At 61.3% G+C, this 111,475-nt stretch carries 107 protein-coding genes, 1 tRNA gene and 4 pseudogenes (2 of these 112 running past the window's edge); 58 read left to right on the forward strand and 54 right to left on the reverse strand.

The features are described 5' to 3' along the window. The 3 genes from AC04SF_RS18325 to AC04SF_RS18335 form a co-directional block, all read left to right on the forward strand. Positions 1 to 1,920, forward strand: partial view of an arylsulfatase gene (locus AC04SF_RS18325; RefSeq protein WP_488478975.1) — the 3' portion only. It extends 450 nt beyond the left edge of the window; the window shows 1,920 of its 2,370 coding nt (coding positions 451–2,370); its start codon lies off the left edge, out of view; it ends in the stop codon at positions 1,918 to 1,920. 62 nt (positions 1,921 to 1,982) lie between these two features. Next, positions 1,983 to 3,116: a hypothetical protein gene (locus AC04SF_RS18330; protein ID WP_488478976.1), complete on the forward strand. Its 1,134-nt coding sequence runs from the start codon at positions 1,983 to 1,985 to the stop codon at positions 3,114 to 3,116. Between the two features lie 223 nt (positions 3,117 to 3,339). Beyond that, positions 3,340 to 3,552, forward strand: coding sequence for a helix-turn-helix transcriptional regulator (locus tag AC04SF_RS18335; RefSeq protein ID WP_488478977.1), 213 nt, complete (start codon positions 3,340 to 3,342; stop codon positions 3,550 to 3,552). Positions 3,553 to 3,894: 342 nt separating this feature from the next. On the opposite strand, the gene AC04SF_RS18340 is transcribed toward AC04SF_RS18335, so the two are convergent. Further along, positions 3,895 to 4,533: a hypothetical protein gene (locus tag AC04SF_RS18340; RefSeq protein WP_488478978.1), complete on the reverse strand. Its 639-nt coding sequence runs from the start codon at positions 4,531 to 4,533 to the stop codon at positions 3,895 to 3,897. A gap of 182 nt (positions 4,534 to 4,715) precedes the next feature. Here AC04SF_RS18340 and AC04SF_RS18345 point away from each other — a divergent pair, with 182 nt between their 5' ends. Further along, on the forward strand, positions 4,716 to 4,922 hold the full coding sequence (locus AC04SF_RS18345; RefSeq protein ID WP_488479183.1) for a helix-turn-helix domain-containing protein: 207 nt from the start codon (positions 4,716 to 4,718) through the stop codon (positions 4,920 to 4,922). Between the two features lie 156 nt (positions 4,923 to 5,078). On the opposite strand, the gene AC04SF_RS18350 is transcribed toward AC04SF_RS18345, so the two are convergent. Next, entirely contained in the window at positions 5,079 to 6,371 is a 1,293-nt protein-coding gene (locus AC04SF_RS18350; protein ID WP_488478979.1) for a tyrosine-type recombinase/integrase, read from the reverse strand. 622 nt (positions 6,372 to 6,993) lie between these two features. Between AC04SF_RS18350 and AC04SF_RS18355 the strand changes: the two genes are divergently transcribed. Beyond that, positions 6,994 to 7,737, forward strand: a complete 744-nt coding sequence (locus tag AC04SF_RS18355; protein WP_488478980.1) for a glycosyltransferase family 25 protein — start codon at positions 6,994 to 6,996, stop codon at positions 7,735 to 7,737. 212 nt (positions 7,738 to 7,949) lie between these two features. Here the strand turns inward: AC04SF_RS18355 and AC04SF_RS18360 are convergent, their stop codons facing one another. Next, positions 7,950 to 8,183 (reverse strand): hypothetical protein, encoded by a 234-nt coding sequence (locus AC04SF_RS18360; protein WP_488478981.1) that lies wholly within the window; start codon positions 8,181 to 8,183, stop codon positions 7,950 to 7,952. Between the two features lie 335 nt (positions 8,184 to 8,518). Between AC04SF_RS18360 and AC04SF_RS18365 the strand changes: the two genes are divergently transcribed. From AC04SF_RS18365 to rimO, 6 genes are all read left to right on the forward strand, one after another. Further along, positions 8,519 to 9,316 carry a sterol desaturase family protein gene (locus tag AC04SF_RS18365; RefSeq protein WP_488478982.1) on the forward strand — a complete coding sequence of 266 codons (798 nt, stop codon included), beginning with the start codon at positions 8,519 to 8,521 and terminating at the stop codon, positions 9,314 to 9,316. Between the two features lie 136 nt (positions 9,317 to 9,452). Then, the gene (locus AC04SF_RS18370; RefSeq protein ID WP_488478983.1) at positions 9,453 to 10,259 is read left to right on the forward strand and encodes an alpha/beta fold hydrolase; all 807 of its coding nucleotides are present in this window, start codon (positions 9,453 to 9,455) and stop codon (positions 10,257 to 10,259) included. 68 nt (positions 10,260 to 10,327) lie between these two features. Next, complete coding sequence (locus AC04SF_RS18375) at positions 10,328 to 11,026, forward strand: DUF2161 domain-containing phosphodiesterase (protein ID WP_488478984.1); 699 nt, start codon at positions 10,328 to 10,330, stop codon at positions 11,024 to 11,026. A gap of 56 nt (positions 11,027 to 11,082) precedes the next feature. Then, positions 11,083 to 11,490, forward strand: a complete 408-nt coding sequence (locus tag AC04SF_RS18380) for a DUF930 domain-containing protein (protein ID WP_488478985.1) — start codon at positions 11,083 to 11,085, stop codon at positions 11,488 to 11,490. A 185-nt stretch (positions 11,491 to 11,675) separates the two neighbouring features. Then, entirely contained in the window at positions 11,676 to 12,362 is a 687-nt protein-coding gene (locus AC04SF_RS18385) for a TerC family protein (protein ID WP_488478986.1), read from the forward strand. Between the two features lie 164 nt (positions 12,363 to 12,526). Further along, positions 12,527 to 13,840, forward strand: a complete 1,314-nt coding sequence (gene rimO, locus AC04SF_RS18390; protein ID WP_096445932.1) for a 30S ribosomal protein S12 methylthiotransferase RimO — start codon at positions 12,527 to 12,529, stop codon at positions 13,838 to 13,840. Between the two features lie 71 nt (positions 13,841 to 13,911). On the opposite strand, the gene AC04SF_RS18395 is transcribed toward rimO, so the two are convergent. The 8 genes from AC04SF_RS18395 to AC04SF_RS18430 form a co-directional block, all read right to left on the reverse strand. Then, positions 13,912 to 14,979, reverse strand: coding sequence for a BMP family ABC transporter substrate-binding protein (locus AC04SF_RS18395; protein WP_488478987.1), 1,068 nt, complete (start codon positions 14,977 to 14,979; stop codon positions 13,912 to 13,914). Positions 14,980 to 15,030: 51 nt separating this feature from the next. Further along, positions 15,031 to 15,951, reverse strand: a complete 921-nt coding sequence (locus tag AC04SF_RS18400) for an ABC transporter permease (protein WP_095200234.1) — start codon at positions 15,949 to 15,951, stop codon at positions 15,031 to 15,033. Continuing rightward, positions 15,951 to 17,081, reverse strand: coding sequence for an ABC transporter permease (locus AC04SF_RS18405; RefSeq protein WP_488478988.1), 1,131 nt, complete (start codon positions 17,079 to 17,081; stop codon positions 15,951 to 15,953). Before AC04SF_RS18405 ends, AC04SF_RS18400 begins: the two co-directional genes overlap by 1 nt. Then, positions 17,078 to 18,655, reverse strand: coding sequence for an ABC transporter ATP-binding protein (locus AC04SF_RS18410; RefSeq protein ID WP_488478989.1), 1,578 nt, complete (start codon positions 18,653 to 18,655; stop codon positions 17,078 to 17,080). The genes AC04SF_RS18405 and AC04SF_RS18410 overlap by 4 nt, the downstream gene beginning before the upstream one ends. Before the next feature lie 133 nt (positions 18,656 to 18,788). Continuing rightward, on the reverse strand, positions 18,789 to 19,766 hold the full coding sequence (locus tag AC04SF_RS18415) for a quinone oxidoreductase family protein (protein ID WP_488478990.1): 978 nt from the start codon (positions 19,764 to 19,766) through the stop codon (positions 18,789 to 18,791). Positions 19,767 to 19,794: 28 nt separating this feature from the next. After that, positions 19,795 to 20,616, reverse strand: coding sequence for a phosphatidylcholine synthase (gene pcsA / locus AC04SF_RS18420; RefSeq protein ID WP_181823851.1), 822 nt, complete (start codon positions 20,614 to 20,616; stop codon positions 19,795 to 19,797). 23 nt (positions 20,617 to 20,639) lie between these two features. Then, positions 20,640 to 21,254: a DUF1326 domain-containing protein gene (locus AC04SF_RS18425; protein WP_488478991.1), complete on the reverse strand. Its 615-nt coding sequence runs from the start codon at positions 21,252 to 21,254 to the stop codon at positions 20,640 to 20,642. 14 nt (positions 21,255 to 21,268) lie between these two features. Continuing rightward, on the reverse strand, positions 21,269 to 22,198 hold the full coding sequence (locus tag AC04SF_RS18430) for a DUF2182 domain-containing protein (protein WP_488478992.1): 930 nt from the start codon (positions 22,196 to 22,198) through the stop codon (positions 21,269 to 21,271). 70 nt (positions 22,199 to 22,268) lie between these two features. Between AC04SF_RS18430 and AC04SF_RS18435 the strand changes: the two genes are divergently transcribed. Next, positions 22,269 to 23,483 (forward strand): UbiH/UbiF family hydroxylase, encoded by a 1,215-nt coding sequence (locus AC04SF_RS18435; protein ID WP_488478993.1) that lies wholly within the window; start codon positions 22,269 to 22,271, stop codon positions 23,481 to 23,483. Positions 23,484 to 23,631: 148 nt separating this feature from the next. Beyond that, positions 23,632 to 23,955, forward strand: a complete 324-nt coding sequence (gene hspQ / locus AC04SF_RS18440) for a heat shock protein HspQ (RefSeq protein WP_056577259.1) — start codon at positions 23,632 to 23,634, stop codon at positions 23,953 to 23,955. 100 nt (positions 23,956 to 24,055) lie between these two features. Here hspQ and AC04SF_RS18445 read toward each other — a convergent pair whose 3' ends face one another. Then, the gene (locus AC04SF_RS18445; RefSeq protein ID WP_096445948.1) at positions 24,056 to 24,685 is read right to left on the reverse strand and encodes an invasion associated locus B family protein; all 630 of its coding nucleotides are present in this window, start codon (positions 24,683 to 24,685) and stop codon (positions 24,056 to 24,058) included. Positions 24,686 to 24,918: 233 nt separating this feature from the next. On the opposite strand from AC04SF_RS18445, the gene AC04SF_RS18450 reads away from it, so the two are divergent. Both AC04SF_RS18450 and AC04SF_RS18455 read left to right on the forward strand, forming a co-directional pair. Then, on the forward strand, positions 24,919 to 26,739 hold the full coding sequence (locus tag AC04SF_RS18450; protein WP_488478994.1) for an extracellular solute-binding protein: 1,821 nt from the start codon (positions 24,919 to 24,921) through the stop codon (positions 26,737 to 26,739). A gap of 16 nt (positions 26,740 to 26,755) precedes the next feature. Next, positions 26,756 to 27,436, forward strand: a complete 681-nt coding sequence (locus tag AC04SF_RS18455; RefSeq protein WP_488478995.1) for a DsbA family oxidoreductase — start codon at positions 26,756 to 26,758, stop codon at positions 27,434 to 27,436. 37 nt (positions 27,437 to 27,473) lie between these two features. On the opposite strand, the gene AC04SF_RS18460 is transcribed toward AC04SF_RS18455, so the two are convergent. Continuing rightward, complete coding sequence (locus tag AC04SF_RS18460) at positions 27,474 to 27,908, reverse strand: hypothetical protein (protein WP_488478996.1); 435 nt, start codon at positions 27,906 to 27,908, stop codon at positions 27,474 to 27,476. A gap of 503 nt (positions 27,909 to 28,411) precedes the next feature. Between AC04SF_RS18460 and AC04SF_RS18465 the strand changes: the two genes are divergently transcribed. Both AC04SF_RS18465 and mgtE read left to right on the forward strand, forming a co-directional pair. Next, complete coding sequence (locus tag AC04SF_RS18465) at positions 28,412 to 30,304, forward strand: ABC transporter ATP-binding protein/permease (RefSeq protein WP_488478997.1); 1,893 nt, start codon at positions 28,412 to 28,414, stop codon at positions 30,302 to 30,304. A gap of 271 nt (positions 30,305 to 30,575) precedes the next feature. Further along, positions 30,576 to 31,940 (forward strand): magnesium transporter, encoded by a 1,365-nt coding sequence (gene mgtE / locus AC04SF_RS18470; protein WP_488478998.1) that lies wholly within the window; start codon positions 30,576 to 30,578, stop codon positions 31,938 to 31,940. Between the two features lie 157 nt (positions 31,941 to 32,097). Here the strand turns inward: mgtE and AC04SF_RS18475 are convergent. The 4 genes and pseudogenes from AC04SF_RS18475 to rpiA form a co-directional block, all read right to left on the reverse strand. Further along, positions 32,098 to 33,260: pseudogene (locus tag AC04SF_RS18475) on the reverse strand (serine hydrolase domain-containing protein). Positions 33,261 to 33,302: 42 nt separating this feature from the next. Beyond that, positions 33,303 to 34,691 carry a glutathione-disulfide reductase gene (gene gor, locus AC04SF_RS18480; RefSeq protein ID WP_488478999.1) on the reverse strand — a complete coding sequence of 463 codons (1,389 nt, stop codon included), beginning with the start codon at positions 34,689 to 34,691 and terminating at the stop codon, positions 33,303 to 33,305. 121 nt (positions 34,692 to 34,812) lie between these two features. Next, positions 34,813 to 35,463, reverse strand: a complete 651-nt coding sequence (locus tag AC04SF_RS18485) for a DUF2059 domain-containing protein (RefSeq protein WP_488479000.1) — start codon at positions 35,461 to 35,463, stop codon at positions 34,813 to 34,815. After that, positions 35,420 to 36,148 carry a ribose-5-phosphate isomerase RpiA gene (rpiA, locus tag AC04SF_RS18490; RefSeq protein ID WP_488479001.1) on the reverse strand — a complete coding sequence of 243 codons (729 nt, stop codon included), beginning with the start codon at positions 36,146 to 36,148 and terminating at the stop codon, positions 35,420 to 35,422. Before rpiA ends, AC04SF_RS18485 begins: the two co-directional genes overlap by 44 nt. A gap of 207 nt (positions 36,149 to 36,355) precedes the next feature. Between rpiA and AC04SF_RS18495 the strand changes: the two genes are divergently transcribed. Together AC04SF_RS18495 and AC04SF_RS18500 are read left to right on the forward strand one after the other, a co-directional pair. After that, entirely contained in the window at positions 36,356 to 37,039 is a 684-nt protein-coding gene (locus AC04SF_RS18495) for a phosphoglycolate phosphatase (protein ID WP_488479002.1), read from the forward strand. 140 nt (positions 37,040 to 37,179) lie between these two features. Further along, positions 37,180 to 37,254, forward strand: a tRNA-Val gene (locus AC04SF_RS18500). 36 nt (positions 37,255 to 37,290) lie between these two features. Here AC04SF_RS18500 and AC04SF_RS18505 read toward each other — a convergent pair. Next, on the reverse strand, positions 37,291 to 37,563 hold the full coding sequence (locus AC04SF_RS18505) for a hypothetical protein (protein WP_488479003.1): 273 nt from the start codon (positions 37,561 to 37,563) through the stop codon (positions 37,291 to 37,293). Between the two features lie 184 nt (positions 37,564 to 37,747). Here AC04SF_RS18505 and AC04SF_RS18510 point away from each other — a divergent pair, with 184 nt between their 5' ends. From AC04SF_RS18510 to AC04SF_RS18520, 3 genes are all read left to right on the forward strand, one after another. Further along, positions 37,748 to 38,005: a PepSY domain-containing protein gene (locus tag AC04SF_RS18510; protein WP_202350358.1), complete on the forward strand. Its 258-nt coding sequence runs from the start codon at positions 37,748 to 37,750 to the stop codon at positions 38,003 to 38,005. A gap of 143 nt (positions 38,006 to 38,148) precedes the next feature. Further along, complete coding sequence (locus tag AC04SF_RS18515) at positions 38,149 to 38,889, forward strand: lysozyme inhibitor LprI family protein (protein ID WP_488479004.1); 741 nt, start codon at positions 38,149 to 38,151, stop codon at positions 38,887 to 38,889. A gap of 112 nt (positions 38,890 to 39,001) precedes the next feature. Continuing rightward, positions 39,002 to 39,484 carry a hypothetical protein gene (locus tag AC04SF_RS18520; protein ID WP_488479005.1) on the forward strand — a complete coding sequence of 161 codons (483 nt, stop codon included), beginning with the start codon at positions 39,002 to 39,004 and terminating at the stop codon, positions 39,482 to 39,484. A gap of 3 nt (positions 39,485 to 39,487) precedes the next feature. On the opposite strand, the gene AC04SF_RS18525 is transcribed toward AC04SF_RS18520, so the two are convergent. Together AC04SF_RS18525 and AC04SF_RS18530 are read right to left on the reverse strand one after the other, a co-directional pair. Further along, the gene (locus AC04SF_RS18525; protein WP_488479006.1) at positions 39,488 to 41,368 is read right to left on the reverse strand and encodes a L,D-transpeptidase family protein; all 1,881 of its coding nucleotides are present in this window, start codon (positions 41,366 to 41,368) and stop codon (positions 39,488 to 39,490) included. A gap of 209 nt (positions 41,369 to 41,577) precedes the next feature. Then, positions 41,578 to 42,117, reverse strand: a pseudogene (locus tag AC04SF_RS18530) (SDR family NAD(P)-dependent oxidoreductase); the annotation flags it as partial. Between the two features lie 153 nt (positions 42,118 to 42,270). Between AC04SF_RS18530 and AC04SF_RS18535 the strand changes: the two are divergent. After that, a complete protein-coding gene (locus AC04SF_RS18535) occupies positions 42,271 to 42,666 on the forward strand; it encodes a rhodanese-like domain-containing protein (RefSeq protein WP_115143308.1) in 396 nt (131 codons plus the stop codon). Positions 42,667 to 42,735: 69 nt separating this feature from the next. Here the strand turns inward: AC04SF_RS18535 and AC04SF_RS18540 are convergent, their stop codons facing one another. Continuing rightward, positions 42,736 to 43,647, reverse strand: coding sequence for an alpha/beta hydrolase (locus tag AC04SF_RS18540; RefSeq protein WP_488479007.1), 912 nt, complete (start codon positions 43,645 to 43,647; stop codon positions 42,736 to 42,738). Positions 43,648 to 43,694: 47 nt separating this feature from the next. Between AC04SF_RS18540 and AC04SF_RS18545 the strand changes: the two genes are divergently transcribed. After that, positions 43,695 to 44,147, forward strand: coding sequence for a MarR family winged helix-turn-helix transcriptional regulator (locus AC04SF_RS18545; protein WP_056587725.1), 453 nt, complete (start codon positions 43,695 to 43,697; stop codon positions 44,145 to 44,147). Positions 44,148 to 44,201: 54 nt separating this feature from the next. Here AC04SF_RS18545 and AC04SF_RS18550 read toward each other — a convergent pair whose 3' ends face one another. Together AC04SF_RS18550 and AC04SF_RS18555 are read right to left on the reverse strand one after the other, a co-directional pair. Further along, complete coding sequence (locus AC04SF_RS18550) at positions 44,202 to 44,813, reverse strand: pyridoxamine 5'-phosphate oxidase family protein (protein WP_488479008.1); 612 nt, start codon at positions 44,811 to 44,813, stop codon at positions 44,202 to 44,204. 62 nt (positions 44,814 to 44,875) lie between these two features. Further along, the gene (locus tag AC04SF_RS18555; RefSeq protein ID WP_488479009.1) at positions 44,876 to 45,229 is read right to left on the reverse strand and encodes a gamma-butyrobetaine hydroxylase family protein; all 354 of its coding nucleotides are present in this window, start codon (positions 45,227 to 45,229) and stop codon (positions 44,876 to 44,878) included. 196 nt (positions 45,230 to 45,425) lie between these two features. Here AC04SF_RS18555 and moaA point away from each other — a divergent pair, with 196 nt between their 5' ends. From moaA to AC04SF_RS18620, 13 genes are all read left to right on the forward strand, one after another. Then, positions 45,426 to 46,421 (forward strand): GTP 3',8-cyclase MoaA, encoded by a 996-nt coding sequence (moaA, locus tag AC04SF_RS18560; protein ID WP_488479010.1) that lies wholly within the window; start codon positions 45,426 to 45,428, stop codon positions 46,419 to 46,421. Between the two features lie 57 nt (positions 46,422 to 46,478). Next, positions 46,479 to 46,973 carry a hypothetical protein gene (locus AC04SF_RS18565; protein WP_488479011.1) on the forward strand — a complete coding sequence of 165 codons (495 nt, stop codon included), beginning with the start codon at positions 46,479 to 46,481 and terminating at the stop codon, positions 46,971 to 46,973. A gap of 119 nt (positions 46,974 to 47,092) precedes the next feature. Next, a complete protein-coding gene (locus AC04SF_RS18570; RefSeq protein WP_488479012.1) occupies positions 47,093 to 47,452 on the forward strand; it encodes a hypothetical protein in 360 nt (119 codons plus the stop codon). Positions 47,453 to 47,633: 181 nt separating this feature from the next. Then, on the forward strand, positions 47,634 to 48,554 hold the full coding sequence (locus AC04SF_RS18575; RefSeq protein ID WP_488479013.1) for a DMT family transporter: 921 nt from the start codon (positions 47,634 to 47,636) through the stop codon (positions 48,552 to 48,554). Positions 48,555 to 48,597: 43 nt separating this feature from the next. Continuing rightward, the gene (gene mobA / locus AC04SF_RS18580; protein WP_096445994.1) at positions 48,598 to 49,224 is read left to right on the forward strand and encodes a molybdenum cofactor guanylyltransferase MobA; all 627 of its coding nucleotides are present in this window, start codon (positions 48,598 to 48,600) and stop codon (positions 49,222 to 49,224) included. Continuing rightward, a complete protein-coding gene (gene mobB, locus AC04SF_RS18585; protein WP_488479014.1) occupies positions 49,221 to 49,724 on the forward strand; it encodes a molybdopterin-guanine dinucleotide biosynthesis protein B in 504 nt (167 codons plus the stop codon). Before mobA ends, mobB begins: the two co-directional genes overlap by 4 nt. 158 nt (positions 49,725 to 49,882) lie before the next feature. Continuing rightward, positions 49,883 to 50,668: an ABC transporter substrate-binding protein gene (locus AC04SF_RS18590; RefSeq protein WP_096445998.1), complete on the forward strand. Its 786-nt coding sequence runs from the start codon at positions 49,883 to 49,885 to the stop codon at positions 50,666 to 50,668. An 80-nt stretch (positions 50,669 to 50,748) separates the two neighbouring features. Continuing rightward, on the forward strand, positions 50,749 to 51,468 hold the full coding sequence (locus AC04SF_RS18595; protein WP_096446000.1) for an ABC transporter permease: 720 nt from the start codon (positions 50,749 to 50,751) through the stop codon (positions 51,466 to 51,468). Next, positions 51,465 to 52,286, forward strand: coding sequence for an ABC transporter permease (locus AC04SF_RS18600; protein ID WP_096446002.1), 822 nt, complete (start codon positions 51,465 to 51,467; stop codon positions 52,284 to 52,286). The genes AC04SF_RS18595 and AC04SF_RS18600 overlap by 4 nt, the downstream gene beginning before the upstream one ends. A gap of 106 nt (positions 52,287 to 52,392) precedes the next feature. Beyond that, a complete protein-coding gene (locus tag AC04SF_RS18605) occupies positions 52,393 to 53,262 on the forward strand; it encodes an NAD(P)-dependent oxidoreductase (protein ID WP_488479015.1) in 870 nt (289 codons plus the stop codon). 6 nt (positions 53,263 to 53,268) lie between these two features. Next, a complete protein-coding gene (locus AC04SF_RS18610) occupies positions 53,269 to 53,973 on the forward strand; it encodes a DNA alkylation repair protein (RefSeq protein ID WP_488479016.1) in 705 nt (234 codons plus the stop codon). Continuing rightward, entirely contained in the window at positions 53,933 to 54,511 is a 579-nt protein-coding gene (locus AC04SF_RS18615; protein WP_488479017.1) for a GNAT family N-acetyltransferase, read from the forward strand. The genes AC04SF_RS18610 and AC04SF_RS18615 overlap by 41 nt, the downstream gene beginning before the upstream one ends. A 45-nt stretch (positions 54,512 to 54,556) precedes the next feature. Next, complete coding sequence (locus tag AC04SF_RS18620) at positions 54,557 to 55,120, forward strand: DUF3299 domain-containing protein (RefSeq protein ID WP_488479018.1); 564 nt, start codon at positions 54,557 to 54,559, stop codon at positions 55,118 to 55,120. Positions 55,121 to 55,133: 13 nt separating this feature from the next. Here the strand turns inward: AC04SF_RS18620 and AC04SF_RS18625 are convergent, their stop codons facing one another. From AC04SF_RS18625 to AC04SF_RS18640, 4 genes are all read right to left on the reverse strand, one after another. Then, positions 55,134 to 55,625 carry an Lrp/AsnC family transcriptional regulator gene (locus AC04SF_RS18625; protein ID WP_006205209.1) on the reverse strand — a complete coding sequence of 164 codons (492 nt, stop codon included), beginning with the start codon at positions 55,623 to 55,625 and terminating at the stop codon, positions 55,134 to 55,136. A 107-nt stretch (positions 55,626 to 55,732) separates the two neighbouring features. Then, entirely contained in the window at positions 55,733 to 56,407 is a 675-nt protein-coding gene (locus tag AC04SF_RS18630; protein ID WP_488479019.1) for a uracil-DNA glycosylase family protein, read from the reverse strand. Next, entirely contained in the window at positions 56,347 to 56,958 is a 612-nt protein-coding gene (locus tag AC04SF_RS18635) for a glutathione S-transferase (RefSeq protein WP_488479020.1), read from the reverse strand. The genes AC04SF_RS18630 and AC04SF_RS18635 overlap by 61 nt, the downstream gene beginning before the upstream one ends. Before the next feature lie 34 nt (positions 56,959 to 56,992). Beyond that, a complete protein-coding gene (locus AC04SF_RS18640; protein WP_488479021.1) occupies positions 56,993 to 57,613 on the reverse strand; it encodes a thermonuclease family protein in 621 nt (206 codons plus the stop codon). A 76-nt stretch (positions 57,614 to 57,689) separates the two neighbouring features. Between AC04SF_RS18640 and AC04SF_RS18645 the strand changes: the two genes are divergently transcribed. Together AC04SF_RS18645 and AC04SF_RS18650 are read left to right on the forward strand one after the other, a co-directional pair. Beyond that, positions 57,690 to 59,210, forward strand: a complete 1,521-nt coding sequence (locus tag AC04SF_RS18645) for a sensor histidine kinase (RefSeq protein ID WP_488479022.1) — start codon at positions 57,690 to 57,692, stop codon at positions 59,208 to 59,210. 52 nt (positions 59,211 to 59,262) lie between these two features. Further along, entirely contained in the window at positions 59,263 to 59,790 is a 528-nt protein-coding gene (locus AC04SF_RS18650) for a GNAT family N-acetyltransferase (protein ID WP_488479023.1), read from the forward strand. Positions 59,791 to 59,810: 20 nt separating this feature from the next. Here the strand turns inward: AC04SF_RS18650 and AC04SF_RS18655 are convergent, their stop codons facing one another. Then, positions 59,811 to 60,809, reverse strand: a complete 999-nt coding sequence (locus tag AC04SF_RS18655) for a nicotinate-nucleotide--dimethylbenzimidazole phosphoribosyltransferase (RefSeq protein WP_488479024.1) — start codon at positions 60,807 to 60,809, stop codon at positions 59,811 to 59,813. A gap of 197 nt (positions 60,810 to 61,006) precedes the next feature. On the opposite strand from AC04SF_RS18655, the gene AC04SF_RS18660 reads away from it, so the two are divergent. Beyond that, positions 61,007 to 61,237, forward strand: a complete 231-nt coding sequence (locus AC04SF_RS18660; RefSeq protein WP_488479025.1) for a DUF1289 domain-containing protein — start codon at positions 61,007 to 61,009, stop codon at positions 61,235 to 61,237. 112 nt (positions 61,238 to 61,349) lie between these two features. After that, positions 61,350 to 62,057 carry a TIGR02281 family clan AA aspartic protease gene (locus AC04SF_RS18665; protein ID WP_488479026.1) on the forward strand — a complete coding sequence of 236 codons (708 nt, stop codon included), beginning with the start codon at positions 61,350 to 61,352 and terminating at the stop codon, positions 62,055 to 62,057. A gap of 2 nt (positions 62,058 to 62,059) precedes the next feature. Here AC04SF_RS18665 and dusA read toward each other — a convergent pair whose 3' ends face one another. Continuing rightward, a complete protein-coding gene (gene dusA, locus AC04SF_RS18670; protein ID WP_488479027.1) occupies positions 62,060 to 63,058 on the reverse strand; it encodes a tRNA dihydrouridine(20/20a) synthase DusA in 999 nt (332 codons plus the stop codon). Positions 63,059 to 63,173: 115 nt separating this feature from the next. Here dusA and AC04SF_RS18675 point away from each other — a divergent pair, with 115 nt between their 5' ends. Together AC04SF_RS18675 and AC04SF_RS18680 are read left to right on the forward strand one after the other, a co-directional pair. After that, a complete protein-coding gene (locus AC04SF_RS18675) occupies positions 63,174 to 64,238 on the forward strand; it encodes a site-specific integrase (protein ID WP_488479028.1) in 1,065 nt (354 codons plus the stop codon). A 1,029-nt stretch (positions 64,239 to 65,267) separates the two neighbouring features. After that, positions 65,268 to 65,468 (forward strand): hypothetical protein, encoded by a 201-nt coding sequence (locus AC04SF_RS18680; protein ID WP_488479029.1) that lies wholly within the window; start codon positions 65,268 to 65,270, stop codon positions 65,466 to 65,468. A 271-nt stretch (positions 65,469 to 65,739) separates the two neighbouring features. Here the strand turns inward: AC04SF_RS18680 and AC04SF_RS18685 are convergent, their stop codons facing one another. Further along, positions 65,740 to 66,120, reverse strand: a complete 381-nt coding sequence (locus tag AC04SF_RS18685; protein WP_488479030.1) for a hypothetical protein — start codon at positions 66,118 to 66,120, stop codon at positions 65,740 to 65,742. A 362-nt stretch (positions 66,121 to 66,482) separates the two neighbouring features. Between AC04SF_RS18685 and AC04SF_RS18690 the strand changes: the two genes are divergently transcribed. Further along, positions 66,483 to 66,884 (forward strand): sunset domain-containing protein, encoded by a 402-nt coding sequence (locus AC04SF_RS18690; protein ID WP_488479031.1) that lies wholly within the window; start codon positions 66,483 to 66,485, stop codon positions 66,882 to 66,884. Between the two features lie 148 nt (positions 66,885 to 67,032). Here the strand turns inward: AC04SF_RS18690 and AC04SF_RS18695 are convergent, their stop codons facing one another. From AC04SF_RS18695 to AC04SF_RS18705, 3 genes and pseudogenes are all read right to left on the reverse strand, one after another. Continuing rightward, positions 67,033 to 70,419 (reverse strand): amino acid permease, encoded by a 3,387-nt coding sequence (locus AC04SF_RS18695; protein WP_488479032.1) that lies wholly within the window; start codon positions 70,417 to 70,419, stop codon positions 67,033 to 67,035. Between the two features lie 936 nt (positions 70,420 to 71,355). Then, positions 71,356 to 71,565 carry a helix-turn-helix transcriptional regulator gene (locus tag AC04SF_RS18700; protein WP_488479033.1) on the reverse strand — a complete coding sequence of 70 codons (210 nt, stop codon included), beginning with the start codon at positions 71,563 to 71,565 and terminating at the stop codon, positions 71,356 to 71,358. A 129-nt stretch (positions 71,566 to 71,694) separates the two neighbouring features. Beyond that, positions 71,695 to 71,880 (reverse strand): annotated as a pseudogene (locus AC04SF_RS18705) (hypothetical protein); the annotation flags it as partial. On the opposite strand from AC04SF_RS18705, the gene AC04SF_RS18710 reads away from it, so the two are divergent. Beyond that, positions 71,855 to 72,304, forward strand: a complete 450-nt coding sequence (locus AC04SF_RS18710; protein WP_488479034.1) for a Ros/MucR family transcriptional regulator — start codon at positions 71,855 to 71,857, stop codon at positions 72,302 to 72,304. The pseudogene AC04SF_RS18705 and the gene AC04SF_RS18710 overlap by 26 nt on opposite strands. A 100-nt stretch (positions 72,305 to 72,404) precedes the next feature. Here AC04SF_RS18710 and AC04SF_RS18715 read toward each other — a convergent pair. The 5 genes and pseudogenes from AC04SF_RS18715 to AC04SF_RS18735 form a co-directional block, all read right to left on the reverse strand. After that, positions 72,405 to 72,700, reverse strand: a pseudogene (locus AC04SF_RS18715) (DUF736 domain-containing protein); the annotation flags it as partial. Positions 72,701 to 72,713: 13 nt separating this feature from the next. Further along, a complete protein-coding gene (locus AC04SF_RS18720; RefSeq protein WP_488479035.1) occupies positions 72,714 to 73,550 on the reverse strand; it encodes an alpha/beta hydrolase in 837 nt (278 codons plus the stop codon). Between the two features lie 10 nt (positions 73,551 to 73,560). Next, entirely contained in the window at positions 73,561 to 74,268 is a 708-nt protein-coding gene (locus AC04SF_RS18725; RefSeq protein WP_488479036.1) for a hypothetical protein, read from the reverse strand. A 67-nt stretch (positions 74,269 to 74,335) separates the two neighbouring features. Next, the gene (locus AC04SF_RS18730; protein WP_488479037.1) at positions 74,336 to 76,279 is read right to left on the reverse strand and encodes a D-alanyl-D-alanine carboxypeptidase family protein; all 1,944 of its coding nucleotides are present in this window, start codon (positions 76,277 to 76,279) and stop codon (positions 74,336 to 74,338) included. A 19-nt stretch (positions 76,280 to 76,298) separates the two neighbouring features. Then, positions 76,299 to 77,090: a hypothetical protein gene (locus AC04SF_RS18735; RefSeq protein ID WP_488479038.1), complete on the reverse strand. Its 792-nt coding sequence runs from the start codon at positions 77,088 to 77,090 to the stop codon at positions 76,299 to 76,301. 574 nt (positions 77,091 to 77,664) lie between these two features. Between AC04SF_RS18735 and AC04SF_RS18740 the strand changes: the two genes are divergently transcribed. The 3 genes from AC04SF_RS18740 to AC04SF_RS18750 all read left to right on the forward strand — a co-directional run bounded on the left by AC04SF_RS18740 (position 77,665) and on the right by AC04SF_RS18750 (position 81,254). Continuing rightward, complete coding sequence (locus tag AC04SF_RS18740; protein ID WP_488479039.1) at positions 77,665 to 78,564, forward strand: hypothetical protein; 900 nt, start codon at positions 77,665 to 77,667, stop codon at positions 78,562 to 78,564. A gap of 219 nt (positions 78,565 to 78,783) precedes the next feature. Continuing rightward, entirely contained in the window at positions 78,784 to 79,818 is a 1,035-nt protein-coding gene (locus AC04SF_RS18745) for a metallophosphoesterase family protein (RefSeq protein ID WP_488479040.1), read from the forward strand. A gap of 1,133 nt (positions 79,819 to 80,951) precedes the next feature. Next, positions 80,952 to 81,254 (forward strand): hypothetical protein, encoded by a 303-nt coding sequence (locus AC04SF_RS18750; RefSeq protein WP_488479041.1) that lies wholly within the window; start codon positions 80,952 to 80,954, stop codon positions 81,252 to 81,254. 462 nt (positions 81,255 to 81,716) lie between these two features. Here the strand turns inward: AC04SF_RS18750 and AC04SF_RS18755 are convergent, their stop codons facing one another. Further along, positions 81,717 to 83,777 carry an SPFH domain-containing protein gene (locus tag AC04SF_RS18755; protein WP_488479042.1) on the reverse strand — a complete coding sequence of 687 codons (2,061 nt, stop codon included), beginning with the start codon at positions 83,775 to 83,777 and terminating at the stop codon, positions 81,717 to 81,719. 424 nt (positions 83,778 to 84,201) lie between these two features. On the opposite strand from AC04SF_RS18755, the gene AC04SF_RS18760 reads away from it, so the two are divergent. Next, on the forward strand, positions 84,202 to 84,567 hold the full coding sequence (locus AC04SF_RS18760) for a YybH family protein (RefSeq protein ID WP_488479043.1): 366 nt from the start codon (positions 84,202 to 84,204) through the stop codon (positions 84,565 to 84,567). 121 nt (positions 84,568 to 84,688) lie between these two features. On the opposite strand, the gene AC04SF_RS18765 is transcribed toward AC04SF_RS18760, so the two are convergent. The 8 genes from AC04SF_RS18765 to AC04SF_RS18800 all read right to left on the reverse strand — a co-directional run bounded on the left by AC04SF_RS18765 (position 84,689) and on the right by AC04SF_RS18800 (position 93,335). Further along, positions 84,689 to 84,991 carry a DUF982 domain-containing protein gene (locus AC04SF_RS18765; RefSeq protein WP_488479044.1) on the reverse strand — a complete coding sequence of 101 codons (303 nt, stop codon included), beginning with the start codon at positions 84,989 to 84,991 and terminating at the stop codon, positions 84,689 to 84,691. A 243-nt stretch (positions 84,992 to 85,234) separates the two neighbouring features. Beyond that, on the reverse strand, positions 85,235 to 86,215 hold the full coding sequence (locus tag AC04SF_RS18770) for an ABC transporter ATP-binding protein (protein ID WP_488479184.1): 981 nt from the start codon (positions 86,213 to 86,215) through the stop codon (positions 85,235 to 85,237). 8 nt (positions 86,216 to 86,223) lie between these two features. Then, complete coding sequence (locus AC04SF_RS18775) at positions 86,224 to 87,183, reverse strand: ABC transporter ATP-binding protein (RefSeq protein ID WP_488479045.1); 960 nt, start codon at positions 87,181 to 87,183, stop codon at positions 86,224 to 86,226. Continuing rightward, positions 87,180 to 88,151 carry an ABC transporter permease gene (locus tag AC04SF_RS18780; RefSeq protein WP_477238321.1) on the reverse strand — a complete coding sequence of 324 codons (972 nt, stop codon included), beginning with the start codon at positions 88,149 to 88,151 and terminating at the stop codon, positions 87,180 to 87,182. The genes AC04SF_RS18775 and AC04SF_RS18780 overlap by 4 nt, the downstream gene beginning before the upstream one ends. Then, positions 88,151 to 89,167: an ABC transporter permease gene (locus tag AC04SF_RS18785; RefSeq protein WP_488479046.1), complete on the reverse strand. Its 1,017-nt coding sequence runs from the start codon at positions 89,165 to 89,167 to the stop codon at positions 88,151 to 88,153. Before AC04SF_RS18785 ends, AC04SF_RS18780 begins: the two co-directional genes overlap by 1 nt. Before the next feature lie 22 nt (positions 89,168 to 89,189). After that, a complete protein-coding gene (locus tag AC04SF_RS18790) occupies positions 89,190 to 90,851 on the reverse strand; it encodes an ABC transporter substrate-binding protein (RefSeq protein WP_488479047.1) in 1,662 nt (553 codons plus the stop codon). An 18-nt stretch (positions 90,852 to 90,869) separates the two neighbouring features. Further along, positions 90,870 to 91,772, reverse strand: coding sequence for a proline iminopeptidase-family hydrolase (locus AC04SF_RS18795; protein ID WP_488479048.1), 903 nt, complete (start codon positions 91,770 to 91,772; stop codon positions 90,870 to 90,872). A gap of 54 nt (positions 91,773 to 91,826) precedes the next feature. Next, entirely contained in the window at positions 91,827 to 93,335 is a 1,509-nt protein-coding gene (locus AC04SF_RS18800; protein ID WP_488479049.1) for a leucyl aminopeptidase, read from the reverse strand. A 263-nt stretch (positions 93,336 to 93,598) separates the two neighbouring features. Between AC04SF_RS18800 and AC04SF_RS18805 the strand changes: the two genes are divergently transcribed. Next, complete coding sequence (locus AC04SF_RS18805; RefSeq protein ID WP_202350251.1) at positions 93,599 to 94,501, forward strand: LysR substrate-binding domain-containing protein; 903 nt, start codon at positions 93,599 to 93,601, stop codon at positions 94,499 to 94,501. A gap of 194 nt (positions 94,502 to 94,695) precedes the next feature. Then, positions 94,696 to 96,153 carry an NCS1 family nucleobase:cation symporter-1 gene (locus tag AC04SF_RS18810; RefSeq protein WP_096446205.1) on the forward strand — a complete coding sequence of 486 codons (1,458 nt, stop codon included), beginning with the start codon at positions 94,696 to 94,698 and terminating at the stop codon, positions 96,151 to 96,153. A gap of 61 nt (positions 96,154 to 96,214) precedes the next feature. Here AC04SF_RS18810 and AC04SF_RS18815 read toward each other — a convergent pair whose 3' ends face one another. The 5 genes from AC04SF_RS18815 to tpiA form a co-directional block, all read right to left on the reverse strand. Beyond that, on the reverse strand, positions 96,215 to 96,760 hold the full coding sequence (locus AC04SF_RS18815) for a DUF1697 domain-containing protein (protein ID WP_488479050.1): 546 nt from the start codon (positions 96,758 to 96,760) through the stop codon (positions 96,215 to 96,217). 15 nt (positions 96,761 to 96,775) lie between these two features. Next, complete coding sequence (pyrG, locus tag AC04SF_RS18820) at positions 96,776 to 98,413, reverse strand: CTP synthase (RefSeq protein ID WP_488479051.1); 1,638 nt, start codon at positions 98,411 to 98,413, stop codon at positions 96,776 to 96,778. 216 nt (positions 98,414 to 98,629) lie between these two features. Further along, the gene (locus AC04SF_RS18825; protein ID WP_488479052.1) at positions 98,630 to 99,754 is read right to left on the reverse strand and encodes a L,D-transpeptidase; all 1,125 of its coding nucleotides are present in this window, start codon (positions 99,752 to 99,754) and stop codon (positions 98,630 to 98,632) included. A 212-nt stretch (positions 99,755 to 99,966) separates the two neighbouring features. After that, positions 99,967 to 100,437, reverse strand: coding sequence for a preprotein translocase subunit SecG (gene secG, locus AC04SF_RS18830; RefSeq protein ID WP_488479053.1), 471 nt, complete (start codon positions 100,435 to 100,437; stop codon positions 99,967 to 99,969). 167 nt (positions 100,438 to 100,604) lie between these two features. After that, entirely contained in the window at positions 100,605 to 101,375 is a 771-nt protein-coding gene (gene tpiA / locus AC04SF_RS18835) for a triose-phosphate isomerase (RefSeq protein WP_096446213.1), read from the reverse strand. 143 nt (positions 101,376 to 101,518) lie between these two features. On the opposite strand from tpiA, the gene AC04SF_RS18840 reads away from it, so the two are divergent. The 5 genes from AC04SF_RS18840 to AC04SF_RS18860 are packed head-to-tail and all read left to right on the forward strand — an operon-like array spanning position 101,519 to position 106,924. Continuing rightward, positions 101,519 to 103,411, forward strand: a complete 1,893-nt coding sequence (locus AC04SF_RS18840; RefSeq protein WP_488479054.1) for a SurA N-terminal domain-containing protein — start codon at positions 101,519 to 101,521, stop codon at positions 103,409 to 103,411. Further along, positions 103,408 to 104,418, forward strand: coding sequence for an anthranilate phosphoribosyltransferase (gene trpD / locus AC04SF_RS18845; RefSeq protein WP_096446217.1), 1,011 nt, complete (start codon positions 103,408 to 103,410; stop codon positions 104,416 to 104,418). Before AC04SF_RS18840 ends, trpD begins: the two co-directional genes overlap by 4 nt. 3 nt (positions 104,419 to 104,421) lie before the next feature. Next, positions 104,422 to 105,234, forward strand: coding sequence for an indole-3-glycerol phosphate synthase TrpC (gene trpC / locus AC04SF_RS18850; protein WP_488479055.1), 813 nt, complete (start codon positions 104,422 to 104,424; stop codon positions 105,232 to 105,234). Positions 105,235 to 105,236: 2 nt separating this feature from the next. Then, complete coding sequence (gene moaC / locus AC04SF_RS18855) at positions 105,237 to 105,719, forward strand: cyclic pyranopterin monophosphate synthase MoaC (RefSeq protein WP_096446221.1); 483 nt, start codon at positions 105,237 to 105,239, stop codon at positions 105,717 to 105,719. Further along, positions 105,719 to 106,924, forward strand: a complete 1,206-nt coding sequence (locus tag AC04SF_RS18860; protein WP_488479056.1) for a molybdopterin molybdotransferase MoeA — start codon at positions 105,719 to 105,721, stop codon at positions 106,922 to 106,924. The genes moaC and AC04SF_RS18860 overlap by 1 nt, the downstream gene beginning before the upstream one ends. A gap of 45 nt (positions 106,925 to 106,969) precedes the next feature. Here AC04SF_RS18860 and AC04SF_RS18865 read toward each other — a convergent pair whose 3' ends face one another. Then, entirely contained in the window at positions 106,970 to 107,800 is an 831-nt protein-coding gene (locus AC04SF_RS18865) for an alpha/beta hydrolase (RefSeq protein ID WP_488479057.1), read from the reverse strand. A gap of 314 nt (positions 107,801 to 108,114) precedes the next feature. Between AC04SF_RS18865 and AC04SF_RS18870 the strand changes: the two genes are divergently transcribed. Continuing rightward, the gene (locus tag AC04SF_RS18870) at positions 108,115 to 109,740 is read left to right on the forward strand and encodes an AMP-binding protein (protein ID WP_488479058.1); all 1,626 of its coding nucleotides are present in this window, start codon (positions 108,115 to 108,117) and stop codon (positions 109,738 to 109,740) included. Beyond that, entirely contained in the window at positions 109,737 to 110,573 is an 837-nt protein-coding gene (kynA, locus tag AC04SF_RS18875) for a tryptophan 2,3-dioxygenase (RefSeq protein WP_322414133.1), read from the forward strand. The genes AC04SF_RS18870 and kynA overlap by 4 nt, the downstream gene beginning before the upstream one ends. A gap of 67 nt (positions 110,574 to 110,640) precedes the next feature. Here kynA and kynU read toward each other — a convergent pair whose 3' ends face one another. Then, a protein-coding gene (gene kynU / locus AC04SF_RS18880) for a kynureninase (RefSeq protein ID WP_488479059.1) crosses the window boundary here: on the reverse strand, positions 110,641 to 111,475 show its 3' portion. 413 nt of this gene lie beyond the right edge of the window; only the last 835 of its 1,248 coding nucleotides appear in the window; the start codon falls outside the window, past its right edge; its stop codon occupies positions 110,641 to 110,643.

Below are 111,475 nucleotides of genomic sequence, written 5' to 3' on the forward strand. Positions count from 1 at the left end.
AAATGCCACGAAGTACCGGTTTGGCAGTCGAGTTCGGTTGGCCCGTTCGACGCATGGCCGTCGGGCGGTGGCGGCTTCGAGTATTTCTACGGCTTCATCGGCGGCGAGGCGAACCAATGGTATCCGTCCCTCTTCGAAGGCACGCGGCCGGTGGAGGTGGATCGGACCCCTGAGGAAGGCTACCACCTCATGGAGGATCTCGCCGACAAGGCCATCCAATGGATCGGCCAGCAAAAGGCGCTTGTGCCGGATCAGCCGTTCTTCGTGTATTTCGCGCCTGGCGCAACCCATGCTCCGCATCATGTTCCCAAGCAATGGGCAGACAAATACAAGGGAAAGTTCGACGGCGGCTGGGACAAGCTGCGCGAAGAGATTTTTGCGCGCCAGAAGAAACTTGGCGTGATCCCGGTCGATTGCCAATTGACGGCTCGGCCTGCCGAGATCCCCGATTTCGCGTCGATGCCCGAGGAGTTCAAGCCCGTGCTGCGGCGGCAGATGGAGGTCTACGCCGGCTTTCTGGAATACGCCGACCATCACGTCGGCCGAGTTATCGAGACAATCGAAAAGCTCGGCATTCTCGACGACACATTGATTTATTACATCATCGGCGACAATGGCGCTTCAGGCGAAGGCGCTGTGACGGGTTGCTTCAACGAGGCCAGCTTCTTCAACGGCCTTCTGGCACTCGAAACGCAGGAATACCTGAGCGACAGGCTAGAAAAATTCGGCGGGCCGGAGTCGTTCAATCATTACTCGGTCGGCTGGGCGCACGCGCTAGATACACCATATCAATGGACCAAGGTTGTAGCTTCGCATTTCGGCGGCACGCGTAACGGGACGATCGTCCATTGGCCCAAGGGCATAGCGGCCAAGGGCGAGGTCCGGACGCAGTTCGCCCACGTGATCGACGTTGCGCCAACAATCCTGGAGGCCGCTGGCCTGCCCGAACCTGTCTCAGTCAATGGCATTCAGCAGGACCCCATTGAGGGGGTCTCGATGATGTACTCCTTCGACGACAGGCAGGCGCCGGAGCGCCATGAGACCCAGTATTTCGAGGTCCTAGGAAATCGCGGCATCTATCACAAGGGCTGGACCGCGGTGACAAAGCATTCAACGCCCTGGGTGAAGTCCAAGCTCCCTGAACTCGATGACGACGTTTGGGAGCTATACGACACCACGAAGGACTGGAGCCAGGCGCGAGACCTCTCAAAGGAAATGCCGGAAAAGCTGCACGAATTGCAGCGTCTTTGGTTGATCGAGGCTACCCGCTACAAAGTGCTGCCGATCGATGATCGTACGCTGGAGAAGTTCAATCCCGAAATCGCCGGCCGGCCGGTGCTGATCAAGGGAAACACCCAGCTGCTTTTCCCCGGCATGGGACGCCTTTCGGAGAACACTGTCCTCAACATCAAGAACAAATCGCATTCCGTGACGGCCGAGATCGTGGTGCCAGAGGGCGGCGCCGAAGGCGTGATTGTAGCCCAGGGCGCCAACATCGGCGGCTGGAGCCTCTACATGAAAGGAGGCAAGCTGAAATACTGCTACAACTTCGGCGGCTTTCAGCACTTCTACGTTGAATCGAAGGACAAGCTAGCGGCTGGCGAACATCAGATTCGCATGGAGTTCGTCTATGATGGCGGCGGCCTCGGCAAAGGCGGCAACGTGACGCTTTACTATGACGGCAAGCAGGTCGGCGAAGGCCGCGTCGGAGCAACTCTCGCAATGGTTTACTCCTCGGATGACGGACTTGACGTGGCGGCAGACGGTGGAGCGCCCGTATCGGAAGATTACGGTCCACGAGGCAACCGCTTCAATGGTCGGATCAAGGGCATTCAGCTGGCGATCGCCGATGCCGCTGCGGATGAGGATCATCTGGTGTCGCCCGAGGACGCTTTGCGCGTGGCCATGGCACGGCAATAACACCGATGTGCGCAGTCGAGACGATTTTGCGTCGGGGCGACGCAAATTGGCGGGCAAGTTAAGTGCTGTTCGAGGACTTTTCGATCTTGGCCACGGGGCCCCGCCCCTGGAGATTGCCCGTCAGTCTGGCGACCGCAGGCTTTGGGCTTGGGTTACTCCTGTGGGCGATACTTGCGCTTCTTGCCGCAACCGAAGGGGTCGCCGGGCGCTTCTTCTCGATTGAAGCAATGGCAATTCACGCCCGTTTACTGCTGGCGTTGCCAATAATCCTGTGGTGCGAACAGACGTTAGGGCTGGCTATTTACAGCTGTTGCCGGTCGCTTGTTCGATCCAAGATTGTTCTCAACGAGGCCAAAATCCAACTCGATGCGGACGCCGCCTTTCTGGTCAAGTTGCGCGATTCCTGGGCGGTATACGCCGGGTTGGTGATAATCGTTGTCGTCCTTAATCTAATCTCCCCAAGGGAATTTGTGGGCGGCCTGCACGGGGACGGCGGAGAGCCTTTGTCCGGTACGGCGCCTCTAGCAACATGGTGGTATTGGGCCGTCTGTTTGCCAGTTTTCAGGTTAATTGCGGTTCGATTTGTCTTCCTGTTCGCGCTGTGGGTTCTGATGATACGGCGCATCTCGCGACAGCGACTCGATCTGGTGGCGACACACCCCGACCTGGCGGGTGGCTTAGGTTTGATCGAAGACGTTCAGACCAAGCTTACAAAAATCGTCATGGTGATTTCGATCGTCAACTCGGCGTCGCTTGCTGCGACCTTCCAAACCACCAGAGCGGATCTGAACCAGGTCTACCTGTACATGTTTGTTATAACCCTGCTTGGGCTGGTGATCGTTTGTGGCCCTCTTCTGCTCCTAGCATCGCCGCTCACGCAATGTCGCCGAAAGGGCATGGTAGCGTTCTCCGATGTCACCTTTCTCTACGCCCATTTGTTCGACGAGAAGTGGGTCCGGCCGCCGGATGTGAAATACAATGAATTCTTGGGAACAGCTGACATCCAGTCCCTCGCTGACATTTCTTCAGCTTTTATGAACGTCAAGATGATGCGTATTCTGCTCATAAACAGGGAGCTGGTCACCTCGGTCGCTTTGTACGCCGCGGTCCCACTCGCCCCCCTCTTACTGTTCGTTTATCGCGTGGACGAACTCTTGCCGAAGATATTCGGCAACATTCTTGGCCTTCCGGGTTGAGTTGAAGGACGGGTTGCGCTTATCGGACTGCTCGTTCGTCGGAAGGCCTTCAGGACTCCTACGATCCTCCTCCAAAAGCGGCATTGGGCCCTAGACCCATCCTATTTGCCGCCGTCTCTACGCCGGGCTACGACGACGCGCAAAGCCCTCTTGCGGGCCCGTAAGCGTCTGTCCTTTGTGGATCAGGAGCAATCAAAAACAGCCAGCAGGAGGCAGCGCGGCCATGCGCGAACCAGACCGGATCATCCGCCTGAAAACCGTCGTGTCTCGGACCGGTCTTTCCCGGTCCACCATCTACCGCAAGATCGCCGAGGGCACGTTCCCACGCCAGATCCAGATCAGTATCCACGGTGCAGGTTGGCATGAATCCGACATCAGTCGCTGGATCACCGATCCCGTTTCATGGCGTCCGCAAGACAAGGGCGAGCAGCTGTGATGAGGGCGATGCACGATGTGCGGGAAGCTGGGTTGATCGAGAGTCGCGGAAGCGGCCTGGGCGAGCGAATACGACAAACCGGAAACGACTGTCGGCCGCGCGTCCATCAAAATGGGTTGCTCAAGCAAGGCAACTTTGGAGCGAACCGCACACCACCAGCTGCTTGTCTGTTCCTGGCCCGCGCCGGATCGGTGACCATCCCTCAGTTTGAGACAGCAGGCTTCCGCGAAGCGGCTGCGGCTGTGAAGGACGTTACCCGATCCAGCATCCTTCGAAGCAGACCGCTTCCTTACCGCCCGTCAGCCGTCATCTGACGGTTGCTCAATCGATCCGGCGATCATCCTAGCATCGATTTTTATGGTGCCGAGCGAGGTCATTCAGTACCGAGCGGATGTGCGGCCAGGGGAAATCGTCTGGATGTTCCCTGTGCTCACCGTCACGCAGGATGACCTTGAGCTTGGCCAAAATGCCTTCGATGGACGTGGCCGCTGTCTGCGGCAGATCATCCAGAAGTGCCCCTTCGGCTGTTTCCGATTGCCGGATCAGTTCGTCTGTTCTCGAATAGCCGATCTCAGCATCAGCTGCGTCCCAGCGCGCTTGGTGTGCTGTGAAATCCGCAAGCGCCCTGCCCCATTCGACTTCATTTTCAGGAGAGTGGGCATCGTTGAGATTCTCGATGGAATGGAGCGTCAAGTCCGTACCATCGGCAAGCCGTACCTTGGCGCAGGGAAAGCCGACCGTCCTGGCGAGGTGTGTCTCCAACCTTTGCTGTTCGCGGCACAGCGCCAGTGTCTCGTTGTGGATCTTTTGCCAGTTCCCACACAGACGGAGAGCAGGATCAGCCGCGCTGCTGCCGTCCGTCAGTTCGGCGGCCCGCGACTTTACATGGAAGGGCCATGCCACGGCGGCCGTGGCCGTGCCCGCCAGCAAGCGCCGCCGGGTGACGAAAGACAAACTCATGCTATTGTCGGAATCATCCATGATCCGAGCTCCATGAAAGCTGGGGTTGTGGTTAGGTTGGACAGGTGTGACCGCACCTGTCCAACCGCTCAAGATGCTTGTCGGCATCAATGGTAGTATCAGTGTTACTATCTATGGCCAGCAAATGCAACAACTTAGTAACAGGGTTACTACGAATGGCAATAACTTCGGCCCAGTGTCGGATGGCGCGGGCAGCTCTTCATCTAGGCATTCGGGAGCTTGCTGCCGTCGCCAAGGTCTCTCCCAACACTATCGCGCGACTGGAGCGCGGCGAGGTTCTGTTCGAAAACACGCTGCAGGCGGTACAAGGTGCCCTGGAGAACGCTGGCATCGAATTCATTCCAGAGAATGGTGGTGGGCCCGGCGTGCGCTTAGCCAGGCGAAATTAGAGGTGGCGTCACGCACCGCCCATCGAACTGAGCGGAAATATCTCAGCGCCACCGCTGATAATTCCGGTTCGCCCCGATCAGCGATCGATATTGCTGAACAGCTTAGCGTTCCGTTTTGCTCGCGAGCTTATCGCCTTCGGCCAGCGTTGCCGGGGCTCATCTCTTAGAGCTTTGGTCAGTTCCCGCCCGCAAAAACGCAGCCCAATCGCTCATCATGGCGCGGCGCTTCTCAATCATGGTTTCGCGCCGGTATGCGGCCTCAACGTCGCTGTTGATGGCGTGGGCGAGCGCAAATTCCCGCATGTCTCGGGGATAGTCGGACAACTCCCCTGCCCAATCAGAAAACGTTGACCGCAGCCCATGGGGCACGGCCGGACGCTTCGAGTTCTTGTCGAGCCAGCCCGTGCGGCCCGCCTCGATCTCGCTTTCGTGCATCCGTCTCATGGTGGCGCTCAACGTCATGTCGGACAGCATGCCGCCACGGATCGCCGGAAACACATATTCTGTGTCGGCGGTCGCGACCTCTTTCATCGCAGTTAGGATTGTCATTGCCGCATCGGACAGCGCCACAACGTGCGGGCGCTTCATCTTCATTCGCGATGCCGGCACTGTCCACAATTTGGCGTCCCAATCGATTTCCAGCCATTCCATGCCGCGCACTTCGCCTGACCGCGCAGCGGTCAATGTCGCGAATTCCAATGCCCGTGCACCCGTGCCTTGGCGTTTGCGCAATGCTGCGAACCACGTGGGCGCGTCTTTTAACTGAACGGCGGGCTGATTATCGACCGTCGCAACCTTGCTTGGCTTGGACAACATGGCATTGAGATTGCCCTTCCACTGTGCCGGATTGTCGCCCTCGCGGTGTCCGTGTGCCTTTGCCCAATCAAGCACGCGTTCGCAACGTTGCCGCAAACGCGTGGCCGTCTCCGTCTTGGTCGTCCAGATCGGCTTAAGGATTTCGACCATGTGATGTTTGGTGACTTCGGAAACGGCAAGGTTGCCGATGACGGGCATTGCATACGTGTCCAGCGTGGATTGCCATTGCTTCCGATGCTTTTCGTTCCTGAATTCCGCCAGCGTGTCGGCAAGGAATTTGTCAACGGCATCGCGGAATGTCAGATGGCGTTTTGCGGCCTCGATCGCGGCTTTGCGACGCTCGCGCTTCTCTTGAAGCGGATTGATGCCGTTGTGGATTTTGTCTTTGGTTGCCCTCGCCCGCTGGCGGGCTTCGCCCAATGATACGTCATACCCGCCAAGACCCATTTCGCAACGCCGGCCATTGACGTTTGTTGTGCGCAATAGCCATGACCGGCCGCTGCCCGGCGTGATTTGGAGCATGAGTCCGGCAACACCGCCAACAGCAAACACAGCGTTGCCCGCTGTGGTCGATCCGGGGTGTTTCAAGTTCTTGACGGCTAGTGCTGAAAGTTCCTTCGCGATCTTCGGCATTTCTCTATCCCATCATCTTACCCGCCAAAAAAAATGGCATTGGATGATGCGAATTGCAACGGGGCGAGACAGTAGCTTTGGATTAAAGAATTGATATTGCCTTATTATTTTCATTGGTTGAGACGACATGAGACAGCAGTATGGCTGTCACTCCCTCCGCCAGATATTTGGCTACCGACTTGAATACGCTAATCAATTTGCGTGACCTTCATCAGGAAACCCTCCTAAACCGGCACCATGTGCGCTTCCATCTCGCGGACAGCGGTGGCAAGGGCATAGGCCAGGTCTTGGCTCGTTCATCCCCATGGGGCAGGAAACCTTCAAGGACGCCCTTGATGCCGGCGACTTGGCCCGGTGAAAGGCTGGTGCCGAACACGCCCGAGTGCGAGAGCGAAGAGCGTCATAAAAAGGGCGCTGCGGTCCATGGCTGATCCTAGCGGGGTTACGACCGGAGCAGGATGGGACGAAAACAGTAGCCGTTTGATTTTTGGAGCCGAACAAAGGTTGCGGGAACATCTTGGCTGCGGTTATAGACCCCCACCGGGAGCATATATGCTGCGGAAGCGGCGCCAATATTGCTTATAATTTAGTTTTAGGTTGCGGGGCGACAATGAAATGTTTGGTGATTAATCTTGACCGGTCAGTTGATCGGCTTGCTGCCGTCAAATCTGAATTTTCTCGTATTGGGGTAGCCCTCGAGCGCGTAGCAGGGATTGACGTGAAAGAAGGGCTTCCGTTTGAAGCGCCCCCGCTTACCGCGACTGAGGTCTGTTGTTTTCTCAGTCATCGGCTCTGCTGGGAAATAATAGCCGACGGCCCTGATGAATACGGCGCCGTATTCGAGGACGATGTTGTTTTTAGTCAGGATGCCGGGTCGATACTTGTTGACAGCAGTTGGATTCCGCCAAATGCCGACATCATTAAACTCGAAACATTCTTCAATCGAGTGAGGCTGGGTAGCCAGCACTTTGCCGTTGCGGGAGCGTACTCAGCCCGGCTGCTTCTGGGGCAGCACTTGGGGGCATGCGGTTACATAGTTTCCAAAAAAGCGGCGCAGAAGCTATTCAACAGCACTGAACGCCCCAAGGCGGCGGTCGACGTTGCCCTCTTTAGCCCAAATCAGATGACAGCTGCCCGAAAAACAATTTACCAGCTAACCCCGGCTCTGTGCATGCAGGCTCATTTTTTGGGTGGCAAAATACCCCAAAGCCTGGTCCAAGTTGCCCCGAGAGACCACATCAACAAGCGGATGATCGATAGGGGCAGAGCAGAGGTTGCGCGCGTTTTCTGGTACTTCCACAACAGGCCATTTTTTCAAGCAGCAGAGAAAGTTGACGCTGTGCGCCTGGGCGGCGGCAACGTCTAACGGATGGCGCTGACCAATCAATTCTCTACCGCCTGCGCCATGGCATGCCACCCCGGGCCATGGCACGCGACGTTCCTCTGCCCGCCAGACGGTCGCGCAAGGCCCGCAACCTGATCGGTTCGCAGATGTCCACTGTTTCGATTTCGAGCCGACCCTCGAACTCATCGCGAGATCGCGCAGCTTGGTGCGGCCGCGCAACGCCAGACGATTGCTCAATCCGACGGCTGGGCACGCTCCGCGATGGCAAATGCCTGCAGGTTCTTGGCCTTGCCGATGTCCTGATCCGCATTGGCGATGATCGAAAAGAAGGCCGCTCTCGCGATGTCCTTCTTCGAGGCCTTGGGGTGGGCTTTCTGGGCTGCCTTGACAAGCTGCTTGGGTGACATGTCGGGCGTGACGATCCTCATGTGGGTGTCGCCGATCGCGCTCAATTCACTTGCGTCCATGACGGGGTGTCCTGTGCTGACCGAAGGCCACGATAGCAAGGACAGTTCGCGACCGCCAGGATGGCGCCTGAAATAGAAAACCCCACCGGCAGGGAACCGGAGGGGTTGGTCTTGGGAGGACGCGCGGCACACGCTGCGTTCGTCAACCGCGCAATGCTGAGATATCGCCCGGTTGCGACACCGATGTGACAAAGGTGAGCGTCTCTCAACCACAGGCCCTGCCGTCAGATGACTGGAGACCGATATCAAGCCTTTGGAAAGGAGAACTGTGGTTCTGTCCGGGAGCTGAAGCGCGAGTGGGTGCTGGCCACAGGCAAGGCCATAGAGGCGGGTGAATGGACATATTTGGCATCAAGGCACTGTTGATCTCCGCATTGATCTTCATTCCGTTCGAACATTTGTTCCGTGAACGCCCCCAGAAGACCCTCCGCAAGGGCCTGGGTGTCGATCTGATCTATGTGCTGTTGAACGGCCTCATCATAAAAGCAGTCATCGTTCTGATCGCGGCCAACACACTCGACGCCGCCGCGATCCTGGTTCCGCAATCCATGACGCATGCCGTCGGCGGCCAGCCCGTCTGGCTGCAGGTCGCGGAAATCATCCTGATCACGGATATCGGCGTCTACTGGACACACCGGGCCTTCCACGAGATCCCGGCGCTTTGGAAGTTCCATGCCGTCCACCACGGCATCGAGGAGCTGGACTGGCTCGGCGCCTTCCACTCCCACCCGGTCGACGCCATCCTCACCAAGGCAATATCGCTGACGCCGATCTTTTTCCTTGGATTCTCGGAAACCTCGATCGCCGTCTTTTCATCCATCTATTTTGGACACACGCTGCTTGTTCATTCAAACCTGCGGATTCCGTTTGGCCCCTTGAAGTGGCTTATCGCCAGCCCGCAGTTCCATCGCTGGCACCATGCCAACCAGCGCGAAGCCTATGACAAGAACTTCGCGGGGCAATTGCCTGTCCTCGACATGGTGTTCGGCACCTACAATGCCACCGGCAACAAGGTGCCGGAAAAATACGGCGTCGATGATCCGATCCCGTCCAGCTACGTCGGGCAGGTCGGCTATCCGCTCCTGCGCCTTGGGAAACGATCGAATCGTCCAGTGCCGAGCACCGAAGCCTGACATCGATGGCGCGGGGGCTGCCGGCCGAAACTGGTGGTGTCGCCTGATGGCAGCAGACTTTTCGTCGCGGGTTGGTCTCGGCTGATACCAGCAATAATTCTAGGTCCTGCGCGTTCGCCTCAGGAGCTTTCTCAGCATGGACTATCACGACGACGACCTCAGGGAATTCGAAGCACATGGCGCCACGCCCCTGCCGGCCGCAGGCGACGAAGGCCATGTGCAACATGAGGGCGCAAAAATCTGGTACGCCGCGTTTGGCGCCGGCCTTCCCGTGATCTTGTTGCATGGCGGTCTCGGCCATAGCGGCAATTGGGGATTTCAGATTCCCGCGCTGGTCGAGCACGGCTACCGGGTCGTGCTGATCGACAGCCGCGGCCACGGACGCAGCACACGCGACGAACGGCCTTACAAATACGAATTGATGGCTTCAGATGTCCTGGCCGTGATGGATACGCTGAACTTGAAAAAGGCGGCCGTGGTCGGTTGGAGCGATGGCGCCTGCGTTGCCCTGATCCTCGGCATGAAAGCCGCCGACCGCGTCACGGGGGTGTTCTTCTTCGGCTGCAACATGGATCCGAGCGGCACGAAGGACTTCGAGCCCAATCCGGTTATCGATCGCTGTTTCGGCCGGCACGCCAAGGACTATGCCGAATTGTCTGCGACACCGGACCAGTTCGACGCATTCGTCAAAGCCGTCAGCCTGATGATGAGGAGCGAACCCAATTATTCCGCCGCCGAGCTGGCGCGAACGCGCGTGCCCGTCGCGATCGTTCAAAGCGAGCATGACGAGTTCATCAAAGACGAGCATGCGAACTATCTCGCCCGCAGCATTCCGGCATCGGAATTGATCGTCCTGCCCGGCGTCAGCCATTTTGCGCCGCTGCAGCGGCCCGGGCAGTTCAACAGCGTGCTGCTGGCCTTCCTCGGAAAAATTCATCCCTAAGGATCCGCTGCGCCGCCCTTCCTCCAAGCTGGAGGGCTTTTTGCGCCGAATCGGCTAAGCCTTGAGGCATGAACGAGACCTCACTCTATGCGCCGGTGAAGCGGTTCCTCGAAAATCTCGACTTCGTCGTGAAGGGGGAAATTGGCGGCTGCGACATCGTCGCGCTGCGCGAGGGCGAGCCGCCGGTCGTCGTCATCTGCGAGTTGAAGCTGCAGTTCAATCTGGAACTGGTGCTGCAAGCCGTCGACCGTGCGGCCGCTTGCGACGAAGTCTGGCTGGCGGCGCGCATGTCGGCGCGGGGCAAGGGGCGCGAAAGCGACACCCGCTTCCGCAACCTCTGCCGCCGGCTTGGCTTTGGCGTGCTTGGCGTGACAGCCAGTGACAAGGTCGAAGTGCTTGTCAGTCCTGCCGCGCCGGAGCCGCGCAGGAATGCGCGGAAGCGCTCCCGCCTTGTCGACGAGCACCAGCGCCGCCGCGGCGATCCTGTCGCCGGCGGAGGATCGCGGAATCCGATCATGACCGCCTACCGCCAGAGCGCCCTCATTTGCGCCGCCGCGCTTGTCGACGGCCCCAAGCGGCCGCGCGATCTGAAGGCCTTGACGCCGATCGCGCCGAAAATCCTGCAGCACAATGTCTATGGCTGGTTCGCGCGCGTCGACCGCGGCGTTTACGATCTCACCGATGCCGGCCGCGCCTCGCTGGTCCGTTGGCCGCAGGCGGCGCACGATGAGGCTCGACACGAGATTTTGATTGCGTCGACCCCCTGAATACGGGGGCTTGCCGAGCATGAAGCGCCCCTCTTGGTTGATTTTTCAGACAAAACATGCTGCTTGTCCCGCCCATGAAGACACTCTGCATGACGGCCATTGCGTCCCTGACGCTGGCTTTCCCAGCCAGTGCGATGGACAACGCCTTGCGCACCGGGTTGATGAAACTTGATCCGCAAACACGCCTCGAGCAGCGCTGCGATGCTGAAGTCCTGGACCGGATCACTCACGATGACCGCAAGTTCAAGGCCGACCGTGTTGTCGCCTACGCCTTCGCGACGCCCGAGATGAGCGCCGATGCGATCAGGAGCCCCGGTGCGGCGTTCCGCAGCAAGGGACAGTGGTATCGGCTGAAATTCAAATGCCAGACCGGTCCGGACCACATGGAAGTCCTGCAACTGCGCTACCGGATCGGCGATGAAATTCCGGAAGCCGACTGGGCGAAGTACAATCTCTACGATTAGTTTTTCGCAGGCGCTCGTCCGCTTCGGCTCACGAGCCGGCGGTGGCTGAAAATCCCCTGTAATACCCCTGCCACGAAAGTGGTTTTCCGGTGTTGTCTGCGGCAGCGTCTTGACGCCAGCGGACCATGCCTTTAGGCCCGTCTGGACAATCGGCAACGAACACTCGGCGAAGGGCTTCCCGGTCGATGGAAATATTTACCACCGCGGGCATATCGGCTCTTTTTCAGGTCATCGCCATCGACCTCGCGCTCGCGGGCGACAATGCCATCGTCATCGGCCTCGCCGCGGCCGGCCTGCCGGCCAGCCAGCGCAAGCAGGCCATTCTCGTCGGCATCGCGGCGGCCACCGTTCTTCGCATCTTCTTCGCCCTGATCACGCAATGGCTGCTGACCATTGGCCCCATGCTGCTTCTCGCCGGCGGCCTGCTATTACTGTGGGTCTGCTGGAAGATGTGGCGCGAATTGCGCGTCAGCCACGATGACGAGCGCAACGCCACCGAAGCGCTATCGAATGGCGATTTCGACAAGGATGGCGTCATTGGCGGCAAGGGCCCGCGCAAGACCTTCTCGCAGGCCGCTTGGCAGATCGTCATCGCCGACGTGTCGATGTCGCTCGACAATGTCCTGGCCGTAGCCGGCGCGGCCATGAATCATCCAACGGTGCTGATCATCGGATTGGCCCTGTCGATCGCCTTGATGGGCTTTGCCGCGTCGTTCGTCGCGCGCCTGCTGCACAAATACCGCTGGATTGCCTATATCGGCCTGGCGATCATCCTCTATGTCGCGGTCAAGATGCTGCTTGATGGGGCCGTGCAGCAATTTCCCGAGCACTTCGCTTTCCTGGCGCCCTGGTTCGGCTCGGGAGGCCACTGAACCATCCCGATGGCGCGGACCAGTTGTCGGCCGGTTTGCTTGATTGCGTAACCCATGCTATTGCGCCGCGCGTATTGGCGCTTGCCACGCGCCACAGACCGACATTTACAGCGATTTGAGGCCGGACCAGCGTTTCGGCCCGTGCCCCCATTGGAAACTTGCCTATGTCCGCCCCTCGCGTCAGTTTCGTCAGCCTTGGATGTCCGAAGGCGCTCGTGGATTCCGAGCGCATCATCACGCGCCTGCGCGCCGAAGGCTATGAGATCGCCCGCAAGCATGACGGCGCCGATCTCGTCGTCGTCAACACCTGCGGCTTTCTCGATTCGGCCCGCGACGAGTCGCTCAATGCCATCGGCTCCGCGCTTTCGGAAAACGGCAGGGTCATTGTCACCGGCTGCCTCGGCGCCGAGCCGGATGTGATCCGCGAAAAACACCCCAACGTGCTGGCGATCACCGGGCCGCAGGCCTATGAGAGCGTGATGGCCGCCGTGCATGAGGCTGCCCCTCCGAGCCACGATCCCTATATCGACCTGCTGCCGCCGCAGGGCGTCAAGCTGACGCCGCGCCACTATGCCTATCTGAAGATCTCGGAAGGCTGCAACAACCGCTGCACCTTCTGCATCATTCCCGCCCTGCGCGGCGACCTTGTCTCGCGCCCGGCAGCCGATGTGCTGCGCGAAGCCGAAAAACTGGCCAAGGCCGGTGTCAAGGAACTGCTCGTCATCTCGCAGGACACCAGCGCCTACGGCATCGACATCAAATACCAGACCTCCATGTTCGGCGATCGCGAAGTGCGGGCGAAGTTCCTCGATCTGTCGGAGGAACTGGGCAAGCTCGGCATCTGGGTGCGCATGCACTATGTCTACCCCTACCCGCATGTCGCCGATGTCATCCCGCTGATGGCCGAAGGAAAAATCCTCCCCTATCTCGACATCCCGTTCCAGCATGCTTCGCCACAGGTGCTGAAGAACATGCGCCGGCCGGCGCATGGGGAAAAGACGCTGGAACGCATCCGCGGCTGGCGCGATGTGTGCCCGGATCTCGCTATCCGCTCGACCTTCATCGTCGGCTTTCCCGGTGAGACGGACGAGGATTTCGAAATGCTGCTCGACTGGCTGGACGAGGCCAAGATCGACCGCGCCGGCTGCTTCAAATACGAGCCGGTCAGAGGCGCCCGCTCCAACGACCTCGGCCTCGAGCAGGTTCCGCAGGAGATCAAGGAAGCACGCTGGCACCGCTTCATGCAGCGCCAGCAGAAGATTTCGGCGACGCAGCTCGCAAAGAAAGTCGGCAAGCGCCTGCCGGTGCTGATCGACGAGGCGCACGGCACCTCGGCAAAGGGCCGCACCAAATATGATGCGCCGGAGATCGACGGCTCGGTCCACATCCAGTCGCGCCGTCCGCTGCGCCAAGGCGACATCGTCACCGTCAAGATCGACCGTGCCGACGCCTATGACCTCTACGGTTCGGCTGTCTGAGCCTTCAGTCGGTTTCTCCAGACAAATGAAAAGGGCGCCTCGCGGCGCCCTTTCCTATTCGGGTGCGCCGCTTACTGCGGCAGCTTGTCGTCGACGCCCTTGACGTAAAAGTTCATGCCGAGCAGCGTGCCGTCGTCGGCGACTTCACCGTCCTTCAGCCACGCCGAGCCGTCCTGCTTGGCGATCGGCCCGGTGAAGGGGTTCCAGCCGCCGGCGATCTTCTTCTCGGTCGCCTCGGCCATCGCCTTCACGTCGTCGGGCATGTTGGTGTAGGGCGCGAGCTTGACCGCGCCGTCCTTGATGCCAAGCCAGACATTGTCCGGCTTCCAGGTGCCGTCGATGGCTGCCTGCACGCGGCTGATGTAGTAAGGGCCCCATTCGTCGGTCAGCGAGGTCAGCTGCGCGTTCGGCGCGAACTTGATCATGTCGGACGACTGGCCGAAGCCGTGCAGCTTGCGCTCCTCGGCGACCTGCAGGGCGGCGGTCGAATCGGTGTGCTGGACGATGATGTCGGCGCCCTGGTCGAACAGCGCCTTGGCGGCGTCGGCTTCCTTGCCCGGATCGAACCACGAATTGACCCAGACGATCTTGGCCTTGAAGTTTGGATTGATCGACTGCGCGCCGAGCATGAACGAGTTGATGCCCATCACCACTTCGGGAATCGGGAAGGAGACGATGTAGCCGGCGACGCCGGACTTCGATTCCTTGGCGGCAATCTGGCCGAGCACGTAGCGGCCTTCATAGAAGCGAGCATTGTAGATGCCGAGATTGTCGCCGGTCTTGTAGCCGGTGGCGTGCTCGAACATCACTTTCGGGAATTTCTTGGCGACCTTCACCTCGGCATCCATGAAGCCGAACGAGGTGCCGAAGATGAGCTTGCAGCCTTCGCGCGCCAGGCGCTCGAAAGCACGGTCGGCATCGGGACCTTCCGAGACATTCTCCAGATAGGCGGTCTCGACCTTGTCGCCGAGTGCCTTCTCGACTTCGAGCCGGCCCTGGTCGTGCTGGTAGGAGTAGCCGAAATCGCCGATCGGGCCGGTATAGACCCAGCAGGCCTTCAACTTGTCGGCAGCCTCTGCGGACGCGGCCAGCGACAATGCCGCTGCCGTCGTCATCAGGGCAATAAGCAGTTTTTTCATCGTGTTACCTCTCTGTGTTAAGCCTTGGAGCTTCCCGTCTTTTTGTTGTTGTCAACGATCCGGAACGAATGGCTGCCCCAGCGATGCAGGCGTGTTCATCATCGTCAGACGCTTGTTGCGCGAGATTAGAACGAGAACCACGACGGTTGCCAGATAGGGCAAAGAAGAAAGCATCTGCGAGGGCACCGGAATGCCAAAAGCCTGTGCATGAAGCTGGCCGATCCACACCGCACCGAAGATGTAGGCGCCGGCCAGCACCCGCCACGGCCGCCACGACGCGAACACCACCAGCGCCAGCGCGATCCAGCCACGGCCTGCGGTCATGTTCTCGACCCATTGCGGCGTATAGACCAGCGACAGATGACCGCCGGCGAGACCGGCGCAGGCGCCGCCGAAGATTACCGAGAGATAGCGGTAGCGGATGACCTTGATGCCGAGCGCATGCGCCGAGGCATGGCTGTCGCCAATCGAACGCAGCGTGAGGCCAGTGCGCGTTTTGAACAGAAACCACATCACGGCGGCGGTCAGCGCGATCGAGATGTAGAAGACAGGATCCTGGCCGAACAGCAGCTTGCCCACGACCGGGATTGAGCTGAGGCCGGGAATGTCGAGATTGGGCAGCCTAACACCGGGCTGGCCGACGAAGCTCGTGCCGATCATGCCTGAGAGGCCGAGGCCGAGCAGCGTCAGCGACAGGCCGGTCGCCACCTGGTTGGTCGCCAGCGACAGCGTCATCACGGCGAACAGCAGCGAGAAAACGGCTCCCATGACGATTGCCGCCAAAAGGCCGAGCCAGGGCGAGCCGGTCAGGTAGCCGGCGCCAAAGCCGCCGACCGCGCCCATGATCATCATGCCTTCGACGCCGAGATTGAGCACGCCGGAACGTTCGACCACCAGTTCGCCGATCGCCGCGATCAACAGCGGTGTCGCCGCCGTGGCGATGGTCAGGAGGATGTTGACGGTGATGTCCATCAGCGGGCTTCCTTCAACTTCGGCGCGGCGTCGAGCTTCGCCGCGCCTTCTGGTTTCGTCAGCGCCAGGCCGATCAGGCGGATGCGGTAGTGGATGAGCGTGTCGCAGCCGAGCACGAAGAACAAAAGCATGCCCTGGAACACCCTCGCCACCTTGTCGGAAATACCGAGCGCGCTTTGCACCGCCTCGCCGCCGAGATAGGTCAGCGCCAGCACCAGACCCGCCGCGATGATGCCAAGCGGATTGAGGCGGCCAAGGAACGCCACGATGATGGCGGTGAAGCCGTAGCCGGGCGAGATGACAGGCTGCAGCTGCCCGATGGCGCCGGAGACTTCGGAGATGCCGGCAAGGCCGGCCAGTGCGCCTGACAGCAGGAAGGCAAAGAACACCATGCGGCTGAGGCCGAAGCCGGCGAAGCGCCCTGCCCGCGGACTGGAACCCAGCACGCGGACCTCGAAGCCCTTGAGCATGCGCCCCATCATGATCCAGATCAGCACCGCGGCAACCAGCGCAAAGACAAAACCCCAATTGGCGCGTCCGGCGTCCGGCATCAGTTCCGGCAATACGGCGGAGTCGCCGAACTGGATCGTTTGCGGGAAACCATGGCCCTGCGGATCGCGCCACGGGCCCCGCACCAGCCAGTCGAGGAAGAGCTGCGCGACATAGACCAGCATCAAGCTTGTCAGGATCTCGTTGGTGTTGAAGCGGGTCTTCAGAAACGCGGGTATCGCCGCATAGGCCGCACCGCCGACCATGCCGAGCAGCAGCATCAGTGGCAGCACCAGCGGGCCTTCAAATTGCGGAAACAGCACCGGAATGGCGGAGCCGAAGATGGCGCCGAAAATGAACTGGCCTTCGGCGCCGATGTTCCAGATGTTGGCCTTGTAGCAGACCGACAGGCCGACCGCGATCAGGATCAGCGGTGCCGCCTTGATCGCCAACTCATGCAGCTGCCAGACCTGGCTGACCGGTTCGACGAAGTAGATCCGGAACGCGGTCAGCGGATTGACGCCGAGCAGCGCGAACATAATGGCGCCGGCGATGATCGTCAGCGCGAAGGCGATGAACGGCGACAGGGCCGAAAACAGCGCAGAGCGCTGCGGGCGTTTGACGAGTTCGAGGCGCATCATGCCGTCTCCAGCGTGTGTTCGGCGTGGCCGGGCTCGGCGCCGCCCATCAGCAGGCCGACCTTCTCGAAGGTCGCTTCGGCGATCGGCATCGGCTTGGACAATTCGCCATTGTGCATGACTGCGATCGCATCCGAGATTTCGAACAGTTCGTCGAGGTCCTGGCTGATCACCAGCACCGCCGATCCGCTGCGCGACAGTTCGATCAGCGCCTGCCGGATGTGGGCGGCGGCACCGGCATCGACGCCCCAGGTCGGTTGGTTGACCACCATGACGCTTGGGCGGCGGTCAAGTTCGCGGCCGACGATGAATTTCTGCAGATTGCCGCCCGAAAGTGCTGCCGCTTCCGGATCCGGCGCGCTCTTGCGCACGTCCATCGCCTCGATGATGCGTTGAGAGGCGGCGTAGATAGCACCGCTCTTGACCATCCCGCCGGTGCCGACAAAGGCCTTGCCGTCGGTGGCATGGCGCGACAGCAACAGGTTTTCCGAGAGTTTCATGCGCGGCGCGGCACCATGGCCGAGGCGCTCCTCGGGCACGAAGGCGGCCCCCAGCAGGCGCCGTCCGGTGATGGTCAGGCCACCCGCATCCTTGCCACGGATGCGCACGGAGGCGGCATCCTGCTGCAACACTTCGCCGGAGACGGATTCGAAGAATTCGCCCTGGCCGTTGCCGGCGACACCGGCAATGCCGATCACCTCACCGGCGCGGACATTGAGGCTGATGGTCTTGAGCGGAATGGAGAAAGGCGTTGCCGGCTTCCGGCTGAGGTTGCGGATTTCGAGCAGCGGCTGCGCGGTTTCGATCCCCTCGACCGGAGCACGCACCACGGCCTGCACCTCGTTGCCGACCATCATGCGGGCAAGCGACGCCGCTGTCTCCTCGCGCGGGTTGCAGTGGCCGACCACCTTGCCATGCCGCAATACGGTGGCACGGTCGCAGATGCGTTTGACCTCTTCGAGCCGGTGCGAAATGTAGAGGATCGATTTGCCTTCCGCGCGCAGCCGCTCCAGCGTCTCAAACAGCTTGTCGGCTTCCTGCGGCGTCAGCACCGAGGTCGGCTCGTCCAGGATGATGAGCTGCGGCGTCTGCAGCAGGCAGCGGATGATCTCGATGCGCTGGCGCTCGCCGACCGACAGATCGCCGACCAGCGTGTCCGGATCGAGCGGCAGGCCATAACTGTAGGAAAGCGCCCTCGCCTTCGCGGCGATGCTGCTGATCGGCGAACCGTCGTCCAGAGACAGCGCGATGTTCTCGGCCGCGGTCAGCGCCTCGAACAGCGAAAAATGCTGGAACACCATGCCGATGCCGAGCTTCTTGGCAGCACCCGGGCTGGTGATCCGCACCGCCTGGCCGTTCCAGAAAATCTCGCCGGAATTGGGCTCCAGCGAACCGAACAACATCTTGACCAGCGTCGACTTGCCGGCGCCGTTCTCGCCGAGCAGCGCGTGGATTTCACCCTTGGCGATGTTGAGGTCGATATGGTCGCACGCCGTCAGCGTGCCGAATATCTTGGTCAGGCCACGAACCTCAAGCAGGTTCGCCCCGTCATGATTTGCACTCACAGTGCCTCCCATCTGGTTCGCCAGATATGTTCTGTGTTCCCGCAAGCATCGTAGGCGCCGCCGCCTCTCAACGGAAAGCGGCACGCGTCTTGAAAGAGCTTCAAGAATTTCAGCGGAAATTCAAGGGATAGCAAGCCTGGCGGGACTAAGGGATGAGAATGGTCGTCCCTGTCGTCCTGCGGCCCTCGAGATCGGCATGCGCCTTGCCCGCATCCTTGAGCGCGTAGCGCTGGTTGATCTGGATCTTGACGGCGCCGCTGAGCACCACCTCGAACAGCGCCGCCGCGGAGGCATCAAGGTCCCCGCGCTTGGCGTTGTAGACGAACAGCGTCGGCCTTGTGGCGAACAACGAGCCCTTCTGCGCCAGCAGCGACATCGAGAATGGCGGGATCGGCCCCGAGGACTGGCCAAAGCTGACGAACATGCCGAGCGGCTTCAGGCAATCGAGCGAGGCCGGGAACGTGTCGTTGCCGACCGAATCGTAGACGACGTCGCATTTCTTGCCGCCGGTGATGGCCGCGACGCCGGCGACGAAATCCTGCTCCTTGTAGTTGATGACATGCTCGAATCCATGCGCCCTGGCGAGTTCGATCTTGTCGGTCGAGCTCGCCGTGCCGATGACCGTTGCGCCGAGATGTTTCGCCCATTGGCCGAGAATGAGCCCGACGCCGCCGGCCGCAGCGTGGAACAGAATCGTGTCGCCGGCCTTCACCTTGAAGGTGCGGCGCAGGAGATATTCGGCGGTCATGCCTTTCAGCATCATCGCAGCGGCCTGTTCGTCGCCGATGCCTTCGGGAATCTTCACCACATGGGCGGCGGCGATGACGCGTTGCTCGGCATAGGCACCGACATTCGTCGAATAGGCGATGCGGTCGCCCGGCTTCAGCCAGTCGACGCCCTCACCGACCTCCAGCACCACGCCGGCGGCTTCGCTGCCGGGAATGAGCGGAAAGCCGCCGGGCGGCGGATAGAGGCCGGAGCGATGATAGACATCGATGAAGTTGAGGCCGATGGCCGTATGCTTGACCAGGATCTGCCCGGAACCCGGCCGGCCGGGATCGGTATCCTCATAGGTCAGAACTTCCGGGCCGCCATGGGCATGGATGCGGATCGCTTTGGACATGGGCTAGGCTTTCTATGGGACTGGCTGATCAGGCCTTCTTGGCACCGAGATTGGGAAAGAACTGCATGATGCCACCGATGCAGGCCAGGTAAAGCCCGCTGATGGTGATGCCGATCTTGATGAAAGTGCTGACTTGTTCGCCCAGCACGCCGATCTGATCGTAGAAGGCGGCGAGCGCCGCCTGCGCAAGCGCAAGCGCGCCGAAGGCGCACCACAAGAGGGTCATTGTGAGATTGATGCGCCGCAGCCGCACCACCCGCACCGGATGAATGAAATTGATCGGGATGAAGGTCAGGATGCCGGCCACCACCACCACCGCGAACGACACCCATTGTCCCGGCTCGATGACGAACAGCGTGAACACCACCATGTTCCAGACCACGGGGAATCCCTTGAAGAAATTCTCCTTCGTCTTCATGCCGGTGTCGGCATAGTAGATCGCGCTGGAGACGACGATGATCGCCGCCGACAGGAACGAAAGGCCCTCGCCCATGAAGCCGCGCTGATAGAGCGCGAAGGCCGGGATCAGCACATAGGTCACGTAGTCGATGATGTTGTCGAGGAGTTCGCCCGACCAGGTCGGCAGGATTTCCTTGACCTCGAGCTTCCTGGCGATCGGTCCGTCGATGCCGTCGACGAACAGCGCCAGTCCGAGCCACCAGAACATCGCCGTCCACCGTTCCTCGCTCGCCGCCACCAGCGACAGGAAGGCGAGGAACGAGCCTGAGGCCGTCAGCAGATGGACCGAGAACGCCCTCGCTTGCGGCCATGTGACTTTCTTCTTCGGTCGCGGAATCCGGTCCGTGATCTTCTTGGCGGCTTTCCGTGCCGCCAGGTTCCTGGCCCCCATATTCCTGGCGGATGTGTTCTTGCTCACGGGCCTCGCCAATCCAGCTTGCAGATTTCGGCCGAGCGGCCGGCAAAATTCCAATTGCGGCCAAAGGCCCGCATCTTGCTCTTGTCGGACTTGGCCACGATGATCTCCGGCGCGATCCAGTATTCCGAATTCGTGATCACCGTATCCTTCTCGCGATCCTTGCCGGCGATTGGCGTGACCGCGCCATCGATGATCTTCGGTATCTGGAAGATACGCGTCTTGTCGCGCGTCTCATAGGTGATCGGCACCTGTTCGACACCCAGGAATTTTCCGACCAGGATCGACAGCAGCGATGTGGTTCCGCCCGCCTTGCCGGTGAAGATCTTCGTCAATGCCTTGACCGCGTAGACCGAGGCGCGTTTGTCGATGAACAGGCCCGCAGTCCAGTTGCCGCGGCTCATGTAGCCGGGGATTTCCATGATCAGCCCGAGGTTGAGGCCGGAGAGGTCGACCTCGCCGAAATGGCCGGCATCGATACGGAAACCCGCCCAGGTCTGGCAGTAGCCTTCGGTCGGCTGGTGACTGCCGAGCGACAGCACGCAAGGGCAAAAAACCGTGCAATTGCAGGAGAGTACGAGCTCTCCTTTCATTGCCCAGCCCTGATCTGTCATTGAATTTCCCCCACTCACAGCGAGATTACTAGCAGGGCGGCTGCCCAGACAAGCAGTATCGCACCGGCCAGCCGGGTTGGAAGACTGCCTGTCGTCTGTTTTTCAATCAGGGTGAATACGCCGATCAGCGCCATCCAGAAGATGTTCATCACGCCGACGGCGAACATCACCAGCATCAGCGCCCAGCAGCAGCCGAGGCACCAGATGCCTTGCACGACACCGAGTCGGAAGACGCGGATTGGTTTGGCGCTCCAGTTCGAAAACAGGATCGAGAACGGGTTGCGGCACTTCTTCAGGCAGGCCTGCTTGAGGCCGCTGAACTGGTAGAGGCCGGCAACCAACAATGCGAGCGCACCGGCAATGCCAAGCAGCGGGTCGTAGATTTCGCCGGACGCGGCGAATGCGTGCACGCCCAGTGTCACTGCGGAAAACAGCATCGAAGCGGCGAGCCAGACGCCGAGATAGCCGGCAACCAGCACCAGCGGATGGACGACCGGCTCGCCCTTGATCCGGGCGGTATCGGCGATCTCGCAATAGGTGCGGATCATTGGCGCTGCTGACGGCAGCATCGCGGCGATCGCCATCAGGAACCACATCGCGATGAGCGCGAGGGCGCGCCAACCGAGGCTTGCGTCCAGAGGCACCGGCGACAGGCAAAGCGTGAAGAACCGCTCCAGGAAATCAGGCAGCGGCAGCTGCGGCAGGCCACGCAGCAGCGTGTCGCCCGGCACGCTGCCCCTGGCCTCCGCGCCGCGAATCGCCATCGCGGCCAACAACAACCAGGCGAGCAGAATGCTCGCGCCGACGACGATATTGACCGTCAGGCGCGGGTTGCGCACGATGTCAGCCGTGGCGCGGCCGGCGCGGTCGAGATGGCTGAAATCGTCCTGGTGGCCGGTCATGACACCCGAATGGGCCGAATCGCCGCGTTGATCAAGCCGCATGAACTGACCTATATGCTGCTTGAGTGGCAGGTCTGGTGGCCCGCCCCGCATTGCAAGCCGGAAGCCGACCTTGGAGCACCAGGAAACAGCGCCGATACTGATTGCCGGCACCGGGCCGGCAGGGCTGATTGCGGCGCTGGCTTTCGCCGATGCCGGCTTCCCGGTGACGCTTGTCGGGCCTGAGGCGTCGGCCTCCGACAGCCGCACCACGGCGCTGATGAACCCTGCCCTGAAAGTGCTTGAACGGCTCGATGTCCTCGAAGCCATCAGGCCCAAGGCCGCACCCTTGAAAGTGATGCGCATCGTCGATGCGACCAGCCGGCTGATCCGCAGCCCCGTCGTCACCTTTCGCGCCAGCGAGATCGATGAGGACCAGTTCGGGCTGAACCTGCCCAACAGCGTCTTTGGCCCGGCGCTTGTCGGCAAGGTGGCCGCCCATTCCGGGATCGAGTGGCGCCGATCGATGGTCAAGACCTGGCGTCTCGATGCCGACAAGGCTCATGCCGCGCTGGCCGACGGCAGCGAGGTGAGCGCATCGCTGGCGGTCGCCGCCGACGGACGCCAATCGCCTGCGCGCGAGGCGGCGGGCATTTCGACCGGCTCGCGCGCCTATCCGCAGGCTGCGCTCGTGCTCAATTTCGGCCATAGTCGCGAGCATGCCTTCACTTCGACCGAGTTCCACACAGAGACCGGTCCGTTCACACAAGTTCCGTTGCCCGGCAACCGCTCAAGCCTCGTTTGGGTGGTGAAGCCCGAGAGCGCCAACGAGCTTGCCGCTCTGGATGACACAACACTCTCGCTGCGGGTCGAGCAGCAAATGCAGTCGATGCTTGGACGCGTCACGGTAGAACCAGGCCGCCAGATCTATCCGCTTTCGACCGTGACGCCCCTGCGTTTTGCACGAGACAGGGTGGCGCTCGTCGGCGAAGCCGCACACGTGTTTCCGCCGATCGGTGCGCAGGGCCTCAACCTTGGCATCAGGGATATCGATGATCTGGTTGGAATCGCAAATGAAAATCGTGGCGATCCAGGCGCAGCCAAAGTCCTTGCCACCTACGATTTCAAGCGCCGGCCCGACATTCTGGCCCGCAGCAGCGCGGTCAATCTGCTCAACATGTCGCTGCTTTCCGACATGCTGCCGGCGCAGATGGCGCGTGGCGCCGGTCTGAGCGCACTCGGCGGCTTTGCACCGCTCCGCGCCTTCTTCATGCGCGAGGGGCTCCGTCCCGGCAGCGGTTTTTCGGCACTTGCGGGCGGCCTGCGAAAACCAATGCGGCAGCAGTAGCGATCTTGCGGATTTTATCGCGGCATCGCGGCATCAATCAAAACCTTTGCTTCGCATTTTGCGTAGCTTGAAGGCGCTCAAACGCTTCGGGATTGAATTGACTCGGAGTCTGCGCCAAATAAAGTCAAGGAATTCAGTGGTGAGTACGATGAAAACGGCCAAATTCGCGATCGGACAGGTGGTTCGCCACCGGCTGTTTCCGTTTCGAGGCATCATTTTCGACGTCGATCCGCAATTCGCCAACACCGACGAATGGTACGAAGCCATTCCCGCCGACGTGCGGCCGCGCAAGGATCAGCCGTTCTACCACCTGCTCGCCGAGAATTCGGAAACCGAATACATCGCCTATGTGTCGGAGCAGAATCTGCTCGAGGATCGGTCGGGCGAGCCAGTCCGCCACCCGCAGATCAAGGAGATGTTCGACAAGAAGCCGGACGGGCGCTACGAGCCGAAACGCCAGTCAAGGCACTGAGTTTGCGGCTACCGTTGGGAAATCCAGCCATGACCTGGAACGAAAAAAGCGGGGCATGACCCCGCTTTTTCTTTGACTGGAGGGTGACCCGATCCCGCGATCAGTTGGCGGTCTTGGCCTTGTCCTGCTCATCCTTGAGCTTCTTGGCGAAGTCCTGGTTGTTCTTGGCGACGAAGTCCTGGAGCTTCTTCTGCCGGTCCTCGATGTCCGACTGCTGCAGCGGCGGGCCGTCATAGGCGCCGCTGAAGCCCTGGAGCGCGATCTTGATTGGGTTGGCCTGGTTCTGGAAATTGATCGAGGTCAGCGTGATCCCCTGACCTTTCTTGAACGCGGCGACGAGCTGGTCGGTGAGCGGCACTTCGGCCACGCAACGATCCGGGAAACAGATGACATAGTCGAGCTTTACGGCCTTGCCGGTATCGATCTGCAGGCCGATGCCCGGAGGCACCAGGCGACCGGTCGGGACCGTCACCTGAAACACCTTGCGGTTCACCTTGCCCTTGAGTTCGATCAGGCTGACACCGGTGACGAGCTGGCCGTTGCCGGCTGTGACGATGTTCTGGACGTTGCAGATGTCGACGTCTTCCTGCTTGGTGCAGGCCTTGAACCAGCCCTGTGGGATCTGTTGCTGCTGCTGTGCGGAAGCAGAGGGAAGTCCCGCGCCCAGAAAGCCGACCACGCCCGCGGCCATGACCGAAAGGCGGTATGCGTTGCTGTTCAGGCTCGTCATGTCGTGCACTTCCTCTCAAATGATCCCGGAACCGGCTTCTCTGCGCCGTATGGTCCAGCTACCTGTTGCCGAAATGAGGCAACAGAATGACTTCGGACGGCGTGTTACACTGCAAGCGGTGCCGAATCCAGCCCGCTCACTTGTAATTCTTGATGACACCATTGGCCGGCACGCAGCCGCCTCATGCTAGGGTGCACACCGAATCATCAAGCCGACCTGTTAAGGAGACGGTCATGGGCCGCGTTCTTGTTTGGCTGATCACCGCGATATCGCTTTTCACCCTTTCGCTGCGGCCGGCCATGTCGGAACCGAAGCATGCCATCGCCATGCAGGGCGAGCCGGCACTGCCGCCCGACTATACTCATTTCGACTACGTCAATCCCGATGCGCCGAAGGGTGGCAACATCACCTATTGCGTTGTCGGCAGCTTCGACAACCTCAACCCTTTCATCCTGAAGAGCCTGCGCACAACGGCGCGCGGCATGATGGATCTGACCTACGGTAACCTCGTTTTCGAGCCGTTGATGCAGCGCAATTACGACGAGGCCTTCAGTCTCTATGGCCTGCTCGCCGACAGCGCGGACATGGATTCCGAGCGCAAGTCGATTGAATTCCACCTCAACCCCAATGCAAAGTGGTCGGACGGCGAGCCGGTGACGCCGGAGGATGTGCTGTTCACCTATGATGTCTTCACCGACAAGGGCCGCCCGCCCTACAACGCACGCATGAGCCTGATCGCCAAGCTCGAAAAGACCGGTGATCACAGCGTGCGCTTCACCTTCAATGACAAGGCCAATCGCGAAACGCCCCTGATCATCGCGCTGACGCCGATCCTGCCGAAACACGCCTTCGACAAGGAGACTTTCGACAAGACGACGCTGAAGCCGCTGATTGGCAGCGGACCTTACACCATTGCCCAGGTGGCGCCGGGCCAGCGCATCGTGTTCAAGCGCAACCCCGATTATTGGGGCAAGGATGTCCCGGCCAAACGCGGCTTCGACAATTACGACCAGATCACCATCGAATATTTCCTCAACGCCAACGCCAAGCTCGAGGCTTTCAAGAAAGGCCTCTGCGCCATCGACGACGACGGCGATCCGGTCAAACGGGAGCGCGACCTTAATTTCCCGGCCTTTCACAGGGGCGAGGTGGTTTCTGAAACCTTCGACACCGGCATTCCGCCCGTTGTGACTGGTTTCCTGTTCAACACGCGGCTGCCGAAATTCTCCAATCCGGTGGTCCGGCGCGCGCTCGGCATGCTTTACGACTTCGAGTGGGCGAACAAGAACCTGTTCGGCGGCAAATACACCCGCACGATGAGTTATTGGCAGAACTCCGAGCTTTCCGCGCTTGGCCATCCGGCCGACGATAGGGAAAAGGCGTTGCTCGCCCCCTACCCCGGCCGCGTGCCGCCTGATGTCATGGACGGCACCTGGAAACCACCGGTGACCGACGGTTCGGGCCAGGACCGCAAGGTGTTGAAGACAGCTTTCGATCTCCTGAAAAGCATTGGTTACCACGTGCAGGACGGCACGATGCTCGATCCCGACGGCAAACCTTTCGGATTCGAGATCCTGACCGCTTCGCAGGACGAGGAACGCCTGGCCGGCATCTACCAGCGCACATTGGAGAAGATCGGCATCAACGTCAGCATCCGTAGCCTCGACGGCGACCAGATCCAATCACGCAAGCAGCGCTTCGATTTCGAGGCTCTGATCGGATCCAGCGGCTTCAACAATTCACTGTCGCCAGGCTTCGAACAGCTTGGACGCTGGAGCTCCGAGGCGGCCAGGGCCGAAGGCTCGTTCAATCTCGCCGGCGTTGCCGATCCGGCGGTTGACGCGGCGATCGAGGCGATGCTGCGCGCCCGCTCGAAGGAGGAGTATGTCGCCGCCGTCCGCGTTCTCGACCGGCTGCTGATCTCAGGCAACTACATGGTGCCGATGCAGTACAACACGCAGCAGTGGCTTGCGTACTGGAATTACCTGGAACATCCGCAGAAGACGCCCATATTCGGTTATCAGCTGCCAACCTGGTGGCGCAAACCGAACTGAAAATCCGGAGATCGAGATGAGCGAAGCGAACGCCATAACCGTCGATGTGGTGTCGGATGTCGTCTGCCCGTGGTGCTTCATTGGCCAGAAGCGGCTGGACAAGGCGGTTGCCGCGGCCGGCAATGTCGATGTGCACATACGCTGGCGGCCGTTCCAGCTCGATCCGACCATTCCGCCGCAAGGTAAGGACCGCCGGGAGTATATGCTGGCCAAGTTCGGCAGCGACGAGCGCATTCGCGAGATCCATGCCCGGATCGAACCACTCGGCGAGGCGGAGGGCATTTCCTTTGCCTTCGATGCCATCAGGGTGGCGCCAAACACGCTGGACGCACACCGCCTGATCCGCTGGGCGGGTGCTGCCGGTGAAGCCGTGCAGAATAGGCTGGTCCGTCGCCTGTTTCAGCTGAATTTCGAGGAAGGTGTCAACATCGGCGACCATGCCGTGTTGGTCGAAGCCGCCCGCGAGGCGGGCATGGACGCGTCCGTGGTCGCCTCGCTCTTGCCGACCGACGCCGATGTCGAAGCGGTGCGCACCGAGATCGCGACTGCATCGCGCATGGGTATATCAGGCGTGCCGTGCTTTCTGCTTGAAGGCAAATATGCCGTGATGGGTGCTCAGGACGCCGACACGCTGGCTGATGCCATCCGCCAGGTAGCGGCGGCCAAGGCACGGGGCGAACTGGACAAGGTCGGCTGAGGCCAGCCGCCCCTCGCCGTGTGCAAAAGAGCGACGGTTACTTCACCGTCGCCTTTGCCTTGCTGATAAAAAATCCGTGGCCATTTGTGGCGGTGCAGGTCAGCCCCTTGGTCGATGACTGGCACAAGAAGGGTCCAGCGCCCCAGCTGTTGCCATAGGCGAGCCTTGTGACATCGCTGCAGCAAGGCTGTTCGCCGGGGTTCTTGATCAGCATCGCCGGTCCCTTGGGGCCGAGGATGATGGTGATGTAGCTCGGCTCGACGCGCGAGCAGCTCAGTTCCGGGCCGCCATCCTGTGGCTCATAGGTGCCGGTGCCGCCTTTCGGCGTGTAGATGCAGCCAATGTTGTCGGACGGTGTGTTGAACTCGATCTGGCCCCCGACGCTGGCCGGGATGCTCTGTTCGGCTGCATGCGCCAAAGGGAGGGGCAGCCAGGCGAAGAGGACGAAAGCTGCGGTTACGCGCGTGAGCATGAGAGAGCTCCCCTGTTGGACAACCCTGGGTGTCGACAACGCCTTGGAAGGTTCAATCCCGGACGCGGGAATTGTCAAAGCAGATATCAAGGACGGCTCGTTTTCGGGAATTTTGGTTAGCCCGCAATGAAAAGTCGGCCGATCCGACAGGCCAAAACGAGTCACAAAATCGTGTGGACACCTTCCCCAAGGGAAGATATATGCAGCTCTGCGCGTCACACGATAACCATATGACATCGTTATCTTAAATCGCTGTTTCGCCGACCTTCATGCGATGCCCGGAAGGGCCGTTCTGTTGCCTTGCCGACACGGCCGGAACTTCAATCTCTCTGACCCCCTACAAAAATTAATGGAAAATGATCAATTGGTGTTACCATCCGTAACAAAACAAAAAAGGTTTGGGCGGGATCGTGATTCGGATCGGCAGACGATCGCAGGAGTCAGTACCGGATAAACTACACGGCGGCGCCACAGGGCCGTCGCATTTGACGCCGGTATCCTCGATGCGCAGTTTCTGGGGCCTGATGCGGGCCTACTGGTTCTCCGACCGTTGGAAGGAGGCCTGGACACTCACCATCGTCATCGCCCTGCTGACGGCGCTTTCCAGCAAGGCGGGCGTCTGGTTTGCCTTGGCATTGGGCGAGTTGGGCAATTCGATCGCCTTCTTCCACGATGCCGCCAACACCAGCCCGCTGCGGGCAATTCTGACCAATGCCGGCATATTGGTGGTACTGGTCGTGCTGAAGGATGCCGGCTTCACCGGCGTGCGCGGTCTTGTCTCCGCAACGTTGCACCGCAAATGGCGTGGCTGGCTGAACAGCCAGTTCAACCAGGCTCTGCTCGACGGCAATCATACCCATTTCCATGCCCAGCATGGTTCGGCGGCCGGCGGTATCGTGGCTCCCGACAACATCGACCAGCGCATCCAGGAATCCATCAAGGACATGACCGGCGGGGCGATCGGTCTCGCCATGGGCGTTCTGGGTGTCGCGACCTCGCTGTATTTTATCGGTGAAAATCTGATCGGATCCTCGGTCGAGGTTAAAGGGCTGGAGTTCCTCGGCAGCTATGGCAGCGCAGTGCTGGCTTTCCTCGCCGTCGCCATTTACGTGCCCCTGAACACCTGGATCGCGGTCAGGCTTGGGCGCCTACTCGAGCGGCTCAATATCCGCATGCAGCAGGCCGAGGGCAGTTACCGCAGTGAACTGACGACATTCCTGCGCCGCAGCTTCCATGTCGCTGCCTCGCATGGCGAGGACGTGCAAAAGTCGATGCACGACAGGCTCTATGTCGATATCGACAAAACCTGGGGCCGGCTCAACGTCGTCAACAACAGCTACACCTCGTTCGAGCTGATCTACAACTTCATCGGCGCCCGGATCGTCGCCTATGGTCCCGGTCTCGTGTCGTTCATCCACAATCGCCTGGACTACAAAGGCTACATAACCGGCTCTGAAATGGTCGCCCAGTTGATCAGCCAGTGCTCGTGGTTCATCCATGTCATGCCGGCCATTGCGACGTTGCGTGCCAACAGCCAGCGCGTCACCGAGCTGGCGGATGCGATCGAGAATGTTCAGCACCCGCAGGCGTTCTACAGCCAGACCGGTCGTTCAGACTTCCACTATGCCAGCCAGAATCCGGTTTTCGGCCTGACCATCCAGAAGCTCGAACTGGCGCATCAGGGCGAGGACGCAACACCGTTCCTCAGCGCCGCCAATTTGCGCTTCCGGCGCGGCGAGTGGACGTTCCTGAAGGGCGAATCCGGTTGCGGCAAGACTTCGTTGATCAAGGCGATCAACGGCCTCTGGCCGTATGGCCACGGCACCATCGTCTTCCCTGACGGGGTGAAGAGTTTTTATGCCGCCCAGGAGGTCAAGCTGCAGCAGGTGTCGCTGAAACAGCTGGTCTGCCTGCCGGGCTCCGAGCGCGACCATGGCGATGCCCAGGTCGCGTCCGCGCTGCACAAGGCCGGCCTTGGCGACTTCATCGAACACATGGCCCATGAGAGCCGAGAGGGCAAAAGCTGGGACCAGGTCCTGTCGGGCGGCCAGAAGCAGAAGCTGGTGGTGGCTCGCATCATCCTGCAGCAGCCGGGCCTGCTGTTCCTCGACGAGGCGACCGGTGCGCTCGACCCGGAGGGCAAGATTGCCTTCCATCAGGCGATCAAGGACAATTGCCCCGATGTCACGGTGATCAGCGTTATGCACGAAGCAGTGGCGCCAAGATCGGCTGCCGGCACCGAGTTCTACCACTCGATCGTCCTGATCGCCGACGGTGTCGCCACCAAGAAACCGCTGGCTCCGACCCTGCCCGTCGAACTCACCACGATTCTGGCGCAGCCACGGCCAGTCGAGGACAAATGGCTGCGTTTCTCGCGTCGGCTGAAACAGAAATAACGATGGTTTCACCGCGACTTGCCGGGCGGCGCGGCGGTCGGCGATCACAGTATCGCGATCGGCGCCATAAGGCGCCGTTTTCCTCACTCACCACGATTGACTCGGCAAGACGCACTCCTATGTTGCGCCCGCTTGCTGATAGTCAAACGCGAACCCGCAAGCGGAAAGGTCACCGCGCCATGCCTGGCGACAGTATTAGTCGAACGCAACCGCCGTCCGCCTAGACGTGACCTGAATGGTTCATGTCCTGCCGGACGGCAAGGAGTGAGCCATGAACGATTTTTCTCCCGTAGCGGACGACGAGGCCGTCGCCATCGCCCGCATCCTTGCAAACGACCACGTTGCCGACGTGGTCGAGGCGCTCAACCATGAATCGCGCGAAACCGCGGGGGACCTGCTTTGCGCGGTCCCCTTCGAGCGGCTGGTCGAGATTTTCGATCAGCCTGAACTCGAAGCTGCCCCCGAACTCGCCGACGCCCTGCCCCGCGCCAAGGCAAGCAAGCTCCTCACCGCCATGTCGGTCGACCGTGCTGCCGACATCCTGCGCGAACTCGACGAGCCGGCACGCTCCGAACTGCTCGGTGCGCTGGCGCCGCCGCTGCGCGCGACCCTGCTGTCGATCCTGGGCTACCCCGAAGGCAGCGCCGCATCGATCATGACGACGGAATTCGTCAGCGTTCCCTCGGACTGGACCGTCGGGCGCACGCTCGACTACATCCGCAAGGTCGAGCGGACGCGCGAGACCGTCTACGCGATTTACATCGTCGATCCGCAAACGCACCTACTGGTCCGGTCGACCGGCCTGCGCCGGCTGATCACCGGTGAACCGGACGACCCGATCCTGTCGGTGGCACCGGACCGTGCGCCGGTGACCGTCACCCCGCTGACCGATCGCGAAAACCTGGCGCAGACGATCTCCAAATACGATCTGCTCGCCGTCCCCGTCGTCGACCACGGCAAGATCCTCGGCATCGTCACCATCGACGACATCATCGACACGATGATCGAGGAGACGACGGAGGACGTGCACCGCTTCGGCGGCATGGAAGCGCTCGACGAGCCCTACATGAAGATGAGCTTCCTCGCCATGATCCAGAAGCGCGCCGGCTGGCTGTGCGCTCTGTTCCTCAGCGAAATGCTGACCGCCAACGCCATGCAGAGCTATGAGAGCGAGCTGGAGAAGGCGATCGTGCTCACTCTGTTTATCCCGCTGATCATGAGCTCCGGCGGCAATTCCGGCTCACAGGCGACTTCGCTGGTCATCCGGGCGCTGGCGCTGCGCGAGATCGGCCTCGGCGACTGGTGGCGGGTTGCCTTGCGCGAACTGCCGACCGGCTTCGTCCTGGGATCGATCCTCGGCGTTGTCGGCGTCTGCCGCATCGCGCTTTGGCAGTATTTCGGTTTCTACGACTACGGCCCGCACTGGCCGCTGATCGCCGCAACGGTTGGGGCGGCACTGGTCGGCATCGTCACTTTTGGTTCCCTGTCGGGATCGATGCTGCCGTTCGCCCTGAAACGGGTCGGTTTCGACCCCGCCAGCGCATCGGCGCCGTTCGTCGCCACGCTGGTCGATGTCACCGGGCTGGTGATCTATTTCTCGGTGGCGCTGGTGATCCTGCGCGGCACGCTGCTTTGAGCAATTCCAGGAAAAGTGTGAGACGGTTTTCCGTCCGGAATTGCGTTAACAGAAGATAGATCGGTTCTGCGTTTCCGTGAAACGATGAACCGATCTGGCGCAACTGTCTCCGCCGCCGGCCATGGCCGGCGGCGGGTCCCGCCCTTCGTGGAGTTGCCTAGGCCTGCCTGCCATAGATGGCGTCGCGCAGTGCATCGGGAAACGTGCCCATCATGCCGGCGATGGCCGTATTCGTCAGCGCTACCACAGTCAGGTCCAACGCCGGATCCACGAACCAGGAATGACCGTAGACGCCGCCCCAGCGCCAGGTGCCGGCGGTCTGAGGCGTCGATGCGGCGAGCGGGTCGCGCAGGACGCTGAAGCCGAGACCCCAGCCCCAGCCGGGCATAGTGGTTTCGAGGCCGGTATCGCATCCCCAGTCATCGCCGCTGCCGTTTCGGGGCGGATGACGGGTCCGCCGCCCGAACGCAGCGCCTCGAGCAGCTTGAGCACATCGCCGGCGGTGCCGTTCATGCCGGTGCCGCCCGAGGCGAAGGAAGCAGGGTCGAAGACACGGCCGGGCGAGTATGAGATGAAACCGTCGCCGAAGGGCACACGGTGATGTTCTCCCATCACGATGGCCTTGCCGGGTCCATCGGCGTAGGGCGTCACCAGCCGGGATCGATCGCGCACGGCAAAGGCCGCGTCATGCATACCGAGCGGCTGGACGACCAGGCGATCGACCAGCTCTGGCAAGGAGGCGCCCGTGGCTCTCGCCATGGCCTCGCCCAGCACATCCATCGCCACCGAATAGCCCCAGCCCGCTCCCGGCGCACAGGACAGTGGCACCGAGGCGATACGACGGAGATTCTCGGCCATGGACAGGCCGGGCTGGTCGAGACCATCGGAGATATCAGCGCGATGATAGGGCCCGTCCGCCGCCTGACGGAAGCGGTAGTCCAACCCGGCGGTGTGCGTCAGCAGATGACGGATGGTGATGACCGGCTCGCTGCCATCCATGAGCTTCGGCCGGAACTCCGGGATGAATTTTACCAAGGGATCATCGAGGCCGATGTCGCCGGCTTCGACAAGGGCAAGTGCCGCAGACGCGACGACGGGTTTGGTGACCGACGCAAGCCGGAAGATTGCGTCCGGCGCCATCGGCTTCTTCGCTTCGCGGTCGGCAAGGCCGGCGGCGCGGCTGTAGAGGATCTCGCCGCGCCGGGCGACAAGGATCACGGCGCCGACGATGCGTCCATCCGCGACGGCCCTGTCGACGACCTGATCGACGCGTCCGCCGAACTCGTGGTCGAGCGGAGTGGAGCTGGTGGCCACGGACATGGATTGCTCCCTTGGCGGCGAGTGCTGGCGGCTTCCGAAAAGTCAGACGCGCTGGCCGTCCTTCACGCGGTAGGTCGGCTTGTACATGGTGACGAGTTCTTCCGCGGCGGTCGGGTGCACGGCCATCGTGCGGTCGAAATCATCCTTGGTCAGCCCAGCCTTCAGCGGAATGCCGAGCAGCTGCGCCATTTCGCCGGCATCCGGCCCCAATATATGGGCGCCAAGCACTTTGCGGGTCGCGCCATCGACCACCAACTTGATCAGCATCTTCTCATCGCGTCCGGACAGCGTATGCCGCATCGGCCGGAAGCTGGCGCGGTAGATCTCGATGTCGGCGAAACGCTTGACGGCGTCATCTTCCGACAGGCCGACCGTGCCGATTTCCGGTTGTGAGAAGACCGCGGTCGCGATCGTCTCGTGATCGGGCGCGGTCGGGTTGCCCTTGAATGCCGTCTCGACGAAGCACATCGCTTCGTGGATCGCCACCGGCGTCAGCTGCACGCGGTTGGTGACGTCGCCGATCGCCCAGATGTTGTCGATGTTGGTGCGGGAATAGTCGTCGACCTTGATCGCGCCGGCCGCGGTCATCTCGATGCCGATGCCTTCCAGGCCCATATTCTCGGTGTTGGGGATGCGCCCGATGGCCAGCATGACCTGGTCAACCGTCAGCGTCTGGCCGCTGGTGAGACGCGCGTCGAGCTGGCCGTCCGGCCGCTTGCGCACCTCTTCGCTCACCGCGTGGCAGAGTATCTTGATCCCCTTCTTTTCCATGGTCTCGTGCAATGTGCGGCGCAGATCCATGTCGAAGCGGCTGAGGATCTCCTTGCCGCGATAGACCAGCGTGGTGTCGACGCCGAGGCCGTGGAAGATGTTGGCGAACTCGACCGCGATATAGCCGCCGCCCTCGATCATGATCGCCTTTGGCAGCTCCTTGAGGTCGAAAGCCTCGTTGGAGAAGATGCAATGTTCGTGGCCGGGGAGTGCCGGATGCGCGGCCGGACGGCCGCCGGTGGCGATCAGGATCTGGTCGGCGGTGACGGTGCGGTCCTCGCCCAGAAGATGGATCACATGTGGGTCGACGATCATCGCCCGGGAATGAAAGGGCTCGCCGCCGGCGCCCTCGACATTCTTCTTGTAGATCGCCTCCAGCCGGCTGATTTCGCGATCCTTGTTGGCGACCAGCGTGCGCCAGTCGAAACTGGCTTCCGGCACCGTCCAGCCATAACCGGCCGCGTCGGCGAAATGCTCCGGAAATTGCGAGGCGTAGACATAGAGCTTCTTCGGTACGCAGCCGCGGATGACGCAGGTGCCGCCGAAACGGTATTCCTCGGCGATGCCGACGCGCTTGCCGAGTGCCGCGGCGACGCGCGCCGCCCTCACCCCGCCCGAGCCGCCGCCGATGACGAAGAGATCGTAGTCGTAACCGGCCATGATGGGACTCCTGGAGAGGGAAAGTTCAAGCCAGAGGTAGGATGCAAAACGCCAAAAGAAAAGCCCGGACAAAGCCGGGCTTTCTGGTCCAGAGGCCGCTACGCCGCCTCGAAAAATGAAATCAGTTCTGCGTGCCGTCGGCAGGCGCCGAACCGTCGGCGGGCGCAGCGCCATCCGCCGGAGCCGCATTGTCGGCCGGAGCGGTAGCATCAGCGGGCGCGGGCGCAGCCGGTGCCGCGGCCTTGGCAGCCGCGGCCAGCGTTTCGCCGACCTGCTGGGCGAGATCACGGGCCAGGCCGTTCTGCCAGATATCGGCTGCCTTGACCAAATCACGCGTCACGGTCGGACCGCTGTCGAGCAGCTTCTTGCCGGCGTCGGAACTGTAGAAGGCCGCGATGTCGTTGAGGTCCTTCTCGGAAAACACCTTCGCATAGGCAAGGGCCGCTTCCTTCTCGAGATCGGCGCGGCGCGAGGCCAATGCCAGCGCCTTCTCGTTGACGGTCTTGCCGATCAGTTCCTGCATGTCCGGGTTCTTCTGGATCAGCTGCGATTCGAGCGCTGCGGCCGCCTGCGGCAGAATGTTGTCGAACGGATCGGTCGCATGGATCGCCGCGACCGCCGCCCGGGCAGCCTTCAGGTGCGATTCGGTGACGTCCTGCGAAAACGCCGGCGACGACAAGGCGAAAACGGCCGAAGCCGCCAGAACGACGCAAAAGCTGCGAACCCGGTTATGCAACATGGTTGGTAGAACTCCCTGGTTTTCGGGCGGCATGGACGGTTTGGATGCCGTCGCCGCCGGCGATGATGGCCGCTGACGCCAGCCCGATGAAAAGACCATGCTCGACCACGCCCGGAATGGCGTGGAGAGCATTCGAAAGCGCTCTTGTATCCGGAATGCGGCCAAAAGATGCATCGAGGATAAAATGGCCGCCGTCTGTAACAAAAGCCTGGCCTCCCGTCATCCTCAATGTAATGGGACCGGCAAGGCCGAGATTTGCAGCCGCCGCGGCCACCGCGATCTCGGTGGCGCGCAGGCCGAACTGGTTGACTTCGATCGGCAGCGGAAACCGGCCGAGCGTCTCGACCATCTTCGAGCGGTCGGCGATGACGATCATGCGCTGCGAGGCCGCGGCGACGATCTTCTCGCGCAGCAGCGCGCCGCCGCCGCCCTTGATCAGGGTCAGTTCCGGGTCGACCTCATCGGCGCCGTCGACGGTGAGATCGAGCTCGGGCGTTTCCTCCAATGTCGACAGGGGCACGCCAAGCTCGCGGCAAAGTGCTGCGGTGCGCTCCGATGTCGGCACACCGATGACGGTCATGCCGGTGGCGACCTTGTCGGCGAGCAGCCGTACAAATTCTTCCGCCGTGGTGCCGGTGCCGATGCCGAGCCGCATGCCATCGCTGACATGGGCAAGGGCGGCCCGCGCGGCCTCGACCTTCAATTGTCTTGCATCCATGCCGCTTGCTGCCCCGGGAACCTTATGCATGTCGCCCAAAAGTGACCTCGGTTTTGGGGAAACGACATGCATGAAACTGAGTGTTCGGGCTCCTAGCATTTTTGCCGGTCGGGTCAAAGCCCTTGGGCGCCTGTCCACCGCTCTGCTTGCCTTGACGCGCCGCAGCCGCTATCGCCTGCCGATGCACAAACCTGCGCAGGATGGATCATGACTCGCCCGATCATCGTGTTCGACCTCGACGGAACGCTGGTTGACACGGCGCCGGACCTGCTCGACAGCCTCAACCACAGCCTGGCCGCCAGCGAACTCGCGGCCGTCGACGAGGCCGGCTTCAGGCGCTTCGTCGGCCATGGCGGGCGCGTGATGATAGAGCGGGCGCATGCCGCCCAGCAGCGCTCGCTCGATGTCGCCGAGCACGACCGGTTGTTAAAACTGTTCCTCGATCATTACACCGACAACATCCCCGGCAAATCCCGCCCCTACCCCGGTGTCATCGAGGCGATCGCCCGCTTCGAAAAGGCAGACTATCTCCTGGCCATCTGCACCAACAAATACGAAGCCAACTCGCTGGCGCTGATCGAAGCGCTCGGCCTGACCAGACATTTCGCGGCGATCGCCGGCCAGGACACATTCGCCTTCCGCAAACCCGATCCGCGCCACCTGACCGAAACCATCAGGCTGGCCGGCGGCGATCCGCACCGCGCCTTGATGGTCGGCGATTCGCAAACCGACATCGACACCGCCAAGGCCGCCGGCATTCCGGTCGTCGCCGTCGATTTCGGCTACACCGACCGGCATGTCCGCGAATTCGAACCCTCGGCGGTGATTTCGCATTTCGACGCGCTGACCGTGGATCTGGCGGAAAAGCTGATCAGCGCCGCAGGACACTGAACGGACAGCGGCGAGAAATTCCGTCGGGACGGCCCCGAAATGGCGCAGAATCCGATCTCTGTGAGAACGCCAGACAGCGCCTTGACTTAACCGGCCAGCCTCCCTTATATCGCGGCTCGCTTGGCCTTCGGGCAACGAGCGGGCGATTAGCTCAGCGGGAGAGCACACCCTTCACACGGGTGGGGTCGCAGGTTCAATCCCTGCATCGCCCACCACTTACCTTCCTGAAATCACACTCCAAGCCGGACCAGCTAACAACTACAACTCGCCCCTTCCCCGCCAAAATTCTTCTGGGCGAAGTTCAACGCGCTTCTATAGCTCGTGTAGCTCTGGAACTGGCACACATTGGAGCCGTTCCGCACCTTCATCTGTTCGAGATCCCAGAACGGCACCTCGATGCGGTCGTCGGCGCAGTAGACCGTGTAGCGTTCGGGTTCGAGCGCCCTGGCTTTCTGCACGGGCATGGAAACGGCCGGGATGGCAAGCACTGACAGTGCAAGCATGACGATGTGACGCGTGCGCATAGAGCCCCCAATAAACCGCCAGAACTTATGGCTAGGGATATTGAAGCGGCGCATCATGGTTTTTGGCGGACTTTCTCTTTTCTTCAGCGCTGCCGCAAGTAGATGGGCTGAGCGGTCCCGCATCCCATCTGGAACCAACCACCACGCCAGCGAGTTTCCTTGCGTCGAAACTTGAGGGAAAACCATGTCCAGAATTCTTGTGGCAACCAGCGTTGCCGTTCTTCTCGCCGCCGGACCGGCCTTTGCCGCGGATGAAAATCCGCTCCCCCCGCAAAACGCCAAGAAGCTGTCGGAGATCCTCGCCAAGGTCGAGCAGCGCGACGGCTTTCGCTACGTGAAAGAGGTCGACTGGGACAAGGACGCCTATGTCGTCACCTACTACACGTCGGACAAGGCAAAGGTCGAAATCACCTATGATCCGGTGACGGCCGAACCCAAATAAGAGCCGCAGGCAGACCATTCGACGGGCCGGCCCGTTTTCTCCACGCGCCTCGATGGCCAATCGAATTGCCGCAAATTGTCCATCCTTGGCGTGTGATATGCACGCTAAGGTGCGGGGCAGCGCCTGTTGGCTTGGGGGCAGTCATGAGATTTTCCGTTCGAACCGATGTCCTGCTTGTGCTTGCCGTCATCCTGGCCGGCGGCATGCTTGCGGCAACTTCGGCGCGGGCCGACGGGCCATCCTTCGATTGCGCCAAGGCCAGCCTGCCGGCGGAAAAGGCGATCTGCGCCGATCCGCAGCTGTCAGCCATCGATCTGCTGGTGGCCAAGGCCTACAAGGGGTTCGAACCGGCCTTTGGCGGCGACAAGCACAAGATCGCCCGCGGGCTGATCGCCGACCGCAATGCCTGCAAGAGCGACACCGCCTGCATCGTCAGCGCGCTGAACAATGCCTTGCAGACCTATGGCAATGCGCCGTCATGGGTGCAGGACTACAACATCGCGCTGATCGGCAAGAAGGCGCTGGATGCCGCCGCGCGCAACCCCGGCAACACGGATCAGCCCCTGCCCTCGGCCGTCGGGCAATGCGCGACCACGCATATCAAGACGCTGACCACGCGGCTCGGCGATGACCCGCTGGAAACGGCCACGCCCGATGCCGGCAGCGCCGCCACCTTCACCAATGGCGGCGGGGCCGTCTCCTATGATCGCGAGCCGGGGCTCGCCGCCTCGAAGGTCGGCGAACCCGTCGTGATGTGCCTGATCGCGATTCCCAGGGATTGTCCCAGGGATGACGACCGTGGCCGGGTCTATTATTCGATCGATCTGGTTGCGAAAGGTTCCTGGGCCTTGCCGGACTCCGAGCATCTGTGTGGCGGCGCCTGATCGGCGCGCTTCATGATCCACGAAGCCTGCCAAAGCGGCCCACTCTGTGCCTGCCCTTGCGCCGGATCGTCTTTGATGGCTGACTGAAACGGTTGACTGCGCCGCATGGGGCATGGGCATGGCGACGACGAAGTATGTAATGAAGCGCATCCTGATGATGCTGGCCGGCTATCTGGTCGCGGTATTGGTCGGCCTGGTCGCTGTCGTGGCGATCTATGCCGCGCTCAGTTCCCTGCCAAACGCGCCGGCGTATTTCGACGTCTTGGGCATCAGCCCAATCGCGGTCCTAGTGGTGCCGCCGCTCGGTATGTTCGTCTATTTCCTGACGATTGTCGTGACCGGGCTGCAGACCTTGATCTTCGCGCTGATCGCCGAGTTCTTCTCGTTGCGCAATGTCCTGATGCACATGGTCTTCGGCGCCGCTGCCGCCGCCGGCGGCTTCTTCCTGATCTGGCCGGTTCCGACGGAGGACATGGATCCGGAGCGCTGGGCCGACATCGGCATCATCGCCGCCGCCGGCCTCGTCGCCGGATTGATCTACTGGCTGATCGCCGGGCGGGAGGCGGGGTTCCGCCGCCCGTTGGCGCAATTCTGACGATCAGCTCGACGGCGAACGAACCGCCTCGGTGGCGTCCAGGGCCTGCTTCAGCCGGGAGTCGCGGTCGTAGACGTCGCTGAAATACTCGACCTTGCCGGACATGTCGGGCCACGCGGTGAAATAGGCGACATAGACCGGGATCTTGCGCGTCACGTCCTCGGTCGAATGCCCGTGCTTCAGCTTCTCGGCGATATAGTCGACCGAGGTGCCAAGCACCGCCGCCGCCATGCCGCGCGGATCCTGCAGGCGCACGCAGCCATGGCTCAGCGCGCGCATATCCTGCTTGAAGAACGATTTCTGCGGCGTGTCGTGCATGTAGATCGCGTGCTTGTTGGGGAACAGGATCTTCAGTTCACCCAGCGCATTGGCCTCGCTCGGCTGCTGGCGCACGCTGTAGGGAATGTTGGCGCCATAAGCGCCCCAATCGACCGCCGACGACGGAATGCGCTTGCCGCGCGAATCCGTCACCTCATAGCCGGCGCGATCGAGATAGCCGGGATCGCTGCGCAACCGGGGCAGCATCTCATTGACGATGATCGACTGCGGCACGCCCCAATAGGGATGGAAGTCGACCTGCTTGATCTGGTCGTAGAAGAAAGCCGTCTGGTTGGTGACCCGGCCGACGACGACGCGCGTCTTCAGCTTCTCCTCACCATTGTCGATGTAGCTCGCGGTGAACGCCGGCTGGTTGATGAAGACACGCGGGCTGCCGAGATCGGAAGGCAGCCAGCGCAGTTCCTCCAGCGCCACCTGCACCTTGAGCAACCTGTCGGCTTTGGACGTTCCGGCCAGCAAGGCGACAGTGCGCGGACCGATGACGCCGTCGCCCTTCATGCCTTCCTTCACCTGCACCGCCTTGATCAGCGGCACCAGCTCGGGAACGTAGACCTCGCTGGTCGCCAGCCGCGACAGCAGCTCGCCATAAGTGCCGCCCATATCGTCATCGAGGCTGCGCGCGATCAGCGACAGTAGTTTCGGCAGTTCGGGGCTGGTCTCGCCCGGTTTCAGCAGCAGCTTGGGATCGACGACGATTTCGTTCTCGGCACTGGCCTGCAGCGCCTCCAGTTCGACGCGCAGCGCCTGATATTCCGCATTCTGCGGATGCCGCGATTCGAGGTAAGTGCGCACTTCCTGCGTATGCGCCAGCGTCTTCAGCACGCCGACCATATCGAGCGGCTTGGCCGGGAAATCATAGTAGCCGGTCATCCGGTTTGGCTCGACACGGCCGCTCTGGGCGTCATGGGCGTAGCGCAGGACGCGCGCCGACAGCGCCATCTCGAAGCGCACGAGTTCCCTGAGCTTGGCCGCGTCGTCTGTTGCGGCCGAATTGGCGGCCGGCACATCGACGGTGTAGTCGGCGGGCGTGAGCCCGTAGCTTGCGGCCTCGCCCAGCACCCGCACCGCATCCTGGGCTCGGCTGTTGAGGCTGGTTCCGTTCACCCAGATGAAGTCCGGATTGGCTGAATAATAGGCGATCAGTGCCTTGGCGATATCGGGTTCGGCATAGAGCTCGTAGTCGCTCAAGCTGGCAATTGCGTCGTGGAAGGCAGCGCCAGTGGCCGACGGAACGAACGCGGCATCCTGCGCCGCCGCGGGCTGCGGTGCCGCGGTCAACGCCGAGAAATCGACGCGCACAAGTTTGTCGGCCTTGTAGGTGTAGTAGGATGGGCCGCTGATCTTCACGCCGCCGCCGCCGGCCGGTGCCTTGGGTCTGTGCTTTGGCGGCGGAGGCGGAAACTCGCCCTGCGGCTCATGCCTGACGCCGCCGCCAAACAGCATGTCGAACAGCCCTTGCGCACCAGCTTGAGGCGCGCCGAGGGCGAGCGTTGCCGCGATCGCCACAAGCGGCATCGCGGTTGCTTTTTTACCGAGAAATTTCATGGATCACCCGCTCCGGCCGCAACCGGTTCCCGTTCCGCACGCTAGACCGTCTCGCTCACCGCATGGCGGATGTAAGGCGCGACTATACCGATTCATACCGATTTCGTTAAGCTTTCATAAATTTCGGAAAGCCTGTTGCAGAACGGTTTCACAACATCGTGACGGCTGGAGCGCGGGTGTTTCGCTCCAGCCCAAGCAATCCATGAAAATCAGGCGTTGGCACCACCATCGATGGTCAATGCGGCGCCGGTGACAAAACGTCCCTCCGGGCCGGCAAGCCAGGCAACCATGCCGGCGATGTCGTCGGCCTTGCCGAATCGCGGCGTCGCCATCTTCTGGCGCTGGTGTTCGGCATGCGGCCCATCAGCCGGGTTCATGTCGGTGTCGGTCGAGTCGGGATGAACGACATTGGCGGTGATGCCGCGCGGACCGAGGTCGCGTGCGAGAGCTTTGGTCAAACCGACCAGCGCCGCCTTGCTGGCGGAATAGGCGCCGAGGCTGGTGTCGGTGACACGTTCGGCAAGATTGCTGCCGATCGAGATGATCCTGCCGCCCTCGCCCAAGTGCCTTGCCGCCGCCTTCGAGGCGATTAACGGGGCTCTCAGATTGACCGCCATGGTCTCGTCGAAGTCGGCTAACGACAGCGTGTCGATGGGTGCCGCGGGCCAGATGCCGGCGCTGTTGACCAATATGTCGAGCCGGACGAAGGCGCCAACGGCGTCATCGACGGCCTTGTCTATCGCCACGGCAGGCGCGCGACGGCGCCTCGTGCAGCGCACTGATGGCGACGGTTACCGGCGCGATGGCAGCCTGGCAGACGCTGGCAGGCGCCGACAGAGCGTGACAAACGCTGGCCGTTGTGGTGGAAATTCAGACATGCGCGGTTGGGAGGAAACAGGCCTGTGAAAAAGGGGTATCGCGAACTGCTGGACGAGGCCAACGCCGAAATCGAGGTGGTTTCGCCTGAAGAGGCAGCAGGACTGCTCGAGGACGAAGGCACCATCTTCGTCGACTTGCGCGATCCGCGCGAAGTCGAACGCGATGGGAAAATTCCGGGCGCGAAGCATGTGACGCGCGGCATGCTGGAATTCTGGATCGATCCCGAAAGCCCCTATCACAAGCCGTTCTTCGCCTCGGGCAAGAGCTTTGTTTTCTTCTGCGCCGGCGGTTGGCGCTCGGCGCTCGCCACCAAGACGGCGCAGGATATGGGACTTGCGCCGGTCAAGCACATCCTTGGCGGCTACACCGCCTGGAAGGCGGCCGGACTGCCCGTCGAGCCCGGCGAGAAGAAGAAATAGCCCAATGCATGTCGCTCAAAAGTGGTCCCGGGTTTGAGACAACGACATGCATGGAACGAGGACCGCGGCTCAATGCAGCAATGACGGCTCGTGGTTCCCCGCGACGAAGGCAACGGCGCGTTCGACAACGCCCTTGTCCGCAAGAATGCGGCGATGGCCGAGCCCATCGGCCCAGTGCAGCCGCACATGATCGCCGGCGCCGGCGTAGCGCTTTGCATGCTCGGCCGGCACTTCGCGGTCGTCAGGCGCGTGGATGACCAGGGTCGGCACGGGTGCCTGGGCGAGCTGACGGTCGCCGGTGAATTCATGCAGCGGCCGGCCGGACAAATGTTGGACACGGTCCGCCATCGCGACCTGCGAACGCGGCCCGACATTGAGCATGCGGCTGAAGTCGGCGAAGATCGCCGGCAAGGAACTCGGTGCGGCGATCAGCACGAGACGTCCGGCCGCCAGCGGTGGAATGTTCTTGACCGAACCGGCAATGGCATTGGCGGCAACGGCGCCGCCGAAGGAGTGCCCCACCGCCGCGACAAACGGGCCGAACCATTCGCCGGCGACCCTTACGGCCTCGACGGCATTGACCATGTTCAGGTGCCGGCCCTGCGAATGGCCATGGCCCGGCAGGTCCAGTGAAACGACCCTGTAGCCGGCCGCGCGATAGCCTTCGATCAAGGCGCGCATATATTCGGTACGCGAACGCCAGCCATGGACGACAAGCACGGTGCCAAGCGCCGCCCTGCCCGGCTCCGGTCGGAATTCGTGCACCATGACGCAGCCGGTTGCCGTCTTCAGCCGATGATGGCGCGCTTCGGTCATGAACTCCGCGGCACGGCCGATGGCGCGGCGCTCGCCGTCGGTCAGCGCCGTGACGCTGGGCGTGCGGCAGAACAGTTCGAAAGCCGCGCGCCCGGTGATGCGTGGCGCAATATGCTCGGCCGCACCAAATACGCTGCGGATGACCTTCAGCCCGATTGATGCCATAGTGAGAATCCATCCATACGTTCAAGCATGAACATAATAGTTCAAAGATGAACAATAAACAAGAGCTCCCCTGGGACAACCCGCGTTTTCGCAACTGGGTCGCGGTGGCGCGCGCCTGCCATGTGCTGGAGCGCACGCTGGCGGTGAAACTCGCGCCGCTGGACCTCAAGCCGGCGCAGCTCGATGTGCTGATGAACCTCTATCGCCATCCCGGCATGTCGCAGCACGACCTTGCCCGCAAGCTGCTCGTCGGCCGCTCCAACATCACCATGCTGCTGCCGCAGTTGGAGGCGCGCGGCCTGCTGCGCCGCGAAGGCGACGAGAAGGACAAGCGCATCCTGCGGCTCGCCTTGACCGAAGCCGGCGAGGCGCTGCTGATGCAGGCGCTGAAAGTACACATGGCGCTGATCGAAAAGGCGATGAGCCAGTCGACACCCGAGCAGTGCGACATGATCGGCGAGCAGATGCGCAAGATCTATGAGGTGCTGAAGGAGGCCTAGCACCCAAGGCGTGCCGAGATTCAGGTCAGCCTCACCTGAATATCGGTGAGCCGGCTACCACATGGTCTTCTTCGCCCGCTCCGGCCATTCCTTGTCGTAGGCCTCGCCGTCGATGTTCTTGCGGCTGGTGATTTCCAGAATTTTTCCGGGCGTCGGCAGCGATTTCGGATCGATATGCCTGGCCGGATTCCAGAGCTCCGACCGCACGATGGCGCGGGCGCATTGGAAATAGACCGAATCGATGTCGATGACGGTTACCGAACGCGCCACTTTGCCGTCGACCATGAAGGACGCGCAAAGTTCGGCATCGGTGGTGATATGGGCTCGCCCGTTGATGCGCAGCGTCGTGCCGGAGCCCGGCACCAGGAACAGCAGCCCGACACGTGGATCCCTGATGATGTTGCGCAGCGAATCGGCGCGGTTGTTGCCGCGCCGGTCCGGCATCATCAGCGTTTTCGGGTCGACGATGCGTACGAAGCCCGCAAGATCGCCGCGCGGCGAAGAATCCAGTCCCTCCGGCCCGCTGGTCGCCAGCGCGACAAAGGGCGAGGCTTCGATGAAGGCGGCATATTCGGGAATGACGTGGTCGAGTTCCTTGACCAGCGAAGCTTCGCCGGGAACGCCGTAGAGCGCTTCGAGCTGTTCGACCGTGGTGATGAGCGACATCTTTTCGTCTCCGAACCTTTGCCGGCGCTACTCCAGATGTGTGACGCCCTTACGACGCCAGACTAGCGATCGCGGCTCAAGCCTTTTTCCGCCAGTTCCGCCAGATAGGCATTCCAGCGCTCATCCTTCTCATGGCCGAGCGTGTGCAAGTAGTTCCAGGTGAAGATGCCGGTGTCGTGGAAATCATCGAAAGTGATGCGCACTGCATAGTTGCCGACCGGCTCGATCTTCAGGATCGCCACATCGCGCTTGCCGGGAACCGTCACACGCTGGTCAGGCGAGTGCCCCTGCACCTCGGCCGATGGCGAGGCGACGCGCAACAGCTCCGCCGGCAATTCGAACGGCTGGTGATTGGGAAAGGTCACCGACAGCAGCTTGCGGTCCTTGGAGACCCTGAGTTCTTTTGGCGCGGTCATGCTGTTTCATCCCGTATCGATTGCCCTTCCCTACGCCGCTTCGCGCAACGGGAAAAGTCCTGATAGGCCGACCGACACACCGTGTCGGCTTCGGGATGTTACCAAAGATCGAGAAGCTGTATCTTGAATGGCGGGCTGGATCGTATCACATAGCCATATATAACGACGCCGGTAACGGCCACGGAAACGCTCGAACATGAACATGATCGACCCCTTCGGTCGCACGATCAGCTATCTCAGAGTGTCGGTCACCGACCGCTGCGATTTCCGTTGCACCTATTGCATGGCCGAGGACATGACCTTCCTGCCGAAGAAGGACCTGTTGTCGCTGGAAGAGCTGGACCGGCTCTGCACCGTCTTCATCGAAAAGGGTGTCAAGAGGCTGCGCCTCACCGGCGGTGAGCCGCTGGTGCGCAAGAACATCATGCATCTGGTGCGCCAGCTGTCGCGCCACCTCGATAGCGGCGCGCTGGAAGAACTGACGCTCACGACCAACGGCTCGCAGCTGTCGCGCTTCGCCGCCGAGCTCGCCGATTGCGGCGTCAAGCGCATCAACGTCTCGCTCGACACGCTCGACGCCGACAAGTTCCACCAGATCACCCGCTGGGGCCATCTCGGCAAGGTCATGGATGGCATCGACGCCGCTCAGGCGGCCGGGTTGAAGGTCAAGCTCAACGCGGTGGCGCTGAAGGATTTCAACGATGGCGAACTGCCCGACATGATGCGCTGGGCGCATGGCCGCGGCATGGATCTGACCGTCATCGAGACCATGCCGATGGGCGAGATCGACGCCGACCGCACCGACCAGTATCTGCCGCTGTCGCTGCTGCGCGCCTCGCTGGAACGCCAGTTCACGCTGACCGACATCCCCTTCAAGACCGGCGGCCCTGCCCGCTACGTCCACGTCGCCGAGACCGGCGGCAAGCTCGGCTTCATCACCCCGATGACGCATAATTTCTGCGAAAGCTGCAACCGCGTCCGGCTGACCTGCACGGGCACGCTCTATATGTGCCTCGGCCAGGAAGATGCCGCCGACCTTCGCGCGCCCTTGCGCGCCTCCGAAGGCAACGAACTTGTCGCCGACGCGATCGACGAGGCCATCGGCCGCAAGCCGAAGGGCCATGATTTCATCATCGACCGCCGCACCAGCCGTCCCTCGGTGTCCCGGCATATGAGCGTCACCGGCGGCTGATTTTTTCTCCGATTTGGTGCAAGACTGTCTTTGGTCACAGGCCAAGGGGGGGGCATCATGCTGCGTCTTCACCGAATCGGCTTTTGGTCGCTGGCCACAGCGATCTCCCTGGCGACCATCATCACAACGACGGCAATCGCCAAGCCGTTCACCTATGTGAACGCGCGCTTCGGCACCGTTTGCACCTTTCCCGACGACATCTTCACCGATCGCCAGCCCGAGCCGGAAAATGGCGACGGACAACAATGGCTCAGCGCCGATGGCGCCAGCCTGTCCTGTTACGGCAGCTACAATGCCGGTGACGACACGCCCGATAGTGTCGTGAACGACGAAAAAGCCAGCACCGAGCCGGGTTACAAGCTAACCTATAGCAAGACGGGCAAGAACTGGGCGGTGCTGTCGGGCATCAAGGGCGACAACATCTTCTACGAGCGATGCGTGTTCGGAAAAGAGGACGTTATCCACACCGTATGGATCGAATATCCGGCGTCGCTCAAAACGAAATACGACCCGCTGGTCGGCGCCATTGCCGGCAGTCTCAAGGGACAGTGAGTGTTTCGGATCACACCCCAGAAAAAGTCTTGTTCGTGAACCGCCGCCGGATTTACGGCCAGTCTGTTCCGGCCTAGCCTTTTGTCCGAAGCGGCTCTTCGCTGATAGGGGGATACGTCATGCGCAAACTCATTCTTTCTCTTGCATTGCTTGGCTTCACGGCCCTGCCCGCGGCCGCACAGTCGATCGGCGGCACCTACACCGTCGCCGGCACCAACTTCGATGGCTCGGCCTATGATGGCGAAGCCACCATCACGCTGACCAGCGGCACCACCTGCACGATCCACTGGGAGACGGGTGGCTCATCTTCCGACGGCATCTGCATGCGCAACGACGACGCGTTCTCCGCCGGCTATGTCATGGGCAAGGATATCGGCCTCGTCGTCTACAAGGTCGAGGATGACGGCTCGCTGCATGGCCTGTGGACCATCGCCGGCAAGGAAGGCAACGGCACCGAGATACTGACGCCGAAGAAATAGGCATCGCGGAGGCCAGACCGCTTTCGGGAGACGGCGGCGTCTCCCGACCAGATCGCGCCTAATCCAGGGCGTGATTTCACGCCGGCGATGACGAATGCCCCGGTTCTGGCCCAGCCCTTTGCCATTGCTGTTTCGTGGCGGGCTGTTACAGGCTTGCTTGCCCAAGCAACCGGTAGATGTCTTGCCTCTTTCCCCAAATCTTCGCGGCGCGTTGTTCATGATGGTGGCGATGGTTGGCTTCACGCTCAACGACGCCATCACCAAATACTCTTCGCAATCGATGAACATGGCGCAGGTCATGCTGATCAGGGGGGCCTTTGCCTCGCTCTTCGTTGGCCTGCTGGCCTGGCAACGCGGCGCGCTGTTGCGGCCGCGCCTGATGCTGAAGCCGCTGGTGGCGATCCGTGTCGTAAGCGAAGCGGGCGCCACCGTGTCATTCCTCGTAGCGCTTGCCCATTTGCCGATCGGCAGTGTCTCGGCCGTACTTCAGGCGCTGCCGCTGGCGGTGACGATGGGCGCTGCGCTGTTTTTCGGCGAAGCGGTCGGCTGGCGGCGCTGGCTGGCGATCGCCGCCGGTTTTGCCGGCGTGATGGTCATCGTGCGGCCGGGCTTCGACGGCTTCACCGTCTATTCCCTTTGGGCGCTGGCCAGCGTTGCCTGCTGCACCGTGCGTGATCTCGCCACCAAGCGCATCCCTCAAACCACACCGACGATGCTGGTCTCGACTGCGACTGCACTGGCAATGACCGTCGTCGGCGCGGTGCTGTTGTCGCCGATGGGTGGCTGGACGCCGATGAGCGGCAAGAGCACGGCGCTCTTGGCGCTGGCGGCGGTGCTCGTGGTCATCGGCTACCAATTCATCATCATGGCGATGCGCTCGGGCGAGATCTCCTTCATCGCGCCGTTCCGCTACACCGCGCTCCTCTGGTCGATCCTGCTAGGCTTGATCGTCTTCGGCGACATACCGGACATGCCGATGATCGTCGGCGCGACAATCGTCGTCGGTTCGGGTCTCTATGCGCTTTATCGCGAGCGGGTGGTCGGCCGGCGCAGGATCGTCGCCGAAACCACCGGGCCGGCCATGGCACCGGATGGAATCTAGCCGGGTCTTGTGATTTCCGGCGGCTGGCGTACAGGCTCGATGCATGGAGCGAGATATTGCAGGGATCGTCCTGGCCGGTGGCCAGTCGCGGCGGATGGGCGGCGGCGACAAGAGCCTGTTGCCGCTCGGCAGCGGCAGCGTGCTTGACCAGCTCCTGTCGCGCTTCGGCCCGCAGATCGAAACCCTGGCGCTGAGCGCCAATGGCGATCCCCAACGCTTCTCCCGTTTCGGACTGCCTGTGCTCGCCGACACGATCGAAGGCTTTGCCGGCCCGCTTGCCGGAATCCTCACCGGCCTCGAATGGGCCGCGGCCAGCACATCTTGCAAGGCGGTCGTTACCGCTGCCGGCGACACGCCTTTCCTTCCGCTTGATCTCGTCGAGCGCCTGGCGGCGGCAGCCGGCGAACATCCAGGTTCGATCGCCGTCGCCTCCTCGGCCGGCAGGCGGCACCCGACCTTCGCGCTCTGGCCAATCGATTGCCGCGATGCCTTGCGGCATTTCCTGGTCGATGGGGACAACAGGCGGGTTTCGGCGTTCATCGAGCGCCATGGTCATGTCGAGGTGGAATTCCCGGTCCTGCAACCCGCGGGGCTCGATCCTTTCTTCAACATCAATGTGCCGGACGATCTTGCCGAGGCCGCGCGGCTGATGCAGAGCATGACATCATGAACATCTTCGGCATCACCGGTTGGAAAAACTCCGGCAAGACCACACTGACCGAAAAGCTGGTCGCCGAGCTTGTGCGGCGCGGCTGGAAGGTCTCGACGGTCAAACATGCACATCATGATTTCGACATCGACAAGCCGGGCGCCGACAGTTTCCGCCATCGCCAGGCTGGCGCCACCGAGGTGGCGATCGTGTCCGGCAATCGCTGGGCGCTGATGCACGAACTGCGCGGCGAGGATGAGCCGCCGCTGGAGAGCATCCTCTCGCGGCTCGCCCCATGCGACATCGTGCTGGTGGAAGGCTACAAGCGCGAATCCCACCGCAAGATCGAAACGCGGCGCCTGGAGGCGAAGGAGCGGACGCCGCTATCGGCTGAGGATCCCAATATTGTCGCCATTGCCGCGGATTTCGTCGTCACCGACAAGAGCCTGCCGGTATTCGACCTCGACGACGTAAAATCCATCGTCGACTTCATCGAGCGCACCACCGGCCTCGTTGCTTGAGAACTAACCTAACGGCAGAACCCCATTACCGATTTCGGTGGTTTTGCAGTTGCTTTTTTCTTGGAAAGAGTGGGAGTATCGCGCCAGCGGGCGGTCAAAAGCACCGCCCCACAGAGCCGTTTCGGAACGACGGCCGGGACCATAAAGAGAGGACTATCATGCGTATTGCACTGCGTATCGCGCTCGCCGCTTCGGCCGCGCTGCTGACGCTCGGCGTCGCCCAGGCCCAGGAGAAGACCCTGCGGATCGGCACCGAAGGCGCCTACCCCCCTTTCAACAACCTCACCTCCGACGGCAAGCTCGTCGGCTTCGACATCGATATCGCTCAGGCGCTTTGCGACCAGATGAAGGTCAAGTGCACCTTTGTTGCCCAGGATTGGGACGGCATCATCCCCGCGCTTCAGGCCGGCAAATTCGACGCCATCGTTGCCTCGATGTCGATCACACCTGAGCGCAAGGAGAAGGTCGACTTCACCCACAAATACTACAACACGCCCTCGGCGCTCGCCGTCCCGAAAGACTCGACGCTGAAGGGCGTCACCAAGGAAGATCTCGCCGGCAAGACCATCGGTGTCGCCACGACGACCACCCATTTCAACTATGCCTCCAAGACCTACACTGACAGCACCGTGAAGGGTTATCCGAGCAGCCCCGAGGAGCAGGCAGATCTCGCCAATGGCCGTCTCGACGCCATCCAGGACGATATCGTCGTGCTGCAGCAGTGGCTGGACTCGCCTGATGGCGCCTGCTGCAAGATTCTCGGCCAGCCCTCGCCGCAGCCGGTCGAGATCTTCGGGCCGGGCGCCGGCATTGCCGTGCGCAAGGGCGAGACCGACCTGGTCAACAAGCTCAATGAGGCCATCGACGCCATCCGTGCCAATGGAAAATACAAGGAAATCAACGACAAGTACTTCAAGTTCGACGTCTACGGCGCCGAGTCCTGATAGACAAGATCAAGACGGCGGGGCAATTCCCCGCCGTCTTTCTAATCGTCTCGGAAATGCCGTGGAGATAAGATCCGTCAATGCCAGCCCAAAGCATATGGACACTTCTCAGTTGGGGACCTGATGGCTGGAGTGACGATATTGCCTATGGCGTCATTGTAACGGTTCTGCTTGCGCTGGCGACGCTTCCCATCGGTCTGACGATTGGCTTTTTCATCGCGCTCGGCAAGCAATCCGAAGAGCCCTCGCTGCGCCTCGCAGCCAATATCTACACCACGGTGTTTCGTGGCTTGCCGGAATTGGTGACGCTCTTCCTGTTCTTCTTCGGCATGCCGATTCTGCTGCAGCACCTCATCCGCTATTTCCGCCCCGACGCGACCATCGACGTCAACAGCTTCGTTGCCGGGATGATCGTGCTCGCGCTGATCTTTTCGTCCTATGCCAGCGAGGTTTTCCTCTCGGCCTTCCGTGCCATCCCGAAAGGCCAGTATGAGGGTGGTTATGCCATCGGTCTTTCCTACGCGCAGACAATGCGCCTGGTGATCTTGCCGCAGCTGCTACGCATTGCATTTCCCGGTCTGGAGAATTGCTGGCTCAGCCTGTTGAAGGACACCTCGCTGGTGTCGGTCGTGGGTCTTGCAGAGACGTTGCGCAACGCCGGCGTGGCCGCTCGCGTGACCAAGCATTCCTTCCTGTTTTATGGCGTGGCGGCTCTGGTCTTTCTTGCTCTGGCCATCGTGTCATCCTTCGCCACCAGCGCCATTTTGCGCTCGCTCGGCAAACGGGAGGCACAACGATGAGCGCGACAGCCATCCTGGTCGAACGGCCACCACCGCGGGCCCGCGGCTGGCCGCGAGGACGCATCGTCGGCTACGCGCTGGTCTGCTTTTGGATAGCCTTCGGCCTCGGTATCGTCGCCTACCTCTTCTTTGCCTGGAACGCACCGTTCTTCGCCAAATATGCGCCGGCCTATCTGCGAGGACTTGGCGTCACCCTGTCGCTGGTCGCCATTTCGATGGTGCTTGGCGCCGTTCTGTCCTTGCCTGTGGCTTACGGACGTATGTCCCGGAACCGGATCCTATCCGGCCTTGCCTATTGCTACGTCTATTTCTTCCGGGGCACGCCGCTGTTGGTCCAGACATTTCTAGTCTATTACGGCTTGGGGTCGTTTCGACCGCAGCTCCAGATGATCGGGCTCTGGGATTTTTTCAAGGACGCCTTCAACTGCGGCGTCTTCGCCTTTGCGCTCAACACCGCCGCCTACCAGGCCGAGATCCTGCGCGGCGCCATCGAAAGTGTGCACAAGGGCCAATGGGAAGGCGCTGCCTCGCTCGGCCTGCACAAACTGCAGACGCTGCGCAAGATCATCCTGCCGCAAGCCCTGATCGTCGCCTTGCGGCCCTACGGCAATGAGCTGATCCTGATGGTCAAGGCTTCGGCGATCGTCGCCATCATCACCGTCTACGACCTGATGGGCAATGCAAAACTCGCCTTCGCCAATTCCTTCGACATCCAGGCCTACATCTGGGTCGCCCTGGTATACCTCGTGATGGTCGAGTTGTTGCGCCATGCCATCGAGTGGATCGAGCGCCGGATCACCATACACCTGAAACGCTGAGCCGTTCTCGGCTGTGCCAGTCGATCGCACTACAGGCGTCTTGACGAATTGAGCGCAGAGCCTAGAGCTTTCGCAGCAATTTCGTTTTCGTCTGAAGGGCAAGTTCATGGCATCTGTGGCATTTCTCGGTCTTGGCGTGATGGGTTACCCCATGGCCGCACACCTCAGGAACAAGGGCGGCCACGAGGTCACCGTCTACAACCGCACCAAGGCCAAGGCCGAGCAATGGGTCGGTCAGCATGGCGGCAGCCTGGCGGTGACGCCAGCGGAGGCAGCCAAGGACAAGGACTTTGTCTTTTCCTGCGTCGGCAATGACGACGATCTGCGCTCGGTAACGACAGGCCCGGACGGCGCCTTCAAATCAATGAAGAAAGGTTCGGTCTTCATCGACAATACCACGGCCTCGGCGGAAGTCGCGCGCGAATTGGCGACAGCAGCGGAAGCAGGTGGATTTTCATTTCTCGACGCGCCGGTTTCCGGTGGTCAGGCAGGCGCCGAGAACGGCGTCCTGACCGTCATGGTCGGCGGCGACCAAGCTGCCTTCGACAAGGCCAGGCCAGTCATCGACGCTTATGCCCGCATGGTCGGGCTGATGGGGTCGGCGGGCGCTGGCCAGCTGACCAAGATGATCAACCAGATCTGCATCGCCGGACTGGTGCAGGGGCTGTCGGAAGGCATCCATTTCGGCAAGAGGGCCGGGCTCGACATCGAGAAGGTGATCGAGGTGATTTCCAAGGGTGCCGCCGGTTCCTGGCAGATGGAAAACCGCCACAAGACCATGAATGCCGGCAAATATGATTTCGGTTTCGCCGTCGACTGGATGCGCAAGGACCTCGGCATCTGCCTGGCTGAAGCCGACCGCAACGGCGCCAGGCTGCCGGTGACAGCACTTGTCGATCAGTTTTACAAGGATGTGCAGGCCATGGGTGGCAAGCGCTGGGACACGTCTTCGCTGCTGGCGCGGCTGGAGAAGTAGACGACCATGTCCCTGCCCGCTCCAGACTGGACGGCGCAGGACATCGTCGCGCACCTGCGCTCGATCGGCACCGAAGAAAACCGCGCCGGCATGGCGCGGTTCGGCATCAACACCGCGACCGCGCTCGGTGTCGGCAATACGGATTTGCGGCCCCTGGCGCGCAAGCTGAAACGCAATCACGAGCGGTCCCTGGCGCTGTGGGCCAGCGGCATTCGCGAAGCACGGCTGCTGGCGGCGTTCACCGGCGAGGCCAAAAAAATCTCTATCGACGAGTGCCGCCGGTGGGCCGGCGATTTCGATTCCTGGGAAGTCGTCGATACCGTCTCCGACCTGTTCGTCGATACGCCGTTTTGGCGCCAGTTGATCGAGGAGTTCGCGGCCGACGAGCGTGAGTTCGTTCGCCGCACGGCCTTTGCCATGCTGGCATGGGCAGCCGTGCATTTGAAAAAGGAACCGGATGCAACGTTCTTGTCCTATTTGCCTTTGATCGAAGCCCATGCCGGCGATGAGCGCAACTTCGTCAGGAAAGCGGTCAACTGGTCGCTGCGGCAGATCGGCAAGCGCTCGACCAGCCTGCACGGCCCTGCCCTTGTCCTGGCGCGGAAGCTCGCCGGCTCCCCGGACAAGACCGCGCGCTGGATCGGCAAGGATGCAGTGAAGGAATTGTCGGATGCCAAAACGCTCGAACGCCTCGCCACCAGAAAAACTTGACCTCACCAATATCCGCTTCACCGAGGTGACGCCGGCAACACGCGGCAGCTTTGAGACCCTGTTCGAGCAGCCGGGTGCGCCAAAATACTGCTGGTGCATGGCCTGGCGGCACTCCGGCCGCGAGCACATCCAGAACGATGAAAAGAAGCGTCAGATGATGGCGGCCATCGATGCCGGCACCCCGGTTGGCATCCTCGCCCATATTGACGGCAAGACCGTTGGCTGGTGCTCGGTTGCGCCGCGCGAGACCTATCGCAGGCTTTCAAAACAGCAGGACGACAGCGAGACGGGCGTATGGTCGATCGTCTGCTTCTATGTGCCGAGGGTTTTGCGCGGCGGCGGCCTTGCATCGGCCTTGCTCGATGCAGCCATCGACCATGCCTTCGCCAAGGGCGCGCGCATCATCGAGGCCTATCCGGTGGCCGAGGCATCACCGAGCTACCGTTTCATGGGCTTTCGCGACATGTTTGCCTCGCGCGGCTTCCACGAGGCCGGCATGGCCGGTTCTCGCCGACATGTGATGCGGCTCGAGCATTGACGTCATTGGCCTCGGCGTCTTTACTCCGGCGCAAAGGAAGCGGCCATGAACCATTTCAGATCAAGCTTCGCGCTCGCGGCCGCGCTGTCTCTTTCCACTGCCGGCGCCTCGGCCGAGACCACGCACATCTTCTGGAAGGATCTTCGGCCGGCGAGCCAGGCGGTTGCCGAAGACGCCGGCCTGCCGATGATCGCGGCGAAATTGCCCGATCGTGGCGAGACGCTGTCCGTCGGTTTGCAGGACAAGACCATACAATTAGCCGGCTATGCATTGCCTGTGGACCGCGATGGCGACCTCGTCTACCAGTTCCTGTTGGTGCCGTGGACCGGTGCGTGCAGCCACATGCCGACGCCACCGCCCAACCAGATCGTGCTGGTCACGCCGGCCCATCCTTACAAGATGTCGCAAGCCTACCAGTCGGTCGCCGTCTCCGGTGCCCTGAAGCCGGGCATGGAGAAAAGCCAGCTGTTCATTCTCGACGGCGTCAGCGTCATCCAGTCAGGCTACAGCATGCGCAAGGCCGAAGTGGCCGGCGTCGACAGCGTACCGGACACCATCACCCTGCCGGTAAACTCGCCCTGGAGTTTCCTCAACAAGAAGAAAAATTGACTGGGCTTGTCCCTCAAGCCGCGTTGGCGCCCGATTCCTTGTCCAGTACCATGTAGTCGAGCGGGATTTCGGTCGTGTATTTGATCTGCTCCATGGCGAAGGACGACGACACGTCCCGGATCTCGATCTTGGCGATCAGTCGCTTATAGAAGGCATCGTAGGCGGCGATGTCCGGCACCACGACGCGCAAGAGATAGTCGACATCACCGCTCATGCGGTAGAATTCGACCACCTCGGGAAACTCCTGGATGACCTCGGAAAACCGCCGCAGCCACTCATGGCTGTGCGAGTTGGTGCGGATCGAGACGAAGACCGTGACCCGCACATTGACCTTTTCGTGGTCGAGAATGGCGACGCGCCGTTTGATAACGCCCTCCTCCTCGAGCTTCTGGATGCGGCGCCAGCAGGGCGTGGTCGACAGGCCGACTTTCTTGGCGACATCGGCCACTGCGAGCGTCGCGTCCTCCTGCAGGAGGCGGAGAATTTTTCGGTCAAGGCGGTCCATTAGAGGCTCCTGGAGGAATGTTTGTCTATACTCCCCTTTATTTTGGGCTTTCACAAGAAAGAAATTCTGCCGATCACCACAAAGGCGAGTGATTTCTTGCTGAATGCCTAACCGAGGCGATAGCGGATTTCCGTGCGCAGGAAAGGCAGCAAATCCATTTCAAACCACGGATTCTGCTTCAACCAGCCGCTGTTGCGCCAGGACGGATGCGGCAGCGGCAGCACTTTCGCACCAACGGAGTTCTCCCAGATGGCGCGCCAGTCCATCACCGTTTCCGTCAGCGAGGGACGGCGCGCGGCGCCCATGTGCCAGGACTGCGCGTAGATGCCGATCGTCAGCACCAGGTCGATGGCCGGCATCAGCGCCATCAAAGGCGCGCGCCAGGCCGGCGCGCATTCGCGCCTTGGCGGGAGGTCGCCGCCCTTGGCATCCTGGCCGGGAAAGCAGAAACCCATCGGCACGATGGCGAATTTGTCGATGTCGTAGAATTCGTCGCTGGACACATCAAGCCAGCTGCGCAGGCGGTCGCCGGAGGCATCGGTGAACGGCATGCCCGACAGGTGCACCTTGGTTCCCGGTGCCTGGCTGGCGATGAGGATGCGCGCGCTGGACGAGGGCCGCAGCACCGGCCGCGGCACATGCGGCAGCGGTTTGCCAACGGGATTTTCGACGCAGATGCGACAGGCCCGGACCCTCGCGGCAAAACTGTCCAGTTCCACGCTCAAGCGGCGGCACTCGGGCGGCCGGAGATCGCCTGGTGCCAACGCAGCACATTGGTGCATTCCTCCGGCACCTTGATGCGCGCCGGCTTCATGAAGTCGATTGCGATCAGGCCGGTGATATCGGCGATCGAATAGCTGTCGCCGGCGGCGAATTCCCGGCTCGCCAGTTCGCCATCGAGAAGCTTCAGGAATGCGACCGCCTTCGGCTTGTTGGCCTCGCCCCATTCGGGGATCTGCGGGATTTCCCACTCCCTCATGGCTGGATGGATATGGCGAAAGGCCTGTGCGACGCAGCTCAGCAGGTTGAACTCCATCCGTCGCTGCCACATCTCGACCTGCGCCTTGCCGAGCGCGCCACGTCCGAACAGCGCCGGCTCTGGATGCAACTCCTCGAAATAGCGGCAGATGGCGACGGATTCGGTGATGACGGTGCCGTCGTCAAGCTCCAGCACCGGCAGGCGCTGCAAAGGGTTACGCGAACTCACCGTCTGGCCCTTGTGCTCCAGCGCGCCCATGTCGACGGACACCAATGGAACCGAGATCCCCTTCTCGGCGAGGAAAACGCGAACCCGCCTGGGGTTGGGCGCCCGGCCGCCGTCGAAGAGCTTCATTCGATCCTCCTTTTCCCTTTCAGGCCGATACGCCTCACCAGAAGCGAAAAATCTCGCGCACGGCGTCGCCGATCGACGCCAGCGTGCCGTGCTTTCGCTCCACGACCTCGCCGTGATGACTGTCGCGCCAGTCCTGCGGCTGATCGAACGTGCCGGCCCAGATTCCGGCCTTTTTCGTGCGGGCGGTCGCTTCCTCACTTTCGAAGTCGCCAAAGGCAACGGCCCAACCCGCCTCGACCTGGGCGCGGTTGAGGTCTATCCCGCCGGCCTTGCAGTCGCCAAGCAGCCGGCCATAGCGATCCCGTTGCCAGCCGCTGCAGGTGACCGGCCTGCCGGCGATCAGGCGCACCAGGGACTGGCGCGCGAGCGTGCCGCAGGCATAGTCCGCACCGTTCCTGCGGCAGGTCTGGGTGTATTCCGGCGCATCGATGCCGCGCATGCGGATGCGCTCGGTGCCGAGCGTGATCGAATCGCCGTCATTGATGATGGCAGCACCTTGCGTCTGGCGCGTTTCCACCCGATCGAGGCGCGCCGCCAGCAGGATCAGCAGTCCCAGAATGACTGTCGTAAGCCCATAATCCAGAAGCCGCCGCCACGGGCTCCTGGGCACCGGTGCGTACCGTTGGCGCGATCTCGGCGACCAGGAACGGCTCATATGGCAAACGGTTGGTTAATCATTCGAACGTAGCTTAACACCTTGAAATCGCTGCGCGCATAAATTGAAGTTTTTGATGCCCTTGCAACGCTCGAACACAGCGGACAAGTTCATTGTGGACCGCAGGAAACCTCATCGCAACAGCGATGTGGCGCGCGCGGTGCGCAAGACGCGCGACCGTCTTTCGCAGCAGGCCGGCAATCCCGATTTCGACCGTGAACTACTGAAGCTCCACGCCCGTGCCATGACAAGCGGCGCCGTGGTCATCCCCCTGCTTGTCCTGGCGATCGCAGCCGTCGGCCGGCTCGCCGGCGTCGGCAACGAGATCGGGCTCTGGGCGCTGTTCACGCTTACCTGCTATACGGTCGTCGCCTTCATGGCGCGGCGCATCGAGCGCACGGAAGCTGCTGAGCTCAACCCCTTGCAGGCGAGACGGGAATTCCTGGTCGGCCATTTCCTTTGCGGCCTCGGCTGGGCCTGGTTCGTCTTGCTCGGCTGCGGCACCTGCGCCGTTGACCAGTTCCAGGTGGTCAAGGCGGTGGTGTTGCTGTTTGCCATGGCCGGGACGGCTCTCATGGCCTCGTCGCTCAGCGGCGCGCTGCTGGCGACCTTTGCCGTGCCGGTGGCGCTCTATGCCTATCTCGGCGTCAGACTGTGGATGCCGGTCGAGGCGATCATGGCCGGGCTGCTTGTCCTGTCGCTGCCGTTTTTCGCCTATGTCGCCCGACACATCAACCGCTCCTCCCTGATGCTGTTGTCGTTTCGCTCCGAAAAGGACGCGCTGATCGCGGAACTTGAGACGGCGAAATCGATGTCGGACGAAGCTCGGCGGCGGGCTGAGGATGCGAATCTGGCAAAGTCGCGTTTCCTCGCTTCGATGAGCCATGAACTGCGCACTCCGCTCAACGCCATTCTCGGCTTTTCCGAGGTGATGGCGAACGAGGTGCTGGGGCCGATGAGCAATCCCACCTATCGCGACTACGCCCATGACGTGCATGATTCGGGCCAGCATCTGCTCGATCTGATCAACGAAATCCTCGACCTGTCGCGCATCGAGGCCGGCCGCTACCAGCTCAACGAAGAGCCGGTGATGTTGCTCAACATCGTCGAGGATTGCTGCCATATGATGGAACTGAGGGCGCGCAACAAGGATATCCGGGTCATCCAGGATTTCGAACAGACGTTGCCGCGGCTGTTCGCCGACGAGCGCGCCGTGCGCCAGATCACGCTCAACCTTCTGTCCAACGCCATAAAGTTCACAGCCACCGGAGGCGAAATCCGCGTCCGCGTCGGCTGGACGGCGGGCGGCGGCCAATACATTTCGATCAAGGACAACGGCCCCGGCATTCCCGAGGACGAGATCCCGATTGTGCTCTCGGCCTTCGGCCAGGGTTCGATCGCCATCAAGAGCGCCGAACAGGGCACCGGGCTTGGCCTGCCGATCGTGCAAGGCCTGCTTGCCATGCATGGCGGCGAGTTCGAGCTTCATTCCAAGCTGCGCGAAGGCACCGAGGCGATCGCCATCTTCCCGCTGAGCCGGGTGATGGAAGAGCTGCCGGCACTGCCGACGGCCGCGGTCGCGTCGCGACGGCGCTAGACCACCCTGGCGACCAGCCTCCACTCGGCCTCAAAGAGGAACGGGGACCGCAATGACCGCAGATTGGGATGCCAGCCGCGTCGAAATCAGATCGGAGCGGCTTCGCCTTAAGCTGTTTACGGCCGATGATGCTGAAGAGGTCTTTGCCGCCATCACGCCCGCAATCACCCGTTTCATGCAGTGGGAACCACCTCGATCATTGACGGCCTTTGCCGAGGTATGGCGATCCTGGCTGGCGCCGATACTTGACGGATCGGATTTGCATTTCGTTGCGCGTTCGTTGGCGCACGATCGCTGCCTGGGACTTGTCGGCCTTCACGCAGCGAGGACGGCGTGTCCTGAGATCGGGATTTGGATAAGGGAGGACGTCCGTGGAAACGGCATCGGCCGTGAGGCCGTTGCCGCTATGGCGGTGTGGGTGTCCGAGGAGCTCAATCCAGATTGCTTCGAGTATCCTGTCGCCGAGGAGAACGTGGCGAGCAGAAGAATCGCGGAAAGCCTTGGAGGCGTCATAGTCAGCCGCCGCACCAATCCCAAATACCTCTCAGTCGTCTATCGCATCCCCAATCTCAGGAGTTGATACGCCGAGGACCAAGGACCCTAGCCCCGCACAGCCGCCGCCATGCCCGAACTGGTCAGCGCCGCCGCTTTGACCAGGCCTGCGCCAAGTGCTGCCCCGGCCCCCTCGCCGTGGCTGATGCCGAGGTCAAGCAATGGGCGCAGAGCAAGCAACTCGGCGGCCTTGGCGTGCGCTGGCTCAGGCGACAGGCTGGCGAGAAGACAATGGTCGAGCGCTGCGGGGTTCGCGGCATAAAGCACCGCCGCGGCGGCCGTTGCCGCAAAGCCGTCGAGGAGCACGGGAATCTTTTGCATCCGTGCGGCGAGGATGGCGCCGGCTATCGCCGCGAACTCCCGGCCGCCGACCCGGCGCAGCACCTCCAGCGGATCTTCGAGATGGCCGCCATGAAAGGCCAGCGCCGCATCGACCACCTCCGCCTTGCGCGCCTGCATCGCCGCGTCGGCGCCGGAGCCCGGACCAACCCAGTCGGCACCTCCACCCCCGAACAGTGCGGCAAGCACCGCTGCGGCGACGGTGGAATTGCCGACGCCGAGATCGCCGAGGCAAAGCAGGTCGGTGCCGCCGGCGATGGCTTCCATGCCGAAGGCCATGGTCGCCGCGCAACCGCGCTCGTCAAGTGCTGCATCATCGGTGATGTCGCCGGTCGGGATGTGCAGGGCAAGATCGAACACCTTCAATCCGAGGTCGTTGGCGATGCAGATCTGGTTGATCGCCGCACCGCCGGCCGCGCAAAGCTCGACCGCATTGGCGGTCGCCACCACCGGGCGTGGCGAAATGCCATGCCTGACAACACCATGGTTGCCGGCAAAGACCGCCATCAGTGGCCGTGTCACGGCAGGCGGAGCCCGGCCGCTCCAGGCGGCGAGCCACGCGGCGATGTCCTCGATGCGGCCGAGCGAATGCCCCGGCTTGTCGGCCTTGGCAAACAGCGCGCGCACCCGCGCTTCGGCTTTGAGGTCGGCTGACGGCAGATTGTCGAGCAGGTTGCGGAAATCGTCGAAAGGCAGAGCGCTGGTCATGTCGTGAGCAATCATTCCTGGATTTGGGGAGCGGCATAGCCGCGTTGCGTGATTGGCACAACCTCCCTCAAACATCCGCCTTGATTGCCGCAAAGATGGCCCGGGAGGGCGCAATCGCGAGGGCTTGCATTGGCTTTGCCGTTGCACCATGTGGAGGTGGAAGAGCGGATTCCGCACGGATCCCTCGAGAGAAAGTCATGACGGCCATCGAATCCCCCTGCATCCTGGTCTGTTCGATCGACATGAAAACCGGCTTCTGCTTCGGTTGCGGCCGCACGCGCGAGGAAATCGGCGACTGGATGGGGATGACGCCGGAAACACGCCGCAATGTGATGGCCGAATTGCCGGCCCGGCTGGAAACGGTCGAGCGCCGGCCGCGCCGGGAAACGCGCCGCACCCGCATGGCCCGCGAACGCGACGCAATCTAGAGCAGTTCACCGTCTCGCGGAAACGGCGAACCGCTCTAACTCTTTGTTTTACCGCAATTCCGGACGAAAAACCGTTTCACACTTTTCCTGGAATTGCTCTAGCGAGGCACGGATGAGCAGTCGGCTGTTCTGGATTTTGATGGCAGTGATCGGCGTGGGAGCGGTCCTGCTCATGCTCAACGATTCCGCAGGCAGCACGCTCGGCGTCGAGAATTACGATTTCGGCCGGCTGATCTGGCTTGGCGCCTTCGGCGCCCTGATCGGCGCCGGCCTGCTGCGCTCAGGCCGCCCGGTGGGTGCGATGGCGCGCAATCTCGGCGCCTGGGCGGCAATTGTGCTGGCGCTGGTCGCCGGCTACCAGTACCGCTACGAACTGCAGGACGTCGCCAGCCGCGTGACCGCGGGCCTCGTCCCCGGCAGCCCGCTGGCGCTTGACGTCGAGGACGGCCATGCCACGGTAACGCTCGATAAAGCCGACAACGGTCATTTCGAAGCGCGCATCCTGGTCAATGGCAACCCGGTACGGGCCGTTGTCGACACCGGCGCGACCAGCACGGTGCTGACGTCGGAAGACGCGCAAGCCGCCGGCTTCAACCCGGCCGCGCTCAACTACACGATACCGGTTTCGACCGCCAACGGCATGGCGCGCGCCGCGGCGGTCAAGACCGACGCGGTGGCGATCGGCGGCATCGTGCGCAAGGACATGTCGGTCATGGTCGCGGCCCCAGGCATGCTGAGCCAAAGCCTGCTCGGCATGAACTTCATCGGCTCGCTGTCGGGCTTCGACGTGCGCGGCGACCGCATGATCCTGCGGGATTGAGCTCAGGCCGCTTCGGCCGCCCCTCTACCGAATTCGACCGCCGCGAAAGCCGTCTTCAGCACGTCAGGCCCGGCACCGGGCCGGTTTGCGTCGGTGGACAGGATCTGGCGGTAGCGCCGCGCACCCGGCAGTCCATGAAACAACCCGACCATATGGCGGGTGACATGGCCGAGCCGCCCGCCCTGTTCGATGTGACGCGCTGCGTAGCCGGCCATCGCGTCGATCAGCGCTGCGAAATCGAATGCCTCGGGCTTCGCGCCGTAGAAGGCGGCGTCGACGCCGGACAGAATGCCCGGTGTGTGGTAGGCCGCGCGGCCAAGCATGGCGCCGTCGACATGATCGAGATGCGCCCGCGCCTCTTCAAGCGACTGAATTCCGCCATTGATACCAATGAATTCGTTTGGTTTTTTGGCCTTCAGCCGATAGGCCCTGTCATAATCGAGCGGCGGGATGTCGCGGTTTTCCTTGGGGCTCAGCCCCTCCAGCCAGGCCTTGCGCGCATGCACCCAAAGCGCGTCGGCGCCGGCCTCGAAAACCCCGTCCGCCAGCGCGTCGAGCGCCGGCTCCGGATCCTGTTCGTCGACGCCGATGCGGCACTTCACGGTGACGGGGATTGTCACCGCCGTTTTCATTGCCGCGACGCATTCGGCGACGAGGTCGGGCACTTTCATCAGGCAGGCGCCGAACGTGCCCGATTGGACGCGGTCTGACGGACAGCCGACATTGAGGTTGATCTCGTCATAACCGAAGGCCTCGCCAATGCGCGCCGCTTCGGCAAGTTTTGCCGGATCCGAGCCGCCGAGTTGCAGCGCGACCGGATGTTCCGCCACATCGAAACCGAGCAGCCGATCGCGCGCGCCCTGGATGACCGCGTCGGCCACCACCATTTCGGTGTAGAGCAGAGCACGGCTTGTCAGCTGGCGATGGAAGAACCGGCAATGCCGGTCCGTCCAGTCCATCATGGGTGCAATTGCCATTCTATGCTCTTGATTTTTCAGCATTTTTTCTTTAACATCAAATCGTTAGAACCTGCCGAGTGCACACGAATTTACGCCAGAATACGACCCTTTTCGCCACGTTTCGATCTCTCAGTGCACACGGAGCGCACACGAAAAAATGGCCACCACCTACACAAAGCTCTCGTCCGGTTGCTGGCGTGTCCAAGTCCGTCGCAAAGGTCGCTACATCAGCGAGACCTTCCTGCGCCGAGACGATGCACGGCGCTGGGCAACCGAAACCGAGCGCCAGGTCGATCGCGGTGAGACGCCGACCAAGTCCCGTATAGCGCGCCTAAAAACTTTCGGCGAACTCATCGACCTTCATATCGACGACATGTGCGATGTAGGCAAGTCCCCTCGCCGCTCCAAGGCCGCAGCCCTCGATATGCTCCAAAGACAACTGGGGAAGTGCAACATCGCAGCCCTTGATCGCGAACGCCTCATTCGTTTCGGTCGCGAGCGGGCCGCCCAAGGCGCCGGACCGATGACTCTCGGTATCGACATTGGCTTTGTAAAACTCATTCTGGCCCATGCCGCTGCGGTTCACGGCCTGCCCGTCAAGGTCGAACCGGTTGATCTCGCGCGTATCGCCCTAAAGCGGCTCGGCCTCGTTGGGAAAGGCCAGCAGCGCGACAGGCGGCCGACGCAGGATGAACTCGACAGACTCATCGCCCACTTCGATACAAACCCTCGTCAAATTGCACCGGTAGGCCAGATCGTACGTTTCGCAGTCGCAACCGCGATGCGCCAGGAGGAAATCTGCAAGGTGCGTTGGTCCGACCTGGAATCTCGCACGCGGATGCTTCTCATCCGCGACCGCAAAGACCCTCGGAACAAGAACGGCAACAATCAGCGCATACCGCTATTCGCGGCAACCGGCTACGACGCATGGACCATTGTTGAGGAGCAGCGCGCCAAGCGAAGCAACGATGATGATCGAATTTTCCCATTCAATCATAGGTCAGTGGGCACAGCCTTCCGTCGAGGGTGCGCTGACCTGGACATCCACGACCTTCATTTTCATGATTTGCGGCACGAAGGCACAAGCCGCCTGTTCGAAGCTGGATTCACGATCGAACAGGTAGCGCTGGTCACAGGGCACAAGGATTGGAAGATGTTGCGGCGCTATACCCACCTCAAGCCGGAAATGCTTCACACTATCCAAGCGGCGAAGGCTGCATAGCTGACGCGAGTGGGAGCAGCTACCACACAGACCTCGATCGCTTCGATCCGCAAAGGGACTTGGTTTTGTAGTCAGGCATGGCCTCTGTCGTCGACGGGACACAATCGAAATTCAGCGGCGACAAATTCGCCTGAACGGCATCGACGCTCCTCATGTCCTCGCCCCATGCCCAAGAAGTAAGCGCCTCTCCTTTTCGCTGATTTCATCAAGCGCGTCCTTGCGGGGGCGAAACTCGCGCGCGATGCTGCATCATGAAGGCAGCGGTCTATATCTTAGTTGTCGCGGCAATATCTATCGACACGGCAACAGCCGAAACGCCAAAAGGGTCGTATGAAGTCTGCCTGGCGATCGCGGAAAGTAAATTCAAAGATCTTTGTGAGCGCCCGGCCCTGGTCGTAAAGCGGATCGTTTTCGAGTGCCGTCCCCAACTTCTAGCGCTCATACGGTCGATGCCGCCATCAGAACCTAGCGATAGGGCGGAGTTGCCGAAGCAATCCCCCGTGGACGAAGCGGATGGTACCGCAAAGGCCCTTTACCTTCGGCGTGATCCTCCTCGACCCGCACCCTGTCGCCGATATCTTGCTGTCGACCAGTGATTGGAACGTCCAGCCCTTTGTCATTGAGGGCGATCATTAGCGGAGCACTAGTCAGTCAGTTAAGCGGGGCTCGTGATGGACGATCACGTCCAAGATCGCCTCATAGACGCTTCCGGTATCTTTTTCGATCTCGGAACTCATGATGTGCTTTCGCGTCGGCGAATAGCTTTTGCGTCAAGTCAGCAACGGAAATGACGTCGGCGCCGGTCTTTGGGACATTCGTTGAGATCCACTCATAAAGGAAGTTGGTGCCGCTCGTGCTCATGCCCGCCTCCTGCCCCAACCTTACGAAACGGGCTGGGAAGCTCGGAATGCCTCCGGCAGATCTCACCTTGGGCCGGTGTTACCAGGCCGTAGGAGCGCGAGCACGAGGTCAAGTAACCTTACGAATCCGTAAGTCGCGTAATTTAGCCTATCCTAATACGAATAGCTCATGAGCAAGCATCCCGTCATGGACACCGATCCAGCCGACCGACCTTACGAGATTGAAGGGTTCGCCGAAAAGCACGGATTAACGTTGAAGGCGGCGGACGTGATCTTGCTTGCGAACGGACCATCGCGTGTCGCCTGCGACGCCGCAGCGAGGGCATTCCTGGCTGCGGTGGCCGGAAGGACTCAGTCCAAGGCCGGTTGAAGCCCCAACAGCCATCGATCTTGCGGCCGCTATCTTACGCCGCCAACGCATCTCGCGCGTTCGGGCACGTCCCTTTTGCCAGGCGAACGCAGAAACCTCGCCGCCCCATTTGCGAGCGGGCGAGGCCCCGGCCCCAATTACCGGTCCCAACAGCCGGCATTGCTACCGTTGCAATTGTTGTGCCAGTGGCAATTGATCCATGATGGGACAGAAGGACCGGTCGCCTTGCCCTTGTCGCAGCCTGCTGCACGGATTTTGGGCAGTTCGCCGCCTATTGCGAACGCTCGACCGCAAATGTTGTCGTGTCATCGGGCGTCCAAGGCGCGCGCGCTGGCGAGCCACTAAGCGGCGCGCGGCTGGCTTGCGTGTGTGGCGCGAAGAAGCAGCGGATATAAGAAAACGGCGGCGACAAGCAGATATGATACTGGCTGTCTTCGCTCTCGATGACGCGGTTCTTAGGGATGAAATATCGGTCCTTTGGCCCCGATCCTGTGCGGACATTGAACCCGCCACCCGGCAGCGGCTCGACAAAGCGTGGGCTGATGACCCCACAATCCTTCTTGTCGTCGCAGCATTCATAGCCGGTGACCGGGTCATGGTAGCCGGTATACCAACTGTGAGCGACCGCGAGCGCTATCAACATGAGCTTCATATGCGTCCAGAAACTTTGCGCCTCCAGGCTAACATTAGCAAGCGCTTGACGAATGCAGCGGTTGCCAGTCCTTGGGCTCGTTCTTCAGGTCCATTTCGGCCGGCGAAGTCCCGGCTTGGTAGGCAAGGCTGAACGAAGCCCGCCCCAGACAGTTTTGCCCCCGTCCGAGGCGGGCCGTGGAAGCTGATTGAAGGCAGCCTCCGGCCTTTGCCCACGGGGATTAAAACCAAGGCCGATTCAGAACTTCACCCGGCTAAGAACGTTCCGGCCGTGGCGATCGTCCGCCGGCCTCACATTAGCGATGGCTAAATCTCTCTGGACTCTTTTGCCAATGGAGCATTCTGCCGGCGGGGAGATGGGACGTGGGCAAAGTCCAGCAACAGCACAATATTGGTGCTGATCAGGCTAACCGCTGGCGCAAGAGCGCCAAGAAGCGGCGGCGCGGCTTTTGGCGGCTCGAGTATCTGTTCGCATTGATCCTAGTGCCCGTCGCCGTTATCCTCTCGCATAACCCCGACGTCATCGGCGCCGCTCCCAGCCTCATGCAACCCGAAGGCATTGTCGATGCGGTTCCTAGCACCTCGCTCTTTTCCATTGGTTGCGACATCAAAGGCAATATCAGCATCAACACTGGGGAGCACATCTATCATGTGCCCGGCCAGGAACATTATTGGGAAACTAAGATCAGCCCTCAGTATGGCGAGCGGTGGTTTTGCACCGAAGAAGAGGCGCGCGCGGCCGGCTGGCGAAAGGCGCGTCGGTAAACTTGACTTCGGCAATCAAGTCGTCTCCTTCCGGAGGCTGCTCGACAGCGGTCGGCATTAAGGGCCCAACGAATTTCAAACGCATGAACTGACTCGCAAAGACGCGTTCGAGCCGGCATGAGCCGCCTATCCCGGCAAGGTTTCTAGGCTAGCTGGCGACATTTGCTCGCTTGCGCAAAGCAACTTGCAAATCATGTTTTTCACCAGGAAATTTAGATCGGGCATCCAAGCCATTCGTCACATCTTCATACAGCGCTATTGGATGCGGGTGTCCCACGAGATAACCCTGAATCTCGGGGCATCCTTCGGTCATCAAGAAAATACGCTCGTCTTCTGTTTCAACGCCCTCTGCGATGACAGGTAAGGTCAGCGCATTTCCCAGGCTGAGAATCGTTCGTACGATGGCGGCCGACTGGGCATTCGAGTTGACGCCGGAAACGAAACTGCGATCAATCTTGATCTTGTCGAATGGAAACGCCTGTAGCGAGGAAAGGGAGGCATATCCGGTTCCAAAATCATCCATGGAGATCCTGACGCCCAACGCCTTCAATCGCCGCAAAACCGACAACGCGGTTGCCCGATCACGGATGAGAACCCCTTCGGTGATTTCCAGTTCCAGGCGTCCTGGCGTAAGGCCGGTCTCGTAGAGGATCGAATGAACGAGCCCCACCAGGTCCCCGAATCGGAATTGCACAGGGGAAAGATTGACGGCGATTTGTAGGGGGGCGGCCCAGGACGCGGCCTCCTTGCATGCCTGCCGGAGCGTCCATTCACCTATTTCAACGATCGTGCCATCCTGTTCGGCAAGGGGGATAAACGCCGTCGGCGAGACGAGTCCATGTCTTGGATGGTGCCACCGGGCGAGTGCCTCAAAACCAAAGATTTCGCCGTCTATCCGAGCTTGCGGCTGATAGTGGAGCACAAGTTCGCCATGTGCGATTGCCGAACGCAAATCTCGCTGCAAGGCGTAACGTTCTCTTAGCCGCCTGTCCATTTCAGGATCAAAGAACTGCAGCATTCGACGACCGTCCGCCTTGGCACGGTAGAGAGCGGCGTCGGCATTTGCCATCAAAGCCGCGGCACTCTCTCCGTCGCTCGGATAGATCGCCGCGCCGATGCTCAGCCCGATGGAAATGTGCTGGCCCCGGATTTCGAATTCGCCTGCCACCGATTCGAACATACGATCGGCGACGCCCTGGGCTCCAGCGGGCTGTTCACCCATGGCCAGGACAAGTGTGAATTCGTCACCGCCCATGCGGGCGACAAAGGCTTCGGGCGCCGCAGTTTCAAGGCGCCGGGATATGGCGCACAGAAGATCGTCGCCGGCCGCGTGCCCAAAAACGTCGTTGGCCTCTTTAAAGTGGTCAAGGTCGATGCTGAGAATGGCAAAGTTGCCGTGCAATGCTTTCGCCTGCTCAAGCGCCCTGGCCAGGTGCGCTGCAAGAGCGGTGCGGTTCGCCAGACCGGTAAGCGGGTCGTGATGGGCAAGATGCTCGATTTTCTTGTGCCGTGCCATAAGTTCGGTTCGCGCTACGTGCATATTCTCACGCGCCTCGTCCAGGCCGTGGGCGGCGTCTTTCACTTCATCTTGCAGGAGGTTGAAGCTTTCAGCCATCTCTCCGAGTTCGTCCCGAGAGTTTACCCTCACCGGTAAGATGTTCACCGAGGCGTGCGCCGCTTCGAGGTCGCCTCGCCCCAGAGCAGCCATGGCGAGAGAGAAGTCCTTTAACGTTCCGGATGTCAAACGCTTCGCTGCATTGGTCACCTCGCTTGCCGAATGGGTAATCATTCCCGGCAAAACCAGGCCGACGCTGATGGTCAGTAGCGCGACGACAACAAAAATGTCCTCCAGCGCTGCGATCAGTGGAGCTTGCACGTGGGAAACGCTGCTGATTGCCAAGAAATAGCCGGCACCGTCAAGCACGAGCACAAAAAGCATGGCTCCAGTAAGCTTCAGGTGAAGCGTGCGCGCCAGCAAGGGTAGACCCAGTGCGTGCCGATCCTCCATGGCGCGCCACGCGTAAAGCGCAGCGCCCGAATATGCCAACGTCAGACCGAACAATACTGTCGGAAGGCCAAACTGCTGGAATCCCAGTACGGCGGTCAATAGCCATATTGCCGCCGCCCCTAAGCCAAGGACGATCGTTCCCCTGGGAGCACGGAAGGGTCGCTTGGCATCGGCATGGTCTCGGCGCAAGAGCCAGACTGCGATGTTGGGCATGCAGATGCTAATCAGATAGGTAAAATTGGCCGCAGCAATCATCCAGAGCGGGTATCCGCAGAGCATGAAACCGATGGCGGCGCCAGCGGTGAGCAGGGTTGCCGCCCACGGACAATCCGTTGCGGTGCGGCTGGCCAGGAACCGCGGCAGCAGGCCGTCCTCGCTAAGTTGCGCAAGCGTCCGCGCGGCGCCTGCCAAGGGCTGCAATGTTCCATGAAACATGTTCAACATGATGAACCAGATGGCGGCGGCTTTGCCAAAACTGCCCAATAGGGGAGCAAACGTGGGTCCGAGGACCACCGCGAGGTCCGTGCCGAGCGGCCCTGGCCCAAGCACACCCAACCAAACAACCGGCAGGACGAAGAAATAGATACCGGCCATTCCCGCGCTGGCCAACATCGCGCGAGGAATATTGCGGTTAGGGTCGATGGTTTCGCCAACATGACAAGCTGCGGCCTCAAACGCCGGCGCGGCGAATCCGATCAGATATAGTCCTGCCATTACCGACGTGATGTTGCCGAACAGCCCGGCGAACGGACTTGTCAGTGTAAAGTCAGTCGCCTGCCGCCAGTCAACCGCGCCGCTAATGACCGGGATAAAGGATGATAGAAACGCAAGCATCGCGGAGGCTGTGGCGATCGGCATCGCCAGTCGTACCACCCACTTGATTCCACACAGGTTGACCGCCGTAAAAAACCCGATGAGCGCGCAGGCGACTGCCTCCACGGGGAGGTCCGGCAGGTACCATTGCTGGATTGCGGACGCTGAAAGAACCGCAGTCAGTCCGCACGTTGGGACCCAACCCCACCAGTAGCATGTGCCTGTCAAGGCCGAGAGGACGGGACTGTAGGGCCGGAAAGCTTCCGCGCACGCTGCAGAGATACCGCCAACGCGGTTTGGCCACATGAGAACCAATTCGGTCCACGCCGGCGCCGCAGCCCAACTAAGAAGCAGACCAACAACGAGCAACGGGACCGCTGCGCTTCCTTGACCGGGAATATTCCCTTGACCGACAAAAAGGGCGGCGATCAGAAAGAGGCTTTGATTGCTGCCTCCCATTGCGAGCGCCGTCGTACCCGCCCATTCCAAGGTCCTTGGGTGCGGTCGACAAGGAGTGACGTCGCGCATTCTGATGGGTCCATTCCAATACGGTAGGCTTTCGAAGCGCGACCGCGATTGAGTAATTGTAGGCGACGCAGTCGGATGTGGCCTGTTTAACCCAAACAGGTACGGTGAGCTTGAAGTATTAAGATTCCGTACAGCCCTTAGATGGTTACGGCTCGGGTTTGCCGCGACATCAACCGGCAACCGCATGCCCGTCTTGTTCCGGGAGAATTGTAAAATCCTGTCATCGGGCTCGCATCCCAGTAAGCGCGGCGCCTTTGTTAAAGCCGTATTCGACGAAATTATTGAAGGGTAACTGGTTGCGCGAGGGCTGCCATTATGGACAAGGACTGACAATTCTCCGCTTGTGATTTCGACATCGTGTGGAAGGGCCTCAGGAAGTCGGTTGCTGAACTAAACCTGGCGGAAGAACATTGGGCCCGCGCCATCGAGATCGGAAAGGCCGACTTCTGAGTTCATTCTTCGACCTGGACCTTTGCGGCCACTGTCTACAAGCTACGGAAGCTCAAACGCAGTTTCACCGGCGCAGCCACTATCTCAGACCACTCCGAAATAGCGCGCACGCACCCGATCGTCCGATGGTGCCTCCGGTCACAAACCGATGACATCTGGAACACGTGTCGGATCATGGAGATTCGCCAGTCCGCTTTGCCTTCTTGCCCACGAAGAGAACCATAGCACATCCCGCGATGGCTCGAATGTGGCATACCACTTGCGGTCGATTGTGTGCTGCGCAATACTACCTGTTGGGGAAATATAGCGTTGTAGGGTGAGTCACATGCCAGTCTATGTTGTTGAGGAAATGCACTTAGATTCGGTCATTCGGTCTGAGGCAGTCGAAGCGAGTAGTCCTGCTGTGGCTGCATCTGAAATGAATGCTTCCAAGACCGTCTTTAAAAGATGGGCGAAGGACTGGATCCGAGTGACCGACGAGGTTGGCGGGCAAGAATTCGCCTACCCTATTGCCCGGCGAAAGAACTCGCCTTAAGCCTTCTCCGCTCCAATCCGGTGGCAAATCGCACCTTCCGGCCGGAGCGGATCGGCTCCTAATCTGTCATTGGATTTGGCAAGAGGTGAACCTAGGCCGAAGACGGCGATATCCCCGCCGATGATTGCCGCTAGTCACTACTGTACCGTCCCTGCTCTGGCGCGCCACGAAACAGGGTCAGCAATCCATCGTGTGACATCGGATTCGCGCCAGCCCACCCCGTTGATGCTGATCTTGATCTGCGCGGGGAACGTGCCTTCGGCGATCTTGCGATAGATGGTCGAGCGGGACAGGCCGGTCCGGACCAGGACGGTTTTGAGGCGTATGATGCGATCTGGCTCGGACATAGCTCGCCTGCTCCTCAGTGGGTTGTTGCTGGTATGTGCTGGGACAGACAGCGCGAACCGATGCTCGACGCAATCGAAGTTCCCGCAGCACCTATCCATGGCGTGTTGCCGGCGGCAAATCGGAGGGTGTCAGAGCCCACGGCCTCGCCCCTCACCGATGCCATGGCTGAATGCGAGTTCCGCGCCGAGGCGCCGGCCGGAATCGATGTTGATGCCAAGCTCGCGCTTGCGGTTCGCAAGTAGGGATTCAAGCTGCGGATCGCGTTCTAGGCTCTTGGCCATATCGGTCATGGCCGAACGCGTTGACGAGTTGCCGAAGCTGATCGGCGATATCCATGCCGCTCTGAACGGCATCGGAACGCCAGCGGTAGAACCGGTGGTCAAGCAGGAGCCGGCAGTATCGATCAAGAAGTCGGTGACGCCGGACTTCATCATCTGTCTGGAAGATGGAAAGAAATTCAAATCGCTCAAGCGGCATCTTCAGCACTTTAACCTGACCCCCGACCAATATCGGCAGAAATGGAACCTGCCGGCCGATTATCCGATGGTGGCGCCGAACTATGCGGCGACCCGGTCGGCCTTGGCGAAATCAATTGGACTCGGGCGCAAAGCGCCGGCGGCCACATCTGCCGCGGCAGAAAAACGCAAACCCGCCGTGCGTGCGGCAGCAGCGAGAACAACTGCGGCTGCAATCAAGTCGCCGGTGAAGAAGGCGCGCAAGGCGCCGGCCAAAGCGTAGCCTGCTGCGTCTGACAGAGCCTAGGCTGCACTTGACCTGAACATGGCCAAGCCCCGCCTTGCAGCGGGGCTTGGTGTTTTGTCGGGTCATTCTGGGGTGGGCGGGACGAGATGAGCGAGAAGTCGCCCTTGGTGTCGGTCTCGACCAGGCTCGCATAGATCAGAGCGGGGAAGCTCGGATCGTCGAGCTTGACGGAGTGGTAGTCGCGTCCCTCCCGCGAGGTCTTCTTACATGCCGCCCCGGATTTAGTGACGCCAGCGAAGATGCGGAAGGCGGCACCCTTTTCATTTTCGCCATCGGCCGGAGCGAACGTTACCGTCTTGACGTTGAGGTTGAGGGTTTGACCGAGCCGGACAAGCCGTTCGTGGTGCGGGAGAAAGTGCCAATCGTAGCCATTGTGGTGCCAAAGTTAAGGCCAGACTTGCGGTTGTCGGAGGAAGGCTCGTTTCATGAACTCGGCGACGCGGGGCCACTTAGCTGGCGATTTTGGGGGGAGGTAGTCTCCATGGTCATAGTGCCCGTTAGTCTGTTCAGCGTCGCTGATTTGCCACGGAGTCTGTACCTGCAGAGGCGTCGGCGTAGGTGGCCCTTCGGATCCAAGAGCGATCTGGAAAGGCGTGTGGTCGGCATGAAGGAGCAATGAGAGAGGGTCGCCAATCGGGAATGCGAGCTTCAGGACGTTGTCCTCACGAGACGAAAGGATCGAAATACTCAAGCAGTTCTTTGCCGCGCTTGTGTACTCGGCAGTCAGGCAGTCGCGATTGATGGCGGCAGCCGTAAGGCAAACGGTGCTGGCCTTCCGACTGAGACCCGAGACGGCCTCGAGCACGAGGCGCGCACCAAGACTATGAGATGCGAAGGATATGTCTTGAGCCGTGCCGCAAAAGTCATTGCAGAAGGCTGCCAGTCGTCGTCCGCAGTCGATCGCGACGCTGCCTTCGAATGGATAGTCGACAAGGGGTATTACGCTGTCCCCGGGCCAGAGCACGGCAACAAAGAGGCTGGAACCGCCTAAAGCCATGTAATGGTCGAGTAGTCCAAGCGATGCCACGCCGTTTGACTGGGTAACGTTGAACCCGTGAACCCCGAACAGGACCGACTTGCCCGCGAACATTGCTCGAAGTCGTGCCTGCGGAATGAGCGTCCATCCCGACCCAGCGCGATCTCCCAAGCCCCCATAAAGCTGCGGGTTGGTATTAACCGCCCCTCCGACCGAACGGGTCCGAAAGTTGAGAAAAAGTGTCATTTCCCGGTCATCAACCCTTCAATGTTCCGACCGCGCTGACAGCAGCCTGAAGGCTGCTGGCTAGATCCTTCGCAACTGGCGCCAAGGGAGCAGCCCCAACGCCTACCAACAACGAAAGTGCGATGTTTGTGGTTGTGTAGTTGGCGCCGAACACAATCCACCCGCCGACACCTGCGAGAACGGTCGCAATGGCCATCGAGAGGAATTTGGCTGCGTTGCGGTACTTCTGATCGCCGCGTTCGTAGGCAGCGTCGAGCGCGGCGCTCAGAACCGCATCAAACTGCCCTAGGACGTTAATTTCGTCCTGGGACACGTCGGCGCCGTCGACAGTTTTCTGCGCGAGAGACTGCAGCTTCACAGCGTTGACGCCGGCCGCATTGGCAAGGCCAGTTGCATTTCCAGTGGTCAGTCCGAGGTGGATCAGCGACTTGGCCTTGGCCTTTTGATCCGCCTTGGCGACACCGTTCAACCAATTGGCCCTCAAGGTGCGCAAGATCTGAGCTTTATTGAAGCCGGGCGGGTTGCTTGTGAGCTGCACCAGAAAAGGATCGAGTGCGCCAGAGATATATCCGAAGCCGAAATTGGATGGACCGCCCCAAAAGGCCTTGCTCGCATCGACGAGGCCCATCGCCGCGGTGCCAAGCCCACCGGCGGCCCCAACGATGTTCACGATATTCGACAAGTTGCCGCTCAGCGCACCGCCGGTTGGATCGGCCATTTTCTTCCTCCCTCAAGGAACATTTCTTGAACGCAAGACGCACAGCACCGCCGTGCGCAAATGGGGTTCAGGTCGTTGTCCTCAGCGAGGACAACACGAAACAGGCATCCCCAAACCATTGAACCGCCCGGTTGATATGATCTCCATATGTTCGCAGGTGCCAGTCATTGGCGGTTGTCGCGTATAGGCCGCCGGCGTTGAAACAGGCCGCCACCAGCACGGGATCGAAACCGCTGGTTCTAAGTCGGCTGCGAATCTCGGCCGTCCCAATGTCAATGTTGACCGTTCCATCATAGAGCGGGTTGCTCGCCGGCGCAGGATTGGGCTGTTGCGCGTAGTACGGTGCGGTCTGCATGGGTTGGTACGAAAGACCGAGACGTTGGATGATTTCCCTCGCCGTTGTCGCCAGTGTCTGCATCGGGCCCGCGCTATAGTCCCCGTAGGTCTGCGGCGACACGTCGGTCACTAGGACCGCCGGCTCCCATCGAAATGTCCTTGGGCCTGTAAAGTCCACGTTGCGGTAGATGCCGGCCTCGGCACCGATCGTCATCACTATTAGCTCGGGCGGCACGCCGTGTTCGATCGATGATTTGCAGATCTGGCTGCCATAGGTCGCGAGAATATCTTGAACAGTTATTGGGGCGCCCGGCGAACGGATCGGAGCCGAAGAGGACGAAAGGTAGACGCCATTTTGATCGAAACGCCACTGCTGGCCGCCGAACTGCGAATGCCAATCCGAGGCCCCAACCGTTGGGCAGCTTGCCCAATCTAGGTGCGGGCTGCTGAGAGGTGGTCTGGCTTGGTTGGTTGCTACTATCGGTGATCCGAGATTTGGCGCAGGAGGAGTACCAACCCATCGATTTGCTGCAGCCTCGAATTTTGATCGCCAAGACTGATCGCCCCCATCCGGGATTAGGCCGTTTTCAAGGTCGCCGATCCTGAGACCAGCGACTTGCAGATGAGGGGTTTCGAATCCGAGGGGCTCGAGATCGAGCCCTCTGCCGATCTGATGAAGGCTGTCCCAGAGGGATTTTCTCGCTCCTGAGTCGTCCCAGCTCCAAGGATTGGCTTGCCCATCGTAGTAAAGGACAAAATCAGCGGCGAGCCCATACTGGTGGTAAGATTCCCAAGGTTGGGCGTAGGTAACGACTCTACCAGGGCGCGATCGGCCCTGCTCGTAAAGATATTGTTGGCGCTCCGGCGCCCGCCAGGCTTCAAAAATCCGAAATGGCAGTTGCTGCTGTGTACAAGCAGCGAGCACCTTCTGAGCCCGATCGCGCATCATGGGGTGCAACAAAGTCAAATCGCGGTTTGGTTGTGTTACGTCGACACGACCCGCCGATGCAGCCGGCTTGGGCGAATTCGGCGCTGGGGGAACGTTGTTCGGGGCCCGTTGAGAGCCGCTGGCATCAAGCGGCTTGCCTGCAACTCCCAGCGTTCCTCGAATCTGCTGGATCGCGTCGGAGTTTGCTCCACCGGAATCGATAGCAGCCTGCAGTTGCTCTACCGCACTCCTCACTGCGCTGGCGGCGTCGCCAGAGCTATCCTGGGCGATCAGTCTGAAGGCCGACGCCAGATCCTGGTAGGCTGCGTCCATCGCAAGTTGCGCTGCAGCCGAAGGAGGTGGCGTGCCGCTCTCAATCGCGGCGATCATTTTCATAGCATCAGCAATCTGATCAGCAGTTGCGGAACCGGACTCAACCGGCAGAGGGGTTGAACTAGGCGCTAGTCCGATCCCGCGCAGTGCATCCTTCAGATTTTCCCAGTAGTCGGCCAGCGGTATTGAGCCCGCAGTGGCGACCACTTGCTGAAGCTTGGCCGCAGCGGCAGCAACAACTTTTGCACCCTCAGTTAGCGAACCGTCGGCGACCTCTGCGAGTTGCAATGCGAGCGCCTGCTTTGCGTCAAGCAGGTTCTTTTCCTCGTCACTCGACGGCTTTTGGGCCAAGCGGTCGTCGATCTGCGAAAGCGCAAGGCTGATTGCCTGTTCTGCGTCGTCTGCAGCGCTCATGTTGATCTCTCCAAGCCCTTTATGTCCCTCTCATCGCTTCATAGGTCTTACGCGCACTCGCAACGTCGGCGGTGAGTTGCGAACTAGCCGCGACCAAGGTCGCGAGTGTTGCAGGGCTGCTCTTACGGCCGTAGGCGAGCGCAAGCTGATCGAGCGTTGTCTGCAAACTTTCCAGTACAACCACGAAGTTTGCGACCATCACCCGGTCGGCATTGATGGTCGAAGCCGGTGCATTCGCGAGTGCTCGATCAGCCAGTAGCGCACTGAACATATCACCGGCGTGATCGTGGAATGCAGTCAGTAGGCTGCGAACAACCGGCAACCCCTGCAGAGCGATCCTTCGCGCCTCGGCAGTGCTTTGGGCCTTCAGTCCCGCATCAATAAACGGCGAAAGGGCCTGAACATATGGCACGAACTGGGTCGCTTTGGCGGCGGCGGAAACGGTTCCTGCCAAAGACAGGTAACTTGCGTGAATCGTGCTGACATCATCGCCTTGGGCAAGGCTTAGCAAGAGTGCAGAATACTGCTTGAGAACGTTGAGGGATTGTCGATAGGCAGCAACGTTTCGTGGATCGCCGACGGTGGCGAAATATGGCGCGTCGGCAGTTGAAAACGCGTAGGCGCCCTTCTTCCTTTTTAGGTTTGCTACATACGTCCGGCGTTCAGCCGCGGAAACAGCGTCAAGTAGCAAATCGCCCGCATCCTTGATCGCGACGACCGCGTTATCAAACGCCCGCGTTTCTTCTACCGGTGCAGTAGCGCATCCGGTCAGCAACGATAACGCAAACAATAAAGCCAACAAAATACGCAACGCGATTGCCTCCTAGGCACGCGCAGAAAATTAGTGCGCGCTACAATATTACGCGCTAAAATTGCTTGTCAAACGAGAACTTACAACTTCGTACCAACCATTTTTTGAGTCGTGTCGAGTCTAGCCTCCTTCACGCTCAAAAATTTGATACCTGTGGATTCCTGGTGCATAAATGGATGATTAGCCCCGCTACTTTGCGACGGTATATAAACCATGGCGGGACCGAGGTCATGGGCGACATCGCGGCAAAGCTCTATTGTACAATTTCGAAGGGATTGGCGTCTAGAATTAAACTGCATCCAGGACAAAAAACACAAAGAGTCTCTTGTCAACTCCATCGCTGGCTCAGTAGCCAATGCCGCTCTTGCCAAAGGGCGCAAGCATCAACTCGAAACTCGATTGCATACCCACGGGATTCGTAGCTAAATAGTCAAGAGTTAGAGGTCATGGAACTCACCTAAATATGCGCGGCATCCTCACGATAGCTTCGGCGGACAGTTCGGGCGACTGTGAACAATTGCCCTGTTCTTTGAGTCAATGACAACGGCGCTAGCCGTACCGAGGAGGAAAGCAAATGGGCTGGAGCGTGTTGAGTGGGGCGACTACCAGTGCCCGGGGAATTACTTCCGGGCTGATATTTCTGATGGCGAGCGTTCAATTTGTCGCCGGTGCGCCGCTCCTGTCTGAGCCGGATGTAGTGGCTCATGTCGAAGCGAATCTCGCGCGTTACATGATGGAACAGCCTGACCGGTGCACCACGGCCACCAAGGAAGTAGAGCAGAACGAAATCGTAGCACCCTACGTCGAGGCGCTCGCAGAAGCGGGATCCAACGCTGACGGCGTGCGCATAGCAGAGTGTACATATGAATACTCACCAATGGACGGCGGTGCGAAACAAGAAGGCTACGCCATCTTACTTGACCTCCCTGCGTCGGTGATCGGACGATGGATTTACAATGCCTGCAAGGCTGAGGCACCTTCGAAACTCGACGGATGCGCGCGACAACTCGTGAGCGGAATGATCAGCAATAGTGGAGGACAGTACCCGATCTCAGGATTTGTGTCCGAAGGCCCGAATGACGGCCTGTGCAAGCAGCACGGCAAGGCGATCAAGAAGCAGGGACTCATCGCGTTTCGCGATGGTGTCACCATCCAGTTCAATGAAAGCTCGGGCGGCGCGCAACCCATCTATTATTGTACGACGGACCCGATTCCAATCAATGTACAAAAGCACCTGATTATCGCAGAGCCGGCGACGAGTGTGTACAATGTTGCCCGCCTAGCCGCCATTCGCCGGGACTGTTGGGGCGAGTACCTGTCGAATCAAGCAACGGGAACCCTTAAACCGTCCGCCTGGCAGGAGCTCGCCCGTACGACCATGCTAAATGCCCTGAAGTCGGGACACGACAGTTTATTCGAGTTCAAGGCTCGCACCTTCGCCTCTACCGGTAAAACGTGCCAGTCCCACAGCTAGGCAGATCTCAAGTGGTGCTGGGACCGATGCAAGCTCCGCGGAGCGAATTTATGAACGCGGATTCCCTGGGAGCAGGCGAGACTTCCGAGTCTTGCGGCATAGCGCCAAACTAGTCGATGCAGTCACCCGTGGACCAGCATCTGTCAGGTAGCTGCGAGCGCTTGAGGCAAGGCCCACGGAGCCATAATTGCGAAAATTGACTGGAGCGGAGATAAGGAAATGCCGAAAAGTTGGTTGATGTATTGTTTGCTCGCGCTCGCCTTCTCCTCCAACGCTTTCGCTGATGAGCCTAAGAAAATCGGTACCTTGTTGGCTGCCGGCGATATTTCGTGGTGTCCAGGCAAAGGTGCAACACAGGCCCGAAAGACCGCTGAATTGATACGCCAAATTGTAAAAGAGGCCACAGTGCCGGTTCGCGTTCTCGCGCTTGGAGATCTTGCATATGGAAGCGGCAAGAAAGAGCAGCTGAAATGTTTCGCAGAAAATTGGTCTGGCTTCGAAGATCTGTTGCTGCCGGTTCCTGGAAATCATGAATACCAAAGCCCCAACGCTGCGCCGTTTTTTGCTGCCTTTGCAAATAATAATTTCGTCCACCAAAACGACCAGCCGTCGAAAAAGGGTACCGACAAGCGTTGGGACAAAAAGGGATATTTCTCCCTAAATTTTCCTAACTCTAACGGCCCATGGCGTATTATCGGCATGAACGACAATCTGCAAAATCTGCACGGATCGGACATGGCTAACGAGAATGCCTGGCTCGAAAAGCAGTTGGATTTAGCTGAGCCTGGCAACGACCAGCGATGTGTTTTGGCTTTTTGGCATGCCCCGCTCTATAGCTCCGGACAACACGGACATGTGAACTACGCTACTCCACGGGCTAATGCGGCTCTCGAAAACTTAACCTCCATGAAGCGGTCCTTTGGTATTCTCTTTAGTCATGGCGGCTCGATCGTTTTGGCTGGACATGATCACGATTATGAGCAGTTCGCCCCCCAGGACGAAAACTCTCAACGGAAGGAAAACGGAATTCGGTCGTTCGTGGTCGGGACGGGGGGCGCGACTTTAACAAAAGACGACTACGTCAACTTGGCTCCCAATTCAGAGGGAGGTCCTTTTGGTCATACAAAGGGTGTCCAAGGGATTCTAAAGATAGACCTTTACGAAGATCGCTACACGTGGGATTTCATGGAGATCGATAAGCAAAAGAATATACCCCAAATGACGAACTCGGCGCTGTGTAACGATCGCAAGTAGTCTACCAAACGTTTCGGAACGGCTTTACGGGCCGCAGTTGGCTCTTGCTCGGTATCTGCACAATTGCTGCTACCGCGCTGTGGACAGACCGCGCTCCGGTGGTACCTCCGCTGACTCGATTTCACTCAGGCCGTTGAGTTCCTGGGTAAGAACCTCAGCCGTTTTGTTGTCAGAGACCTGCGCATACCACATTCGCCGGAGAAACGGTCGTTTGGCATCCGGGCTAATCCGACCAACGGCCTTTATGCCCTGCCTGGACATGAGACGGCTTCGGAGATCCGTTTGCGATTGTTCCGAGGCGGCCTCCGAGAAAGTGAAGAGTATGTTTGTCATCAGACATAAAATCATCGCAGAAGGGTTTCGAGGTTGAGCCGTCCGGCACCGTAGTCGACACTGAAGCCTGCTCCTGCCATCCCAGTCACCTTAAGCAGGTCTGAAGGCACCTGATGTTCTGACCTTAATGGTCGAGCCCACATTGAAGCTCAAGGACGCCATGGAAACAGAGCTCATCGGTTTGGAAAAGGCGTTTGAGCAGGCCATGCGCAGATAAGAGTCGGAAATTTTGGCTGGCCACCGATTGCGTGCGGCACAAATCACGCCGTCGCCCAGGAGCGGAAGTGAACTTAGTCTCTTGCACTTGCTCGGCGCCAACCTCGGTTATGCAGCGCTTCGTTCCAAGCGCCTCGCGCCAAAGACCTCAGGGCGCTGCATCTCAACTCGGGTTTTGGCGCCACCCAGAAAGTTCGAAAAGCTTCTGGGAACCTCACTCGATTCCCGATTGTAGAACCGTACGCGGACTGCCTTGGGGCCGGTAGCGGACTGTCTAGTTTCAGCCGCTCTCTCAAAAAAACGAACGTCCTATATTGTAAGCGCTGTTCCGGCAACACCTTTCGTGCGTGGCCGTGAGGAATGCTCGGAGCCTTTAAGGGCTTCGACGCATAACGATTTCAGAGCTTACGCTTAAGTCCAGGGCAAGCGCTATTTGGCACCACCGGCAGGGCGACATGATCGGAATGACGACGAGTTTGGTCATAGCTGGCCTGAGCGTATACGTGCTTTTGCGCCAATAGAGAACTTGACCGGCAGCGTAAAAGAATGTGCAGTAGTTGTAGGGCGAACCGGGGGATAAAAAAGTGAGAATCGGAACAACTATTTTAAGTGTTATTACGGCAGTAGCACTAACTATTAGTTTGCCCATGTCAGCAAACGCTGACCCCAAAACGGCCGCGTATGAGGGCGGATACATAATGGCGGCTTTTGGTTCGTGCCCTGTTACGGCGATATTTGGCTCTATGAGCAAATTTATCAAATACCAAGGCTCAAAAGATTATAATCGCGGCTTTGCCGCCTTCGAGGCCGCGTTTAAAAAAGGCCCTCGGCCAAGCAAGTTATGCTTCGATGCAGCGCGTGAAAGCGGTTTCTTCAGCGTGCGCTAGGCATAGGGACAGGGCGTGGTGTTGTTCAGGCCGAATCGGACTGTCGGCGGCTCCGTCGTGGGAACGAAAATAGAAGAGAAGCAGAACTTTCGTGTGCGATTTTTGCACACAACATCTCGTAACTAACTGATTATATTTATGTATCTGCCCCATCCATCATGGGTGCAATGGCTATGCTATGTGATTGGTATTGCTTCATTTTTATAATAGCTCAACTGGCTAGCTCACACCGAGCGCGCACGAGAGACAGTCCTTCGGCGCGACCATACGCGACTCTAGGCAACAGATGCTGAACGGCAGACCGGCCTCGGCGAGCCGCTCATTTCTCGGAACCTTCGGCGAACCAACCGACCCTCATATCGACGACATGAGCGATGTAGGCAAGTCCCCTCGCCGCTCCAAGGCCGCCGCCCTCGTTTCGACGGAGCGTAAAATGGGCCGGTACAACCGGCCCATTTTCAATCAATCCTCCTCAACGGATTCCTCCTCAACGGCTTCCGGGATCGCATCCGGCAGCTTTTGCGGTCCAACCCGGTCGGCAACGAGCATCGAGAGCATCATCTCGACAAGGCCATTGGCGGCCCCCTTCTCGCCACCGGTAGCGCCGATCTGGATCTGCGGCACGATCGGCAGCCTGCCATTCTCGATCGCCTCGGCGAAGCGCATGAGAACCTGCGCGTTGAGCTGATAATCCGGGCCGCCGAAGGCCGCCACCTTCTTCTCGGTGGCCTCGGCCTCCGCCAGACCGATGGCGCGCACCCTCTCGGCATCTGCAAAACCGGTCGCCTTGATGCGTTCGGCGTCGGCAAGCGCGATAGCCTTGATCATGTCGGCCTCGCCCTGGCCGCCGAGACGCACCTTCTCGGCCTCTGCCTTGGCCGTGACCTGGATGGTTTCCGCCTGCTGGCGGGTGCGGGCGAGTTGCGCCTTGCCCTCGTTCTCGCTGATCTCGATGGTAAGGGCCGACGTCGTGATCTTGGCTTGCTGTTCAGCGAGCGCCTCCTTTTCACGCAATGTGCGTTCCTGAATGGCCGCCTTCTCCTGCAGTTTGTAAGTCTCGACCTTTTCGACTGCGATCTGGCGCTCGCGCAGCTGGACCAGGATCTGCTCTATGCCGTTCTGGCCATCGGCGGCACGGGGCGTACCAATCAACACTTCCTGCAGCTCGAGGCTGTAGGAATTGAATTTTTCGCGCATCTCCTCGCCCGATTTGCGCTGGATATCGCTACGCTCCTGCAAAAGCTGGATCAGCGTCTTTGTCTGGGCGATGTTCTTGAAGTAAGCGGAAACCATCGGGTCGAGCGTTTGTTCGACCAGCCGCTTGATGTCACCGAAACGCTGCACCACGAGCGGCGCCTTCATATAGTCGATATGCACGACGACGGAGAGCGGCAGCACCGGCTCGAACGCATCCTTGGTGATCAACGACACTTCAGACAGGTTCTCGTCCAGCCTGTGTTCGCCAAACTGCTCTTTCGTCCATTTGAGCACAAAGTTGGTGGTCGGCACGATGATAATCTTGCCGGCATAGGTATTGAACGCATACTTGCCTGGCAATAGCGGCGTCGACCAGACACCGCGTGCGCCGATTTCAACCAGCTCGCCGTGACGGTATGCCTGCCCGGAGATATCCGTGCCGTGACGGCCATTATAGGAGACGACGACACCCACCGTGCCAACGTCAATGATCGTCTTCCCGACCAATTCGACGGTCGCGAAAATGCGATTGAGGAAGTAGCTGCCGTCGGCCAGCACCTGCAACTGCCGGCCACGGTAACCACCGGCATTGAGAAACTTCTCCGGGTCCTGAAAATTGTTGTGGAAGTTCGGGTCGCTCGGATCGTTGGCCACGGTCGGTGCGATGATCTCGCCGTCCGGCAGGGCCGGACCGTCATGGATGGTGACGATGCCGATCATGTCCTCGGCATTATGGATGACGACCGGCTCAAAGCCGCGCCGCTCCGAGATCATGCTGGACATGTTGGCAAAAAGGCTTTGCTCCGACGCGCTCAGATTAACCGCATAGATCGACTGGGCGGTGAGCACGATGAATTGCGCGAGATTGATGGCATAGGTGCCTTCGCGCAGGATCTTGCGTTGCGGTCCTTTCTGTCCGCCCTTTTCGAGAAAGCCGCGCACATCCTGGAAATCATCGGCTTCGGTGTTGGAAGCCAATGTCTGCGTCGGAGGCAACGGCTTCCCATCACGCGCAAATACATAGCCGATCTGACCCTGCGGTATAGTGACAAGATTGGCGCGATGCATCGAATATTGGAACGGCATGAAGAAATGCACGCCACCGCGCACGACCTCCGGCTGGTAGCCTGCCTCACGGTTGAGCGCGATGAAGCCATTGCTGACGGAGCCGCGAAAACTCCATAGCTTTTCCAGGATGCCGAGCCTGTCGTTCGGGATGTAGCGCACTACGCCGCTCCACCGGAACAGAATTGCCAGCACGACGACTAGCACGGCTACCTCGATCGCCATCCATTCCGTCGGGCCGAGATATTGTAGGGCATCCATTTCTTCTCTCCTATGGGCGCGCGGGTTCGTTCACCCGACCGCCACCCGGTTGGTGTTCATTGACTAAGCGGGGAGATTGCGCACCGACACGCCCGACGCACTAAGAGCGTGTCGAACGTTTGGGCTGCTCATTGTATGGGAAAATGACCGCGCGTCCCGAGTCCCCAGTGAGGGGAGGCGTGGCCGTGAGCTATCTCACATCGATGTTGCCTTGATAGACATTACAACAATTGACGTAGGGATCGCGCCCACAGGTTTAAAGATACTCCACGCGAAAAATCGCACAATTACTTCCAACGCTATTTCGCAAGAGTGGTGCGCTTTCTTCCCCGACTGCCGGGCTGAACCAAACGATGACTCGACCTGATGCGGACATCCCGAAGCCGATTGCGATAGGCTGCCTCCCAACAAGGGAGATTCCGCCATGAACGAGCCGAACGCGGGAAAGCCGGCCTACGACCCGCAGCAGCTGGAACCCATGCTGATAGCGAGACAGCATGCGGGCGACATCGATGGCATGGTCGCGCTGTTCGAGGCGGATGCGGTGATCGACTGCGGCGACGGACGTTTTCTGCGCGGCCGCGAAGCCATTCGTGACTACTATGCCGAGATTGTCGCGTCTGGACGGAAGTTTGCCGTGGGAGAACAGCGCCCTGCCCTTATTTGCGGCGACCTTGCCCTCACCTCGACCCGGCTCCCCGACGGCGACGTCACCAGCGAGGTTGCCCGGCGGCAAAGCGACGGCTCCTGGCTTTGGGTGATCGACCGCTATTCCGTCGCTTGGGATTGAGCCTTTGGACCGAACCAACCGTCTGCGTCGTCCAGAAAACCGGCCGCCGACGTCCCGCAGACACATCAAAACGCTGCGGCCGTGATGGCCGCAGTCGTTGCGTTCAGCAATCCGGGTGCGGCTACCGCCGCAGCGCGTATACGCTCGCCATGGTTTCGCCGGGGACGGGCAGCGCCATGTCGTCGTCCAGCAGCCGCGTGATCCGGGCAAAGCCGGTGAATGCCTTCCTGGCCTCTTCCGCCGACATTTGTCCCGACATGGCCGCCGAGCAGCAATTCAGCGCGCACTGATACACTGGCCCACGTCGTCCCGTCGGCCATTTACGCAAGAAAACCATCGCCTCGGCGACACTATCCACTTCTTCTACAGGGTGTCCCTGCCCGCGCGAGATCCGCACGGGCGAAAAGAAATGCAGGTAGTCCATCGTTTCCTCCCGGTCGATCGCGATGCCGCCCGATCGAACCCTATGAAACGCACGGTAAGGCGGTTGGTTCCACCCAGAAAACAGTTTTTTGAAAAATCTTTTGGCCGATGGATGTCGGCTAGAGCAGTTCACCGTTTCGCGGAAACGGTGAACTGCGCTATCTCTTTGTTTCGACGCAATTCCCTAGGGAAAGCGCTACGCGCTTTCCCTAGAAAACCGTTTCACACTTTTCCTGGAATTGCTCTAAACCGTCGGGAAGTGGCAGGCCACCTTGCGGCCGGGTCGACACTCCCTCAACTCCGGCCGCTCGGTGCGGCATCGCTCGACCGCGATCGGGCATCGGGGATGGAAACGGCAGCCCGATGGCGGCTTGAGCGGGCTCGGCACATCACCGGTGAGGATGATGCGCTTGCGCGTCCCGCTGGGCGTCGTCTCGACGACCGGAACCGCCGAGATCAGCGCCTGGCTGTAAGGATGGGCCGGGGCGGCAAACACCTCTTCCGCCGGCCCTTCCTCGACGATCGAGCCGAGATACATGACCGCGATGCGGGTCGACACCTGACGCACCACGGACAGGTCGTGGGCGATGAAGATGTAGGTGAGGTTGAGCTTCTCCTGCAGGTCGGCGAGCAGGTTGACGATCTGCGCCTGTACCGACACGTCGAGCGCGGAGACCGGTTCATCCAGCACGACCAGATCGGGATTGAGCGCGATGGCGCGCGCAATGCCGACGCGCTGGCGCTGGCCGCCAGAGAATTCATGGGGATAACGCATGACATGGTCGGGCAGCAGTCCGACGAGCTCGAACAGTTCGGCAACGCGCGCGGCGATCTCGCGAGAGGAAAGCTTGCCGTGGATGCGCAGCGGCTCGGCCACCAGGTCGCCAACGCGCCGGCGCGGATTGAGCGAGGCAGACGGGTCCTGGAAGACCATTTGCAGGCGCCGCCGCAGCGGCCTCAGTTCGGACAGCGACTTCGAGGTGATGTCTTCGCCTTCGAACAGCAGCTCCCCATCTGTGATCTCGTAGAGCCTCACCAGGCAGCGCGCCAGCGTGGACTTGCCGCATCCGGATTCGCCGACCAGCCCGACCGTCTCGCCGCGCCGCACGGTGAGCGAGACATTGTCGACCGCGTGCACGGTTCGCTTGCCTTCGGCGGAAAAGCGAGAGCCGATCGAAAAACGCTTCCCCAGGCAACGCGTTTCGAGGATCGGGCTGTCGGTCATCGGTCCGCTCATGCTTGTGCCACCCGGAAGCATGCCGCGGCGTGGGTGCCGACGCCGAGGTCGGGCTTGCCTGTTGCGCAGGGCTCGTAGTGCACCGGGCATCGCGGGCCGAAGGCGCAGCCCTGCGGCAAGCGCAGCAGGGACGGCGGCGAACCGGGAATGGCCGGCAGACGGCGCGGCTTCTCGCCGGTCAATGGCGGGATCGAACCGAGCAACGCGCGCGTGTAGGGATGCCGCGGGTCGGAAAACAGCTCCATGCGACTGCCGCGTTCCACCACCCGGCCGGCATACATGACCATCACCCGGTCAGCGAGTTCGGAAACCACGCCCATGTCATGCGTGATGAACACGACGGCCGATTTGTGCGTGGCGCGCAGCTTGCGCACGAGGTCGAGAATGCCGGCCTGCACGGTGACGTCGAGCGCCGTGGTCGGCTCGTCCGCCACCAGCAGCGCCGGATTGCAGGACAGCGCCATTGCGATCACCGCGCGCTGGCGCATGCCGCCGGAAAGCTGGTGCGGATAGCGCGACATCGCTTCGTGCGGATTGGGAAAGTTCACCTCGGCCAGCAGTTCTTCGACGCGCTCCATCGCCATGGCCTTGCTGATTTTCTGGTGCGCGCGGATCTGCTCGGCGATCTGCCAGCCGATCGTGTAGACCGGCGTCAGCGCCGTCATCGGATCCTGGAAGATCATCGCGATCTCGTTGCCGCGCAGGCGTCTGAGCTCACGCGGCGGCAGCCCGACGAGCTCGCGGCCCTTGTAGCGGATCGAGCCTTCGATGCTGGCGTTGGGATCGGTGATGAGGCCCATCACCGCCAGCAGCGACACCGTCTTGCCGGAGCCAGACTCGCCGACGACACCGAGGATCTCGCTTTCCTCAAGGTCGAAGGACACGCCATCGATGGCCCGCACCAGGCCGTCATTGGTGCTGAAGGATACTTTGAGGTCGCGCACCGACAGTATCATGATGTCCTCAGGCGCGGATCGAGCAGGATGTAGACGAAATCGACGACCGCGTTGGCGATGACCACGAACATGGACGCGTACATCACCGTTGCCATGATCATCGGCAGATCGAGGTTCTGCAGCGCGTCATAGGTGAGTTTGCCGATGCCGTGCAGTCCGAACACCACTTCGGTCAAAAGGGCCGAGCCGCCCACCAGCGCGCCGAAATCCAGGCCGAACAAAGTGACGAACGCGATGAGCGATGTGCGCAAGGCATGGCGCAGCAGGATGCGCGTCTCCGACAGGCCCTTGGCGCGGGCCGTGCGGATAAAGTCTTCCTGCAGGGATTCGATGATGGCGGCGCGCAGCACGCGCCCGTAAATGCCGATGTACAGGATGGCCAGGGTGATCCATGGTATGATCAGGGTCAGGAACCAGCCTTTGGGGTCGTCGGAGAAATTCTTGTAGCCGAGTGGCGGTACCCACGAGAACGCCCAACTGTCATGGTAGCGGCTCTGGGTGATCAGGTTCATCACCTCGCCCAGCCAGTAGACCGGCATGGAAATGCCGAGCAGCCCGAGCGCCATCAGAAGCTTGTCCAGCCAGCTGTCGCGCGTGGCGGCGGCGACGATGCCGATGATGATGGAGACGACCACCCACAGGATCGCCGCTCCGAACACCAGCGAGAGCGTGACGGGAATGGAATCCATGACCGCCGGCACCACCTTCCAGCCGCGATTGACGAAGGAGGTCAGATCGCCGGTGACGAAAATCTTCTCCATCATCTTCACATATTGCACGTAGAGCGGCCGGTCGAAGCCAAAATTGTGGCGCACCGCTTCCAGCACTTCGGGCGATGCATTGCGACCGGCGATGCGCGCGGCCGGGTCTGCTCCCGGCGTCGCGAAGAAGATCAGGAAGACGATGACCGAAATGCCGAACATCACGAACAGCATCTGACCGAAACGGCGCAGGATGGCGTAAAACATCAGTCGCGCCCCAGCCGAACTTTGGAGCGCGGATCGAGCGCGTCGCGCAAGCCGTCGCCGAAGACATTGAGTGCCATGACGGAAACCGCGATCGCCAGGCCCGGCACCAGCGCCACCAGCGGCCTGGTGTAAAGCAGCGCCTGCCCGTCCTGGATGATGGTGCCCCAGCTGGCTGCCGGCGGCTGCACGCCGATCGACAGGAAGGAAAGTGCCGATTCCGTCAGCATGTTCAGCGCCATCATCAGCGGCACGAAGACAATCAGCGTGGTGGTGATGTTGGGCAGGATATCGCGCCACAGGATGCGCCATCCCGGCACCCCCAGATTGATCGCGGCCAGCACGAATTCGCTGTGGCGCAGCGACAGCACCTGCCCGCGTATCGGCCGCGCCACATAGGGTATGTAGACGATGCCGATGATGATGACCGGCAGCCACAGGCTGCCGGACTCGATCTCGATCGGCCCGATCGATATGCCTTGCGCGATGGTGACGATGGAAAGCGAGATCGCCAGCAGATAGATCGGGAACGCCCACAGCACATCCAGCAGGCGCGACAGCACCGTGTCGGTGATGCCGCCGAAATAGCCGGCGATCAATCCCGCCGCCGTGCCGATGATCAGCGTGAAGATGGTGGCCGCCGCGGAGATCAGCAGCGAGCTCAGCCCACCATAGAGCATCCGGGCCATGACATCGCGCCCCTGGCTGTCGGCGCCGAGGAAGTAATTGCCAAGCCGCCAGGTCGGACCGAGCGGCGTGTAGCCAAGCCCGAGCCCCTCGGTCGACTGTTCCATCACCGGAACGTCAACGCCGTCGATCTGAATGACGGCGTCGAGCGTCGAGGCGAAGGGGTCCACGCCTGCCCATTTCGCATAAAGAGGCGCGCTGAGGCAGGCCAGCACGATGAGGAGGAACACGGCCAGGGATGCCATGGCAGCCCTGTCCCTTGCCAGCTTGGCAAACGCGACGGCCCAGGGCCCTCGCGTCTTGCGCGGCATGGCGACAGCTTGGTTCGACACGGACGTGTCCCTCCAAAGGTCGTTACTGTACCCAGGACTGGGTGATCATCCAGTTGAACTGCCGGTTGAACTTGAAATTGCCGACCCGTTTGCTGACGAAGTCAAGCCGCTTCGGCGTGAAGAGGCCGACGGCCGGTGCCTTGTCCGTGACCTGCTTGTCGATTTCGGCCCACATTTTGTCGGCAGCTTTCTGGTCGGTTACGCCAAGGTCCAGCGCCTTCTGCATCTTGGCGTCGATGTCCTTGTCGCAGAAGCCGGCGATGTTGATCGAGGCATCCGAACCCTCACGGAAAGAGGCGCAGCTGAACAGGATGTTCAGGAAGTCGGAAGCTGCGGGATAATCCTTGTACCACTGGGTGATGGACATCTGCACTTTGTTGTTGGTGTTCTGGATGTAGGTGAACTGGATGTTGGACGAGATCGGCTTGACGTCGGCGACATAGCCGATGCTGGTCAGCACGCTCTGCAGATAGACGCCGATGGAGCGTGAGATGGCGGTGTCCTCGGCGATGATGGTCACCTTCTGGCCCTTGGTGCCGGATTCCTCGACGAGTTGCTTTGCCTTGTCGAGATCGGGCGCCGACCATTTGGCGACGGGGTTCTTGGTGAAGGGGCAATAGTCTTCGTGGCCCGGGAAATCCGGCGGCAGCACCTGGCAGACCGGCGAGGCCAGCACCTTGCCGCCGAACAGCTTGACCAGCGTGTTGCGGTCGATCGCATAGGCAACGGCCTGGCGCGCTTTTTCATTGTCGAAGGGTGCGAGACGGTTGTTCAGCGGCGCATACCACCAGGCCGAAAGCGGCGAGATATGCAACTGGTCCATGGACTTGCTGCCAAGTTCGCCCAGGCGGTCGCTCGGCAGCGCGTCGAACATCCAGTCCGCTTCGCCGTTCTGGATCGCCGTGACGGCCGCTTCCTCGGACAGGCCGAAATCATATTGTACGACATCCGGGTAACCGTCCGGCTGGGCTTCCTCGCTCCACTGCTTGAAGTTGGGATTGCGCGACACCGTCATGCCCTTGTTGGGGTCGAAGGCGGAGATCATGTACGCACCGGTGCTGGGGATGGGCTTGGAACCCATGTCGTCGGTGGGCGTGTCCGCCGGCAGGACCACGGCATGCGGCAAGGCAAGCTTGTAGAGGATTTCGGCGTCGGGCTTGGTGAGATTGAGGGTGATGGTGCCGGCGGCTTCATCGCCGACAACGCCGCCTTCCAGCGTGCAGCTCTTGGCGTCGGCCAGGCATTTGTCGGCGCCGACGATGCCGGCATAGAAGGTGCCGGAGGTCGGCCCGGAAACCTTGAAGATGCGCTGGAAGGAGGCGACGACGTCCTTCACGCCCATATCCTGGCCGCTGGAGAACTTGATGCCCTTGCGCAGCTTGAAGGTGAAGGTCTTGCCGTCATTCGTAACCGTAGGCAGCGCCTCGGCCAGATCGGGGACGATGGTGAAGCCGTCCATGCCCTCGGCCTTGCGGAAGGCCACCAGGCCGTCATAAATCGGCTGGTACATCTGCCAGCCCTGGTCGGTGTAATTGATGTGCGGATCGAGCGTTCCCGCCGCGGAGCGGGCGAGCAGGCGGATGGTGCCGCCTCGGTGCTCCTTGAGGTATTCAGCCTGTGCCGGGGCGAGCCACGTACCGGCCAGCAGTGCCGCGGCTGACGCCGCAAAAAGCAGTTTCTTCATGTCTTAGTTCCCCTTTTCTCAGTTGTCGTTGTCGTCCAGGAAGTCTCCCACCACCCGCATGCACGCCTCTTGCTCCTCGACATGCGGCATGTGGCTGGAATGCTCGAATATCTCCCAGTGCGATCCTTTGATGCCGTCCTTGAACGGCTGCACGGTCGCTGGCGTGGCCTCGTCATAGCGACCTGATATGATCAACGTCGGAACATCGACGGCCTGTAGGCGATCGATGATGCTCCAATTCTTCAGTGTTCCGATGACATGGAACTCGTTCGGCCCATTCATCAGATGATAGACGGTCGGATTGCGTGCGATCTGGGCGAAGGTCTCCGTCACCTCGGGCGGGAACGGCACGCGGCAGACATGCCGTTCGTAGAACCGCATCGTCGCTTCCTGGTAGGCCGGATCGTCCGTCGTGCCGGCCTGTTCGTGCCGGGCCAGTGTCTCCTGCACATCCCCGGGCAGGTCGGCGCGCAGGCGGTCGGCTTCTTCGACCCACAGCTTCATCGAAGCCGGTGAGTTGGCGATGGTCAGCGACTTCAGGCCTTTCGGCTGCGTCACCCCATATTCGGCACCTAGCATGCCGCCCCAGCTCTGGCCGAGCACATGGAAGCCCGCGCGGATGCCAAGATGGTCGACCAGGTTTTCAAGCTCGTCGATGAAAAGCCGGGGTGTCCAGAAATCGGCGCCCTTCTGCGGCAACAATGTGGAATTGCCGCAACCCAACTGGTCGTAGTGGATGACGGCGCGGCCTCGTCGGGCAAGAAGCTTGTAGGCATCGACATAGTTGTGGGCAGCGCCTGGCCCGCCATGCAGGATTACCACCGGGGCCTTGTCGGCATCGAGGTTGCCAGAGATTCGATACCAGGTTTCATAGCTGCCAAAGGTGGCACGCCCTTCCCTGCCAATGATCTCAGACGACATCCCGATTTCCCATCCCGTTTGAACGCATTTCGTGTTGTCCGTAACAGCAGGCGCCTAGTTCACCCTGGCCTGCACCCACTCTTCCAGCATCTGGACGCCGAACGCCGTGGCGCCTTCGCGCCCGAGCGGCCGATCCGCGTCAGCCATTTCCTTACCGGCGATATCGAGATGCACCCAGGGACGATCCTCGGTGAAATGGCGCAGGAACGCCGCCGCGTAGGGCGCGTCACCGTCTTCCATGTCCTTGGCGTGGTGCCGGATATCGGCGAAGGGCGATTGCAAGCCCTCGTCATAGGCTTTGTCGAGCGGCAGTTGCCAGAACCGCTCGCCGACCGTTTCCCCCGCGGCGATCATCTGCGACGCGATGGCATCGTCGGTACTGAAGAGACCGGCAAAGACCGATCCCAGGCCGCGCATCACCGAATAGGTCAGCGTCGCCAGATCGACGATCACCGAGGGGTTGAAGCGCGAGGCGGCATAGTAGAGGCAATCGGCCAGGATCAGGCGCCCCTCCGCGTCCGTATCGAACACTTCGACCGTCTGACCCGAAGCTGTGGTGATGATGTCGCGCGGCTTGAGCGCGGTGCCGGATGGCATGTTCTCGGCAATACCCAGAACGCCGACGGCATGCACCGGGCTGGCTTGCCGGGCGAGCGCGATCAGCAGGCCGACCACCGCCGCAGCACCGCCCATATCGGCCTTCATGTCGAACATCTGCTCGCCGCGCTTGATGCAGAGACCGCCGGAATCGAAACACACGCCCTTGCCGACGAAGGCGAGCGGCTGCGAGGGAGCGCCCTTGCCGCGATAGCGCAGCACAGCGACGCGCGGCGGCCGCGCCGACCCGGAGCCCACGGCCAGGATCGCGTTCATGCCGAGTTCCTTCAGCCGCGACGTATCGAGTATCTCGACATCGATGCCGGCTTCGCGCAGTGGCTCCAGATGATCGTGGAAATTGTCGGGATGGAGATGGTTCGGCGGCAGATTGACCAGCGTGCGCGCATATTCGACGCCGTCCGCAATGGCATTGATCCGCGCCAGCGCCGGGGTCAGTTCCGCACCGTTTGCTCCGACCAGTTGCACCCGCAAGGTGCGATCCGAGCCCGCACCCTGGCGCCGGTTGCGCATGTCGAAACGATAGCGCCGCAGCCGCATGCCAAGTGCGACGCGCGCCAGGATTTCGGCTGCGGGCAGGTCGACGCCGTCGATGGGGTCGAGGACAAGCGTGGCGGCGCATTCGGACTTGCCTTCCAGATGCGCGGCAAGCAAACCGCCGGCGCGTGCCAATGACAGCGCGCTGACGGCTTCGGCTTTGCCCAGGGCCAGGATGATGACGCGCCGGGCCGATACGCCCTGGGGGGCGATGAGATCGATGCAGGTGCCGGATTCGGCCAAGACGGCCGGGTCGGAGCAGGCACGGGACAGAATGCCGCCCATTTCGGCGTCCAGTGCCGCTGCCCGGGGGCCAAAGCCTGTCTGGGCAGTCTGCAAGATCACGACGACAGAGGTTTCCGCGGAAATCTCGTCCGCCGTTTCAAAGACCGGCACTGGCGATTGAGGCATAGACTGGCATTCTCCCATTTGCCTGTGACCTCCAGCCTTGGCGCAGCGTGCCTTACGCGCAAAGCTTCGCCCGCCAATGGCGGAAACCGGTTAGGCTGGTCTCTGCCGTTGGTGGAATGGTGCCGGAGGCCCCGAATAATTGTTTTCAGATGGCGACTTGGTCGCTCTTGCCTTTTGGGTATCCCTGAACAGGCCACGCGATCAAACGCCAATTTTGCCCAAGTCGATTGACAAAAACTCAATCGACAATTCATGATTGGCCAATGGCCCTACCCTCACTCAACGGCATGCGCGCTTTCGAGGCCGCCGCACGTCTCGGCAGCGTCAAGGACGCAGCCGAGGAATTGCACCTCACACCCTCCGCCGTGAGCCGCCACATCCGCGCGCTTGAAAAGAATCTCGGCCAGGATTTGTTCGAGCGCGGCTTTCGCCAGATCACGCCGACCATCCGGGGCTCTTACTATGCGCGCAGCCTCTCCGAAGCGTTCGAGGCCATCTGGCGCGCTACCGACGATGTCAGCCTCGCCGACGGCCCGAGCCACAGCAGAACGCAACGTGTCCGGGTCCTTTGCGTGCCGGCAGTCCTGAACCTTTGGCTGGCGGACCGTTTGCCGAACTTTCGCAAGCTGCATCCGGCGGTGGAACTGGAGATCTCGACGTCGGGCAAGCGCGCCAACTTCGATTTGGCCATTGTCGACGAGTTTGTCTATAAGGCCGGCCCGGCCTTGACGCTGCTGATCCCGCTGGTCCTGACGCCGGTCTGTGCGCCCTCGCTGCTCGAAGGACCGGTGCCGCTGCGGTCACCCGCCGATCTGGTCAACCATCACCTGATCCACGAGTGCGAGTCCATGAGATGGAGGCGTTGGCTGGAGCAGGAAGGCGTTTTGGACACGACGCCGAAATCCAGCACGACGCTGGATGATTGCACGCTAATCATGCGCGAGGCGATCAATGGCGCCGGAATAGCGCTTGCCGATACGATGATGGCACAGGATTTTCTGCAGCAGGGCAAACTTGTCGCGCCGTTCGACGCCCGTCATACCTACCCGGCCGGCATCTACCTGCACCAGCGGCGCAGCATCGGCAACAAGCCGGGCACCGGCCTGTTTCAGGATTGGCTGTTGTCCGAAGTCGAGGACCACAAGCGAGTGATGGCTATCGCTTAGCCAAAATTCGAATCACTCGCCCCATGGAATTCAACAGCGGCTCACCATTGCGCCCCCTCGATAATCGCGGTTCGCATTGAATATCTTTAAGGCCAAAGCCGGCAAATGGGTTGCTTGTCGGTTCCCCTACGTCAGGCTTAACCTGCACGGCCATCGCGTGGAGGCGCGTGGCCAATCAAGGGGAGGACATTGCAGTGACCATAGAAGGCGCATCGCCTGACCTGTACAACGAGGATCTCGCTCCGGCCAAGGTTCGAAACTGGGGACCGTTTTCGATCTTCAACGTCTGGACGTCGGACGTCCACAGCCTGTGGGGCTACTATCTCGCCGCCAGCCTGTTCCTGTTCTGCGGCGGCTTCGTCAACTTCATCATCGCCATCGGCATCGGCTCGCTGATCATCTACGCGCTGATGAACATGGTCGGCTATGCCGGCGTGAAGACCGGCGTGCCCTACCCCGTGCTTGCCCGCGCGTCCTTCGGCATCTGGGGCGCCAACATCCCTGCACTCGTACGCGCCATCGTCGCCTGCTTCTGGTACGGCGCGCAAACCGCCGCCGCATCGGGCGCCATCGTGGCATTGCTCACCCGCCTGCAATGGTTCGACGAGTTCAACAAGACCTCGCATCTTCTCGGGCATTCCACTCTGGAAGTGATCTGCTTCGTCATCATCTGGGCGCTGCAGCTGCTGATCATCCAGAAGGGCATGGAAACGGTGCGCCGATTCCAGGACTGGGCGGGGCCTGCCGTCTGGGTGATGATGCTGCTCCTGGCCATCTATCTCTGCGTCAAATCGGGGAGCTTCGCCTTTACCAGCGATATTCCGATGGATGTCCTGCGCGAAAAGACCGCCGACGCCGGCATTCCGGGCGATCCCGGATCGTGGACGGCACTCTTCGGGGTCGCGGCGATCTGGGTGACCTATTTCTCGGCGCTCTATCTCAATTTCTGCGACTTCGCCCGCTACGCGCCGGACAAGGCCGCGCTGCGCAAGGGCAACATCTGGGGCCTGCCGGTCAATCTGATCCTGTTCTCGCTGGTTGCCGGCGTCACCACCATCGCTGCCTATGACGTCTATCACGAGGTGCTGCTGCATCCCGACCAGATCTCAGCCAAGTTCGACAGCTGGTTCCTGGCTGCGCTTGCCGCGCTGACCTTCGCGGTGGCGACGCTCGGCATCAACGTCGTCGCCAACTTCGTCTCGCCGGCCTTCGACTTCTCCAACGTCTTCCCGCGACAGATCGACTTCAAGAAGGGCGGCTATATCGCGGCTCTGATCGCGCTGGTGCTCTACCCCTTCGCGCCGTGGGAAGGCAGTGCAGCGCATTTCGTCGGCATCATCGGCGCGACGATGGGGCCGATCTTTGGCGTGATGATGGTCGACTACTACCTGATCCGGAAGGGCGAGGTCGACGTCGAGGCGCTGTACCGCGAGAATGGCGAGTTCCGCTTCCAGGGCGGTTGGCATGTCAATGCCTTCATCGCCGCCGGCATCGGCGCAGTCTTCTCCTCGATCCTGCCGAACTTCACCAACTGGCTGCCGTCCTGGTGGGGTGTCTATGGCTGGTTCTTCGGCGTCGCCATCGCCGGCATCATCTACTACGTGCTGCGCACTGCCGCTGTCGGTGCCGGAGCGAAAACGGCAAAGGCCTAAACAAGGGAATAAGGCAGTAGGGCTTAGGCAGTAGAGAACGCTTTCCCCTACTGCCTACTGCCTACTGCCTACCCTCTACCATTTCCGCCAACTTGCGAACCGTGTTCCAGTTGCGCGAGGTGCCGATGCCGAGGCGTTTGTGGTTCATTGCCGCCAGCAGCCGCGACGTTGGCCTCTCGCGCGAAAAGACGACCCAGATGTCGCCGGCGGACGGCAATACCTTCTCGTCCCCGGCGGCATAGGCTTGCAGCGCCGCGACGCCCTCCACGGGCGCGGGTTTACGCATCACCCGCACAGCCACCTGCTCGCCCGATTCAGCTGAATCGGCCGGAAACGGATTGCCAGCGGCAAGTTTCAGCCATTCCTCGGCAGTGCGCACGATGATGTCGACATGGCGGCCGAAGGTTTTTTCGAAGGCCGTTTCCAGCCGCTGTTCCAGCTTGCCGATATCGGTCGCCCGCGCTTCGAAGACCAGATTGCCGGTCGCCACCAGCGTGCGCGGGTTCTTCAGGCCAAGGCCTCCCGCCATCGCCTTGAGGTCCGACATGACGACCCGGCGCCCCTCACCCAGGATGATGCTGTAGAGGAGCGCGACATAGGTTTGCATGGCAGCGCTGCCGGCTTACACCAGCCTTGACTGTTCCACCGCCGCCTCGATGAAGCTGGCGAACAGCGGATGCGGCTCGAGCGGCCGGCTCTTCAGCTCGGGATGATACTGCACGCCGATGAACCAGGGGTGGTCGGGATACTCAACCGTCTCCGGCAGCACGCCGTCTGGCGACATGCCGGAGAACACCAGGCCGCAATCCTCGAGCCGCTCCTTATAGTCGATATTGACCTCGTAGCGGTGGCGGTGGCGCTCGGAAATCTGCGTGTCGCCATAGATGTCGGCGATCTTCGACCCCTTGGCAAGGTCGGCCTGATAGGCGCCAAGCCGCATCGTGCCGCCGAGATCGCCGGTCTCGCGGCGCTTCTCCAGCATGTTGCCCTTCAGCCATTCGGTCATCAGGCCGACGACGGGCTCGTTGGTCGGGCCGAACTCGGTCGAAGACGCGTGCTCGACGCCCGCCAGCGACCGCGCAGCCTCGATACAGGCCATCTGCATGCCGAAGCAGATGCCGAAATACGGCACCTTGCGTTCGCGCGCGAACTTCGCCGCCAGGATCTTGCCTTCGGAGCCGCGTTCACCAAAGCCACCGGGAACCAGGATGCCATGCACCTTTTCCAGCCACGGCGTCGGATCCTCCTTTTCGAAGATCTCCGATTCGATCCAGTCGAGCTTGACCTTGACGTGATTGGCCAGCCCGCCATGCGAGAGCGCCTCGATCAGCGATTTGTAGGCGTCCTTGAGACCGGTATATTTGCCGACGATGGCGATGGTCACCTCGCCTTCCGGGCTGTGGATGCGGTCCGACACCTTCTGCCAGGGCTCCATGCGCGGCTTCGGCGCCGGATCGATGCCGAAGGCGGCCAGCACTTCCGAATCGAGCCCTTCCTTATGGTAGGCCATCGGCACGTCGTAGATATGCGGCACGTCGAGCGCCTGGATGACGGCGCTTTCCCGGACATTGCAGAACAGCGACAGTTTTCTGCGCTCTTCCTTGGGAATGGCGCGGTCGGCACGCACCAGCAGGATGTCGGGCGCGATGCCGATGCCGCGCAACTCCTTGACCGAATGCTGGGTCGGCTTGGTCTTCAACTCGCCCGCCGTCGGGATGTAGGGCATCAAGGTCAGGTGCACATAGACGGCATTGTTGCGCGGCAGATCATTGCCGAGCTGGCGGATCGCCTCAAGGAACGGCATCGCCTCGATGTCGCCGACCGTGCCGCCGATCTCGCACAGCACGAAATCATAGTCGTCATTGCCGTTGAGGACGAAATTCTTGATCTCGTCGGTGACGTGCGGAATGACCTGCACGGTCGCGCCGAGATAGTCGCCGCGCCGCTCGCGCTCGATGATGTTCTTGTAGATGCGGCCGGTGGTGATGTTGTCCTGCTGATTGGCCGAGCGGCCGGTGAAGCGCTCGTAATGGCCAAGATCGAGATCGGTCTCGGCACCATCATCGGTGACGAACACCTCGCCATGCTGGTACGGCGACATCGTGCCGGGATCGACATTGAGGTACGGGTCGAGTTTTTTGATGCGTGCGCGATAGCCTCGCGCCTGCAGGAGAGCCCCAAGGGCCGCTGCGGCAATGCCTTTTCCAAGTGAGGAAACCACGCCGCCTGTGATGAATACATATCGCGCCATGGGAGTCATCGCTTAACGCGGCCGGATTGATTCCGCCAGAGAAAAAACCACCGCGAAGGCTTTTTCCCAAGAAGGCGTCGGACCATGATCCCGAAAGCGGGATCCGGTTTTCTCGGACAAACGGTTTCCGTTTGTCCAGGGATCACGACCGAACAGGCTTGATCGTGAACGAGGCAAAACAAAAGGGCCGGCTGAGCCGGCCCTTTCGGCAGGATGGTGGAACCGTCAGATGATGACGACTTTGGTGCCGACTTTGACGCGGCTGTAGAGATCCATGACGTGCTCGTTGATCATACGGAAGCAGCCATTTGAGGCGCTGGTCCCGATCGACTGCGGCGCAATGGTGCCGTGGATCCGCAGATGCGTGTCCTTCTTGCCGTCATAGAGGTAGATGGCGCGCGCGCCGAGCGGATTCTGGCCACCGCCTGGCATGCCGTCCTTGTACTGGCCGTAGTGCTTGGGCTCGCGCTTCTGCATGTCGAGCGTCGGGATCCAGCGCGGCCATTCCTGCTTGTCGCCGACCGCGACCGTGCCCTTGAACTGCAGGCCTTCACGACCGACGGCGATCGCGTAGCGACGCGCGGTCGAAAACGATTCGACGAGATAGAGGCGGCGCGCGCTGGTGTCGATGACGATGGTGCCCGGCTCATAGCCGGTGAACTCGACATCCTGCGGTACGAATTCCGGCTTCACCTTGAACGGCTTCTTGGCGTCCCTCTTGGCAAGAGCCTGGTCGAGAGCCCGCGTCTCGGGCAGATAGCTGATCGACGAGCCGGACGAGGTGCCGCCGAACAGGCCGGCGAATAGGCCGCCGCTTGGCTGATTCTGGCCGACGACCTCGCTGCGCAGTTCGCTATTGTTGCCGGTCAAGGCGACATTCATCGCCTCGGCCGGAAGCGGCTCGGCCGACTGGATCGGCGCCACCGGCGTCAGCGGTTCAATGATCTTGGTGGTCTTCTTGGCTGGCTTGGCCTCGGCCACTTCGGTTGCTGGAGCTGGCTTGCCCCTCTTGGCCAGGAAGGCCTGCCGTTCCGCGTCGGCCTTGGCCTTGGCCGCTTCACGCATCGCCAGCTTCCTGGCTTCGAGCGCCTTGGCCTTGGCGTCTTCCTTGTCGGCGACGATCTTGGCCTCGATCTTCTTGATCTGGGCGAGATCGTCCGGTGTCGGGTTTTTCTTCTTCTTGAGAAGCTTCAGTTGCGCCGCATCGCTTTTGACCGCTGCGACGGGGATGGCGTCGGTTTTGTCGACCGACTGATTGGCGGCCAGATTGGCCGGCACGCCGGCGAAAGCCGGGGAACTCAGGCCGAGTACGGCGCAAAGTCCCAAGAAAATGAAGCTGCGAAGCTGCATGGCGAAGATCCGATCGTTCAATGCTTGTTGCCCACGGCGTCGCCCGGCGTCCCCCAAGGACACCGAAAATGCCGCGTGCAATCTATAGTCGAATAAGCGCGGGCGCCTCAAGCGCGAGACCCCGCCGCTGCCCGTCGAATCTTCGTGAACGCGCAGCATTTGCCGCGACTGTGTTCAAACGATCACAGGTCGCGGTTTGGACCAGATGGAGCTTACTGGTTCGGGACCTGCGGTGCCGCCGGCGCCGTGTTGGTGGTGCCGTTGCTTGCCGGCGGCGTCGAACCAGAGGCCGGCGCGGTCGCCGGAGTTGCCGGCGCAGGCGTCGTCGCAGCGCCATTGCCCGACGGCGGTGTCGGGGTGGTGCTGCCGGCGGGCGCCGGGGTCGTCGTGCCAGGCAACTGGTTGAGCACGCCCTTGCCGTCCGAGGTCGCGGGGACGCGATCGAGAATGTCGATGGGCTTCTCGCCGTAGCGGGCAATGATCGACAAGGTGAGCGACGTGACGAAGAAAGCCGCCGCCAGAATCGCCGTTGCGCGCGTCAACGCGTTGGCGGCGCCGCGCGCCGTCATGAAGCCCGATCCGCCACCAATGCCAAGGCCGCCGCCTTCTGAGCGTTGCAGCAGCACCACGCCGACGAGGGCGAGCACGACCATGAGATGGATGACGATCAGTACGGTTTGCATAGTTTATCCTGGCAAGGCCTTGCCCGGCCGCGGACACGACCGGTGAATTGGAGGCGGCTCAATACAATGCTTTCACGGCATTTCCAAGCCCGTGGCCGGAATATGGGAAGCAACGCGTCCTTTGCAACGAATTTGGACGGGATGCGACCCGCCCATCGTCGTGATTATCAGCCTGAAATGCTGCGATAGGCTTCGGCGATACCCAGGAAATCAGCCGCTTTCAGGCTGGCGCCGCCCACCAGCGCGCCATCGACATTCCTGACGCCCAGCAGCTCCACCGCATTGGACGGCTTGACCGAGCCGCCATAGAGGATGCGCATCCTGGCGGCGGCGGCGCCGAGCTTTTCCGACAGTTTTTCGCGGATATGCGCATGCGCTTCGGCCACATCGGCGGCCGTTGGGGTCAGGCCGGTGCCAATCGCCCATACCGGCTCATAGGCAATGACGGTATTGGATGGCGTAGCACTCGGCGGCACCGAGCCGTCGACCTGGCGCGCCAGCACGTCGAGCGTGGCGCCAGCCTCGCGTTGCTGCTGCGTCTCGCCGATGCAGACGATGGCCACAAGCCCGGCGCGCCACGCGGCGGAGGCCTTGGCCTGGACCGTCGCATCGTCCTCGCCACGTTGTTCGCGGCATTCGGAATGGCCGACAATGACATGGCTCGCGCCGGCGTCCTTCAGCATCTCGGCCGAGATGCAGCCGGTGTAGGCGCCGCTTTCCTTGGTGTGGCAATCCTCGCCGCCTGCATGGACCGGCGTGCGCGACAGAATCTCCGCGGCATGCGAAAGCAGCGTCGCGGGAACGCAGACCAGGGCCTCGGTCTCCGCGTCGAGCCCGCTCATGAACCCATTGCCGATCATCCTGAGTTCGTTCAGCGAGGCGCTGGTGCCGTTCATTTTCCAGTTGCCGGCGACAAGCGGGCGAATTCCTGGCGTCATGGTCTGCTTCTCCGGGCGATATCAAGCTCTGGCCCTCACTACCAAAATCAGGCCACAAAGCAATCGACAGTGGGCCGGAAGGGCGCTATTGCGCTTGTTTCAAACTCGGCGCATGCGAAAATGCGCATAAATCGGAAGTAACGATGCTTGGTATATTGAGAAGCGCGGCGGGTACCTGGGTCGCGAAGACATTGCTCTCGCTGCTGGTGGTCAGTTTTGCCGCCTGGGGCATCTCCGGGAAGCTGATGGGCGGCTTTGCCGGCCACGATTCGGTGATTACGGCGGGTGGCACCAAGGTGTCGATCAACGAATACCGTCTCGCCTATGATCGCCAGCTTGCCGTCATGTCGCAGCAGTTCGGTCAGCGCCTCACCCATGAACAGGCAAAGGCGCTCGGCATCGACAATCAGGTGCTGGCGCAGCTCGTTTCCGGCGCCGTGCTTGACGAACAGGCCCGCAAGCTTGGCCTCGGCCTGTCCAAGGACCGGCTGGCCGAACTGACGCGCGAGGATCCGGCGTTCAAGGGCCCAGGCGGCCAGTTCGACAAGAGAACATTCGAGTACATGCTGCGCCAGGTCGGCATGCGGCCCGAAGACTACCTCAAGAACCGCGCCCAGGTGGCCGTGCGCCAGCAGATCGTCGAAGCGGTCTCTGACGGGCTCAAGGCGCCGGACACTTTCTTCAAGGCGCTGGCGCTCTATCGCGGCGAGGACCGCACCATCGACTATCTGGCCTTGCCAAAGACGCTCGTCGAGCCGATCGAGGCACCGAGCGACAGCGTGCTTCAGGCCTATTTCGAGACCAACAAGAAAACCTACGCTGCCCCCGAATACCGCAAATTCTCTTATGTCCGCCTCGAGCCGGTGGACATCATGGATCCGACCGCCGTCACCGACCAGCAGGTCAACGACGATTACAACAAGAACAAGGCGCGCTACACCACGCCCGAAATGCGCACGATCGAGCAGCTTGTGTTCAAGACGCCGGATGCGGCCAAGGCAGCGCTCGATTCGCTCAAGGCCGGCGCCACCTTCGAAAAGCTGGTGACCGCCGAAGGCAAGACCCCGGCCGACACGCTGCTTGGCACACTCGCCAAGGACAAGATTGCCGACAAGGCGGTTGCCGATGCCGCTTTCGCGCTCAACGCCAATGAAGTCAGCCAGGTCGTTCAGGGCACCTTCGGTCCGGTGCTGCTGCGCGTCACCGAGATCAAGCCCGAGGTGGTGAAGCCGCTCGCCGAAGTCTCCGACCAGATCCGCAAGGACCTGGCGCTTGGCGAGGCAAGCCGCATCCTGCTGGACGTGCACGACAATTACGAAGACACCCGGGCTTCCGGCAGTTCGCTGGCCGAGGCGGCCGCCAAGCTGAAGCTGAAGGATATCACCATCGACGCAATCGACCGCAGTGGCCTCCGGCCGGACGGCTCCATCGTCAAGGACCTGCCGGAATCGCCGGAGCTGATCAAGGCGGTCTTCGACGCGGAACCCAACACCGAAAACGAAGCGCTGACCACGGCCGACAACGGCTTCGTCTTCTATGAGGTTGCTTCGATCACGCCGGCTCGCGACCGGACGCTGGACGAGGTCCGCAAGAAAGTTGTCGCCGACTGGACGGCGGCGGAGACCACCAAGCGGCTCGCCGCCAAGGCGGGCGAGCTCGACAAGCGGCTCAAGGCCGGCGCCACGCTCGACGTCATCGCCAGTGAGCTCAAGCTGGAGAAGCAGACCAAGCGCGGCCTGAAGCGCGAAGCCGACGATGCCGATTTTGGCAAGGAGGGCGCTGCCGTGATGTTCGGCGTCGGCGAAGGCGGCACCGGGTTGATCCCCTCGCCCACCGGTGACGGACAGATCCTGTTCAAGGTCGCCGAAGTGTTCGAGCCCGCCGGGGCCGATGCCAGCTCAGTGCCGGAGGACGCACAGAAATCCTTCACCTCCGGCATGTCGGACGATCTGCTCGACCAATTGGTGGCGCAGTTGCAGACGCAGTACGACGTCCGCATCGACCAGGCCGCCGTTGCCCAAGCCGCGACAAGATGAGCGCGCTGAAAACCCATATCGCCAAGGTGGCGGCTGGCACCGCGCTTTCCTTCGAGGAAGCGCGCGAGGCCTTCGACATCATCATGTCGGGCGACGCGACCCCAGGCCAAATCGGCGGCTTCCTGATGGCGCTGCGCGTGCGCGGTGAGACGGTCAGCGAGATTTCAGGCGCTGTTGCCACCATGCGGGCCAAGATGCTCCGCGTCGAGGCGCCCGCCGGTGCCATCGATATCGTCGGCACCGGCGGCGACAATTCCCACAGCGTCAACATTTCGACGGGGTCGGCCTTCGTCATCGCCGCCGCTGGTGTTCCGGTCGCCAAGCACGGCAATCGCGGCCTGTCCTCGCTGACCGGTGCCGCCGATGTGCTGATCGCGCTCGGGGTCAAGATCGACCTCTCGCCCGAGTTCATCGGCCGTTGCATCCATGAGGCGGGCGTCGGCTTCATGTTCGCGCCGGCGCATCACCCGGCGATGAAACATGTCGGCCCGACCCGCGTCGAGCTCGGCACCCGCACCATCTTCAACCTGCTCGGTCCCCTCTCCAATCCGGCTGGGGTAAAGCGGCAGATGGTCGGCGTGTTCCTGCCGGAATGGATCATGCCGGTTGCCGAGACGCTGAAGGCGCTGGGCACAGAGCATGCCTGGGTCGCCCATGGCGATGGCTATGACGAGATCACCACCACCGGCGAGACCCATGTCGCCGAACTGGTTGGCGGCGAGATCCGCAGTTTCACGCTCACTCCGGAAGAATTTGGGCTGAAGCGCCACACCAAGGACGAGCTGCGTGGCGGCGACGCCGCCTACAATGCCAAGGCCTTGCGCGACATGCTGGGCGGCGCTGCCGGTGCCTATCGCGACACCGTGCTGATGAATGCCGGCGCTGGACTGGTGATCGCGGGCAAGGCGACGACGCTCGGCGACGGCATCGCGCTCGCCGCGCAAGCCATCGACAGCGGCCGGGCGCTGCAGGTGCTCGACCGGCTGGTCGAAATTTCAAACGGGTGAACCGTGTCTGACATTCTGCGCAAGATCGAGGCTTACAAGCGCGACGAGATCGCCGCGGCCAAGGCACGCGTGCCGCTGGCCGAGATCAAGGCGCGGGCAAAAGACGCCGACGCGCCGCGGGGCTTTCTCGCCGCACTCGAGGCGAAGCGCGGATCGGGCAACTTCGCCCTGATCGCCGAAATCAAGAAGGCGAGCCCCTCCAAAGGGCTGATCCGGGCCGACTTCGATCCGCCGGCACTGGCGCAGGCCTATGAGAAGGGCGGCGCCGCCTGCCTTTCTGTCTTGACGGATGGGCCGTCCTTCCAGGGCGCTCCGGAATTTCTCACCAAGGCACGGGCAGCCGTCGCCCTGCCCGCGCTGCGCAAGGATTTCCTGTTCGATCCCTACCAGGTCTATGAGGCGCGCGCTTGGGGTGCCGACGCCATCCTGATCATCATGGCCAGCGTCGATGACGCCCTGGCGAGCGAATTGGAAGCGACCGCATTCGAACTCGGCATGGATGCGCTGATCGAGGTGCATGACGAGGCAGAAACGTTGCGCGCTGTAAAACTGTCGTCGCGGCTGATCGGCATCAACAACCGCAATCTGAGAACGTTCGAAACCAGCCTCAAAACCTCGGAGCGGCTGGCGCCGATGGTGCCGAGCGGTCGCCTGCTGGTTAGCGAGAGCGGCATTTTCACCCATGACGACTGCCTCAGGATGCAGAAGACCGGCATCGGCACCTTCCTCGTCGGCGAAAGCCTGATGCGGCAACAGGATGTCACCGCGGCAACGCGCCTGCTTTTGACGGGCAAGGCGCTGGCCGAGGCCGTCTGACGATGACAGCTGCCCTCACCCATCTCGGCGCGCAGGGCGAGGCCAACATGGTCGATGTCGGCGACAAGCAAGAAACGACGCGCACGGCGATCGCCGAAGGTTTCGTGTCGATGCAGCCCGAGACGCTGAAGACCATCCTCGCCGGCAACGCCAAGAAGGGCGACGTGCTCGGCACCGCGCGCATCGCCGGCATCATGGCGGCGAAGAAGACGCATGAGCTGATCCCGCTCTGTCATCCGCTGCTCCTCACCAAGGTTTCCATCGACATCGAGCCCGACCACGCGCTGCCCGGCCTGAAAGTCACCGCGCTGGCGCGCGTCACCGGCAAGACGGGCGTCGAGATGGAGGCGCTGACCGCAGCATCGGTCGCCTGCCTGACCATTTACGACATGGCCAAGGCCGTGGACCGCGCCATGGTCATCTCCGGCATCCGCCTGGTGGAAAAGACCGGTGGCAAGTCCGGCGACTACAAGGCTGGCGCCTGATGGCGCTGGTTCCGGTCGCGGAGGCGCTCGAACGCCTGCTGGATGGCGCAGCGCCACTAGCCCGCGAAAGCGTTGCTCTCCTCGAAGCGGTCGATCGTGTGCTGGCGGAGCCTGTCGTGGCGCTGCGCACCCAGCCCCCCTTCAATGCCTCGGCCATGGATGGTTATGCCACCCGCGCAGCCGATGTCGCGTCGGCGCCGGCGCGACTTTCGGTGATCGGCATGGCGCCGGCCGGGCGCAGCTTTGACGGCTCCGTTGGCGAGCGCCAGGCCGTGCGCATCTTCACCGGTGCTCCGCTGCCTGAGGGCGCCGACACCATCGTCATCCAGGAAAACGTCCGGGATCTCGGCGACGGCCATATCGAAGTGACCGAGCCGACGGCGGAGTGGCGCAACATCCGCCGTATCGGCCTCGACTTTTCCAAAGGCGACGTGCTGCTGGAAACAGGCCGCGTGCTCGACCCGGCGGCGCTTTCGCTGGCGGCATCGGCCAACCATCCCACGGTTACGGTCGTCAGGCGCCCGCTGGTCGCCATCATCGCCACCGGCGACGAGCTTTTGCCGCCCGGCAGCGAACTCGGGCCCGACCAGATCATCTCGTCCAATGCCTATGGCGTTGCTGCGGCGGCGCAATCGGTCGGCGCTCGCGCGCTCGATCTCGGCATTGCCGCCGACCGCAGGGACGCCATTGCAGCGCTGGTGCAAAAAGCGGTCGCGGCCGGTGCGGATGTTATCGTCACGCTTGGCGGCGCCTCGGTCGGCGACCACGATCTGATCCATGACGTGCTGACCGGCGAAGGCATGGAACTCGGCTTCTGGAAGATTGCCATGCGCCCCGGCAAGCCGCTGATGTTCGGCCGCCTCGGCGCCATCAAGTGCATCGGCCTGCCCGGCAACCCGGTGGCAAGCCTGGTCTGCTCGCAACTGTTCCTGAAGCCGCTGCTGGCAAGGCTCGGCGGCCGCAATCATCACCAGGACATCCGTCCGGTGCGGCTTGGCGCCGCAATGCCGGCCAATGATCTGCGCCAGGATTATGTGCGGGCGGTAGTCAGGGAAGACAAGGACGGGCTGGTGGCGACGCCGTTCAGCATCCAGGACTCCTCGATGCTGAGGATGCTGGCCGACGCCAACGGGCTGATCGTGCGGGCACCGTATGCCCCCGCATCCGCTGCCGGCGACACTTGCAGCGTGCTGATGCTGCGCTGAAGAACCGCCACATAAACCGCTGATAATGTGGAAAAATGATCTCGGTTATTCCGAGATCAAGGTTCGCGTCAGTGCGTGCGCCGGATCGGCGAGGCCGTCGACAATGTCGTAATGATGCCGGTCGGGCTCGACCACGGCACTGGTGGTGGCGCCAAGGCCGGTCCAGATGTTGGCCAGCAACGCAGTCTGGCGCAGGAACTCCGAGCGCTCGCCACCGCCGACCCAGCAAGTGATGCGAACGCCGTCCATCGGCCGCAGCAGCGCCGGGCTTTCGGTCAGCGCCTCCGGTTCATCGATCGCCAGTGCCGCATTGTGCCCGGTGAACATAAGCGGACGCAGATCATGCAGGCCTGAAATCGAGACGACGTGGCGAATGCGCTTCGCCACATCGGCTGCCAGCGGCGTTGACATTGTCACCATGCGGCTGGCGAGGTGTCCACCGGCCGAATGCCCGGTCAGCATCAGCGGTCCCTCGACCATTGCCGCCGCCTTTTCGATCGCCGCGCCGATTTCGCGGACGATGCAGGCTATGCGTATGTCCGGGCACAGCGTGTAGGACGGCATCGCCACGGCAAAGCCGTTGCCGACCGCGCCCCTGGCCAGGTGCGACCAGTCGTTCTTGTCGGACTCCAGCCAATAACCACCATGGATGAACACGACGAGCCCCTTGGGCGAAACCTCGGGAAGGAAAAGATCGAACCGATTGCGCGGTCGCTCGCCATAGGCAATGTCAATGCGAGCCCGGCCCTCAGCCAATAGCCCGTCCCGAAACGCTTGCGCCGGTTCGGTCCATGCGGCCGGCCAACGGTCGCTCCCGGCGATATTCGCACCATTGGCGTAGGCATTGTCCCAATCGGCAATGCGGTGTTCGAGCATCGGCACCCTCCCCAAAGCGCATCCGTTTGGCGCTAGCAATGGCGGTCACCATGCCATGCGTCAATGCCTCGTGGCAAAAACATTTTAGGCTTGAAACAAATTTCGACTGGTGCGATCCTGCCTGACGAAACAGCCGACAATGGGAGGTCTGCTGTGCTGTCCAAACCTGCGGATGTTCACCCTTCAAGGTGGCATCGTCGAACAGGTGTAGCCAGCCGCACGAAGCCTCTCGCGAAAAGACGGGAACTTCATATCCACCACCTCGGACAGGTGCTTCGCGCATCTGACCAGGCAGCAAATGGGATGGCGGCGAGATGCTTGGGCCTTCAGCGCATATCGACACGTTCACGCGCGATCATCTGCCCCCGCCGGATCAATGGCCGGATTTCCTGCTCGACGGCTTCGACTATCCCGAACGCCTCAACGCCGGCGTCGAATTGACCGACAGGCTGGTCGAGAAGGGGCTTGGTGATCATACCGCCCTGATCGGCAATGGCCGCCGCCGCACCTACAAGGAACTGTCCGACTGGACGAACAGGCTGGCGCACGCGCTGGTCGAGAATTACGGCGTCAAGCCGGGCAATCGGGTGCTGATCCGCTCTGCCAACAACCCGGCAATGGTCGCCTGCTGGCTGGCAGCCACCAAGGTCGGCGCCGTGGTCGTCAACACCATGCCGATGCTGCGCGCCGGCGAACTCGCCAAGATTGTCGACAAGGCTGAAATAACGGTAGCGCTTTGCGACACCAGGCTGATGGACGAGATGACCGCCTGTGCCAAGGACAGCGCGTTCCTCAAGCAGGTCATCGGCTTCGACGGCACTGCCAACCATGACGCCGAACTCGACCGCATCGCCCTCGACAAGCCGGTCACCTTCAGCGCCGTCAACACCGGCCGCGACGATGTCGCGCTGCTCGGCTTCACCTCGGGCACGACGGGCGTGCCGAAGGCAACGATGCATTTCCACCGTGACCTGCTGATCATCGCCGACGCCTATGCCCGTGAAATCCTCCAGGTCACACCGGACGATATCTTCGTCGGCTCGCCGCCGCTCGCCTTCACTTTCGGCCTTGGCGGGCTCGCCATCTTTCCCCTGCGCTTTGGTGCTGCGGCGACACTGCTGGAACAGGCGACGCCGCCCAACATGATCCACATCATCGAAACCTACAAAGCGACCATTTCGTTCACCGCGCCGACCGCCTATCGCGCCATGCTGAAGGCCATGGATGAAGGTGCCGATTTGTCGTCGCTGCGCGTTGCCGTTTCCGCCGGCGAGACCTTGCCGGCTCCGGTCTTCGAAGAGTGGACGCAGAAGACCGGCAAGCCGATCCTCGACGGCATCGGCGCCACGGAAATGCTGCACATCTTCATCTCCAACCGTTTTGCCGACAGGAAGCCGGCATCGACCGGCAAGCCGGTCGGCGGCTACGAAGCGCGCATCGTCGACGACGCGATGCGTGAGGTGCCGCGCGGCGAGACCGGGCGGCTGGCGGTGCGTGGCCCAACCGGCTGCCGCTACATGGCCGATGAAAGGCAGAAAGAGTATGTGCGCGACGGCTGGAACCTCACCGGCGACACTTTTACCCAAGACGAGGACGGTTTCTTCCACTTCGCCGCGCGTTCCGACGATATGATCGTCAGCGCCGGCTACAACATTGCCGGGCCCGAGGTCGAGGCAGCGCTGCTGTCGCATCCCGATGTCGCCGAATGCGCTGTCATCGGCGCCGAGGATGGCGAACGCGGCCAGATCGTCGAGGCGCATGTCGTGCTGGTGCAAGGCGTGGCGCCCGATGCGTTGACCGTCAAGCGCCTGCAGGACCACGTCAAGGCAACGATCGCGCCCTACAAATATCCGCGATCGGTCAAATTCATCGCCGCGCTGCCCAAGACCCAGACCGGCAAGATCCAGCGATTCCGGCTGCGCACGGAGAAAATCCATTGAGCGAACCCTACGATCCGGCGTCTGAAGGCGCGCAGATGTCGTTCAAGGAACGCATGTCCTACAGTGACTATCTGCACCTGGAGAAAGTGCTGGAGGCACAGACGCCGCTGTCGTCGGCGCATGACGAAATGCTGTTCATCATCCAGCACCAAACCTCGGAACTCTGGATGAAACTCGCTCTGCACGAGATCGGCGCCGCGATCCGCTCGATTCGCGCCGACCGGCTCGAGCCGAGCTTCAAGATGCTGTCGCGCGTCGCCCGCATTTTCGAGCAGCTGAACAATGCCTGGGACGTGCTACGCACGATGACGCCGAGCGAATACACCGAGTTCCGCGACGCGCTCGGCCAGTCCTCCGGCTTCCAGTCCTGGCAATACCGCGCCATCGAATTCATGGCCGGCAACCGCAACCTCGCAATGCTCGGACCCCACAAGCACCGGCCGGACCTCAGCGGCAAGCTGGAGGCGATCCTGGCCGAGCCATCCCTCTATGACGAAGCCCTACTGCTTCTGGCGCGCAACGGATTCGACATCGGCGCCGATGCCAGGCGCACGGACTGGCGAGAGACGCGCAGTGAAAATGAAGAAGTCCTGGTCGCCTGGCAGACCGTCTATCGCGATCCGCAGCGCTACTGGATGTTCTATGAGCTGGCCGAGAAGCTGGTCGATTTCGAGGACTATTTCCGCCGCTGGCGCTTCAACCACGTCACCACGGTCGAGCGCATCATCGGCCTGAAGCGCGGCACCGGTGGCACCTCGGGGGCGTCCTATCTGAAGAAGATGCTCGAGGTCGTGCTGTTTCCCGAACTGTGGACGGTCCGCACCCGGCTTTGACTTTTTGCTTTGGCGCAATTCCGGACGGAAAACCGCTTCACACTTTTCCTGAAATTGCGCCGACGTCTCAAGTAACCGCGGTCTTGACCGCGAAGCGCGCCTCCTGCCAGGCGCCGGTGCGCAGGATGTCTTCAAGCACCTCAACCGCCTGCCAGACGTCGTTGTAGCCGACATAGAGCGGCGTGAAGCCGAAGCGGATGGTCGACGGCGCGCGGAAATCGCCGATCACGCCGCGCTCGATCAGGGCCCGCATCACCTGGTAGCCATGTGGGTGGAGGAACGACACCTGGCTGCCGCGCGCATTGCCGTCGCGCGGACCTTCGAGTTCGAGGCCGTAGGCGCCGCATCTGGCTTCGACGAGCTGGATGAACAGGTCGGTGAGTGCGATGCTCTTCTTGCGCACCGCCGCCATGTCGACATCGTCCCAGATATCCAGAGCCCCTTTCAGCGCCCGCATCGACAGCACCGGCTGCGTGCCGCACAGGAACCGGCGGATGCCGCTGCCGGCCGTGTAGCTTTGCTCGAAAGCGAAGGGTCGCGCATGGCCCCACCATCCGCTCAGCGGCTGGTGGACATCGTCGTGATGGCGTTTCGCGGCATAGATGAAGGCCGGCGCACCCGGACCGCCATTGAGATATTTGTAGGTGCAGCCGATGGCGAAGTCGGCGTTCGCGGCATCGAGCTCGACCGGCAGCGCGCCGGCCGTATGGCAGAGGTCCCAGATGATCAGCGCGCCGACCTGATGGGCCTTGCATGTCAGGGCGGCCATGTCGCGCAATTGTCCGGTTTTGTAATTGACGTGGTTGACCAGGATGACCGCGACGCGCTCGTCGATCAGCTCCTCAATGGTTGGCGCGTCGACGCCTTCGAGCCGCAGCACCGTGCCCGGCCGCGTCGAGGCC

This window comes from Mesorhizobium sp. CNPSo 4671, from assembly GCF_057784245.1.

What these genes read in the sequence shown, in the direction of transcription:
- AC04SF_RS18335 (WP_488478977.1), top strand. Translation starts at nt 3,340, where the DNA reads ATGCGCGAACCAGACCGGATCATCCGCCTGAAAACCGTCGTGTCTCGG.
- AC04SF_RS18340 (WP_488478978.1), bottom strand. Translation starts at nt 4,533, where the DNA reads ATGGATGATTCCGACAATAGCATGAGTTTGTCTTTCGTCACCCGGCGG.
- AC04SF_RS18345 (WP_488479183.1), top strand. Translation starts at nt 4,716, where the DNA reads ATGGCGCGGGCAGCTCTTCATCTAGGCATTCGGGAGCTTGCTGCCGTC.
- AC04SF_RS18350 (WP_488478979.1), bottom strand. Translation starts at nt 6,371, where the DNA reads ATGCCGAAGATCGCGAAGGAACTTTCAGCACTAGCCGTCAAGAACTTG.
- AC04SF_RS18360 (WP_488478981.1), bottom strand. Translation starts at nt 8,183, where the DNA reads ATGGACGCAAGTGAATTGAGCGCGATCGGCGACACCCACATGAGGATC.
- AC04SF_RS18365 (WP_488478982.1), top strand. Translation starts at nt 8,519, where the DNA reads ATGGACATATTTGGCATCAAGGCACTGTTGATCTCCGCATTGATCTTC.
- AC04SF_RS18370 (WP_488478983.1), top strand. Translation starts at nt 9,453, where the DNA reads ATGGACTATCACGACGACGACCTCAGGGAATTCGAAGCACATGGCGCC.
- AC04SF_RS18375 (WP_488478984.1), top strand. Translation starts at nt 10,328, where the DNA reads ATGAACGAGACCTCACTCTATGCGCCGGTGAAGCGGTTCCTCGAAAAT.
- AC04SF_RS18380 (WP_488478985.1), top strand. Translation starts at nt 11,083, where the DNA reads ATGCTGCTTGTCCCGCCCATGAAGACACTCTGCATGACGGCCATTGCG.
- AC04SF_RS18385 (WP_488478986.1), top strand. Translation starts at nt 11,676, where the DNA reads ATGGAAATATTTACCACCGCGGGCATATCGGCTCTTTTTCAGGTCATC.
- rimO (WP_096445932.1), top strand. Translation starts at nt 12,527, where the DNA reads ATGTCCGCCCCTCGCGTCAGTTTCGTCAGCCTTGGATGTCCGAAGGCG.
- AC04SF_RS18395 (WP_488478987.1), bottom strand. Translation starts at nt 14,979, where the DNA reads ATGAAAAAACTGCTTATTGCCCTGATGACGACGGCAGCGGCATTGTCG.
- AC04SF_RS18400 (WP_095200234.1), bottom strand. Translation starts at nt 15,951, where the DNA reads ATGGACATCACCGTCAACATCCTCCTGACCATCGCCACGGCGGCGACA.
- AC04SF_RS18405 (WP_488478988.1), bottom strand. Translation starts at nt 17,081, where the DNA reads ATGATGCGCCTCGAACTCGTCAAACGCCCGCAGCGCTCTGCGCTGTTT.
- AC04SF_RS18410 (WP_488478989.1), bottom strand. Translation starts at nt 18,655, where the DNA reads ATGGGAGGCACTGTGAGTGCAAATCATGACGGGGCGAACCTGCTTGAG.
- AC04SF_RS18415 (WP_488478990.1), bottom strand. Translation starts at nt 19,766, where the DNA reads ATGTCCAAAGCGATCCGCATCCATGCCCATGGCGGCCCGGAAGTTCTG.
- pcsA (WP_181823851.1), bottom strand. Translation starts at nt 20,616, where the DNA reads ATGGGGGCCAGGAACCTGGCGGCACGGAAAGCCGCCAAGAAGATCACG.
- AC04SF_RS18425 (WP_488478991.1), bottom strand. Translation starts at nt 21,254, where the DNA reads ATGACAGATCAGGGCTGGGCAATGAAAGGAGAGCTCGTACTCTCCTGC.
- AC04SF_RS18430 (WP_488478992.1), bottom strand. Translation starts at nt 22,198, where the DNA reads ATGCGGCTTGATCAACGCGGCGATTCGGCCCATTCGGGTGTCATGACC.
- hspQ (WP_056577259.1), top strand. Translation starts at nt 23,632, where the DNA reads ATGAAAACGGCCAAATTCGCGATCGGACAGGTGGTTCGCCACCGGCTG.
- AC04SF_RS18445 (WP_096445948.1), bottom strand. Translation starts at nt 24,685, where the DNA reads ATGACGAGCCTGAACAGCAACGCATACCGCCTTTCGGTCATGGCCGCG.
- AC04SF_RS18450 (WP_488478994.1), top strand. Translation starts at nt 24,919, where the DNA reads ATGGGCCGCGTTCTTGTTTGGCTGATCACCGCGATATCGCTTTTCACC.
- AC04SF_RS18455 (WP_488478995.1), top strand. Translation starts at nt 26,756, where the DNA reads ATGAGCGAAGCGAACGCCATAACCGTCGATGTGGTGTCGGATGTCGTC.
- AC04SF_RS18460 (WP_488478996.1), bottom strand. Translation starts at nt 27,908, where the DNA reads ATGCTCACGCGCGTAACCGCAGCTTTCGTCCTCTTCGCCTGGCTGCCC.
- AC04SF_RS18465 (WP_488478997.1), top strand. Translation starts at nt 28,412, where the DNA reads ATGCGCAGTTTCTGGGGCCTGATGCGGGCCTACTGGTTCTCCGACCGT.
- mgtE (WP_488478998.1), top strand. Translation starts at nt 30,576, where the DNA reads ATGAACGATTTTTCTCCCGTAGCGGACGACGAGGCCGTCGCCATCGCC.
- gor (WP_488478999.1), bottom strand. Translation starts at nt 34,691, where the DNA reads ATGGCCGGTTACGACTACGATCTCTTCGTCATCGGCGGCGGCTCGGGC.
- AC04SF_RS18485 (WP_488479000.1), bottom strand. Translation starts at nt 35,463, where the DNA reads ATGCCGCCCGAAAACCAGGGAGTTCTACCAACCATGTTGCATAACCGG.
- rpiA (WP_488479001.1), bottom strand. Translation starts at nt 36,148, where the DNA reads ATGGATGCAAGACAATTGAAGGTCGAGGCCGCGCGGGCCGCCCTTGCC.
- AC04SF_RS18495 (WP_488479002.1), top strand. Translation starts at nt 36,356, where the DNA reads ATGACTCGCCCGATCATCGTGTTCGACCTCGACGGAACGCTGGTTGAC.
- AC04SF_RS18505 (WP_488479003.1), bottom strand. Translation starts at nt 37,563, where the DNA reads ATGCGCACGCGTCACATCGTCATGCTTGCACTGTCAGTGCTTGCCATC.
- AC04SF_RS18510 (WP_202350358.1), top strand. Translation starts at nt 37,748, where the DNA reads ATGTCCAGAATTCTTGTGGCAACCAGCGTTGCCGTTCTTCTCGCCGCC.
- AC04SF_RS18515 (WP_488479004.1), top strand. Translation starts at nt 38,149, where the DNA reads ATGAGATTTTCCGTTCGAACCGATGTCCTGCTTGTGCTTGCCGTCATC.
- AC04SF_RS18520 (WP_488479005.1), top strand. Translation starts at nt 39,002, where the DNA reads ATGGGCATGGCGACGACGAAGTATGTAATGAAGCGCATCCTGATGATG.
- AC04SF_RS18525 (WP_488479006.1), bottom strand. Translation starts at nt 41,368, where the DNA reads ATGAAATTTCTCGGTAAAAAAGCAACCGCGATGCCGCTTGTGGCGATC.
- AC04SF_RS18540 (WP_488479007.1), bottom strand. Translation starts at nt 43,647, where the DNA reads ATGGCATCAATCGGGCTGAAGGTCATCCGCAGCGTATTTGGTGCGGCC.
- AC04SF_RS18545 (WP_056587725.1), top strand. Translation starts at nt 43,695, where the DNA reads ATGAACAATAAACAAGAGCTCCCCTGGGACAACCCGCGTTTTCGCAAC.
- AC04SF_RS18550 (WP_488479008.1), bottom strand. Translation starts at nt 44,813, where the DNA reads ATGTCGCTCATCACCACGGTCGAACAGCTCGAAGCGCTCTACGGCGTT.
- AC04SF_RS18555 (WP_488479009.1), bottom strand. Translation starts at nt 45,229, where the DNA reads ATGACCGCGCCAAAAGAACTCAGGGTCTCCAAGGACCGCAAGCTGCTG.
- moaA (WP_488479010.1), top strand. Translation starts at nt 45,426, where the DNA reads ATGAACATGATCGACCCCTTCGGTCGCACGATCAGCTATCTCAGAGTG.
- AC04SF_RS18565 (WP_488479011.1), top strand. Translation starts at nt 46,479, where the DNA reads ATGCTGCGTCTTCACCGAATCGGCTTTTGGTCGCTGGCCACAGCGATC.
- AC04SF_RS18570 (WP_488479012.1), top strand. Translation starts at nt 47,093, where the DNA reads ATGCGCAAACTCATTCTTTCTCTTGCATTGCTTGGCTTCACGGCCCTG.
- mobA (WP_096445994.1), top strand. Translation starts at nt 48,598, where the DNA reads ATGGAGCGAGATATTGCAGGGATCGTCCTGGCCGGTGGCCAGTCGCGG.
- mobB (WP_488479014.1), top strand. Translation starts at nt 49,221, where the DNA reads ATGAACATCTTCGGCATCACCGGTTGGAAAAACTCCGGCAAGACCACA.
- AC04SF_RS18590 (WP_096445998.1), top strand. Translation starts at nt 49,883, where the DNA reads ATGCGTATTGCACTGCGTATCGCGCTCGCCGCTTCGGCCGCGCTGCTG.
- AC04SF_RS18595 (WP_096446000.1), top strand. Translation starts at nt 50,749, where the DNA reads ATGCCAGCCCAAAGCATATGGACACTTCTCAGTTGGGGACCTGATGGC.
- AC04SF_RS18600 (WP_096446002.1), top strand. Translation starts at nt 51,465, where the DNA reads ATGAGCGCGACAGCCATCCTGGTCGAACGGCCACCACCGCGGGCCCGC.
- AC04SF_RS18605 (WP_488479015.1), top strand. Translation starts at nt 52,393, where the DNA reads ATGGCATCTGTGGCATTTCTCGGTCTTGGCGTGATGGGTTACCCCATG.
- AC04SF_RS18610 (WP_488479016.1), top strand. Translation starts at nt 53,269, where the DNA reads ATGTCCCTGCCCGCTCCAGACTGGACGGCGCAGGACATCGTCGCGCAC.
- AC04SF_RS18615 (WP_488479017.1), top strand. Translation starts at nt 53,933, where the DNA reads ATGCCAAAACGCTCGAACGCCTCGCCACCAGAAAAACTTGACCTCACC.
- AC04SF_RS18620 (WP_488479018.1), top strand. Translation starts at nt 54,557, where the DNA reads ATGAACCATTTCAGATCAAGCTTCGCGCTCGCGGCCGCGCTGTCTCTT.
- AC04SF_RS18625 (WP_006205209.1), bottom strand. Translation starts at nt 55,625, where the DNA reads ATGGACCGCCTTGACCGAAAAATTCTCCGCCTCCTGCAGGAGGACGCG.
- AC04SF_RS18630 (WP_488479019.1), bottom strand. Translation starts at nt 56,407, where the DNA reads ATGCACCAATGTGCTGCGTTGGCACCAGGCGATCTCCGGCCGCCCGAG.
- AC04SF_RS18635 (WP_488479020.1), bottom strand. Translation starts at nt 56,958, where the DNA reads ATGAAGCTCTTCGACGGCGGCCGGGCGCCCAACCCCAGGCGGGTTCGC.
- AC04SF_RS18640 (WP_488479021.1), bottom strand. Translation starts at nt 57,613, where the DNA reads ATGAGCCGTTCCTGGTCGCCGAGATCGCGCCAACGGTACGCACCGGTG.
- AC04SF_RS18645 (WP_488479022.1), top strand. Translation starts at nt 57,690, where the DNA reads ATGCCCTTGCAACGCTCGAACACAGCGGACAAGTTCATTGTGGACCGC.
- AC04SF_RS18650 (WP_488479023.1), top strand. Translation starts at nt 59,263, where the DNA reads ATGACCGCAGATTGGGATGCCAGCCGCGTCGAAATCAGATCGGAGCGG.
- AC04SF_RS18655 (WP_488479024.1), bottom strand. Translation starts at nt 60,809, where the DNA reads ATGACCAGCGCTCTGCCTTTCGACGATTTCCGCAACCTGCTCGACAAT.
- AC04SF_RS18660 (WP_488479025.1), top strand. Translation starts at nt 61,007, where the DNA reads ATGACGGCCATCGAATCCCCCTGCATCCTGGTCTGTTCGATCGACATG.
- AC04SF_RS18665 (WP_488479026.1), top strand. Translation starts at nt 61,350, where the DNA reads ATGAGCAGTCGGCTGTTCTGGATTTTGATGGCAGTGATCGGCGTGGGA.
- dusA (WP_488479027.1), bottom strand. Translation starts at nt 63,058, where the DNA reads ATGCTGAAAAATCAAGAGCATAGAATGGCAATTGCACCCATGATGGAC.
- AC04SF_RS18675 (WP_488479028.1), top strand. Translation starts at nt 63,174, where the DNA reads ATGGCCACCACCTACACAAAGCTCTCGTCCGGTTGCTGGCGTGTCCAA.
- AC04SF_RS18680 (WP_488479029.1), top strand. Translation starts at nt 65,268, where the DNA reads ATGAGCAAGCATCCCGTCATGGACACCGATCCAGCCGACCGACCTTAC.
- AC04SF_RS18685 (WP_488479030.1), bottom strand. Translation starts at nt 66,120, where the DNA reads ATGAAGCTCATGTTGATAGCGCTCGCGGTCGCTCACAGTTGGTATACC.
- AC04SF_RS18695 (WP_488479032.1), bottom strand. Translation starts at nt 70,419, where the DNA reads ATGCGGTTGCCGGTTGATGTCGCGGCAAACCCGAGCCGTAACCATCTA.
- AC04SF_RS18700 (WP_488479033.1), bottom strand. Translation starts at nt 71,565, where the DNA reads ATGTCCGAGCCAGATCGCATCATACGCCTCAAAACCGTCCTGGTCCGG.
- AC04SF_RS18710 (WP_488479034.1), top strand. Translation starts at nt 71,855, where the DNA reads ATGGCCGAACGCGTTGACGAGTTGCCGAAGCTGATCGGCGATATCCAT.
- AC04SF_RS18720 (WP_488479035.1), bottom strand. Translation starts at nt 73,550, where the DNA reads ATGACACTTTTTCTCAACTTTCGGACCCGTTCGGTCGGAGGGGCGGTT.
- AC04SF_RS18725 (WP_488479036.1), bottom strand. Translation starts at nt 74,268, where the DNA reads ATGGCCGATCCAACCGGCGGTGCGCTGAGCGGCAACTTGTCGAATATC.
- AC04SF_RS18730 (WP_488479037.1), bottom strand. Translation starts at nt 76,279, where the DNA reads ATGAGCGCTGCAGACGACGCAGAACAGGCAATCAGCCTTGCGCTTTCG.
- AC04SF_RS18740 (WP_488479039.1), top strand. Translation starts at nt 77,665, where the DNA reads ATGGGCTGGAGCGTGTTGAGTGGGGCGACTACCAGTGCCCGGGGAATT.
- AC04SF_RS18745 (WP_488479040.1), top strand. Translation starts at nt 78,784, where the DNA reads ATGCCGAAAAGTTGGTTGATGTATTGTTTGCTCGCGCTCGCCTTCTCC.
- AC04SF_RS18755 (WP_488479042.1), bottom strand. Translation starts at nt 83,777, where the DNA reads ATGGATGCCCTACAATATCTCGGCCCGACGGAATGGATGGCGATCGAG.
- AC04SF_RS18760 (WP_488479043.1), top strand. Translation starts at nt 84,202, where the DNA reads ATGAACGAGCCGAACGCGGGAAAGCCGGCCTACGACCCGCAGCAGCTG.
- AC04SF_RS18765 (WP_488479044.1), bottom strand. Translation starts at nt 84,991, where the DNA reads ATGGACTACCTGCATTTCTTTTCGCCCGTGCGGATCTCGCGCGGGCAG.
- AC04SF_RS18770 (WP_488479184.1), bottom strand. Translation starts at nt 86,215, where the DNA reads ATGACCGACAGCCCGATCCTCGAAACGCGTTGCCTGGGGAAGCGTTTT.
- AC04SF_RS18775 (WP_488479045.1), bottom strand. Translation starts at nt 87,183, where the DNA reads ATGATACTGTCGGTGCGCGACCTCAAAGTATCCTTCAGCACCAATGAC.
- AC04SF_RS18780 (WP_477238321.1), bottom strand. Translation starts at nt 88,151, where the DNA reads ATGTTTTACGCCATCCTGCGCCGTTTCGGTCAGATGCTGTTCGTGATG.
- AC04SF_RS18790 (WP_488479047.1), bottom strand. Translation starts at nt 90,851, where the DNA reads ATGAAGAAACTGCTTTTTGCGGCGTCAGCCGCGGCACTGCTGGCCGGT.
- AC04SF_RS18795 (WP_488479048.1), bottom strand. Translation starts at nt 91,772, where the DNA reads ATGTCGTCTGAGATCATTGGCAGGGAAGGGCGTGCCACCTTTGGCAGC.
- AC04SF_RS18800 (WP_488479049.1), bottom strand. Translation starts at nt 93,335, where the DNA reads ATGCCTCAATCGCCAGTGCCGGTCTTTGAAACGGCGGACGAGATTTCC.
- AC04SF_RS18805 (WP_202350251.1), top strand. Translation starts at nt 93,599, where the DNA reads ATGGCCCTACCCTCACTCAACGGCATGCGCGCTTTCGAGGCCGCCGCA.
- AC04SF_RS18815 (WP_488479050.1), bottom strand. Translation starts at nt 96,760, where the DNA reads ATGCAAACCTATGTCGCGCTCCTCTACAGCATCATCCTGGGTGAGGGG.
- pyrG (WP_488479051.1), bottom strand. Translation starts at nt 98,413, where the DNA reads ATGACTCCCATGGCGCGATATGTATTCATCACAGGCGGCGTGGTTTCC.
- AC04SF_RS18825 (WP_488479052.1), bottom strand. Translation starts at nt 99,754, where the DNA reads ATGCAGCTTCGCAGCTTCATTTTCTTGGGACTTTGCGCCGTACTCGGC.
- secG (WP_488479053.1), bottom strand. Translation starts at nt 100,437, where the DNA reads ATGCAAACCGTACTGATCGTCATCCATCTCATGGTCGTGCTCGCCCTC.
- tpiA (WP_096446213.1), bottom strand. Translation starts at nt 101,375, where the DNA reads ATGACGCCAGGAATTCGCCCGCTTGTCGCCGGCAACTGGAAAATGAAC.
- AC04SF_RS18840 (WP_488479054.1), top strand. Translation starts at nt 101,519, where the DNA reads ATGCTTGGTATATTGAGAAGCGCGGCGGGTACCTGGGTCGCGAAGACA.
- trpD (WP_096446217.1), top strand. Translation starts at nt 103,408, where the DNA reads ATGAGCGCGCTGAAAACCCATATCGCCAAGGTGGCGGCTGGCACCGCG.
- moaC (WP_096446221.1), top strand. Translation starts at nt 105,237, where the DNA reads ATGACAGCTGCCCTCACCCATCTCGGCGCGCAGGGCGAGGCCAACATG.
- AC04SF_RS18860 (WP_488479056.1), top strand. Translation starts at nt 105,719, where the DNA reads ATGGCGCTGGTTCCGGTCGCGGAGGCGCTCGAACGCCTGCTGGATGGC.
- AC04SF_RS18865 (WP_488479057.1), bottom strand. Translation starts at nt 107,800, where the DNA reads ATGCTCGAACACCGCATTGCCGATTGGGACAATGCCTACGCCAATGGT.
- AC04SF_RS18870 (WP_488479058.1), top strand. Translation starts at nt 108,115, where the DNA reads ATGCTTGGGCCTTCAGCGCATATCGACACGTTCACGCGCGATCATCTG.